79 protein-coding genes, 1 other RNA gene and 1 pseudogene (1 of these 81 running past the window's edge) are annotated in these 115,343 nt (G+C 63.2%); 27 read left to right on the plus strand and 54 right to left on the minus strand.

Annotation, left to right across the window (positions count from 1 at the left end; translation table 11 throughout):
* The 13 genes and pseudogenes from ACXR2W_RS05335 to ACXR2W_RS05395 form a co-directional block, all read right to left on the minus strand.
* Positions 1-2,097 (minus strand): annotated as a pseudogene (locus tag ACXR2W_RS05335) (hypothetical protein); the annotation flags it as partial.
* A gap of 351 nt (positions 2,098-2,448) precedes the next feature.
* Complete coding sequence (gene recR, locus ACXR2W_RS05340) at positions 2,449-3,045, minus strand: recombination mediator RecR (RefSeq protein WP_458812953.1); 597 nt, start codon at positions 3,043-3,045, stop codon at positions 2,449-2,451.
* A gap of 42 nt (positions 3,046-3,087) precedes the next feature.
* Positions 3,088-6,702, minus strand: a complete 3,615-nt coding sequence (locus ACXR2W_RS05345) for a DNA polymerase III subunit gamma and tau (RefSeq protein WP_458812955.1) — start codon at positions 6,700-6,702, stop codon at positions 3,088-3,090.
* A gap of 71 nt (positions 6,703-6,773) precedes the next feature.
* A complete protein-coding gene (locus tag ACXR2W_RS05350; protein WP_458812957.1) occupies positions 6,774-8,243 on the minus strand; it encodes a phytoene desaturase family protein in 1,470 nt (489 codons plus the stop codon).
* A 114-nt stretch (positions 8,244-8,357) separates the two neighbouring features.
* Positions 8,358-11,342 (minus strand): choice-of-anchor G family protein, encoded by a 2,985-nt coding sequence (locus ACXR2W_RS05355; protein ID WP_458812959.1) that lies wholly within the window; start codon positions 11,340-11,342, stop codon positions 8,358-8,360.
* Positions 11,343-11,600: 258 nt separating this feature from the next.
* A complete protein-coding gene (locus ACXR2W_RS05360; protein WP_458812961.1) occupies positions 11,601-14,636 on the minus strand; it encodes a fibronectin type III domain-containing protein in 3,036 nt (1,011 codons plus the stop codon).
* 84 nt (positions 14,637-14,720) lie between these two features.
* Positions 14,721-14,820: signal recognition particle sRNA small type (gene ffs / locus ACXR2W_RS05365), an RNA gene on the minus strand.
* A gap of 20 nt (positions 14,821-14,840) precedes the next feature.
* Positions 14,841-17,792: a fibronectin type III domain-containing protein gene (locus ACXR2W_RS05370; protein ID WP_458812963.1), complete on the minus strand. Its 2,952-nt coding sequence runs from the start codon at positions 17,790-17,792 to the stop codon at positions 14,841-14,843.
* Positions 17,793-17,884: 92 nt separating this feature from the next.
* The gene (locus tag ACXR2W_RS05375; RefSeq protein WP_458812965.1) at positions 17,885-19,852 is read right to left on the minus strand and encodes an ABC transporter ATP-binding protein; all 1,968 of its coding nucleotides are present in this window, start codon (positions 19,850-19,852) and stop codon (positions 17,885-17,887) included.
* Entirely contained in the window at positions 19,852-21,588 is a 1,737-nt protein-coding gene (locus tag ACXR2W_RS05380; RefSeq protein WP_458812967.1) for an ABC transporter ATP-binding protein, read from the minus strand. Before ACXR2W_RS05380 ends, ACXR2W_RS05375 begins: the two co-directional genes overlap by 1 nt.
* A 102-nt stretch (positions 21,589-21,690) precedes the next feature.
* Positions 21,691-22,068 carry a 50S ribosomal protein L7/L12 gene (gene rplL / locus ACXR2W_RS05385; protein ID WP_458812969.1) on the minus strand — a complete coding sequence of 126 codons (378 nt, stop codon included), beginning with the start codon at positions 22,066-22,068 and terminating at the stop codon, positions 21,691-21,693.
* Between the two features lie 80 nt (positions 22,069-22,148).
* Positions 22,149-22,658, minus strand: a complete 510-nt coding sequence (rplJ, locus tag ACXR2W_RS05390; protein ID WP_458812971.1) for a 50S ribosomal protein L10 — start codon at positions 22,656-22,658, stop codon at positions 22,149-22,151.
* A gap of 267 nt (positions 22,659-22,925) precedes the next feature.
* Entirely contained in the window at positions 22,926-23,648 is a 723-nt protein-coding gene (locus tag ACXR2W_RS05395) for a response regulator transcription factor (RefSeq protein WP_458812973.1), read from the minus strand.
* 173 nt (positions 23,649-23,821) lie between these two features.
* Between ACXR2W_RS05395 and ACXR2W_RS05400 the strand changes: the two genes are divergently transcribed.
* Positions 23,822-24,409, plus strand: coding sequence for a YqaJ viral recombinase family protein (locus tag ACXR2W_RS05400; protein WP_458812975.1), 588 nt, complete (start codon positions 23,822-23,824; stop codon positions 24,407-24,409).
* A 215-nt stretch (positions 24,410-24,624) separates the two neighbouring features.
* Here the strand turns inward: ACXR2W_RS05400 and ACXR2W_RS05405 are convergent, their stop codons facing one another.
* The 8 genes from ACXR2W_RS05405 to ACXR2W_RS05440 form a co-directional block, all read right to left on the minus strand.
* Positions 24,625-29,334 carry a DUF5979 domain-containing protein gene (locus tag ACXR2W_RS05405; RefSeq protein WP_489948832.1) on the minus strand — a complete coding sequence of 1,570 codons (4,710 nt, stop codon included), beginning with the start codon at positions 29,332-29,334 and terminating at the stop codon, positions 24,625-24,627.
* 183 nt (positions 29,335-29,517) lie between these two features.
* Complete coding sequence (locus ACXR2W_RS05410; RefSeq protein ID WP_458812979.1) at positions 29,518-30,072, minus strand: PH domain-containing protein; 555 nt, start codon at positions 30,070-30,072, stop codon at positions 29,518-29,520.
* Positions 30,073-30,077: 5 nt separating this feature from the next.
* Positions 30,078-31,604 (minus strand): SPFH domain-containing protein, encoded by a 1,527-nt coding sequence (locus ACXR2W_RS05415; protein ID WP_458812981.1) that lies wholly within the window; start codon positions 31,602-31,604, stop codon positions 30,078-30,080.
* A gap of 29 nt (positions 31,605-31,633) precedes the next feature.
* Positions 31,634-32,218, minus strand: coding sequence for an NfeD C-terminal domain-containing protein (locus ACXR2W_RS05420; protein WP_458812983.1), 585 nt, complete (start codon positions 32,216-32,218; stop codon positions 31,634-31,636).
* Between the two features lie 173 nt (positions 32,219-32,391).
* The gene (locus tag ACXR2W_RS05425; RefSeq protein ID WP_458812985.1) at positions 32,392-34,935 is read right to left on the minus strand and encodes an ATP-binding cassette domain-containing protein; all 2,544 of its coding nucleotides are present in this window, start codon (positions 34,933-34,935) and stop codon (positions 32,392-32,394) included.
* Positions 34,932-35,909 (minus strand): ABC transporter permease, encoded by a 978-nt coding sequence (locus ACXR2W_RS05430; RefSeq protein ID WP_458812987.1) that lies wholly within the window; start codon positions 35,907-35,909, stop codon positions 34,932-34,934. Before ACXR2W_RS05430 ends, ACXR2W_RS05425 begins: the two co-directional genes overlap by 4 nt.
* Positions 35,910-35,954: 45 nt before the next feature.
* The gene (locus ACXR2W_RS05435; RefSeq protein ID WP_458812989.1) at positions 35,955-37,532 is read right to left on the minus strand and encodes an ABC transporter substrate-binding protein; all 1,578 of its coding nucleotides are present in this window, start codon (positions 37,530-37,532) and stop codon (positions 35,955-35,957) included.
* On the minus strand, positions 37,529-38,764 hold the full coding sequence (locus tag ACXR2W_RS05440; protein ID WP_458812991.1) for an amidohydrolase family protein: 1,236 nt from the start codon (positions 38,762-38,764) through the stop codon (positions 37,529-37,531). Before ACXR2W_RS05440 ends, ACXR2W_RS05435 begins: the two co-directional genes overlap by 4 nt.
* 104 nt (positions 38,765-38,868) lie before the next feature.
* Here ACXR2W_RS05440 and ACXR2W_RS05445 point away from each other — a divergent pair, with 104 nt between their 5' ends.
* Complete coding sequence (locus tag ACXR2W_RS05445) at positions 38,869-39,234, plus strand: DUF2568 domain-containing protein (protein WP_458812993.1); 366 nt, start codon at positions 38,869-38,871, stop codon at positions 39,232-39,234.
* On the opposite strand, the gene nagA is transcribed toward ACXR2W_RS05445, so the two are convergent.
* Genes nagA through ACXR2W_RS05475 form a run of 6 tightly spaced genes read right to left on the minus strand, consistent with a single transcriptional unit; the run spans position 39,231 to position 44,990 of the window.
* The gene (nagA, locus tag ACXR2W_RS05450) at positions 39,231-40,403 is read right to left on the minus strand and encodes an N-acetylglucosamine-6-phosphate deacetylase (protein ID WP_458812995.1); all 1,173 of its coding nucleotides are present in this window, start codon (positions 40,401-40,403) and stop codon (positions 39,231-39,233) included. The two genes, ACXR2W_RS05445 and nagA, sit on opposite strands and share 4 nt — an antisense overlap.
* Positions 40,404-40,459: 56 nt before the next feature.
* Positions 40,460-41,251: a DeoR/GlpR family DNA-binding transcription regulator gene (locus tag ACXR2W_RS05455; RefSeq protein ID WP_458812997.1), complete on the minus strand. Its 792-nt coding sequence runs from the start codon at positions 41,249-41,251 to the stop codon at positions 40,460-40,462.
* Positions 41,238-42,095 (minus strand): class II fructose-bisphosphate aldolase, encoded by an 858-nt coding sequence (locus tag ACXR2W_RS05460; protein WP_458812999.1) that lies wholly within the window; start codon positions 42,093-42,095, stop codon positions 41,238-41,240. Before ACXR2W_RS05460 ends, ACXR2W_RS05455 begins: the two co-directional genes overlap by 14 nt.
* Positions 42,092-43,096 carry a 1-phosphofructokinase family hexose kinase gene (locus tag ACXR2W_RS05465; RefSeq protein ID WP_458813001.1) on the minus strand — a complete coding sequence of 335 codons (1,005 nt, stop codon included), beginning with the start codon at positions 43,094-43,096 and terminating at the stop codon, positions 42,092-42,094. Before ACXR2W_RS05465 ends, ACXR2W_RS05460 begins: the two co-directional genes overlap by 4 nt.
* A complete protein-coding gene (locus ACXR2W_RS05470) occupies positions 43,093-44,094 on the minus strand; it encodes an ROK family protein (protein WP_458813003.1) in 1,002 nt (333 codons plus the stop codon). Before ACXR2W_RS05470 ends, ACXR2W_RS05465 begins: the two co-directional genes overlap by 4 nt.
* Positions 44,091-44,990, minus strand: coding sequence for an SIS domain-containing protein (locus ACXR2W_RS05475; protein WP_458813005.1), 900 nt, complete (start codon positions 44,988-44,990; stop codon positions 44,091-44,093). The genes ACXR2W_RS05470 and ACXR2W_RS05475 overlap by 4 nt, the downstream gene beginning before the upstream one ends.
* Before the next feature lie 294 nt (positions 44,991-45,284).
* On the opposite strand from ACXR2W_RS05475, the gene ACXR2W_RS05480 reads away from it, so the two are divergent.
* The 3 genes from ACXR2W_RS05480 to ACXR2W_RS05490 are packed head-to-tail and all read left to right on the plus strand — an operon-like array spanning position 45,285 to position 48,499.
* Positions 45,285-46,535, plus strand: a complete 1,251-nt coding sequence (locus ACXR2W_RS05480; protein WP_458813007.1) for an extracellular solute-binding protein — start codon at positions 45,285-45,287, stop codon at positions 46,533-46,535.
* 47 nt (positions 46,536-46,582) lie between these two features.
* Positions 46,583-47,566, plus strand: coding sequence for a carbohydrate ABC transporter permease (locus tag ACXR2W_RS05485; RefSeq protein WP_458813009.1), 984 nt, complete (start codon positions 46,583-46,585; stop codon positions 47,564-47,566).
* Between the two features lie 3 nt (positions 47,567-47,569).
* A complete protein-coding gene (locus ACXR2W_RS05490; RefSeq protein WP_458813011.1) occupies positions 47,570-48,499 on the plus strand; it encodes a carbohydrate ABC transporter permease in 930 nt (309 codons plus the stop codon).
* A gap of 91 nt (positions 48,500-48,590) precedes the next feature.
* On the opposite strand, the gene ACXR2W_RS05495 is transcribed toward ACXR2W_RS05490, so the two are convergent.
* Positions 48,591-49,556, minus strand: a complete 966-nt coding sequence (locus tag ACXR2W_RS05495) for a LacI family DNA-binding transcriptional regulator (RefSeq protein WP_458813013.1) — start codon at positions 49,554-49,556, stop codon at positions 48,591-48,593.
* Between the two features lie 146 nt (positions 49,557-49,702).
* Here ACXR2W_RS05495 and ACXR2W_RS05500 point away from each other — a divergent pair, with 146 nt between their 5' ends.
* From ACXR2W_RS05500 to ACXR2W_RS05510, 3 genes are read left to right on the plus strand one after another with little or no spacing between them, the layout of a single operon-like run.
* Complete coding sequence (locus ACXR2W_RS05500) at positions 49,703-50,929, plus strand: MFS transporter (protein WP_458813015.1); 1,227 nt, start codon at positions 49,703-49,705, stop codon at positions 50,927-50,929.
* 26 nt (positions 50,930-50,955) lie between these two features.
* Positions 50,956-52,581 carry an amidohydrolase gene (locus tag ACXR2W_RS05505; protein ID WP_458813017.1) on the plus strand — a complete coding sequence of 542 codons (1,626 nt, stop codon included), beginning with the start codon at positions 50,956-50,958 and terminating at the stop codon, positions 52,579-52,581.
* Positions 52,582-52,601: 20 nt separating this feature from the next.
* Positions 52,602-52,814 carry a DUF1653 domain-containing protein gene (locus tag ACXR2W_RS05510; protein ID WP_458813019.1) on the plus strand — a complete coding sequence of 71 codons (213 nt, stop codon included), beginning with the start codon at positions 52,602-52,604 and terminating at the stop codon, positions 52,812-52,814.
* A 134-nt stretch (positions 52,815-52,948) separates the two neighbouring features.
* On the opposite strand, the gene nagB is transcribed toward ACXR2W_RS05510, so the two are convergent.
* Positions 52,949-53,728: a glucosamine-6-phosphate deaminase gene (nagB, locus tag ACXR2W_RS05515; protein ID WP_458813021.1), complete on the minus strand. Its 780-nt coding sequence runs from the start codon at positions 53,726-53,728 to the stop codon at positions 52,949-52,951.
* A gap of 212 nt (positions 53,729-53,940) precedes the next feature.
* Here nagB and ACXR2W_RS05520 point away from each other — a divergent pair, with 212 nt between their 5' ends.
* The 5 genes from ACXR2W_RS05520 (at position 53,941) to ACXR2W_RS05540 (ending at position 58,101) form a co-directional block, all read left to right on the plus strand.
* Complete coding sequence (locus ACXR2W_RS05520; RefSeq protein ID WP_458813023.1) at positions 53,941-55,020, plus strand: ABC transporter ATP-binding protein; 1,080 nt, start codon at positions 53,941-53,943, stop codon at positions 55,018-55,020.
* Positions 55,021-55,324: 304 nt separating this feature from the next.
* A complete protein-coding gene (locus ACXR2W_RS05525; RefSeq protein ID WP_458813025.1) occupies positions 55,325-56,233 on the plus strand; it encodes an ROK family protein in 909 nt (302 codons plus the stop codon).
* 111 nt (positions 56,234-56,344) lie between these two features.
* Complete coding sequence (locus ACXR2W_RS05530; protein WP_458813027.1) at positions 56,345-56,797, plus strand: GNAT family N-acetyltransferase; 453 nt, start codon at positions 56,345-56,347, stop codon at positions 56,795-56,797.
* A gap of 3 nt (positions 56,798-56,800) precedes the next feature.
* Complete coding sequence (gene rarD, locus ACXR2W_RS05535) at positions 56,801-57,721, plus strand: EamA family transporter RarD (RefSeq protein ID WP_458813029.1); 921 nt, start codon at positions 56,801-56,803, stop codon at positions 57,719-57,721.
* Positions 57,718-58,101, plus strand: a complete 384-nt coding sequence (locus ACXR2W_RS05540) for a metal-sensitive transcriptional regulator (RefSeq protein WP_458813031.1) — start codon at positions 57,718-57,720, stop codon at positions 58,099-58,101. The genes rarD and ACXR2W_RS05540 overlap by 4 nt, the downstream gene beginning before the upstream one ends.
* On the opposite strand, the gene ACXR2W_RS05545 is transcribed toward ACXR2W_RS05540, so the two are convergent.
* The 3 genes from ACXR2W_RS05545 to ACXR2W_RS05555 all read right to left on the minus strand — a co-directional run bounded on the left by ACXR2W_RS05545 (position 58,098) and on the right by ACXR2W_RS05555 (position 60,399).
* Positions 58,098-58,550: an FAD synthase family protein gene (locus ACXR2W_RS05545; protein ID WP_458813140.1), complete on the minus strand. Its 453-nt coding sequence runs from the start codon at positions 58,548-58,550 to the stop codon at positions 58,098-58,100. The genes ACXR2W_RS05540 and ACXR2W_RS05545 overlap by 4 nt on opposite strands.
* Before the next feature lie 87 nt (positions 58,551-58,637).
* Entirely contained in the window at positions 58,638-58,967 is a 330-nt protein-coding gene (locus ACXR2W_RS05550; protein WP_458813033.1) for a hypothetical protein, read from the minus strand.
* Positions 58,968-59,043: 76 nt separating this feature from the next.
* On the minus strand, positions 59,044-60,399 hold the full coding sequence (locus ACXR2W_RS05555) for an O-antigen ligase family protein (protein ID WP_458813035.1): 1,356 nt from the start codon (positions 60,397-60,399) through the stop codon (positions 59,044-59,046).
* 127 nt (positions 60,400-60,526) lie between these two features.
* Between ACXR2W_RS05555 and ACXR2W_RS05560 the strand changes: the two genes are divergently transcribed.
* On the plus strand, positions 60,527-61,816 hold the full coding sequence (locus ACXR2W_RS05560) for a YveK family protein (RefSeq protein WP_458813037.1): 1,290 nt from the start codon (positions 60,527-60,529) through the stop codon (positions 61,814-61,816).
* A gap of 12 nt (positions 61,817-61,828) precedes the next feature.
* Here the strand turns inward: ACXR2W_RS05560 and ACXR2W_RS05565 are convergent, their stop codons facing one another.
* The 7 genes from ACXR2W_RS05565 to ACXR2W_RS05595 all read right to left on the minus strand — a co-directional run bounded on the left by ACXR2W_RS05565 (position 61,829) and on the right by ACXR2W_RS05595 (position 73,887).
* A complete protein-coding gene (locus ACXR2W_RS05565) occupies positions 61,829-62,671 on the minus strand; it encodes a CDP-alcohol phosphatidyltransferase family protein (protein WP_458813039.1) in 843 nt (280 codons plus the stop codon).
* On the minus strand, positions 62,664-66,458 hold the full coding sequence (locus ACXR2W_RS05570) for a fibrinogen-like YCDxxxxGGGW domain-containing protein (RefSeq protein ID WP_458813041.1): 3,795 nt from the start codon (positions 66,456-66,458) through the stop codon (positions 62,664-62,666). The genes ACXR2W_RS05565 and ACXR2W_RS05570 overlap by 8 nt, the downstream gene beginning before the upstream one ends.
* Before the next feature lie 59 nt (positions 66,459-66,517).
* Complete coding sequence (locus tag ACXR2W_RS05575) at positions 66,518-67,138, minus strand: hypothetical protein (RefSeq protein WP_458813043.1); 621 nt, start codon at positions 67,136-67,138, stop codon at positions 66,518-66,520.
* Between the two features lie 87 nt (positions 67,139-67,225).
* Complete coding sequence (locus ACXR2W_RS05580; RefSeq protein ID WP_458813045.1) at positions 67,226-68,698, minus strand: oligosaccharide flippase family protein; 1,473 nt, start codon at positions 68,696-68,698, stop codon at positions 67,226-67,228.
* A 74-nt stretch (positions 68,699-68,772) separates the two neighbouring features.
* On the minus strand, positions 68,773-69,537 hold the full coding sequence (locus ACXR2W_RS05585; protein WP_458813047.1) for a WecB/TagA/CpsF family glycosyltransferase: 765 nt from the start codon (positions 69,535-69,537) through the stop codon (positions 68,773-68,775).
* A gap of 2 nt (positions 69,538-69,539) precedes the next feature.
* Positions 69,540-70,985, minus strand: coding sequence for a sugar transferase (locus ACXR2W_RS05590; protein WP_458813049.1), 1,446 nt, complete (start codon positions 70,983-70,985; stop codon positions 69,540-69,542).
* A gap of 178 nt (positions 70,986-71,163) precedes the next feature.
* On the minus strand, positions 71,164-73,887 hold the full coding sequence (locus ACXR2W_RS05595; protein ID WP_458813051.1) for a LuxR C-terminal-related transcriptional regulator: 2,724 nt from the start codon (positions 73,885-73,887) through the stop codon (positions 71,164-71,166).
* Between the two features lie 210 nt (positions 73,888-74,097).
* Between ACXR2W_RS05595 and ACXR2W_RS05600 the strand changes: the two genes are divergently transcribed.
* Together ACXR2W_RS05600 and ACXR2W_RS05605 are read left to right on the plus strand one after the other, a co-directional pair.
* The gene (locus tag ACXR2W_RS05600) at positions 74,098-75,180 is read left to right on the plus strand and encodes a glycosyltransferase family protein (RefSeq protein ID WP_458813053.1); all 1,083 of its coding nucleotides are present in this window, start codon (positions 74,098-74,100) and stop codon (positions 75,178-75,180) included.
* 24 nt (positions 75,181-75,204) lie between these two features.
* Positions 75,205-75,780 (plus strand): chlorite dismutase family protein, encoded by a 576-nt coding sequence (locus tag ACXR2W_RS05605; protein WP_458813054.1) that lies wholly within the window; start codon positions 75,205-75,207, stop codon positions 75,778-75,780.
* A gap of 41 nt (positions 75,781-75,821) precedes the next feature.
* Here the strand turns inward: ACXR2W_RS05605 and ACXR2W_RS05610 are convergent, their stop codons facing one another.
* Positions 75,822-76,985, minus strand: a complete 1,164-nt coding sequence (locus ACXR2W_RS05610) for a hypothetical protein (RefSeq protein WP_458813056.1) — start codon at positions 76,983-76,985, stop codon at positions 75,822-75,824.
* Between the two features lie 303 nt (positions 76,986-77,288).
* On the opposite strand from ACXR2W_RS05610, the gene ACXR2W_RS05615 reads away from it, so the two are divergent.
* The 7 genes from ACXR2W_RS05615 to ACXR2W_RS05645 all read left to right on the plus strand — a co-directional run bounded on the left by ACXR2W_RS05615 (position 77,289) and on the right by ACXR2W_RS05645 (position 84,755).
* Positions 77,289-78,770: a sugar transferase gene (locus ACXR2W_RS05615; protein ID WP_458813058.1), complete on the plus strand. Its 1,482-nt coding sequence runs from the start codon at positions 77,289-77,291 to the stop codon at positions 78,768-78,770.
* A gap of 66 nt (positions 78,771-78,836) precedes the next feature.
* The gene (locus ACXR2W_RS05620) at positions 78,837-79,748 is read left to right on the plus strand and encodes a glycosyltransferase (RefSeq protein WP_458813060.1); all 912 of its coding nucleotides are present in this window, start codon (positions 78,837-78,839) and stop codon (positions 79,746-79,748) included.
* A 5-nt stretch (positions 79,749-79,753) separates the two neighbouring features.
* Positions 79,754-80,728, plus strand: coding sequence for a glycosyltransferase (locus ACXR2W_RS05625; protein WP_458813142.1), 975 nt, complete (start codon positions 79,754-79,756; stop codon positions 80,726-80,728).
* The gene (locus ACXR2W_RS05630) at positions 80,728-82,032 is read left to right on the plus strand and encodes a UDP-glucose dehydrogenase family protein (protein WP_458813062.1); all 1,305 of its coding nucleotides are present in this window, start codon (positions 80,728-80,730) and stop codon (positions 82,030-82,032) included. The genes ACXR2W_RS05625 and ACXR2W_RS05630 overlap by 1 nt, the downstream gene beginning before the upstream one ends.
* Before the next feature lie 60 nt (positions 82,033-82,092).
* Positions 82,093-82,962: an ABC transporter permease gene (locus ACXR2W_RS05635; RefSeq protein WP_458813144.1), complete on the plus strand. Its 870-nt coding sequence runs from the start codon at positions 82,093-82,095 to the stop codon at positions 82,960-82,962.
* A gap of 52 nt (positions 82,963-83,014) precedes the next feature.
* A complete protein-coding gene (locus tag ACXR2W_RS05640) occupies positions 83,015-83,695 on the plus strand; it encodes an ABC transporter ATP-binding protein (RefSeq protein ID WP_458813064.1) in 681 nt (226 codons plus the stop codon).
* A gap of 4 nt (positions 83,696-83,699) precedes the next feature.
* Positions 83,700-84,755, plus strand: a complete 1,056-nt coding sequence (locus ACXR2W_RS05645) for a CDP-glycerol glycerophosphotransferase family protein (RefSeq protein ID WP_458813066.1) — start codon at positions 83,700-83,702, stop codon at positions 84,753-84,755.
* Between the two features lie 76 nt (positions 84,756-84,831).
* Here ACXR2W_RS05645 and ACXR2W_RS05650 read toward each other — a convergent pair whose 3' ends face one another.
* Together ACXR2W_RS05650 and ACXR2W_RS05655 are read right to left on the minus strand one after the other, a co-directional pair.
* Entirely contained in the window at positions 84,832-87,603 is a 2,772-nt protein-coding gene (locus ACXR2W_RS05650) for a bifunctional glycosyltransferase/CDP-glycerol:glycerophosphate glycerophosphotransferase (RefSeq protein ID WP_458813068.1), read from the minus strand.
* A 156-nt stretch (positions 87,604-87,759) separates the two neighbouring features.
* Positions 87,760-89,793, minus strand: coding sequence for a bifunctional glycosyltransferase/CDP-glycerol:glycerophosphate glycerophosphotransferase (locus ACXR2W_RS05655; protein ID WP_458813070.1), 2,034 nt, complete (start codon positions 89,791-89,793; stop codon positions 87,760-87,762).
* Between the two features lie 406 nt (positions 89,794-90,199).
* Between ACXR2W_RS05655 and ACXR2W_RS05660 the strand changes: the two genes are divergently transcribed.
* A complete protein-coding gene (locus tag ACXR2W_RS05660; RefSeq protein ID WP_458813072.1) occupies positions 90,200-91,297 on the plus strand; it encodes an LCP family protein in 1,098 nt (365 codons plus the stop codon).
* Here ACXR2W_RS05660 and ACXR2W_RS05665 read toward each other — a convergent pair.
* From ACXR2W_RS05665 to ACXR2W_RS05675, 3 genes are all read right to left on the minus strand, one after another.
* A complete protein-coding gene (locus ACXR2W_RS05665; RefSeq protein ID WP_458813074.1) occupies positions 91,245-91,733 on the minus strand; it encodes a VanZ family protein in 489 nt (162 codons plus the stop codon). The two genes, ACXR2W_RS05660 and ACXR2W_RS05665, sit on opposite strands and share 53 nt — an antisense overlap.
* Before the next feature lie 15 nt (positions 91,734-91,748).
* Positions 91,749-92,678 carry a c-type cytochrome biogenesis protein CcsB gene (gene ccsB / locus ACXR2W_RS05670; RefSeq protein ID WP_458813146.1) on the minus strand — a complete coding sequence of 310 codons (930 nt, stop codon included), beginning with the start codon at positions 92,676-92,678 and terminating at the stop codon, positions 91,749-91,751.
* A 128-nt stretch (positions 92,679-92,806) separates the two neighbouring features.
* Positions 92,807-93,193 carry a hypothetical protein gene (locus ACXR2W_RS05675; RefSeq protein ID WP_458813076.1) on the minus strand — a complete coding sequence of 129 codons (387 nt, stop codon included), beginning with the start codon at positions 93,191-93,193 and terminating at the stop codon, positions 92,807-92,809.
* Between the two features lie 95 nt (positions 93,194-93,288).
* Here ACXR2W_RS05675 and ACXR2W_RS05680 point away from each other — a divergent pair, with 95 nt between their 5' ends.
* Positions 93,289-94,299: an oxygenase MpaB family protein gene (locus ACXR2W_RS05680; protein WP_458813078.1), complete on the plus strand. Its 1,011-nt coding sequence runs from the start codon at positions 93,289-93,291 to the stop codon at positions 94,297-94,299.
* A gap of 14 nt (positions 94,300-94,313) precedes the next feature.
* Complete coding sequence (locus ACXR2W_RS05685) at positions 94,314-96,257, plus strand: glycerophosphoryl diester phosphodiesterase membrane domain-containing protein (protein ID WP_458813080.1); 1,944 nt, start codon at positions 94,314-94,316, stop codon at positions 96,255-96,257.
* 510 nt (positions 96,258-96,767) lie between these two features.
* Here ACXR2W_RS05685 and ACXR2W_RS05690 read toward each other — a convergent pair.
* From ACXR2W_RS05690 to ACXR2W_RS05705, 4 genes are all read right to left on the minus strand, one after another.
* Complete coding sequence (locus ACXR2W_RS05690; protein WP_458813082.1) at positions 96,768-97,514, minus strand: Fic family protein; 747 nt, start codon at positions 97,512-97,514, stop codon at positions 96,768-96,770.
* A gap of 83 nt (positions 97,515-97,597) precedes the next feature.
* Complete coding sequence (locus tag ACXR2W_RS05695; RefSeq protein ID WP_458813084.1) at positions 97,598-98,269, minus strand: VTT domain-containing protein; 672 nt, start codon at positions 98,267-98,269, stop codon at positions 97,598-97,600.
* Positions 98,270-98,622: 353 nt separating this feature from the next.
* On the minus strand, positions 98,623-101,085 hold the full coding sequence (locus ACXR2W_RS05700; protein ID WP_458813086.1) for a helix-turn-helix transcriptional regulator: 2,463 nt from the start codon (positions 101,083-101,085) through the stop codon (positions 98,623-98,625).
* A gap of 198 nt (positions 101,086-101,283) precedes the next feature.
* The gene (locus tag ACXR2W_RS05705; RefSeq protein ID WP_458813088.1) at positions 101,284-104,490 is read right to left on the minus strand and encodes a DUF7927 domain-containing protein; all 3,207 of its coding nucleotides are present in this window, start codon (positions 104,488-104,490) and stop codon (positions 101,284-101,286) included.
* Between the two features lie 268 nt (positions 104,491-104,758).
* Between ACXR2W_RS05705 and ACXR2W_RS05710 the strand changes: the two genes are divergently transcribed.
* The gene (locus ACXR2W_RS05710) at positions 104,759-106,327 is read left to right on the plus strand and encodes a hypothetical protein (protein WP_458813090.1); all 1,569 of its coding nucleotides are present in this window, start codon (positions 104,759-104,761) and stop codon (positions 106,325-106,327) included.
* A 325-nt stretch (positions 106,328-106,652) separates the two neighbouring features.
* On the opposite strand, the gene ACXR2W_RS05715 is transcribed toward ACXR2W_RS05710, so the two are convergent.
* The 5 genes from ACXR2W_RS05715 to ACXR2W_RS05735 form a co-directional block, all read right to left on the minus strand.
* Positions 106,653-107,615, minus strand: coding sequence for a class C sortase (locus ACXR2W_RS05715; RefSeq protein WP_458813092.1), 963 nt, complete (start codon positions 107,613-107,615; stop codon positions 106,653-106,655).
* The gene (locus ACXR2W_RS05720) at positions 107,612-109,384 is read right to left on the minus strand and encodes a SpaH/EbpB family LPXTG-anchored major pilin (RefSeq protein ID WP_458813094.1); all 1,773 of its coding nucleotides are present in this window, start codon (positions 109,382-109,384) and stop codon (positions 107,612-107,614) included. The genes ACXR2W_RS05715 and ACXR2W_RS05720 overlap by 4 nt, the downstream gene beginning before the upstream one ends.
* Complete coding sequence (locus ACXR2W_RS05725; protein ID WP_458813096.1) at positions 109,381-110,331, minus strand: class C sortase; 951 nt, start codon at positions 110,329-110,331, stop codon at positions 109,381-109,383. The genes ACXR2W_RS05720 and ACXR2W_RS05725 overlap by 4 nt, the downstream gene beginning before the upstream one ends.
* 150 nt (positions 110,332-110,481) lie before the next feature.
* Entirely contained in the window at positions 110,482-112,092 is a 1,611-nt protein-coding gene (locus ACXR2W_RS05730; RefSeq protein ID WP_458813098.1) for a SpaH/EbpB family LPXTG-anchored major pilin, read from the minus strand.
* A gap of 25 nt (positions 112,093-112,117) precedes the next feature.
* Positions 112,118-115,343, minus strand: partial view of a DUF7927 domain-containing protein gene (locus ACXR2W_RS05735; RefSeq protein WP_458813100.1) — the 3' portion only. 2,039 nt of this gene lie beyond the right edge of the window; 3,226 of the gene's 5,265 nt are visible here — the last part of the coding sequence; its start codon lies off the right edge, out of view; the stop codon is at positions 112,118-112,120.

Below are 115,343 nucleotides of genomic sequence, written 5' to 3' on the forward strand. Positions count from 1 at the left end.
GATGCGTTGGGCCCCGTTGTAGAGCCGTTGTTCGCGCCCCACGTCGAGGGGGTTGTAGTCTTCGTCGACGGTGACGTATACGACGCCGGCGTTGCAGCGCTGCTTGGCGACGACCGCGTCGGAAGTGATGGTGAGGCCGTCCTCGTACCAGGCGACCACCCCGACCGGGTCCGCGGGAGCCGCTGGTGTTGTGGTCGTGGCGCCCGTTGCAGCGGTTTCGGCGTGAGCGTCGCCCTGCGCGCCCGGCGTCTGTGAGCCCGGCGACTGTGGGCCCGGTGCCTGTGGGCCCGGCGACTGCGTATCCGGCGTCTGCGTGCCTGTAGCTTGCTGCGCCTCGGGGGTGGTGCCGCGGGCTGCCTGCCTGGCGGTCTTCTTCCCGGCCTTGGCGGCCTTGGTGGCTTTCGCGGCTGCCTCGGCGGCGCGGGCTTCGGCCTGTTCGGCGAGGTATGCTTCACGGTTCACGACCTGCACCACCCGCACGCCCACCTGCCTCGTACCGAACACGGTCTGCTGGTCGGCGACCGCGCCCGACTGGAGCAGATCGATGAGCAGGTCGTGCGAGATCTGGTGGTGGCTGCGCTCGTCTTGCGCGAGTTCGTCACCCGCGGCCTGCTCTGCCGGGTCGATGAAGCGGGGCCCGCCGCGGCGGGGGCGCAGCGCGCTCGCAAAGATCGTCTGAATCCACGCCCCCGCGTCATCGTCACAGGTGAGGCGGGCATGGAACTGCCCATTCGGGTCCGTCCACCACCGAAACGAACGCGCCTCATACCGCTCGTTACGCCGCAGCGTCGCCCCCTCCGGGTCGAGGAGATCACGAATCGCTCGTGCCTGGCGGCGCAGCTCTTCCACCCGAGTGTGCTGGGCCGCCTCGATCAGGTCGAGCCCGGCCTGCCACCACAGCACCAGCAGGGCTGCTTCACACCGGCCCGCGCACGCGTCTGCTTCACCATCTGCGGCTGCGGCTGCGTTTGCCGCTGCCGCTGCCTCTGTGTCAATAGCGGTAACGGTCCCAGCGATCGCCGCGGAATCCGCGGCCGTGGTGGGGGCGGTGTTAGTGGCGTCTCCGGTGGCGGAGAGCGTTGCAGGGTCCTGCTGATACTGGGGAGTGTGGAGGGCCGAGTAGGCTGCCGTGTGGAACGCACACGCCGGCATTACCTGGGTATTGCTGTTTGCCGCGGCACCAGGCGTTGCGGTGCCAGTCGCAGCACCCGCAGTAGTATCTACGGTTTGTGCGTCTCGTGCGGGAGCACACGGCGGGGCGCCGAGGCCCTGCCTGATCGCATCGTTTTGCGGGTCGGTGAGCCGGTCACGCGACACGGCCCGGTCAAGCACCGTGTGCCACGGCACCGCCAACACCAGCATGGCCTCCGCCGCAGCAGCCTCAGCCGCCGCAGCTTCAGCGTCCATACCGGCAGCGCTGTCACCGCCAGCACCGTCACTGCTTTCACCGCCATCGATGTCTCCACCGCTGTCGCTGGCTTCGCGTGCGAGCCTCGCCAACGCTTCACGCTGCTCACGCGCCTCACGCTCCGCCGTCTCGCCAGCGAGCATGCTCTGGCCCACCCGCACCTTGCGAGACGCTTCACCCCACGAACTCCCCGTGAGGTGCTGCATCATCTCAACACCCGTTTTGAAACCACTCGCCTGCGCCACCCCGGGCTGCCCGGCACGTTTCACCGACCGGCTTCCCACCGCCCCGGCACTGAGTACCTCCAGCTCAGAACACTTGCGCATCACCTGAGCCACGATCTTCGCGAAATCACTCGCCCCCTCGCCGGTGAGCGCGTTCACGACCGTACGCGCGTCAGCGCCAGGGCAGTCGGCCGGAAACAAGGACTGCACGTGCGCCATAAGCTGCACGATCTCGTCACACTTCGCCTGCATCCCCAACCCACCAGCAGCACCCACGCCGGCGCCCCCTACAGCATCCGCCACAGGGGGCACTGCCGACTCATCAGTCACCCCCGCAGCAGCGCTCATGCCTGAAACACCGGCCGCGGCCGGGGCGTTCGAGCCCGCATCAGTGCCCTCGCTCGCAGCCTCAGTGAAGAGGCCCGAGAGGGGTTCTTCGTGCTGTGGTGAGGGTTTGGCTTCCATACCCTATTGTCTCACGAATCGTAGATTTATTCGAGTGAAGTTATCCACAGATTTGACGTAATCACGCCAATTTTTCGTCGAAACAGGGGGCTGTGGACGACTCGATTAGGCACTGCTTGAACGGTGCGAGTGGAGTCGTTGGGTGTGGGTAGATGTGTAGATCGGTGTTGTAGGCAGTTGTTGTGCGTCGGCATGAATTCCGCGGCTCGCGGCATTGTGAACACCTTCACGGCCGGCACGAAGCACCGACGCTTTCTGAGTCCTACGTGCACTCAGATGGGACAGGAGGGATGACGACGAAAGGGCCGCAGGAGCTTACGACGTTCGCAGCGTAACGGACAGTGGAGATCCCTAATCGACCTTGCGGCGGCCCTCGAATGCGCGGCCCAGTGTCACTTCGTCGGCGAACTCGAGGTCCCCGCCCACTGGCAGGCCTGAGGCCAGCCGAGACACCGGCACCTCGATTGCCGTCAGCAGGCGCGACAGGTAGGCGGCGGTCGCTTCGCCTTCGAGGTTCGGGTCGGTCGCGATAATCACTTCTTTGATGTCGGCGTCACCGATCCGGCGCATGAGAGCGGGGATCGAAAGATCATCGGGGCCGATCCCGTCGATGGGGCTAATAGCCCCGCCGAGCACGTGGTAAAGCCCGCGAAATTGCCTGGTGCGTTCGATGGCGACGACATCCTTCGACTCCTCGACGACGCAAATGAGCGTTTGATCGCGCCGCGGGTCGCTGCAGATTGAGCAGCGCTCGCTTTCGGTAATGTTGCCGCACACCTCGCAGAAGCGCACGCGCTCGCGCACCTCGGTGAGTAGCTCGGCGAGGCGTGAGACGTCAAAGTTCTGCGTCTGCAGAATGTGAAATGCAATGCGCTGGGCCGATTTCGGCCCGATGCCGGGGAGCCTGCCGAATTCGTCGATCAGGTCTTGCACAATGCCGTCGTACACGGGCATCCCTTCGCTAAGTGGTGTGGTGAGGTACGCGCGCCGCTAGTCTTGCGGTCGCGGCTGCGCGAGCGGCAGCTCCTCGACGAACCGCGCGCCCAACGTCTCGCGCACGACGGCTTCACCGTAGCGCGTGAATGTCGGGGCCGCTGCGCGCTTGGCGCTTGGCGGTGCTGTTGTTTGAGCTGCGGGTTCGGCTGCCGGGGTTTCAGCGGGCATGGGCGCAGACTCAGGTGCTGACACGGGCGTTTCGTCGACGGCTGGAGTAGTAGCAGCAGGTGCAGGTGCAGGTGCAGGTGCAGGTGCAGGTGCAGGTGCAGGTGCAGGTGCAGGTGCAGGTGCAGTCTGTGACGCGTACGGATCGTCGTAGTCGTCGAAGCTTGGCTCCCCCGCATACGGATCGTTCGCATACGGATCGTCACGATAGCTCTGGGGCGTCGGCGTCGCAGCGGGCGCTGAGGGCACCTCGACTGCGGCTGCCATCGGCTCTTCTGCGGGCGCCTCAACGAATGACTCAGGTACTGAAACTGAATCAGAAACCGATGTTGACTCGAGCACAGGTGCAGACGCAGACGCAGACGCAGGCGCAGGCGCAGGTACTGCAGTCGGTTCCGCACTCGCGGGCGCTTCAAAAGCAGGCGCCGCCGGAGCTGTCGGAGCCGCCGGAGCTCTCGGAGTCTCAGGAGCTGTCGGAGTCGCCGGAGCCGAAGTGGCGTCTACAGGCATCGACCCTGGCTGCTGTGGTTGAGCTTGCCGAGCATCCTGCGAGGGAGACTGAGCCTGAGACTGAGCCTGAGACTGAGCCTGAGCCTGAGACTGCCGCGGCTGTTCCGCGGTCTGCACGGGCTCTTGAACCTCGGGCTTCAGTTCGGCCCAGGCCGGAGCAGCCATCGCTGGCCCCAGTGCGCTCAGGCGGGCAGCAGCTCGCGCGACGGGGTCGTCATGCGCGGCCGCTGTCGCTGCGCCCTGTGCCGCATGCTGATTCGTCGCGAGAGCGCTGGCCTGGCCCCGGTCCTGGCGCTGGCCCCGGTCCCGGTCCTGGCCCTGGCCCTGGCCCTGGCCCTGGCCCTGGCCCTGGCCCTGGCCCTGGCCCTGAGCCTGAGTCGGGCCCTGGGACTGAGGCGCGATTGGGCCCGCTCGGTGAGGCTCCTCTGCTGCGGGGTCGGCCACTTCGCGCGCCTGCCCAGGAGCCGCGGCTGGTGCCTGTCCCTGCGGAATCTGGCGCGGCTGGTACTTCACCGACACCCCAACGGCCGACAGGATCGCCTCGCGAAGCGGGCCAGAACCCGCCACCTTGAACGTTTCGAGGTCTGACCGCGAGGCGAAGCCGACAGCGAGCAGGTCACCCTCGAGTGACAGCGGCTGCACGACCTTGACGGCGTTCCAAGCAGCACGATCTTGTTCGAGGATCTCCTCGAGCAGGTCGGGCCACACCTCGAGCAAATCATTGAAATCACCCGCGAGCGACTCTGACTCGTCATAACCCTCATCTGTCCCAGGCGCGTCGGTTCCCATGACAGGAGCCGGCGGCTGCTGGGCGGGGCCCGTGTGCTGCGCCGGATCGGTGCCCTGCGCTGGCTGAGTGCTCTGTGCCGGATCGTTGTGCGCTGCGTGTGCTGACTGCTGACCGGGGGCGACGGGAAGCCCGGCGCTTCCCGCAGCTTGCGCTGCAGGCGCCACCGCGGGCGCTAGCTTCTGCGCGCTCGGAGCGGGTGTAGTCGGCTCTGTGCCGATGCTGGCGATCTGTGCAGCGCTCAAAATGTCAGAAATCGGTCGGCCGAACGCCGCCGCACCCTCATTCGGGTGCGGTTGTCCTGGCGCCTGCGCCGCTGGAATGGGTGAAGCTGGCGTCTGTGCGACCGGAGTAGCAGGAGCCTGCGCGACCGGAGCCTGCGCGACCGGAGCCTGCGCGACCGGAGCCTGTGCAACTGGAGCCTGCGCAACCGGAGCCTGCTCTGCAGGAGCCGGCGCGGCTGGAGTCTGCACGGCTGGAGTCTGCGCGGCTGGAGTCTGCGCGGCAGGACCAGTCTGATCTGGCGCGGCCTGCGGTGTACCAGCGGTGTCTTCACGCAAGAAGTCGCGCACCGAGGCAGCAGTCTGAGCCGCATTCGGCGTAGTGCTTGCGCCAGCGTCTGGTGCCTGTACGGCTTGCGCCGGCTGCACCGTTTGACCCGGCTGGTGCACGGGAGCTGCCTGAGCGGGCTGCACAGGTTGCTGCTGCATCTGCTGCACCGGCTGGACCGGCTGCTGCGGGGTCGCCTGCTGTGTGACGGCGCTGCGCGCAGCGGCGAGCGCCGAGATCGGATCGACGGCGGGTGCTGCGGGCACCTGCGCTGCGGGCACCTGCGCGATGGGCGGCTGAGCAGCGGGCACCCGAGCAGCAGGCACGGCGGGCGTCATTGGCGCGGCCTGACCGGGGGCCTGAGCACGCTGCTGACCGAACTGGGCTGGCACCTGCTGCTGCGCAAACCCACCACCAGCACCACCGTCAGCGCCAGCACCGACACCGACACCGACACCGACACCAGCGCCACCGCCAACCACGCCACGCATGTTATCGAGCGCGACGAGCGCGCGCGCGATCATCAGTTCGAGCTGCAGCTTGGGGGCGGTAGCGCCGATCATGCGATCGAGCGTCTCGCTCGTGACATCGGCGATACGTGACAACTCGCCAGGCGCAAAGCGCTGCGCCTGCTCAAACATGCGTGTCAGCTGGTCTTGAGGTACCCCGCGAAACACAGCCGCTGCTCCCTCAACCGAGGTGGCGCTCACGACAATGAGGTCACGCAACCGCTCGAGCAGGTCTTCCACGAAACGGCGCGGGTCTTGCCCCGTCTGCACGACACGGTCGGTCGCCTGGAACGCGGCCGCGGCGTCGTGCGCACCAAACGCGGTAACCACTTCGTCAAGCAGCTCGCCGCCCGTGAATCCGAGAAGCCCGGCTGCTCGCTCTGCCGTGACAAACGGTCCCTCAGAGCCGGCAATGAGCTGGTCCAAGATCGATAGCGTGTCGCGCACCGACCCGCCGCCTGCACGCACGACGAGCGGCAGCACCCCAGGCTCGACCTGTACTCCCTCTGAGTCACACAGCGACTGTACGTAATCGATGAGAGTGCCCGGCGCGATCAGCCTGAACGGGTAGTGGTGGGTGCGCGAGCGAATCGTGCCGATTACTTTCTCGGGCTCGGTTGTCGCAAACACAAACTTGACGTGTGGCGGCGGCTCTTCGACGATCTTGAGCAGCGCGTTAAACCCGGCCGAGGTCACCATGTGGGCCTCGTCGATGATGAAGATCTTGAACCGATCGCGCGCGGGCGCAAATACGGCGCGCTCACGCAGGTCGCGCGCGTCTTCGACGCCGCCGTGGCTGGCCGCGTCAATCTCGACGACGTCGAGCGAGCCACCGCCGTCGCGGCTGAGCTCGATGCAGCTCGGGCAGGCACCGCACGGGGTGTCGGTGGGACCCTCGGCACAGTTGAGGCAGCGCGCCAAAATACGCGCCGACGTGGTCTTGCCGCAGCCACGCGGGCCACTAAATAGGTATGCGTGACCGATACGCCCCGTGCGCAGGGCTGTCATGAGCGGATCAGTCACTTGGGACTGACCGATCATCTCAGCGAAGGACTCTGGCCGATAACGGCGATACAGTGCGGCAACCACGACTCCATGCTACCCGCGGCCACCGACACCCACGTGACTTATTCACAGGCCGCCTACCCGCGGCAAGTTATTCACAGGCCTAGGCGGGGGGCCTGCAACCCGTACTCGCGCTTCAACGCTGCTTTCGCCGCGTACCACCCCGAGAGCCCGTGCACGCCGGGGCCCGGCGGCGTCGACGACGAACACAGGTACAGTCCCTTCACGGGCGTGCGCCACGGCTCGGGCGATAGCGTGGGACGCGCCACCAGCTGCGGCAGTGTCACCGCCCCAGCACTGAAATCGCCGCCGTGATAGTTACGGTTATAACTCGCGAGCTCCGCCGCCGTCGTCATTTTGACGGCCACGATCCGGTCCCTAAAACCGGGCGCGTAACGCTCAATCTGCGCGATCACACGCTCGGTCACATCGAACGAAGATCCCGCTGGCACGTGAGTGTAGCTCCAAACTGCGTTGGCGCCTGGGGCATTTCGATCCGGATCAAAGCGCGTCGGCTGTGCGAGCAGCACGTAGGGCCGCTCAGGGTGCGCGCCGCGCGCCACCGCGGCCTCGGCGCGTGCCGCCTCAGCACGCGAGCCGCCCAGGTGCACGGTGGGCGTCTCGGCCACCCGGGGGTCGTGCCACGGGATTGGGCCGTCAAGTACGAAGTCGACCTTGGTGGCGCCGTCGCCGTACCTGAACCGGCGCAGCGCCCTCGCGTAGCGGGCGGGCAGCCTGGCGCCTGCGATGTTGGCGAGGCCGCGGGCCGAGGTGTCGAAGAACACGGTCGAGTAGCCGTCGAGCTCGCGCACGTCGTCGATCGCGTGACCGGTTTCGATGCGACCGCCGTGGGCGAGCAGGTCTTGCTCGAGCGCGTGCGCGATGCTGCGAGAGCCGCCGATCGGCACAGGCCAGCCACGGGCATGGCCGAGCGCCCCAAGCATCATTCCGACCGCCGCGGTGGCGAGGTTAGGCATGCGCCCGATACTGTGGGCGGCAACGCCCGAGACGAGGGCGGGGGCCGCCTCCTCGCGAAACCTGAGGTTCCAGAATGGTGAGCCCTGTTCGCCTGTGCGCAGCGCCGTCGCGATCGCGGCGAGGGGATCCCGCGGAAAGCGCAGCATGCTACCACCCCACGCGAAATCGACGGCACCCTCGAGGCGCTGCAGGATCGGGGCGTAGAGTTTTGCGTATGCGCGCCCGTCTCGGCCAAGCTCGTGGGCCGTGCGGGCAAGATCGCGGTAGGCGATCGCGGCGCGGCCGTCTGGGCTGCCTCCGTCTCTGTCGAGCGGGTTCGCGTATGACGCTTCGGGGACCGCGAACTCGATGCGCTTCTCGAGCTCGAACTCCCTGAAGAACCCCGTGGCGAGCGCGGTGGGGTGAATCGCCGAGCACACATCGTGCAGCACGCCGGGCGCAACCAACTCGGTGGTGCGGGTGCCACCGCCGATCGTCTCAGCCGCCTCGTACACCGTGACGGGCACGCCCGCGCGCGAGAGAGTCACCGCCGCGGCGAGCCCGTTGGGGCCTGATCCGATTACTGCTGCACCGTTAAGAGCTGCCATGGTTACACCCTATTGCCTAGCGGGTTTGAGCAGGCTCACTGCGGGCAGACGTGCGAGACCGCCGCGGGGCTGTGGGGCTCCGCGGCGGTCTCGTGTGAGGTGTTTCGTGTCGAACTACTTCTTGGGGATCACCTTGTTCCAGTAGTCGTCAACGAGGCGCTCGATGAACGCCGCCATAGCCTCGCGGCTGAGCGTGTTCTTCGGGCGGTACTCGTAGCCAGCATCGACGCGGTAACCGCCTGACAGCTTCTCCTCGCCCATCCACGTGATCTCGCGGTAGAACTTCGTCGAGGGAGTGACGTCGATGAATTTTGACGTACCCGGCGTGTAGTTCGTCGGTGCATTCATACGGAAGATGAACGCGGCCATCGCGTCACGATCAAGCTTCGTGCCGGGGCGGTACGTGCCGTCGGCGTAACCCGTTGACGTGCCCGACTCCTTCATCCACATAATCTCGCGGTAGAACTTGTGGTTCGTCTTCACGTCCTTGAACAGCGACTTCTCGGGAGCCTTGTAGTTCTTTGGCGCCTGCATACGGAAGATGAACGCTGCCATCGCCTCACGCGTCATATCTGCGCTTGGGCGGTACTCGTGGCCTCCCGTCACCTTCCAACCCGTCGACAGCTTGGTGCAGTGCATCCAATCAATCTCGGGGTAGAACTTGTGACTCGTAGCAACGTCGAGGAACGGCGAGTTTGCGCGCGGCTTCTTCACGTCACACTTGCCCGGGTTGGGCGGTGTGGGCGTGCCCGAAGCGTTCGACGATGCACTCGCGTTGGCTGCGACCGCCGCCGCAGCATTCGCGGTCGCCGACTGCGATGCGGTGCCCGAAGCGTTCGAGTCTGAGTCGGCCTTCGAGTGCGCTGCCGCCTGCGCAGCCGCCTTTGAGCTGCCACTCGAAGACGTCGATGCGTTCGTCGATGCGTTCTGCGTGGCTGCGGCCTTCGCCGCCGACTGCGCATTGGCAGTTGCCTTTGCACTGGCTGTTGTCTGCGCATCTGCCGTTGCAGCTGCCTGCGCAGCCGCGTTAGCCTTCGAATCGGCCGACGCAGACGCCGAGGCGTTCACGTTGGCGTCTGCTTGCGCAGCCGGATTCGCCGTCGAAGTACCGCTCGTCGTACCGCTTGCTGCCGCATTGCTCGACGCATTGGTTGACGCCGTAGCCTGCGCCGCGGCCTTCGAGGAGGCGCTCGCGTTAGCGTCGGCCTGAGCTGTGCCCTTCGCGTTCGACGCGCTGTTGGCCTGCGAGTTCTGCGAAGCAGTAGCCGCGGCCTGCGCTGAACTGTTTGCCGACGAGGTTGCGTTGTTCGACGCGTTAGTCGAAGCGTTCGTCAGGGCCGCCGACTTCGCAGCCGCGTTCGCATTGGTGGTCGCCTGTGCCTGCGCCGACGTCGAGTTGTCTGCCATCGCCGCGGCCTGCGCGGCTGCGGTAGCCGCTGCATTCGTCGTTCCGCTCGTGTTCGCAGACGCTGAGGCGGCAGCCGACGCCGAGGCATTCGTGTTCGCGCTACCCGGCGGGGTCGCATCAAACTTGTGCTTGACCGTCGACGAGGCCAGTTCGACCTTTGCGGCCCCACTCGTTCCAACAGGCAAGAGGGTGATCGCGAGGGCCCGCACCGTCTTGCTCGACGTACCCAGGTCACCCGATTGTTGCTCGTTCACCTTGATCGTCAGGAGCTTATTCAGAGTGTTTAGCACGGGACCCAAATCAGCCACAGTACTAGCGACGACGGGGTTAAGCGCACTCGTCACGTTTCCGTTCACTGTGGTGAGCAGAGTGCCGATAGGGGTCGTGAGGTTGTCAGTGAGCAAGCCAAGCACTGGCTCTGTGATCGTATCGAGAAGGTCATTAATGCCCAGGATGTTGAGAATAATTCCAAGAAGAGAGGGGTTCTCATTCGAGATCTTCACCGTTGGTGAGCCAGGTACTACTCCTGTGAGCTGCCCCAGCTGAGCCTCGACCGTAATGGTCTCGTCCACTGCCGACGCACCGAGCGCACTCAATTCGACGGGCAGAGTGAGCGTCACGCTCAGGTTATTGACCAGGTCGGTGACAGCAGTCGACGCCTTGCCGGTGAGTGTTCCGAGGGCGTCGGTAACTGCCGCAGAGATCTTGCCGAGTGTCACAGAGTCGAGCACCTCGGTGTTGGCGGGCAACCCGTTCAGGTCGCCACCCGCCACGACCTTCGCGAGGTTCACGCTGATCATGCCGGTCTCGAGGCTGATGCTCACGATCCCGTTCGAGTCAACAAGCGGTGTCGCAATCAGTGTGTCGGTGACATCTTCGATCGCCTGGTCGAGACCGTCGATGGCGATCGTTCCACCCGATAGCTTCAAAGTCAGCACGCTCAGAAGACCCGTCCCGATTTTGAGCTCAGGCAGGCCCGCAACTACAGACCCGAGTGCGCCCCCCGTTCCAACTGCTGTATTCAGCGTCGTGCCGACCCCGTCAAGAGCAGTGTCAAGCGTTGTCGCCACCGTGCCCACCGCGGGGCTATGAAGGTTAAGGTCTGCGCCCGCCACCATGTACTGGGTCACGGGAGTCGCGCTCGCAGCGGTGCCGCTCGCTGTCGAGCCGAGGGCTCCAATTTCTAGGCTTGCCTGATCAAGCACGGCTTGCCTCACCTGCGCCCCGAGTGCCTGCTCGATGAGCGCGCTTACGTCGAGCGATGCTGGCTCAAACGTGCTGGGCACAGCTGCAGGGCTCAGCAGCACCGAACCGTCGTCGCCCACGACACCGGCCGATGACGTCGAGACGCTCTGGTACGGCGAGTCTGCGTAGGCCTTCATCGCGCCAAGATCACCAAGATCTAGCAGCCCAGGTGTACCGGGCTTCGCGATCAACGGGATGCTCACCCCTCCCAAGTTGAGAATCTCGTTTTCGAGAAGACTCACGTCGACGGTCGCGCTTGGAGTACCGGTCTGCCCGCTTGCCTTCCACTCGGTGAAAGCGCTTGCCGCTCCCACCGCAGAATTTGTGCTGAGCCCTAAGTTGAGCGCGTGGCCGTGCGCCGCCGACACTGAGCTCGTCGTCTTGCTGTCTGCGCTGGCGGCCGGTGCGATCAGCGCTGTCGCCACCATCGCGACGCTCGCTGCCACGGCGCCAGCGCCAAGCACTCTCTTACCTTTTTGCCGTCGTCTCAATTGCTGATTTGTGGCGTCCACAATGATCCCCCCTTGGATCGTTCCCCCAAAGAACACCAACCAAACGGCACTCATCATTGTGAGAATGCACGTCGATGCCCCTGCTACCAGATAGTAGACGCGATGTTAGAGAAAGAAAAGACACGAATGCTCCGGCGCTTTTCGCACCGGAGCATTCGTGTCTTTACAGGGCCTTCAGATACTCAACTGGGCTTAGCGACGGCGCTGTGCGCGCCGCAGCACAAGGGTTGCCGCACCCAGCACAAGCAAGACGCCAGCGCCCGCATAGAGCGGAGTCAGGGCTGCACCGCCGGTACGGGCCAGCCCTGCTCCCGCAGCGCTACCGTTAGCACCGGCACCGGCACCGGCACCGGCACCAGCACCAGCACCGCCTGTGCCGGCGCTAGCCTGCGCCGGCGCTGTCTTCACCAGCATCGAAGCAGTCGATGCCACGTCGGCCGAATTCATGGCATCCACAAACACGGTGTACTCGGTGCCAGGGGTCAGCCCCTTGAACGTGTAGCTCGTGGTTCCCGCGGGCAGCTTCACCGGCACCATCGCGGCGCCAGAGCCAGCACGGTTCGCCCCGTCGACAGCATCAGCTGAGGCGGTTGACGGCTGCACGGGCACGGCCCGCACGAGGTAATGATCCGGCGCAGCCTGTTCACCCCAGCTGACCGAGGCCGTACGCGAGGTCGCCTTCACGAGCGCGAGGTCGCGTGGCGCCTCAGCCTTCGTGCGTGCGCTGAGCGTCGATTCTGACTCGGCCCCCATGTCACCCGTGGCAACAAGCCGCAGCATGTACGGATGGTTCGACTTGAGCTCCTTGAACGTGTGATTCACCGCGTCACCCGGCAGCTCAGCCGTCGCGACAGCACCAGCGCCCGCGCCCTCGCTCGCTTCATCGTAGAGTTCGAGCGTGAGCGACGCAGCGTGCTCGATCTGGCCCCAGGTGAAGCCCAGCTCGGTCGCCCCCACAGTCTTGACACGCAGTTCACTAGCGGCGGCCGGGGTGTCGGGCAGCGATTCAAGCAGGTTGACCGCGTTTACCATTCCGGCACCAAACACGTACGTGTCCTCCCACCCAAAAGCGGTGTAGGGGTTCACGGGCCCGCCATCTGCGGTGCCGCGCGCGGTGCTCCCGAGCAGCTCAGCGAGCTTGGCCTGTTCGATGCCCGGTGCGCGCTGCAGAGCGAGCGCCGCCACCGCCGCCGCGTTGGGGGCCGCGGCAGAGGTACCAGTGAACCGATAGATGGGGTTGCCGGCGCTGTCCTCTTCCTCGTGCCCGAAGAACGTCGTCTGGGTCCCGTCGACCGCGGTCACGTTGGGCGAATCCATACGCTGGGCTGTTGCATGACGCGGCGCTGGCTCAGCTATTTCAAGGCTCACACCTTCAAAGACCATGGTGGTAGGCCCGAGCGAGCTATAGTCACGCATCTTCGTGGGTTCGTCCCAGTGCGCGGCAGCCACACCGATGGCCGTGCCGTCGCCCGAGTGACCGAGCACGCTCTCGCCTACCCAATCGGTGGCGTCGGCCCCCAGCGTGCGATTGCCCATGAACTGGCGCGAAGCTATCGCTCCAGCACCCTGTTGAAACCCGAGGTACACGGCGGGCTTGCTGCCTTCGACGTGCCCGGTGCGCACAAACACCATGCACATTTCAGAGCCGCTTGCGACTTCCAACTGCCCGAACAGGTTGGGGTAGAGGTTCATGCCGTTGGGCAACGTGCCGCCAAACTGCGGAATCTTGGCTATCACCTCGGGAGTCGAGTTCGTCGTGCACGAGTCGTAAAAGTGCAGTTCGTATTCGGTCGTGCTACCAAAGATTGGCTCTGCGATCGATGCCAGTGGCAACAGCTCGAGGTCGCGCGGGGTGCTCGTTGACTTGAGCTGCAACACGTCAAATGCTTGATCGTTCGAGGGGTCTGGGTCAAAGTCGAGGCAGTCGGTGCCCACTGGCAGCGGTTCGTCGTCGACGCCCGAGGTCACCCACGCGGGGCAGTCTGTCGCGCGGTAGCTCTTGGTCTGCCACGACGCCACCGGGGCTCCGGTCGCTGGCCCCTCGGTTGCTACGCCGTTCGCGTTGCCGCCCGCAGAAAGCGTGAGTGCACCGTAGTTGTCTTTGACGTATTCGTAGGCCTGCGAGATGAAGCCTCGCTGGTACATCGGCTCGGTGTAATACCCAATATCGTCGACGATAATGTCTGCACCCGCCTCGGCGAGCGCAATAATGTTGTTCGCCATACCGACGTCTGAGCCGCCCGAACTCGCGAACAGAATGCGCGCACCGGGCGCAATGCCGTGTACGAGCTGCGCCATGCCGCGGCCCTCGTCTGATGCTCCTGGGCGCCCCTCATCGAGAATCTCAACCGACGCCTCAAAACCACAGGGGTTGCCCGGCCCGGGAAGCGCGCCCGACGCCACGTCTTGGGCCCAAGACGTAGGCAAAGTGGTGCGTGCAAACGAGTCAGACACGATACCGACCGTAACCCCTGTGCCATCGACGCCAAACCGATCGCGCGCTTCGGCGCTGCCGAGCGGACCGTCGGCCTCTACGGGCACGGGAAAGCAGCTGTCGCTCGCCGCTGCGACGGGCTTGTCTGTACTCGGAAGCACTGAGCGCAGCGCGCTCGCCTGCGCGCCTACGCCTACCTGCGCGCCTACCTGGGCACCCTGGCGCGCGGGCGCGAGCTGCGGGATCACGCTCGTGATGCCCGGCACGCTCGCGAGCTCCTTCAAGCGCTCGGGCACCACCCACGCCGACACGCCCGGAATGGGCGCGAGGCTCTCGCCCACCTCTGCCATGTCGCCGATCAGCTGCTCGGCGGTGTCGACCGCTGCGTCGAACAGCACCATGACGCCCAATCGCCCGGCAGCATCGTAGACCAGGCTGCCGCCCGCACCGCTCGCTGCCCCCACCGGCACCTGCGCTGCGATCGCCTGCTCGCTGGTCGCGCCCGCGGCGACCGCCGCCGCGACCGCGTCGCCCAGGCCAGAACCGGTGACGCTCTGTGGCGGATCTGGCTGCGACACTTGGTCACCGGCTGGCTGATCTTGCTCGCCCGTCTGCTCGCCCGCCTGCTCGCCCGCCTGCTCGCCCGCGGATTGATCCTGCTCGCTTTGCGCCGGATCGGGCTGGGTCTCACCCGGTGCCGTAGGTAGCGCGTGGCCCGCCGCCGGTAGCGTTAGCAGTAGCGCTAACGGAATGGCGGCGCACGCAGCTAAGGCGCGCCTGTGTTTTTGCAGCATGAAGCTCCCCGTTCAACATTGAATGACTACATAGCAAAACATAGACATCATACAAGTTGAACGGCGTACACACAGAGTTTTTGAAAAGAAAAGACCCCCCATGTACCCGGTAGAGCCCGGCTACCCTTGCTACGTTTCCGTCCTGGGGGAGTTTACCGAGATACCGCCACATGGGGGGCTCGTTTAGTCTAGCGGAATCCTTCGCTACGGCGAATTCGTGTCGCCCGCCGTGTCGCGCGCGGTGCTTTCATCGGTACCTTCGGCCGAGGTGGCACGCCGCCGCCTGCGCAGCTGCACAAGCAACAGCGCCGCCGCCGCCAGCACGAGCAGCACGCCGCCACCGACGAGCAGCGGGGTGAGGTCGTTGCCGCCCGTATGCGCGAGCCCAGACTTGTTCGCGCCCGCGGTACCGCTTGCGGCCGCCTTCGGCCCCTGCGTCTTCGCCTTCACGGTCGCGCTCGAAGAGACCCCAACGGTGTTGACCGCCTCAACAATCACCTCATACTCGGTGCCCGCGGCGAGCGCCGTGAACTCGTACCCGGTGCTACCGGCGTTAAGCTCCACGGGTGCTACGAGGCCCGCGGTCGGGGCGTCGCCCTGCGCGTTCTCGCCCGGCACTGCGCCGTCACTCTGCACCATGTCACCCTTCATAGCCACGGCTTGCGCGACGGGCACGGCCCGCACCAAATAGTGATCCGGAGCAGCGTGCTCGACCCAGCTCACCGCGATCGTGCGGTCGGTCGTTTTCGCGACCGCGAGCTCAGCGGGCGCCTCGGCCTTGGTGTGAGCGCCGAGCGACGCCTCGGCGAGTGCACCCTGGGAGCCCTCAGCAACGAGACGCACCGTGTACCCGGTGTTTGAGGTGAGCCCCGTGAACGAGTGCGCCACCGCGTCACCCGCCAGCTCGACTGTCGCAACGGGGGTGGCGCCCGCGGTGTCGACACCAGCTGGGCTGTCCCCTGCGCCAGCGTAGAGCTCTACGGTGAGCGCTTCGGCCCGGTCGACCGGCGCCCAGGTGAAGTCAAGCGATGTCGCCTCGGCGCGCTTGAGCTGCAGTTCACCCGGAGTGGCTGGCCGCTCCGGCAGCGCTTCGAGCAGCCTGGTCGCGCTCACGAGCCCTGTTCCAAACACGTGGGTGTCTTCGAATCCGGCCGCCGTGTAGGGGTTCACAGGCCCGCCGTCTGCCGTGCCGCGCGCGGTGCTGCGCAGCAGGTCAGACAGTTCCGCCTGACCAATCGCAGGGGCCTGCTGCTTGGCAAGCGCCGCAACGGCCGCTGCGTTAGGGGCGGCCGCCGAGGTGCCATAGAAGCGGTACTCGGGCTCACTCGGCGTGCCCGAGTTCTCGCCAAAGAACGTCGTGAGTGTGCCATCAACCGAGGTCACCTGCGGTGACGACACGATCTGCGGCGCGGGCAGGCGCGGCGCCGGGTTGGCCCCGTACGATTCTGCGACGCCTTCAAACAGCAGCGTGTTGGGCCCGAGCGAGCTGTAATAACGCATCTTTGTGGGCTCGTCCCAGTGCGCTGACGCAACACTCAGCGCGGTGCCGTCACCCAGGTGCCCAAAGGTGCTCTCACCAACCCAGTCGGTGGCGGCCGCCCCCAATTCGCGGTTGCCCATGAACTGACGCGACGCAATGCTTTCAGCTCCGGCTACTGTGCCCAGGTACACGGCGGGAGTCGAGCCAGCCTCAAACGACTTGCGCACCATCACCATGTACACCTCGCTACCCGAGGGAGCAATGACTTCGCCGACCAGCCCTGGGTAAAGCATGTTGCCGTTGCCCAGACCACCGCCCATTGATGCAATCGCGGCGAGCAGCTTTGGCTCGGCCCCACCCGCCTCGTAAAACTGCAGCTCATATGACGTCGTCACGCCAAAGATCGGCTCACCGATCGACGCGAGCGGCTGCATTGCGACGCTGCTACCGTCTCGGGTTGAACGCATCTGCAGCGTGTCATAGGCCTGGTCTACTGCAGGGTCCGGATCAAAATCGAGGCAGTCGGCGCCCGCGGGCAGTGGTTCGCCCGCCGCGTCCTGCGTCACCCAAGCGGGGCAGGTTGTTGCCCGGTACTTAGTCGTCTGCCACGACCCAACGGGATCACCCGCGTGCGGGCCGCTCGACGCGACACCGTTCATGTTGGCCGCGGCCGCGAGGTACATGACGCCGTAGTCTTCTTTCACCTGCTCGACCGTTTGCGAAATGAAACCGCGCTGGTAATACGGCTCGCTCATATACAAGATATCGTCGACAATAATGTCGGCGCCCGCCTCGGCGAGTTTCTCAATGCTCTCCGCCATGCCCACGTCTGAGGTGCCGTAGTCGGCAAACATCAACTTGGCCCCGGGTGCAATGCCGTGCACGAGCTGCGCCATGCCTCGACCCTCGTCGCTGCCACCTTCAGTTTCGTCAGACAGCACCTCGACGGGCGTCGTGTACCCGCACGGGTTATCGGGCCCCGGCAGCGCCCCCGAGGCGACATCATCTGCCCACGTCGTAACCGTCGCGTTCCTATTGAACGAGTCAGAAATAATGCCCACCGTGACGCCCGTGCCGTCTACGCCAAACAGCTCACGCGCTTCGGCGCTGTCGAGCGGAATGTCTGCCTCGATCGGCACCGGGCCGCACGAGTCTGCCTGCTTGACCGGAGCGGTCTTGGTCACAGGCGCCGCCTGCATCGCCCCGGCGTTCATCGGCGTGAGGGTGGGCGAGACGCTCGCAATACCCTCAATGCTCGCAAGCTCTTGCATACGCTCGGGGGCCACCCATGCCGCCACACCCGGCACCGGCGCGAGGCTCTCGGCAACCACCGCGACATCACCGATGAGCTGCTCGGCCGCGCCGGCGCCCGCCTCGATGAGCACCATCACACGCAACCGGCCCTCGGCGTCATAGCTGAAGCCGCCGCCTCGCGTGCTCGGCGCAACGCTCACCTCTGCCGCGATCTCTGACTCGGTCGTCGCGCCCGCGGCCACAGCCGCCACAACCGCGTCGCCCAGGCCCGATCCCGTCACGCTTGGCGCGGGCTCGCTCGGCCCCTGATCCGGAGCATCAGGCCCCGACGGGACCGCATTGGCGGTGCCCGGCAGCGCAAGCAGCAGGGCGAGCGGAATAGCGGCGCAAGCTGTGAGCGCGCGCCTCGGAATCTGCGGCATTGAAGCCCCCGTTCAACAATGAATGGCATGTGTGGCGTTGTCGCCACACACAGCTTACAAGTTGCACGCAGTGCATGTATCGCTTTTGTGAATTAATTTGGGGCGTCAAACTGCGCACGGTACAGCTCGCAGTACGGCCCGCCCCGCGCGATCAGCTCATCATGCGTGCCCTGCTCGACGATGCTGCCCGCCTGCATCATCAAGATCGTGTCGGCATCGCGAATCGTCGACAGGCGGTGCGCGATCACGAACGATGTCCGATCGGCCCGAAGCGCACGCATCGCCTGCTGCACGAGCACCTCGGTGCGCGTGTCAACCGACGAGGTCGCCTCATCAAGAATCAGCAGTGACGGGTTCGCGATGAACGCGCGCGCGATCGTGAGCAACTGGCGCTCCCCCGCCGACAGCGCCTGCCCGTTCTCAGCAATCACGGTGTCGTAGCCGTCTGGCAGCTGCCGCACAAACCGGTCGACCATCGTCGCCTGCGCTGCTGCCAGCACGTCGTCGTCGCTCGCGTCGAGCCTGCCGTACCGAATATTCTCTCGGATCGTGCCGTCAAACAGCCACGCATCTTGCAGCACCATGCCCACGTGGCCACGCAGCTCTGCCCGGCTGAGGCTCGTAATGTCTACGTCATCGAGCAGGATCCGCCCACCGCCGAGCTCATAGAACCTCATCACGAGATTCACGAGCGTCGTCTTGCCAGCTCCCGTGGGCCCGACGATGGCGACGGTGTGGCCGGGGCTCGCCTCGAGCGACAGGTCTGCAATGAGCGGCTCGGCGGGGTCGTAACTGAATGAGACGTTTTCGAACACGACGTGCCCGTTCGTGCGCTCAGGCAGGTGGGCGCTCACCTCTTCGGGTTCTTGCTCGTGCGCGTCGAGCAGCTCGAACGTGCGCTCCGCCGATGCGACGCCCGACTGGAGCATGTTCGCCATACCCGCCATCTCGCCGACGGGCTGCGAAAACTCGCGTGAGTACTGAATAAACGCGGTGACATCGCCCAGTGTCATCTGCCCGGCCGTGACCCTGAGTGCCCCGATCACCGCGATCAACACGTAGCTTAGGTACTGCACAAACTGCATTGCTGGCATAATCGTGCCCGACAGCGCCTGCGCCTTATATGAAGCTTCGAAGAGGCCCTGGTTGCGGCGGTCAAACTCGGCCGCCATCTCGTCGTCGCGGTTGTAAATGCGCACCAGCTCGTGGCCCGTGAAGGATTCTTCGATGTGGCCGTTTAGGTCGCCCGTATGCTTCCACTGCGCCACAAACAGTTTTTGCGCACGCACACCCACCACACCCGCGATGATGCCCGATAGCGGCAGCGCGATGAGCGCGATGAGCGCGAGCTGCCACGACACGATGAACATCATCGCGGCGATACCCACCACGGTGAGCACCGACTGGACGAGTTGCGAGAATGCCTGCTGCAGCGCCTGTTGAATGTTATCGACGTCGTTGGTGACGCGCGAGAGCACGTCGCCACGCTGGCGGCCGTCGAAGTAGCCGAGCGGCAGCCTGTTGATTTTCTCTTCAATCTCACGGCGCAGGTTGTAGACGATGCGCATCACGAGCTTATTGAGCAGGTATCCCTGCCACCACATCAAAAACGATGCGACGAGGTACAGCGCCAGCACCGTGAGAATGAGCCGCGACAGGTGCCCAAAGTCGATGCCCTCCCCCGGCACAACCTGGGCACCGGCCAGCACATCAGCGAACTTAGTGTCGCCCTTCTCACGGGCCTGCGCCACGAGCGTGTCGAGCGGCACCCCCTTGGGTAGCTGCTTACCGAGGATCCCGTTGAAGATCACGTCCATGGCCTGCCCAAGCACCTTGGGGGCGAGCACCGTGAGCACCACCGACCCGGCCACCAACAGTACAACGAATGAGAATAACCATTTCTCGGGCGCGATGAGACCCATGAGTCGTTTCGCCGCAGGCCAGAAATGCTTCGCCTTCTTCGCGGCCTGGCCGCCCCAGTCGTTATTGTCTGGCTGGTAGTCGTCGGGCAGCTCAAATTCGCCCGTGTCGGTGCTTACGCCGGTGTCGCTCTCAGACACTATGCCGCCTCCTCTTCAGACAGCTGCGAGTGTACGATCTCCCGATACACCTCGTTTGTTTCGAGCAGATCCGCGTGAGAGCCGCGCCCCACGATCCGGCCCTCTTCGATGACGAGAATCTGATCGGCGCCCGCGATCGTCGAGACGCGCTGCGCGACGACGATGACCGTCGCGCCGGCGGTCGCGCCGGGTAGCGCCCGTCGCAGGCGCGCATCGGTCGCGACGTCGAGCGCCGAGAATGAGTCATCGAAGAGATAGATTCGGGGCTTTGCCACGAGCGCCCGCGCGACCTGCAGCCGCTGTCGCTGGCCGCCTGACACACTCGTGCCGCCCTGCGAGATGGGCTCGTTGAGCTGCCGCTCCTTCTCGCGCACAAAATCGTCGGCCTGAGCGATGCGCAGCGCCTCCCAAAGATCGGCGTCGCTCGCGTCGCTACGCCCGAACCTGAGGTTCGAGGCGATCGTGCCCGAGAACAGGTAGGGCCGCTGCGGCACGAGCGTCATCACGTGCGCGAGCTGCTCGCGCGTGAGATCGTGCAGCGGGGCGCCGTCGACCGTGATCGCACCAAACTGGGGGTCGTAGAGCCGCAGAAGCAGGCCCAGCAGCACCGTTTTACCCGCGCCGGTCGAGCCAATAATCGCGGTCGTCTGGCCGGGCTCAGCGACGAAGCTAATGTTTCGCACGACCGGCTCTTCGGCGCCAGGAAACCCAAATGTCACGCCCGAGAATTCGACGCGACCGCTTTCAGGGGTGGGGTGCGTGGCCTGCGACGGGAACGCGAGCGTCGACTCTGTGTCAAGCAGTTCGCGTATGCGCTCGGAGCAGACAACGGCGCGCGGAATCATCATAGTCATGAAGACGCCCATCATCACGGCCATAAGAATTTGCAGCAGGTACTGCAAGAACGCGGTGAGCGCGCCCACCTCGACCTGACCGGCATCGACGCGATGGCCGCCAAACCACAGCACCGCCGCGGTCGCAACATGCAGCACCATCATGATCACCGGGAACATGAGCACAAACACGTTGCCAACCCTCACCGAAATCTCGGTGATGCCCCGGTTGGCGACCTCATAGCGGTCTTCTTCAAAGGTCTCGCGCACGAATGCGCGCACCACCCTGATGCCCATGATCTGTTCGCGCAGCACCCCATTAATGTCGTCGACGCGCCGCTGCATCTTGCGAAACAACGGTAGTAGCAGCCACACGAGAAAACTGACGATCACGGCGAGCACCGAAACCGACGCCCACACGAGCCATGACATGCCCGCATCTTCGCGCAGCGCCATAATGATGCCGCCGATCGCCATGATGGGCGCGGTCACCATGAAGTTCAGAGTCATGAGCACCAGCATCTGTACCTGCTGCACGTCATTGGTACCGCGGGTGATGAGGGTGCCCGCGCCAAACTTCGTGGCTTCGAGCGTCGATAGCTGGGACACCTTCTGAAACACTTCGCGGCGCAGGTCGCGGCCAATGCCCATCGAGGAGCGTGCCGCAAAATAGACGGCGATGACCGCGGAGATGACCTGCGCGAGCGACACGATGAGCATGGTGCCGCCCGTGTTCCAAATAAAGGCGGTGTCACCCTTTGCGATGCCGTCGTCAATGATCTTTGCGTTGAGGCTCGGCAGTGTGAGCGCTGCGATCGTGGCCGCAAGCTGCAGCACTACGACGCACGCAATGAATACCCAGTATCGTTTCGCATGTCTGAGCACGAGTGTTAAGAGGGCCACGGTGCTCCTTTCTGCCGCAGCCAAGCATACGCAAAAAACCTATAAAAAAGAGCGGGGCCACTCGAAAGTGACCCCGCCCCAATTCGCAAAGTGCGAAAAAACTTACGCGAGCTTGACGCCTGCGCCTGCCTCTTCGAGCTTCTTCTTTGCTTCTTCAGCTGCATCCTTGCCGACGCCCTCGAGGACGTTCTTGGGTGCTTCCTCAACGAGAGCCTTAGCCTCGCCCAGGCCCAGGCCGGTGATCTCGCGAACAACCTTGATGACCTGGATCTTCTTGTCGCCAACGGTGTCGAGGACAACGTCGAACTCGGTCTTCTCTTCTGCAGCCTCAGCAGCAGCAGCAGGTGCAGCAGCAACTGCAACGGGAGCAGCAGCCGAAACGTCGAAGGTCTCCTCGAACGCCTTGACGAACTCCGAGAGCTCGATGAGGGTGAGCTCCTTGAACTGTGCGAGCAGCTCTTCAGTCGAAAGCTTAGCCATTGTGTATCTCCTTGATGTTTGCCCGGGCGCTTACGCGCCGCGAGCGGATTTTTGTGTACCGATCGGCAAGAGCCGAGTCTTTACGCGTCCTGCTTCTCCTGCAGCGCGCCGAAGCCGCGAGCGGCCTTTGCGGGCAGTGCAGCGAAGAGCTGTGCAGCTCCGACAAGAGCAGCCTGCATGACGCCTGCGGCCTTGGCCAGCAGCACCTCGCGGCTCTCGAGATCGGCAAGCTTGCCTACCTCAGCAGCGGTCAGGGCGTTGCCATCGAAGTAGCCCGCCTTCACCACCAGAAGAGGGTTTGCCTTGGCGAAGTCACGCAGTGCCTTTGCGACCGCAACGGTGTCACCGTGCACGAAGGCGAGAGCCGAAGGACCGGCGAGCTCGTCATCAAATGCGGTGATCCCGGCGTTGTTTGCCGCAATCTTGGTTAGCGTGTTCTTCGCCACGGCGTACGTCGCGTGCTCGCGGATGCTGATGCGGATATCGCGCATCTGTGCAACCGTGAGACCGCGGTACTCAGTCAGCAGAACGGCGCTCGACTCTTCAAACTTGCGCTGAAGATCGGCAACCGTAGCGTCCTTTGTAGCCATGGCGCTCCCTAGCTTGTCGTACCCGTTCGGCGAGTGCCGAGCGGGGGCCGCGCCGCACGAAGCAGTTTCATCGTGGAGTCCCACAAAAACAAAAAAGCTCCGGCGCGCACGCACGGAGCTTCAATCTGCTCGGGATCGATGATCCCTCACTCAAGGAGTCTCGCACCTGCGCTGGTCTTCACTTGCGTGAACGTTCTGAGAACCTTGCGATTCTTACCGGCGGTCTATGGCCAGAGACAACTATAGCATGGATTTGTAGGTTGTGGGTCAGCCGGCGGGTTTGAGCATGTAGCCTGCCCCGCGCACGGTGTGCAGCATCGGCTCGCGCCCGGCGTCAATCTTCTTGCGCAGGTACGAGATGTACAGCTCGACCACGGTCGACTTGCCTTTAAAGTCGTACGCCCACACTCGGTCAAGAATCTGAGCTTTAGACAGCACACGCCCCGGGTTGCGCATCAAGAAACGCAATAGCTCGAACTCGGTGTTGGTGACGACGATCGTCTCGCCAGCGCGCTCAACGTCATAGCTATCTTCGTTCAGGGTCAGGTCTCCCACGCGCAGCACCGGATCAGGGCGCTCGGCGAGGGTAATCTGCGAGCGGCGCACAAGGCCGCGCAGTCGAGCAATGAGCTCTTCGAGGCTAAACGGCTTCACGACGTAGTCGTCGCCGCCAGCGGTCAGGCCATTGACACGGTCTTCAACCGAGTCAAGAGCGGTAAGAAACAGAACGGGGCACATGTCGCCCGCCCCGCGAATACGCGACAGCAGCTGCATGCCATCAAAGTCAGGAAGCATAATGTCGAGCACCGCGACGTCAGGTTCAAAAGTGCGCATCTTTTCGAGTGCGTCTTGGCCGCTTGCGGCCGTCTGCACCTCCCAGCCCTCATAGCGCAATGCCATAGAAACCAGTTGGGTGATCGACTCTTCGTCATCGACCACCAACGCGCGAACTTTTCCCCCATCGACTCGTGTCAGTGAATTGGTACTCATGTTCTTAGACTCCTCCTATCGACTGTACAAGGGCTGAACACGTGCACCCTCTCCAAACTGGTACCGCGTGCGCGAGACGACAGTTGCTCTGCGACTTGGGCACCTGCGAGCGACTGCGAGCGGCTGTGAGCGGCTGTGAGCCGGGCGCCTTCGTGTCGTGGCAGACTGGACGGGTGTTCTCTCCTGCCCCCGCGCTCACCAACCGCATTGTCACCGACGGCAGCAATCACGAAGCGTGGATGCACGCCCGGTCCCGCGGCATCACCGCGACCGACGTTGCGAAACTGTCGACGCCGCGCTCGATTGAGACGGCCGCCCAGGCAAAACTTTTTGGTACGGGCTTCGCGGGCAACGCATTTACTGACCATGGACGCGCACGCGAGCCCGAGATCGCCGCGTGGGTGCAGCAGGGGTACGGCATCATGCCGAGCCATGCACTGTTTCACTCTGAGCTCGACGTGCGACATCTCGCAACCCCCGACGGCGTTGTGCAGCGTGAAAACGGTGCCATCGAACTCGCAGAGATTAAGACCACTAATAAGGAGTGGCGCACAATTCCCCGCCATTACCTACGCCAAGTGTGGTGGCAGCAGTATGTGCTCGGGGCAGAACGCACGTTAATGGTGTGGGAACGGCATGAGAATTTTGTACCGGTGGGTGATCCCGAGTGTCGCTGGATCGACCGCGACGAGAACGAGATCGCACGGCTCGTGAACATGGCGGGCCAGCTCATCGACGTGCTGATTCAGCGCACGACGTAGCCTTCGCGCAGGTGCGCACCTCCAGCCTTGATCCTGCGTCTTCGCTCGCAAGCTCGCTACGCGCAGGATGACGGGGCGAAACGCACCGCGCAGGATGACGGGGCGAAACGCACCGCGCGGGATGACGGGGCGAAACGCACCACACACAAACGCGCGAGGGCTGGTGACAACGGGCTTCCCGTCATCACCAGCCCTCGCGCGTCAGCGCCTAGAGGCTATGCGTTACGGCGGCGGCGCAGCAGTAGCCACACGCCAGCAGCCGCGAGCACAGCACCCAGCGCTGCAAGCAGGCCGAAGCCGGCTGCACCCGTGACTGAGAGGCCACCGTCTTGCTCAGGCGAGTTCTCGCCGTCACCGGTTCCTTCTTCGTTCGGCAGCTGGCCCACGGGAGCCTTCGAGTACTCATTTGCAAGCGAGAGCGCTACGGTCGATCCGGCCTCGCCCGTGACGCGCACGACAGCGGTAATGCCGTCGGCCGTGACCGTTGCGGACTCGCCTAGGCTCGTCCACTCGGCCGACTGCCACTTCGTGGCGCCGGTGTCGGGCAGCTTGCCCTCAACGATCGTCACGTCGGTGCCAAACGCGACGCCGTCGATGACGGCGGCCTCGTTGGCGGTGAGCGTGAGCTCGCGCTCCTGCTGCTTGCCCTCGAGGTCGGTCCACGTCGCGGTGACAGGGAACTTCGCATCCTTGGCTACCTCAAGAGCACCCTCACCGACAAGCGTCTTAGTGATCGACAGGTTACCCGTCGTGGCGGTCGCCGCGTTAGTGACCGTCACTTCGGTGTCGAGCGCAGCGCCAATCGTGAGCTCTGCCACGCCGCCAGCCGCTGTGGTGACCTGCTCTTCGCTCCAGGTGGGGGTCGCCCACGAGAAACGCTCTGAAGCAGCCAGAGGCGCCTCGGTCAGTACGACCGTGGTGTTGTAGGGCAGCATCTCGCCAAACGGCATGCGAGTGCCGTCGGTCGGCAGCTCGATGTTCTTCGACTGTTCTGCCTCGCCGTCAAACCAAGTCGCCATCACAGAGACCGACTCGGGAACATCGGCGTCGTCGAGCGGCACGCCCACGACCTTCTTCGCCAGGCTGAAGGTGCCCGGCGCCCAGTTCGCCTCGTTCGTCACGGTGATCAGGTCAACGGTGCCGTCTTCTGACGACACGACGAACTCTGCCGCGTCATCGGCGGTGCCGGTCACGCGCTCGCCCGCGAAGGCGATCGCGCCCCACTCGACGCCCGCAACTGCGGGGCGCTCGAGCTCGGTGAGCGTGACGACGGTACCCGCGGGCAGCTGCTCATCGAGCACGGTGGGCTCTGCGGCGTTGATCACCAGGTCGGTGTGCTGCTCGCCCTCGCCGAGATCCCACGATGCGCGCACAGTGAACTCGGTCGCCGCGTCGACCTCTGCCGCTGCCGCACCGGCGATCTGCTTGATCAGGCTGATGCCTGCCGTCGAGGTCGCTGCGTGGTTCTCGAGCGCGACGCGAGCGTCGGCATCGCGACCGATGGTCACGGTCGCATCGCCTGATTCGGTGAGCGCGACGCCGGTTCCTGACCAGGCGGGAGCTGCCCACGCGATGCCGGATCCGTTGGCGAGCGGGGCCTCGGTGAGTGTCACCGCGGTGCCAATGAGCAGCTGCTCGCCAAACGCGACGGGGGTGCCGTCGGTCGGAACGGTGAGCACCTTTTCTCCGCCATCCCAGGTCGCCGTCACCTGGACAGCATCGGGTACGGCCGGGTTCCCGGCTTCTGCACCGGTCACGCTCTTCACAATGTCGAACGTGCCGACGGTACGCTCGACCGAGTTGGTGACCGTGATGGTCGGTGCGGTGACGAAGTGATCCTCGGTAACGACGATGCTCTCGGGTGAGATCACCGGTGCAGCCCAGGTGAGCAGGTCGGTGTCGACCGGCTTCGCTTCGCTAAAGCTGACCGTCGCGCCGACGGGCAGGTTGCCGAGCTCGGTCGCCTCGCCCGGCTTGACGGTGACAACGCGATCCGGCTGGGCAGCTGCGTCTTCACCCAGAGCGGTCGTATCGATCTTCGCCGTGACCTGGTAGCCATCGAGCGTCACGAGATCGGCCGCGCCGCCCTCGAGCTGCTTCTCGATCATGACGCTCGCGACCGATGCGCCCGCATTGTTGACGAGCGAGACGCCTGCAGCGTCGGTCTCGCCGACAGTGACGACGGCGGCACCGTTGTCGCGTACCGCGACGCCGGTGCCGCTCCAAACGGGGGCCGACCAGGCGATGCCGTTCGCGTCGGTGAGGTTCTGCTCGGTGAGTGTCACCTCGGTGCCGCGGGGCAGCTGCTCGCCAAAAGCGAGCGGCGTGCCGTCAGTGGGCACATTGAGCTGCTTCGAAGCAGGCTTACCGTCGACCTCCCAGGCCGCCGCGACCTGCACAGAGGCCGGCACTGCCGAGTTGTCGGACTGCACACCGGTGACGGTCTTCGTGATATCGAAGGTCGCGACGGGCACGATGGTAGCCGTACTAGTGCCGATCTTATTGACGATCGGTGCGGTGGCGTCGGTGATCTTCACCGAGAAATACGTGACAATCGGCTTGCCAGCTTCGAGGCGCGTACCTTGCTTCTGCACGAGCTGCACAACGCCATCTGCGTAGCGAGCTTGAATGTTTCCTTCGAGGTCAACCGGACCGTTGGACGCGTTTGCGCCAGTACCGGCGTCGGCTTCGCTCACGAAGCCAAGAAACTCAGTCTGTGCTGGCAGCACATCGTTCACGTCGGTAATCGTGACGCGGTTGAAGCTACCGTGCGGAATGAACTCTACGCGGTAGGTGTACACGTCGTTAATCAGGTTGCCTGCAGCGTCGAGCTGCGCGGGGACCGTCTCGACCCAGTCTTGTGCCGTGGCGTCGTAGACGCGCTTGCGCACCTCAGCCTCATCACCGTACGAGGTCGACTCGGCGCTCGTCTCGCTCCAGTAGAGCGGCTCATCGTTCGCACCAAACAGCGTCGCCCGGTTCTTGAGCGTGTGACTTTCCTTGCCCTCAAACGGGTAGGTCTGCAGGTGGAGCGCTGCAGTGAAACGTTTGTCTACGCCACGGCTTGTGACAAGTGCTTTGCCTGCATCGCTCAGCTCGATGACAACGTTACCTTCGCCATCTTGACTCATGTCGAAGTGTGACTTGTCAAGCTTCTGGCCGTCGTAGGTGCCCTCAAGTTTCAGCAATGACAGGTCAGAGAGATCAAAGATTGTCGTATCTACATAGTCGACAAGCTTGCTCGTGCGCAGGTCAATCTTTTTGCCTGCGGCCAGCGCAAAATCGTAGCGCGCGTTCACTCGATCGCCAACCTCGATCGTCGCGTCTTCGAGCTTGCCCGTCTTCGCGAAGGTCTTCGAATCGTTCAGGCCGTCGTCGGTTTCGGGCAGCACGATCGGGTAAGAGCTGTAACCCGAGGTGAGCGGATCGCTACCAAGCTTCCAGTGATACGACGCGACGTTACGAAACTCGTATGCCTGTGCATCAAGCACGGCGGTCTGGCCGCCGACCGGCTTCAGCGCGGCGACAGAGTTGAGCTGTGCCTTCACCTTAATCTGTGCGTTCGTGTCTTTATGCTTACCCACGTTGATGAGCAGCTTCTGGCCGTCAATGCAGTACTTGCCGACGTATGCGTCAGTTGCAAAGTCACCGGCAGAACCACAACTAGCGAGCCCGTCGAGCGTGAGGCCCGCGCCTGCCACCGTTACGAACTCTGCATCGTCGGTCAGCCAGGTTGCACCCGCGACGAGGCGATCTTCGATGACCACGTTGCGCGTGAGCGTGAAGTGTTCATTGCGGTCGTCCCACTGGCGCAAATCGGCCTTGAAGGTGTAAGTAATCGGTGCGGGGGTGAGCAGATTTCCATCTGCGTCTGCGCGCACTTCCTGGTGCTGCCAGTTGGCGCTCTTCGAGAAACCGTTGCCGGGGGTCGCGCCAGCGATGCTGCCGCCCACCGTCACTGTAGCCGTCTTGGTCACCTCACCGAACTTGGCGGTGTTGGTGAGCGAAGTGCTGAACGCTCCGGGCACGCCCTTGCGGTCATCGTGTGCCTGCTGCAGCAGCTTCTCGATAGCCTGCTTCGCGGTTGCGTCAGTAATCTTCACGCTATAGCTAATCTTCAGCTTTGAGGGCGCTGCAAGGTCGCGCGTGTATCTGAACGAATTGCCTGTGATCGCGGGGACGATCGGTGATGAAGTCACCGTGCGGTTCATGCCGTCGGCGTCCCACGTTGTGAGTGATTCATTGAAACTGCCAGCCACGTACGAGAGCCCCGTTGGTAGCTGGTCAGAGATTACAAAGCCCGAGCGTGCGGTTGCTGAGTCAACATTGAGGGAGTAATTGATGACCTTGTTCAGCACGTCGTCTTTGAGCGTCACGACGCCATTTGTCACAACCACGAACCCGTTCAGGTTTTTGGTGTCAACACCCTTCGAAACAGCATCTGTCACGTTGGCGAACTCGTCGTTCTTAGCTTTAATGATGACGTCAAGCTCGGTGGTATCGCCGTCGAGTGTCCAAGAAACCTTGGTCATTTCACTCTTCGTGGTTTCTGCAACCGTGAGCTGCAAGTCGAATATGCCTTGGTCGACATTGATCGTGTCATTGAACGTGATCGTTACTGTGTTGCCGTCCTGCGAGATACTCTTGATGGCCGAGTTCCCCTTGGGTACGCCAGTTACCACCAGGTTGTCGCTCACCTCAAAGACCGCGACGCTGCCCGGGCGCAGTTCGCTGCTGTACTGCGTGGACAGGGTGAGTACGTCACCCGGGGTAAGCACCGGCGCATTGCCCTCTACCGGATTTCCATTGAATGACAGCGTCGATGAGAGGCCCGGCGTCGCCGCAAATGCGGCGGGGACGGCTCCCACCAAACCGGTAAACGCGACAGCGAGGGCGGTGACTACCGCGAGTACGGCTGTGCGCACCCTCTTCACTCCCGCGTGATGTGTGAACAACACGATTGCACTCCCCAATTCCATGAACGAAACGCGCACAAAAAAGCGCCGCACGAGTCTGTAATAACGAGAATCGTGGGCGCTTAATCGACGACGGCTAAACAGGCAAACACTACACCTGATGTACACACTATTCCAAATCGGGCGAGCTTCCTACACTCCAAAGAACCCCTGCGTGCGCGTTGCGTGCGCATAATTGCGTTCCATCAGGTCTTGCAGCGCTTCTGCTACCACCGCTGCACCGGGCACGTCGCGCACCATCACGCTTTCGTTGCCCACCAGCAGCACGATGTCACTCGACCCCCAGAGTCGCTGCATCGGGCCACGTCGGGTGCGCACTTCACGCACGCGACTCAACGGCACCTCTGATCGGTGCCGCACAAAGAGGCCGCTGCGCACGATCACGCGACGCGAGGTGACGGTGGTGCGATGGGTGAGCCACGACAGCAGCGGCAGCAGCCCCACGAGCAGCACGAGCACAACCGCACCGATGCCCGCGAGCGTGTTCATCCAGGCAGCGGGCAGCGTGCCTACCCAATAGCCGGTCGCCGCCGCAACAGCCGCGACCAGCACGACGGGTAGCAGCAGCCTGCGGCCGTGAGGTCGCACGCGCAGCACCACAGCTTCGGGTTCGGCAAGCTGAGGCGGCGGAGGACCGAGCGCGCGCTCGACCTCCGCCGTCACCGAAAGGTGCCTGCGCTGTGCCATACCTCTTATTCTGCTGCGTCGTCGCTGGGTTCTGTCTCAGCGTCAGCCTCCGGGGCTGAGGCGATGCCCGCTTCTGAACCGACAGAGCGAGCCTGGAGACCAGCCTCGGGCGCAATCGGGTCGTCGCCGCGCGACGCTCGGCCCGCTGCTGCACCGGCCGCCGCGCCGCCGGCCACGCCGTTCAGCATGCCGACGAGGTCGATACCAACCGTGTCTTTGGCCATTTCGAGCAAGCCCTTGATGTTGCCCATCGCGTCGCCCGCGACCTTTGAAGCGCCGTCAGCAGAGACAACAGTCATGTTGTCGATTGCACCGATCGCGCGCGCGTACTCGGTGGCGATCGAGGGCAGCAGGTGAATCAGCTCTTGCGCGAGCACCGCCTCAGACTGCGTCTCGAGCGCCCGTGCACGAGCGTCGATCGCGGCCGCCTCGGCTGTACCCTTTGCCTCGAGTGCGGCAGCCTCTGCGCGGCCCTCGGCCTCGAGCGCTTCAGAGGCAGCGATACGAGCCGCACGATTTGCGAGGCCCTCACGCTCGATCGCCTGCGAACGGCCCTCGGCAGCCGAGATTGCAGCGGCAGCGTCTGCCTTCGCGAGCGCCTCGACCTTGTAGGCCTCGGCCTCTGCAACCGCACGCACATCGGCGTTCAGCTGCTCGGTGCGCAGCGCGACCTCTCGCTGCGCGGTAATCTGCTGCTGCTCGACGATCGCCTGCTGCTGGATCGCCTGCTCGAGCGGCTCGGCCGCCCCCGCCTGCGCGTTGGCCTTATCGGTCTCGACCTGGATCTCGGCCTGGCGCAGCTTTAGTTCGCGATTGCGATCAAGCAGCACCTTTTCAGCAGCGATCTTCGCTTCCTGCGACGCCTGGTAGGCGTTCGTTTCGGCGATATCGGCTTCCTGGCGCACCTTCGCTGCCTCGGGGCGACCGATGTTGGCGATGTAGTCTGCGCCATCGCGAATCTCTTGAATCTGCAGCGTATCAACGACGAGGCCCTGCTTGGTGAGCGCTTCCTCTGCCGCTTCGAGCACGCTCTGCGCGACAACGGCGCGATCTCGAATGATCTGCAGCACGGTGAGGCCACCGATGATCGAACGCAGTGAACCCGAGAGCACCTCTTGCGTCGATTCGTCAATCTCGTCTGAGTTTGAGAGGAAGCGCTGGGCTGCCGCCCGGATCATCTCTTGCGACCCACCGACCTTCACGACCGCGACGGCCTGCGCCTGCATGGTGATGCCATCGGTAGTCTGCGCCTCGGTGGTGATCGACAGCCTGCGCGAGCGCAGCGAAATCGAGAACGACTTCTGTACAAACGGGACGACGAATACGCCGCCGCCCGTCACTACCTTTTGGCCCGAGAGGTCACGCGAACGGTTGCCCGCCGCGTCAACCACCTCCTTACCCTTGCCGCCGGTGACGATGATCGCCTCGTCGGGCTTTGCGATGCGGTAGCGCTTGATGATGACGAGCGCCACGAGCACAAGCGCGATCACCGCGCCAAATATGCCGACAATCGCCGGGCTTGCGAGGAACATGTATTCTCCGTTTCGGTGTTGCGGTGGAACTACGGTGTGCCAGGCTCTGGCGGTTCAGTCTGTTCGGTCTGCTCGGTGGTGTCTGCTTCGACTCGCACCGACGTTGATGTGATCACCTGCACAATGCGCACTGCAGCACCGCGCGCGACCGGAGCGGCAGACGAGGCCGCGAGCGAAACCCGCTCGCCGTGGCGCGTGAGCGCAACCTCGCCAAGCCCGCCCTCTGGAATGGCGAGTACCACTGACGCGGTTTTGCCGACCAGTTCGTCTTCGCTCACGGCGGTAGTTGACTCGGCGCCGCGTATCAGCTTCGACAACCACCATGCCGCGGCCCCTCCCAGGAGCCCGGCGAGCGACCCCAGCACTGCGGCTACGGGGGTGGGGGTGCCCGCCCCCACACTCGCGAAGGCGGTGAAACCAAAGATCGCCGTGAACGCGGCGATCGAGGTGAGACTGAGCGGGCCGTCACCAAAGTCGAAGGCGTCGAAGATGCCGTCAAGCAGCAGCGAAATGAGCAGCAGGATCGCCCCGATGACGCCGATGATCAAGAAGATCCCGCCCGCGAGAAGCGAACCGTCGATCAGTCGTTCGATCCAGTTGAAGATGCCGTCCATGTCGCCTCCTAGCGAGGGTGTCGTTTAAGCGTATCAACGGGGGTAGCCGCGGTGGCCACCAACCCGAGTATATGAAAATATGCGCGACTACTTCCGTCTAAGACTGTCCCAGAAGCGGAATTCGTCGCGCATATTTTTCTTTCGCCATGCGGCCGGGCGGCAGCGGGCGTCAGCTACAGTCTGGGGACTGCTTCGAGCAGAGATCTTCCGTAGGCCGAGCGCGGGTGCGTAAAGAACTCGGGCCCACCCGTTTCTTCGACGCGGCCCGCCCGCATCACGAGCACGCGGTCGCACAGCTCGTGCACGACCGCGAGATCGTGCGAGATAAACACCAGCACCAGCCCGAGATCATGTCGAAGATTTTGCAACAGCGCCAGTATCTCGGCCTGCACCGACACATCGAGGGCGCTCGTCGGCTCGTCGGCGACGAGCACGCGCGGCCCCGCCGCAAGCGCCCGGGCGATAGCCACCCGCTGGCGCTGGCCGCCCGAAAGTTCGTGGGGGTAGCGGTGGGCGAGATCCGGGGCCAAACGCACGCGCTCGAGCAGACCGTGCACAGTGCCGAGCTGCACAGTGCCTGACGGCTCAGCGCCTGACTGCTCAGCGCCTGACGGCTCAGCGGCGCGCAGCACCTCAGCGAGCGCGTCGCCCACGCGCATGCGCGGGTTCAGCGAAGACGCGGGGTCCTGCGGCACCAGTTGAATCGCGCGGCGCAGTGCGGCCGGGCGCAGGCTCGGAGCGAGTGGCAGCGTCGCCCCGTCGAGCAGCAGCTCGCCGCGGGCAAGCCCCAGCTGCCCCACGAGCGCCCGGGCGAGAGTGGTTTTGCCAGAGCCCGATTCACCGACGATGCCGAGCGCTTCGCCCTGAGACAGGTCGAAGGTGACTCCGGTGACCGTGGGATCCCCCGCGCCATAGGCGACTGCGACATCACGCGCGGTGAGCACGGCACGCGCGCTTGCCGTATCGGCTGACGTGGCGAGCAGCGGCGCCTGGGCCTGCGAGATCGGGGCAGCTGGGAGCGCGGGTATAGTCGGCACCGCTTCAATCAGCATGCGGGTGTACTCAGTTTGAGGGGCGCGCAGTACGGCCTCGGTCGGGCCCTGTTCGACAACCTCACCTTCGCGCATCACGAGCACTCTGTCGCACATCGACGAGACGACGGCAAGATCGTGGCTCACAAACACAAGCGTGAGCCTGCGCGAGCGTCGCAGCTCGCGCAGCAGGTCGAGCACCTCGCGCTGCACGGTAACGTCGAGCGCCGTCGTTGGTTCATCGCACAGCAACACCGCCGGGTTCGTGGCGAGTGCGATAGCGATGACAACCCGCTGCCGCTGGCCTCCCGAAAGCTGATGCGGGTAAGCGCGCGCCACGCGCTCCTCGGGCAGGTGCACGAGCGTGAGGAGCTCGCGCACACGCTCGGACGTAGCGGTGCGGCGGCGTGAACGCTGCGCTGCCGTGCCGTCGGCGGCACGGTCGGCGGCCCCGTCGTCGGCACGACCGGCTGCCCGGTCGGCTGCACGCACGGCCTCAGCCAGTTGCGTGCCCACCCTGGTAAGCGGATCGAGCGCGGTGAGCGGGTTCTGAAACACCATGCCGACTCGGTCGCCTGCGCGCGCTTCGCCTGCCGCGACCGCGGTACCCGCGGGCATTAACCCGAGCAGTGCGCGCAGCGTGAGGCTCTTACCCGAGCCCGACTCCCCCACTATTCCGAGTGCCTCACCTACAGCGACGTCGAAGGAGACACCGCGCACGAGTGCGGCATCACTGCCAGCGCTAATGGTGAGATCGGTAACGAGTACACGGCCCGGCTCAGTGGCAGAAGAGTTTGGTATTGATCCGGCACGCGCGTGACCGGGTGATCCGGGTTCCCCAGGGTCGCCCTTCACGCGCAGCGCGTCGCCGAGGCCATCTGCCGTCAGCGACAGACCGATGCCGGTCACAACGACCGCGAGACCGGGCAGTGCCGCGAGCCACCACTTCGTTGTTACAAACGGCTGGGCGTCGGCGATCATGGTGCCCCAGTCAGATGTCGGCGGTTGTATGCCGAGACCGAGATATCCGAGGGTCACGATCGCGACCATGATCAGCAGCACCTCGTTCATGAACAACACGATGGCCTGCGGCAGCACATTCGGCAGCACATGGCGCACGAGTACGCGCGCGTGCGAGAGCCCGGCGCCGCGGGCCGCGTGGATCCATTCCTCTCGGCGCATAGAGGCCGTAAGTAGCCTGATCACTCGTGCATATCCCACCCAGCCCACGAGCGCAAAGGTGACCAGGATGCCAGCAGGCCCAGCCCCCAGCGCAAACGCGATCGCGATCACAAGCACGTAGAACGGAAACGCGATGACCGTGTCGACGACGCGCGAGATCACCCAGTCGGTGCGGCGTCCAAAGTAGCCCGCGATGAGACCGGCGGTGACGCCCACGATGAACGGCGCGACGGCCGCGGCAAACGCGAGTACGAGGTCGGTGCGCGCGGCGTACAGCACGCGCGCGAACACGTCGCGGCCCAGCTGGTCGGTGCCAAACCAGTGCTCGGGCGACGGCGGCAAGAGTCCACCGGTCAGATTCTGCGCGGTGGGCGCGTGCGGTGCGAGCCACGGCGCGGCAATGGCCGCGGCAGCAATCAGCGCGAGAAGGCAGACGCCGGCGATCAGTGTGCCGGATCGGCGGGCTCTGGCCCAAAACGTCTGCGGCCGCAGCTCAGTGCTCATGCTTCGGCTCCCCTGAGACGCGGGTCAATGAGTGCGGCGAGCCCGTCGACGACGAGGGTGATGAGCACAACGGCGACCGCGCAGTAGAGCGCGATGCCCTGCACGACAGGAAAGTCACGGCTGCCGATCGACTGAAACAACAGCGTGCCCACTCCATTGATGCCAAATACCTTTTCGACGACGAGCGTGCCCCCGATGAGGTAGGCCACGTTGACACCAAACAGCGCGAGCGTGGGGAGAGCGGCGCCCCTAAGAATGTGGCGCGTGAGAATGGTGCGCTCGGGTACGCCTGCGGCGCGCAGCGTCGTCACAAAGTCGGCGTCGACCACCTCGAGCAACTGCGCCCTGAGCGACCGCACGAGCGGCGGCACCAGTGAGATCGCGACGGCCAAGGCGGGCAGTATCAGGCTCCACAGCGTGCCGCCGGGCCCGGGTAGCACTCCGCCTACCGGAAACCAGCCGAGCTGCACCGCGAACACGATGATCAGCAGCAGGCCGATCCAAAACATGGGCATGCCCATGCCAACGGTCGGCATGATGCGCACCAGTTGGTCGGCGACGCCGCCGCGCCTGCGTGCCGCCGCCAGCGCGAGCGGCACGGTAAGCGCTACCGCAAACAGCACGGCGAGTGCGACGATACCGAGACTGATGGGGGCTTTGGCGAGAATCACCTCGCGTGTCGAGACCCCGGTGACGAGCGAGTCCCCCGTGTCGAAACGGGTGACCACGCCGGTCACAAACCTGCCAAACTGCACCGCGAGCGGCTCATCGAGGCCCATCTGGGCACGCAGTTTGGCGACCTGCTCTGGCGTCGCCCGATCGCCCAAGATCATGGAGGCTGGGTCGCCGGGCACGAGGCGCAGCAGAAAGAACACGGCCACTACGACGCCCACCATTACGGGGACGACTGTCGCAAGCGTGCGAACGACCGCGCGTGCGGCTGCACGCGCGGTCGACCACCTCTGACCTCTCACTCGGTACAAGGTACTACCGATGGGACCATCGGCGCAGCTGCGGGGTTACTGCGCGAGCCAGGCGTCTTGGAACCGCACCGAACCGTTGGGCAGCAGCGTGTAACCGTTGACCTTGGCCGTCGCGCCCTGCAGGTTCTCGGGGAACGCCAGCGGAATGAAGGGGGCCTTCTCGGCGAGCAGACGCTGAATCTCGAAGTAGATCTTTTCGCGCTCGTCGCCGTCGGGCGTGACACGCCCCTGCTCAACGAGTGTGTTCACCTCGGCGTCAGAGAAGCTCGTCCAGTACGACTTTGAGAACCCTTCAACGTCGGTCTGGAACGTGATCATGCCGTTGGGGTCTGGCGCGTCTGCCTGACCGTTGTTGATCATGAAGTCGTAGTCGAGGTTTGAGTAGACCCGCTCCTTGAACACGGCATAGTCGAGCGACTCGATCTTGACGGTGATGCCGATCTCACCCAGCTGTTCCTGCACGATCTGGGCCACCTGCGCGAACTCGGGTTTATCGTTCCGAATCACAAGCGTTGTTTCGAACCCGTCTGCAAACTTCGATTTGCTGAGTTCTGCCTTTGCCGCGTCAACGTCATATTCGAGGGCGTACCCCTCGTCTTGGGCCGAGTATTCGATCGCGGGCGGCACGAGCGCGTTCGCGACCTCGGCCGTGTCGAAGCTCGTCGCGCTCGCGATTCCGTCTCGGTCGAGGGCGTGCGCGATTGCCCGGCGCACATGCTCATCGGCAAAGTGTTCGTTGAGCGTGTTGAAGAACACCTGGTCGGCGGACCAGCCCGGAGCTTCGATGAGCTGTAGGGCGGCGTTAGCCGATACCTCTGCGGAGTTAGCGGCCGGCACCTGTTCGACCGCGTCAACCTGCCCCGCGATGAGCTGTTGCTGCAGCTGCGTGGGGTCGGCGACGAACTTGTACACGAGCTGCTCGAGGTAGGGCTTGCCCGCTTGCCAGTAGTGCTCGTTTTTGACGAATGAGAGGTCTCCGTTCGGATCCCACTTGTCGACGACCCACGGCCCAGTGCCGACCGGGTTCTTGAAGAACTCTTCTTCAGCGACCCCGCCGAAGTCTTTGGGCAGCACCCCGTTCGAGAACCCCGCGAGCTCGGCCAAGAACGGTGTATATGCCGATTCGAGTATGATCGTGACTTCGCGCTCGCCGGTCGCCTCTACCGATGCGACGGGGGCTTCGATGGGCAGCGGTGAGCCCTCCATGTTCAGGTGCCGCTCTAGTGAAAACACTGCGTCTAGGGCGGTCACGTCGCTGCCGTCCGAAAACTTCAGCCCCTCGTGCAGAGTGAAGACGTAGCTCAGCCCGTCGTCTGACACCTCATACTCGGCCAGCCACGGAACAATCTTGCCCGTCTCATCGAAACTCACGAGCGGTTCGAATACCTTGTCGATCGCAAACGCGTTGTTGGCGGTGATCTGCTGGTGCAGGTCGAGGTCGGTGACCGTAGCCGCGCGACCAAACGTGAGCGTACCGCCGGCTACGGGCTCCCCGGCCGCAGCCCCGGCGTCCGCGCCGGTGCCCGCTCCCGTGGCCTGCGAGCAGCCGGTGAGCGCGAGCGCCGCTGCGAGCGCTACGACCGCCAGCTTCGGCGCGCCTGTCTTGAACTTCATGATGGGTTCCTTTCGGGGGAGGCGGGCGCGACCACGCGCCCGGCAAGAATGACGGCTGAGATCGCGCCCGGGTCGCTGAGTGCCCCGGGCTCACGCGGGTCGCGGGTCAGCAGCACGGCGTCGGCTGGGGCACCCGGCGCGATGAGGCCGGCGGTGGCCCGGTTTTGATCCGGATCAACACCCGCGCAGAGCGCCGCCCCGGCTCGCGTGGCGGCCGTGAGGGCCTCGGTGCGCGTGAGGCCCGCAGCTACGAGGGCATCGAGCTCGAGCCCGCCCGTGCCGTGCTGCTCGGGGGTACCAGAGTCGGTGCCGAGTGCGATCGCGAGGCCCGCGTCGCGGGCGATACGCACCGCGCCCGGGTGCGCCTGCACCGCTTCGGCGACGCGTGGGCCAAAGCGCGCGGGCAGCTCGCCGCTCGTGATCATCGCTTCGACGAGTCGGTAGATGCGCAGCGTCGGCACGAAGGTGGCGCCAACCGCGGCGGCACGCTCGGCCTGCTCACGCGTAAGAAAGATGCCGTGCTCGATGCTCAGCGGGGCCTGGGCAGACGCTTCGGCGGCCTCGATTGCGTAGTCGATGGCGGCTCCGCCCCAGGCATGCAGCATGATGCCCGCGCCGGCGCTCGCGGCGAGCTGGGTCGCCCAGCGCAGCTCGGCCGCGCTGAAGAGTGGTTCGAGGCCGGCGCCTGCCGGCGACGCGACGCCCACGGTGCCGACGAGTTTGACCCACTGGGCACCGTCTTCGAGCACGCCGGCAACCGCGTGAGATAGTCCGCCGGCCGCGTCGGCCGCAGCGCGGTCGATCATGGCGATCGCGTGCTGCACGCGTGGGCGCTGTGCCGCATTCCCTTCGCCGCCTTGCGCGGCGTCTACGGTGAGCCCGCCCGCGTCGCGCACACTCGTGAATCCCGCTGCCAGGTTGCGTGCGAGGCCCTGCATGGTGAGCTCGCGCGTGCGCTCTGGGCTGAGCGCTTCGCGGTCCGTTTCGTTAAAGGCGTGCCAGGCAGCGTGCACGTGCACATCAACAAGACCAGGGATCAGCCACAGGCCGCTGCCGTCGATAGCTTGGTCGCGCTCATCGCTCGGAGCGGCAGACAATGGCCGCGATTCCGTGAACTGTCCATCGAGCCATGCCACGTCGAGGGGCTTTGAGAACGCGGGTTCAGCCGAGTGGCCAGACGCGTCCCAGACGCGCACGTTACGCACGCTGCCGTGTCGCCCCTCATGGTTCATAGGTTCACAGTAACTCGCACAATATCACTGGACCAAGAGGGGTGGGAACGGATGGACCATGCGCGCCAGACTTCTTCAAGCACCGGCGGGTACACTTGAGTTCTGTGACAGACACCACGCAGCCCCAGGCCCTTCGTTCGACCGCGATCCTTCAGGTCGTGCGCGCACTGTTTCACCTCGCCACCGTTGCCATCGTCACTGTGTGGGGATTCGTATCGTGGCCGCTGCCGTTTCCCGGCATCATCAGCGGAATCGGTTTTTTCGTCCTTACCGTCGTGATCTGGGCACTGTTTCTGTCGCCCAAGCCCATGCTGCGCACCGACCGCTTTGGTCAGGCGCTGGTTGAGCTACTGCTGCTCGCGGCGGCCGTCGCTGCGCTGCTGTTCCTCGGAGTGTTCTGGGTCTGGCCCGTCGTCTTTGGTGTCGCAGGCGCGGTAGTCGGCTACCTCGCGTCAGCCCGCCGCGGCTAGCTCGCAGCGCGCACGCCGTCCGCCCACACACCAGCCACCTCGAGCGCATCGTCAAGCAGCACCGCGTCGGCCGCGTAGCCCACGGCTAGGTCGCCGAATTTGTCTGACACCCCGAGTGCGCGCGCAGGCACCTCGGTGAGGGATGCGATGGCTGTTTGCATGGGGACGCCGCACTCGCGCACGGCCTGCCGCAGCGCCCCGTCGAGGGTGAGCGTCGACCCCGCAATCGAGGTGCCGCCGGCCAAGCGTGCGACACCGCCCTCGACGTCAACCTCGAGCGAGCCGAGCATGTAGCGGCCGTCTGCGCAGCAGGTCGCGGCCATCGCATCGGTAATGAGCGCAACCCGCCCGGGCGCCCCCGCAAATGCGAGCCGCACGACATCGGGGTGCACGTGCACGCCGTCGTTAATCAATTCGAGTGTGACCTGTGGCTCAGCCATTGCGGCCAGCACCGGCCCGGGCGCGCGGTGGTGAATCCCCTTCATGCCGTTAAAGGCATGCGTCAAAATAGTTGCGCCAGCGACGAACGCGGCCCGCGATGCGTCGTAGTCAGCTGCCGTATGGCCCACTGCTACTCTCACCCCCGCGGCGACGAATTGTTCGATCGCCGCCATGCCTCCCGGCAGCTCGGGCGCAAGCGTCACCTGCGCGATCGTGCCGCTACCTGCGGCGATCAATCGGTCAAGATCGGGCTTCGTAGCTGCACGCAACAGGGCCGGATCATGCGCCCCCTTAAACTCCTCGGCCAGAAACGGCCCCTCGAGGTGTGACCCGAGCACGCCCAGCCCGCGCCCCGTCAGGTCTCGAATGCGGGCCACCTGCTCCTCGAGCACCTCAATCGGTGCGGTGACGAGCGACAGCACCGCACGGGTCGTGCCGTGGCTCCGGTGCACCGCGAGCGCATTTTCAATCGCCCCCGGCTCAGCATCACCGAACGATGCCCCGCCCGCCCCGTGACAGTGCATGTCAATAAAGCCGGGCACGAGCATATGCCCGCTTCCATCGACTACCTCGACGGCGGCAGCATCGGGCAGGGCCTCGATCTCAGCCCGCCAGCCGGATCCGGAGCCTCGTGAGGCGACCCGCCCAGCAGCGAGCAGCACCCAGGTGTCGGCCGTGTCTTCACGGCCTGTGAGCAGCCGTACGGAGTGGATGACGGTCGCGGTCATGCGTGACTCAATTCTCTTGCAGCGGTGAAGCGATGTGGCTGTGGGGCACCCTGTCGTTAGGGCGCGACGATGATCTCGTAGCCGCGACCGACGAGCGCGGTGTGATCGGCGTCAGTGATTCCGTCGTCGGTGATGATCGTATCGAAGCGTTCGGGCCCGCCCATACCGGCGAACGCCTTGCGGCCGATCTTCGACGAATCGACGACGAGCACCGCGCGGTCTGCGCGCGTTGCCATGAGGCTGTTGACGACCGCCTCGCGCTCGTTGTGCGTCGTAGCGCCCAGGCCCGCGTTGAGCCCGTTCGCTCCAATAAATGCGAGGGTCAGCGAGACCTGTGCGAGCGTGTCTTCGGCGAACGAGCCGACGAGTTCATAGCTGCGGGGGTGCAAGATTCCACCCGTGACCATGAGTTTCACCTGCGGCCTGGTCGCGAGTTCGGCCGCAATGTTGACGGCGTTCGTGACGACGGTGAGATTGGGTACCGGCGACGGGGCCATAATGTCGGGGCGCGTCGCGAGCTCACCCGCCACCGCCGTCGTCGTCGTGCCGCCCGAGAGCCCGACGACGTCGCCCGCGTTCACGAGCTTGCTCGCGGCGACCGCGATGCGCTGTTTCACGGCGTGCGGGTCGCGCTCGTCACGGTAGCGCAGCGGCAGGTCGTACGCGACGGTCAGGGCCTCAGCGCCACCGCGTGTGCGCGTGAGCATGCGCTGCTCGGCGAGCGTGTCGAGATCTCGGCGCGCGGTCGCCGGCGAGATGTCGAGCGTCGTGACAAGGTCGTCAATCTCGACTTTGCCGTGCTCGCTCAAGAGCTCGAGCACGGCGCGCATGCGGTCAGCCTTCGCCACGGCGCACCTCTCCTCCCGCGAACAAACTGATCAGCCGTGCGGCCTCGGGCACCACGGCCGCGCGCCCCGCGCCAATGTATTTGCGCGAGTCAACAACACCCGGCTGCGCAGCGAGCGTCTCGCGCACCGCGCGCGTAAAGAATCCCACGAGGTGCGTGGACACATTGATTTTGCGCATGCCTGCAACGATAGCCTGACTGATCACCTCGTCGGGCACCCCCGACGAGCCGTGCAGCACGAGCGGCACCGGCACCGCCGCACGCAACCTCGCGATTAGCTCAAGGTCGAGGCTGGCGGTGCGCTCATTCATCGCGTGCGATGACCCCACGGCCACCGCGAGCGCGTCGACCCCGGTCGCTTCAACAAACGCCCGCGCCTCTTCGGGATCGGTGCGCACCCCGGGAGCGTGCGCGCCGTCCTTGCCGCCCACCTCGCCCAGCTCGGCTTCGACGAACACCCCCGCCTCGCGGCACTTCGCCGCCACGCGCGCTGTAACATCCACGTTCTCGTCGTAGGGCAGTGTGCCGCCGTCGTACATCACCGAGCTAAATCCGAGGTCGACGGCTTCGTCGACGAGAGATACCCGTTCGGCGTGATCGAGGTGCACCGCGATCGGTGCAGTGCTGCGCCGAGCGATCTCGAGTGTCGCAAGCCCGATCGGTGCGAGGCCGCCGTGATAATCGGCGCAGTTCTGCGAGATCTGCAAGATCACGGGGTGCCCCGCTCGCTCGGCTGCCTGCGCGAGAGCTTCGGCGGTTTCGAGGTGCACGACGTTGAGCGCTGCCGTCGCGACACCGCGCGACTGGGAAGCTGCGAGCAGTTCGCGGGTAGTGACGAGGGTCATGCTGGGGCTCCTTCGGGGGCGGGGCGACTGAGTTCGGTGGACGAGGTAACAACATCGAGCACGAGGCTGCGTTCGAGTGCAGCGCGGTCACGGGCGATTTCGCCCGCGAGCGGCATCAGTACCGCGGCGGCCGACCAGATCGTGGCGCGACGCAACACCGCGGTGTCTCCGAGGGCCGCACCGCAGGCGGCAAGGCTCGCGGCCGCTGCGACGGCGGCATCGCCCGCACCGGTCGGGTTGCCGGCGAGCGGCGTCGTTAGGCGAGCCCTGCGTGCCCGGGCACCGCTGCGCTCAAGCGGATCGCTCGACGTCGCCAGCAACATGCCCTCGGCACCCAGCGAGCACATCACGGTGCCTGCTCCCAGCTCGAGGAGCGCAGCCATGCCGCGCATCGGGTCGGATTCGCCCGTCGCCAGGCGCAGTTCTTCACGGTTGGGTTTGAGGAGCGCGGCGCCTGCCTGCGCGGCGACCAGCAAAAGCGGCCCCGATGTGTCGACGATGACGGGGCACCCCCGCCCAGCGCCGAGCGCAATGAGTGCGCGCAGCTCAGCTTCGCCGACCCCGGGTGGCAGGCTGCCCGAGATCACCAGAACGCCAGCGTCCGCTTCATCGAGGGCCGCGGCCACCGCGTCTACGAGCTGGCCCCACTCTTGCGGGCTCGGGGCGACCCCGCGCTCGTTGAAGATCATCGTGTCTGCGACAGTCTCGTCGTAGATCGCGATGCTGCGACGGGTCTCTGCCGAGACCGGCACCAGCGCATTTGGCACATGGCTCGTCGCTAGTTCAGCGGCGAACGCCTCACCGACCGAACCCCCGCAGGTAGTGATCGCTATGGTTGGAAGCGCCTGCGCATGAACGACTCGCGCCACGTTGATACCTTTGCCGCCAGCGCGCACGCGCGCCGCGTCGACCCGGTGTGTGCCACCAGCATGGACAGCGTCTGCCACCCACGTCATGTCGAGCGCGGGGTTAGGGGTGACCGTTACAATCGGCTTGGTCATATGGACTTCCTCTCGGCAAGTGCGCGGGCGAACAACACGGCACCGATGAGCCCAGCGTTCTCGCCGAGCTGGGCGGGAACCACCCTGGGGCGACGGTGAAACGTGAGACGCGCATCGAGTCGTTCCCGCAGTGGCACGAAGATGGCGTCGCCCGCGAGGCTAAGGCCGCCACCGATGACGATCGCTTCGGGCGCGATGATGCCGGTGATCTGCGCAAACGAGGTGGCAAGCGCGTCAAGCGCTTCGTTCCAAACGTCGCGTGCGCACTCATCACCTGTCTCGGCGAGCGCGAGAATATCGCGCACCCGGTCGGGCGTCTCACTCGACTCGCCACGTGCGCGCACTCGGTCACGGTAGCGCCGGGCGATCGCACCACCCGAGGCGATCGCTTCGAGGCAACCGCGCCCGCCACACTGGCATTCCGGTCCGTCGGCGACCGGGGTATGCCCAATCTCGCCCGCAAAACCACCCGCGAGGTATGGCGCACCGCCGATCACTACGGTCGCTGCGATGCCCGTGCCCAACACTACGACGACCGCGTTCTCGTAATCGCGCGCGCCACCCAGCGCGAGCTCAGCGCTACTCGCCGAGTGGATGTCGTGGTGAAACGCGACCGGCAGGCCGAGCCGCTCCTCGGCGAGCTGTCTGATGGGCGCCTCGCGCCAGCCTAGATTCGAGGCGAAGACCCCCACTCCACGCTCGGAGTCGACAATGCCAGGCACCACGATCGACGCCGCGACCGGGGTCACATCGGGGTGTGCCGAGGTGAGCTCAAGTTGCAACGCGCGCAGCCGCTCGATGATCTGCGGCGCCGCCCCCAGCTCGCCCTCAGCAATGCCGTTGGCGCTCGGCGGGCGCAGCCGCTCGACCGGTGTGGCCGAGCGGCCGATTCCGCGCACCTGCCCGTGCTCATCAATCAACGCCGATTTGATATCTGTCCCCCCGACGTCGAACGCGAGGACCGCTCGCCCGGGGCCGACACTGGGGAGGTCGATCACGGCTCGAGAATGACTGAGCGCGTCAGGTTGCGCGGCTGATCCGGATCAAGACCCAGCGCGAGCGCGCGTGCGAGCGAGACACGCTGGGCGCGAACGAGATCGGCGAGCGGATCTAGCGCGCTCGCTTCGAAGTGCGCGCCGGTGCGCGCGACCTGCTCGGCGAGCCCCTCGGGAGCCTCGCCGAAGCGCCATGTGACGCGGCCGGGGGCCGCGATGGCGATGGGCCCGTGGCGGTACTCCATGGCTGGGTACGACTCGGTCCAGGCCTGTGCGGCCTCACGCATCTTGAGCGCTGCCTCGTGAGCGAGCCCCACCGTCCAGCCGCGGCCGAGAAAGCTCACCTGTTCGGCGTCGAGCAGTGCCGCAGGCAGCTCTTCTGCGACCGCGATGCGCGCATCGGCGATCGCCTGCGTCAGGTCAACGCCAAGCGAGGCGCGAAAGAGGGCAAGCGCGGTGGTGGCGAAGCGGGTCTGCACGACCGACTGCTCATCGGCGAACGGCAGCAGAATGGCCTCGTCGACGAGGCCCGGCAGCGGTGACTCGGGGTCACCGATCACGCCGATGGTCTTCACGCTGCCGCGCAGGCGCTCGATGATCTCGAGCACCTCGCTCGTCGTGCCGGATCGGGTGAGCGCGACGATCGAGTCATAGCCACGATCAACGAAGGCCTCTGACGCGGCGAACGCGTCGGTGACGCCCTGCCCCGTCGACTCACGCAGGTGTGCATATGACTGCGCCATAAACCACGAGGTGCCGCAGCCGATCACTGCGACCCGCTCGCCGGCCTGAGGCAGCTGAGCGTGTGCGTCGGTCATGTGGGCGACACGCGCCCACGTGTCGGGCTGAGAAGCGATCTCCTCGGCCATGAAAGCCCCTGGCTGTCGTGTCTGCGTCATTGCTACTCCGCCTTCGCGATCGAATAAGTGATTAGAAATGATTGTCACACATGAGTTTCGATCATTTCAATGGGTGATTTATGACAATTCTCTCATATAGCCGATTTCTTGCGTTATTTTTGCACTAAGTTGATAACGAAATGATTTTGGAGCTTGACGAAGCAGCATTTTGCCCCAATAGTGGTTTCATCCAGACGTTCATTTGATGAAATTCGCTGGAATCGGCCCGTAAGAGTCGAACTTGCAGAGACGCAAACGCTCATAACCATGAGCGATTCAGAGTGAGGAAGTTCAATGAAGAAATCCATCAGGCTAGGAACTGTTGCCGTCGCGGCGACCGCGGCACTCGCACTCACATCGTGTGGCTTCAGTGGCGGGGCATCGGGCGGCGGAGACGACAAGGACGGCGCAACGACGCTCAACCTGCTCGTGCCCAGCTACTCCGACAACACGCAGAAGCTGTGGAACGACGTCATCGCTGGCTTCGAAAAAGAGCACTCTGACATCAAGGTGAACCTCGAGGTCCAGTCGTGGGACAACCTCGAGTCGGTCATCGCGACGAAGGTCTCGGGCAACCAGGCCCCCGATATCTACAACGGCGGCCCCTTCGTCGGCTTCGCCGCAGACGACCTGCTCTACAAGGCAGCAGATGTCACATCACCCGACACTCTCTCTGACTTCCAGGACTCCTTCCTCGAGAACGAGACCTACGAGGGCGACGCTTACGCGCTCCCTTGGATCGCCTCGGCACGCGCACTCTTCGTCAACAACGACCTCCTTGAAGAAGCCGGCGTGAAGGAAGCCCCCAAGAACTGGGACGAGCTCCTCGACACCGCCACCAAGGTTTCGCAGCTCGGCGGCGGCGTTGCGGGCTACGGCATGCCGCTCGGCTCTGAAGAAGCGCAGGCAGAAGCAGCCGTCTGGCTGTGGGGCGGCGGTGGCAGCTTTGGCGACGCCGACAAGATCACCGTCGACACCCCCGAAAACCTCGTGGGCGCCGAGCAGATCAAGAAGATGATCGATGCGGGCGCAACCCAGGCTGATCCGGGATCGACGCAGCGTTCACCCCTCATGGAGATCTTCGTGCAGGGCAAGATCGGCATGCAGGTGGGTCTGCCCCCGACCGTTGGCCAGATTGCAGACAACAACCCCGACCTGAACTACTCGATCGCACCCATTCCCACCAAGGACGGCTCGGCCATGACCGTGGGCGTCGCCGACCAGCTGATGGCGTTTAAGAACGACGAGAGCAAGCAAGAGGCGATCACCAAGTTCTTCGACTACCTCTTCGCTGCCGACACCTACGTGCCGTGGGTCTCGGGCGAGGGCTTCCTGCCCACGACCAAGAGCGGCGCCGAGGCACTCGCAGACGATGAGGCACTCAAGCCGTTCCTCGAGGCACTGCCCGACGCTCAGTTCTTCCCGACCACGAACCCCAACTGGTCAGCCACCGACTCGGCATTCAAGGCGCTGTTCGGTCAGCTGCAGACCAAGCCTGCAGCCGACGTGCTCGCCGAGATCCAGGCGCAGTCTGACGAGGGTTAAGTCCCGTTAGACGCTATACGCCACACCACCCAGGATCGGAAGAGTAGATGACCCTCACCACCGAGCCCTCTCCCTCCTCGGGCGGGGCGGCCACAGGCCGCCCCGCCCCCGGCGGTGGGGCCAAGAAACCACCCCCCAGCCGCAAGAATTCGGGCGCGCGCGACCTACTGCAAGCGCTGCCCTGGATCGCCCCTGCGCTGCTGCTCATTGTCGGCGTGGTCTTCTTTCCCGCCGGTCTCATGTTCTTCAACTCAACACGCAAGATCTCACAGTCGGGCGTCGACAAGGGCTCCGTTGGGTTCGATAACTATGCGGCCGTGTTTGGGTTCGCCGAGTTCTGGCCGATCCTGTTTCGCACGATCATTTGGGTCGTCGTGGTCGTCGCGTTCACCGTCGCGCTGTCGCTCGTGATCGCGCAAGTGCTCAACAAGGCGTTTCCCGGGCGCAAGCTCGTACGCCTCGCCGTGATCGTGCCGTGGGCGGCCTCGGTCGTTATGACCACGATGGTGTTCTACTACGGCCTCGAGCCCTACTTCGGTATCATCAACAAGTTCTTGGTCGACGTCGGGCTCATCGACACACCCGAAGGCTTCGGCTGGACCCGCAACGCCGACACCGCATTCGCCTGGTCGATTGTGATCGCCATCTTTGTGTCGCTGCCGTTTACGACCTACACGATTCTCGCGGGGCTCCAAGCTATTCCCGGCGAGACACTCGAAGCCGCCCGGGTCGACGGCGCGGGCCCTGCCCGCGCGTACTTCTCCGTGGTGCTGCCCCAGCTGCGCAGCGCACTGGCTGTCGCGATCCTGATCAATATTATTAACGTCTTTAACTCGCTGCCGATCTTGCGCATCATGACCGGATCAATTCCCGGCTACGACGCCGACACGATCATGACCATGATCTTCAAATACATGCAGGATCAGCACAAGGTCGACGTCGCGAGCGCGCTGTCGGTCGTTGGGTTCTTGATTGTGATCGTAATCGTGGCGATCTATGTCAAGGCCGTCAAGCCCATGAAGGAGGTCTAGACCGTGGCTCTCTACACCCCCAAGTCACCAGCGCCGGTCGACGACGCGACCACCGCGCTCGTTGTACCCGCCGGTCGCGCCCGCCGTCGCGTCGCACGCGGCAATGTTTCACGTGGCACGATCGCGCTGCGCATGCTCGCCGGCGCGATTGTGCTCGTTGTGTTCATGCTGCCGTACACGATCATGTTCTTTGGTGCGGTGAAGTCGAAGCCCGAGATTCGCTCGGTCGACCCGACCTACTTTCCCACCGAGTGGCGCTGGGAAAACTTCGTCACGATGTGGTCGACGCCCGAGACCCCGCTGCTGCAAAACCTGATCTCGACCATTGTGATCTCGGTGTTCGCGACGCTGCTCGTGTTGCTGGTGTCGCTGCCAGCCGCCTACTACACGGCACGCTTCAGGTTTCCCGGTCGCATGGTGTTCTTGTTTCTCGTCATCGTGACGCAGATGCTGCAGCCCGCGGTGCTCACCTCGGGCCTGTTTCGGCAGTTCATCACGATGGGCATCTCTGACACCTGGCTCGCGATGATTCTCGTGAACGCCGCGTTTAACCTGTCGTTTGCGACGTGGATCATGCACTCCTTCTTTGCTGGCGTGCCCAAGGAAGTCGACGAGGCCGCGCAGATCGACGGCGCAGGCCGCTTCACCGTCCTGTTCAAGATCAACCTGCCGCTCGTGTGGCCGGGCATTGTCACCGCGATCGTGTTCACCTTTGTGGCCTGCTGGAATGAGTTCGCGGCATCCCTCGTCATCCTGTCGACTGCTGGTAACCAGCCCATGTCGGTGGCGCTCACCAAGTTTGTGGGCCAGTACGAGACGAGCTGGCAGTATGTGTTCGCCGTTTCGATCGTCGCGATCTTGCCCGTGGTGATCTTGTTCATGCTGATCGAGAAGCGCCTCGTCAGCGGCCTCACCGCCGGCAGCGTGAAGTAGGGCGGAGCTGTTGGGCAGGCTGTGGCCGGGCGGGCATCCGCCCGGCCACGCTTCCTTGCGCCAAAGCTCAGCGGCTGCAGCGCTCCCGAGGCTAACTCTCAGGTACAACTATGCGCGCGGCATGGAGCACGCTCTCGCGCGGGTCGGTCTCGCCGTCGATAGCCTTCAATAGTAGTTTCGCCGCTTCCCGGCCGTAGTCACGCGCTTCGAGGTCAACACCCACTACACGAGTCGGGCCTGGCTCCGTCGACATCGTCGCGAACGTGAGCCCCTCGCCGGCGACGCCACTTGCCTGAAACGCCAGCGCATGCGTCACGGCCCCCTGCGCCACCCAGAGCAGTGCGTCACACCCCCGTTGCTCAACCTCATCAAGTAAACGAATAATCTCGGCGTCAGTTGGCGTCACCTGCGTATGCAAAATTGACGCGTTGGCTCCGTGTCGCTCGCACCAATCTCTGTACCCCGCGACAACTTCCGACGCCCACATAGGCGCCCACTCTTCCTCAATTGCTGCGATGGCCGGTCGCCGCACGCCGCACTGACTGAGCTGATCGAGCACGCTCATAGTGAGCGCGCGATGGTCGGCCGCGATCGACGCTGCAATTCGATCCTCTTGTTCACCGCGATACTCACCCACTGTGACCACGGGCACGTCGCCAATGTTCGATGAGACGGCAGCAAATGCCTTAGGCTCCGGATCAACAACCAGTAGACCGTCGATCTGTGGTCGAGCGCGTCCACTGGCGCCTGAAGTGAGCAACAACAGATCGTTTCCCGTCATTGCAGCGACATCGGCCACCCCAAACGCTAGCTCCATGTAGAACGCGAGCTCACGCACATTCGCCGGAATATGTAGCCCTATCGCCGCGTGTTTGCCACCTCGTAGTCGTTGTGCCGCGCGATTCGAAACATACCCCATGCGCGCGGCTTGGGTGAGAACTTTTTGTTTAGTGTCCTCAGACACTCGACCCCGGCCGTGGAGCGCAGAAGAAACCGCCGTCTTCGAGATACCCAATGCTCGAGCGATGTCGACAATTGTGACTGGAGAAGACGCCATAGTCGACAGTCTATGGGCGCGGCCGTGGCGCTCATGTTGCGTGGAGACGGACTGGCCCGTAGCATTACCGATGCGGGAACGTTCCCGCAGCATCCGTTTAGACGCACTATCGCGCTTCACCATGCTCGCTTGACGAAGGAGTCTCTATGCCAGCCCCTCAACCCACCACACAACCCAAGCTCGCGACTCTCACTGGCAAAGTTGTCATGGGCTTCGTTGGCACCTGGGTGTTCGCACTCATGGCGGCTAACCTCGTCCCCGTGCTCATCGCAGCCATGGTGCAAGACTTAGGCGTTGACATCGCGACGGCTGGGGCGCTCGCCACCGGCATGACCGCGGGGTCAGCCCTGGCTATGTTTGTCACAACGCGCTTCATCGCTCACGCAGATCGCCCCACGCTTGGCCGTCTTGGTCTTCTCGCCATGGTCGCAGGCTACGGTTTGGCGGCGGCATTCATGACAACGAACACGGTGATGATCGGCCTCATGCTGGGCGGCATCGGCGCCGGTGTCATGATTGCGACCGGCACCGCATCGGCTTCTGCCACGCAGAACCCCGACCGCACAGTAACCGTTGTAATGGTGATCAACCGGCTCGGCGCTACAGCACTGCTTGCGATCGCCCCGCTGTTCCACAACGACCTGCGCTCAGTACTCATTGTCATTACCGCGCTGGGAGTCATCGGGCTGATTCTCGCGGGCTGGTTACCAAACGTACCCGCTAAGGGCGCGGGCACCGAAGTCACCGCCACCGCCAATTCAGAGCGCAGCCCCCTCACTTGGATTGCTTTCGCCCTCGCCGCATCCATGTGCCTGTGGTCGCTCACCGAAGACATGGTGTACTCCATGACCAGTGTCCTTGCCGATCACGCTGGGCTCACACCTGAGACCTCCGGCGCACTGCTCGCTGCCAAGGTTGGCGGCGGGCTCGTGGGCGCACTGCTCGCTCCCCTTGCACTTCGCTGGATCGGCCGAAGCTGGTCGTTCGTATTGATCATTGCGATCAGCACGATCACGAAGTTCCTCATGATCACGAGTGGATCAGCCCTGATCTACGCCGTCTCCATTGTCGTTTGGGGTGTCATGTACGGTGCGATTTTGGTGCTGGTGACCGGTCTTGCTGCGGTCATGGACGTGACGGGCCGCGTAGGCGTCGTCGTATCGGGCTTTTACCTGGCTGGTGTCGCGTTCGGCCCGCTGATTGGCGGCCAGCTGGTCGGCGTGCTCACTCCGCTGCAGTACGCGCTGATCGTCACCGCACCGAGCATCATCTTTGGGCTCGCGCTCTTCTTGATCGCACGCAGCCGTCGCAAGTATGAGGACGGCAACACCACCGCAGTGGTGATAGGCGCTGCTGAACCGGTGCACAGCTAACTGATCCGGCTCAAGAGGAGAGACACATGACACAGCAGAGTTCACCCGTCGCGGATCGCATCGTGATCGGCGCGCGCGTGCACACATTTGATGGCCACCGGCACTCTAGTGATTCGGCCCCCACCGCGGTCGCGATTACGCGGGGCCGGATCACCGGTATCGGCTCGAAGGAGTCGCTGGCTGCGCAGCTCACACCCGACACAGTCGTTGACGAGTTTCCCGGGGCGACGATTGTTCCCGGGCTCATCGACAGCCACACCCACATCGTGTTCGGGTTAGAGCTCACGCGCGGTGTGCAGCTAACCGACCTTTCACTTGAAGAAGTATGTGCACGACTCGCGGCTGCCGTAGCTGCAGCAGCTCCAGGCGAGTGGATCTTCGGCTGGGGAGTTGACCCAAACATCTTTACCGACACTGGATTCTCTGGCCGCGTGGTTGACCACGTAACACCCCAAAACCCTGTATTTCTACGCATGCGCGATGCCCACTCCGCGGTCGTCAATAGCGTGGCCGTAGGCCAGGTCGGGCTCACTGGGGCAGAAAAGTTCCCCGATGAGTCGGCCGTGGGTGTTGATGCAGATGGCGTTCCGACCGGGTACTTGTTGGAGCTCGCAGCGATGGATCTCGTGCTCGCTCAGATTCCACGGGAGAGCCTCGAGTCCAAAGCGAACCGATTGTCAGAAGTGCTCAATGGCATGGCCCGCACGGGAATCACTGGCACACACGTCATGGACTTTCACGAGGGCAGTCAAGAACTCCTTGAGCTGCTAGAGACGCGCGGTGAACTCCCGTTACGACTCAGGTTCTCCCCCATCATTCCGCCCGGCTCTGACACACAAGCGCTGACACATTTCGCCAGCATTCAGGGCCTGCACGGGCGCCGCTGGCGCGTCGAGGGGGTGAAGTTCATGATCGACGGAACCGTAGACAACGGCTCTGCTTGGCTTGCCGAGCCCGATTGTTACGGCGAGGGACTTCGATCGATCTGGACCGACCCCGAGGCATATCGAGCGGCTCTTCGATTCTTCGCCGAACGCGGCATTTCAACAGCAACCCACGCGATCGGTGACCGCGGCGTCGAATTTGTACTCGACGCCATTGAAGCACTCGGCTCCATCGCAGGCAACGCACATCACCGCATCGAACACATCGAAACCATTCCCGATGAGACAGTGCCCCGGTTTGCCGAGCTCGGGGTCGCCGCCAGCATGCAGCCGATTCATGGCGTGCGTCACACCCTCGCAGACCGAAGCGATAACTGGTCGGTGCGGCTGGGCGAGGAGCGAGCGTCACACGGCTGGAGGTCTGGCGACCTTCGCCGATCAGGCGCCACACTGGCGCTCGGGAGTGACTGGCCTGTGACCCCGTATGACCCGCGCGCCATGATGGCCGAGTCAATACTGCGCAGACCTCTTGCCCGCCCGGGCCTTGCCCCAGTGCAGCCTGAACAGGCGCTAAGTGTTCGTGAAGCTTTTGAGGGCTACACCACACACGCGGCACGCGCAATCGGCTCAGACGAAGAGGGCGGCATCGTGACGGGGCACAGGGCAGCGCTCACTGTATGTGCAGACGATCCGCTGGCCCTCGACGCACAAACCCTGGCCGAAATGCCCGTCTTAGCGACCTACGTCGAGGGTGCGCGGGTTTTCTAGCGCCCGCTAGGCTGACGCCCATGAGCAACATCGAACCTGGCATCTACGAACACTTCAAGGGCGCACGATACGAGGTCGTAGGCACCGGCAGGCACTCTGAAACCGAAGAGGCCCTCGTGTTTTACCGCAAGCTGTACGACGACTACAGCTTTTGGGTGCGACCGCTCGACATGTTCGCCGAGCACGTCGAGCGCGACGGCTACGCCGGCCCGCGGTTTCGCCGCATCGCGTAGCACTCAAACCCCCACTACCGCCCGCGGCGCGACGTTTTATTTGGCCGCTGTTGTGGTTCAGCACCGCAAAAACCACAACAACGGCCAAGTAAATGGGCCCGGCCCAAGATCCGGGTGAAGCAAGGGCTGAAAGCTTAGGCCGGCGCGAGCGTGCGGTAGTGCTGCACGTGGTCGTAGTAGTCGCGCAGCTTGAGCTTCGAGGCTGCCGCCTCATCGATCACGACGGCCGCGTAGCGGTGCATCTGCAGCGCACTCGCCGGGCACATGGTCGACACGGGGCCCTCAATCATCGCCGCCACGGCGTCGGCTTTCGCTTCACCCTGCGCGACGAGCAGCAGCCGCCGCGCGTCGGCAATGGTGCCGAGACCCTGGGTCACGCTGTACACGGGCACGTCGTCCGGCGAGTCGAAGAACCTGGCGTTATCGATGCGGGTTTGCTGAGCCAGTGTCTTGAGGCGCGTGCGCGAAGCAAACGACGAGGTCGGCTCGTTGAAGCCAATGTGGCCGTTTGCACCGATGCCGAGCAACTGAATGTCAATGCCACCTGCTGCCACGATCTCGCGCTCGTACGCGTCGCACGCGGCGTCGAAGTCGTCTGCATTGCCGTTGGGAACGTGCACGAGCGCGGGGTTCAGCCCCAGCTGCTCGGTGACCGTTTTGCCGATAACGCTGTGGTAGCTCTCGGGGTGCTCGGGGGCGAGGCCGACGTACTCGTCGAGCGCAAACGCGCTCACACCCGTCACGTCAATCTCACCTTCGCGTACCTTGCGTGCCAGCACCTCGTAGGTGCCCAGCGGCGATGAACCGGTTGCAACTCCAATGACGGCGTCTTGGCGCCCACGAATCACACGGGCCATTTCTTCAGCCGCACGCTCGGCAACTGCCGTCGCATCAGCAACGATGACGATCTCCAACTGACCTCCTCAGGGCCTGCGGCTGGCGGGCTCACACCCGTCGCAACCACAAAAGTTCCAAATATGCCCATCCTAAACGGTTCCACAAACCCGCCCGCGCACGCCCGCAAGCTGCTACGCTGAGCACGTCCAAAGACGGACACCGGTGATGTAACATCACCGACTTCTACAACGGATCGTCCGGCACGTACCTGCCGGTGGAGGAAAGAAACATGGCTACTGTTTCATTTGACAACATTTCGTGTGTCTACCCGGGGGCCGAGCGCCCTTCTGTCGACAAGCTCAATCTTGAGATCGGAGACGGCGAGTTTCTCGTTCTCGTTGGCCCCTCGGGCTGCGGCAAGTCGACGACGCTGCGCATGCTGGCTGGTCTCGAGGAGGTCACGTCGGGCCAGATCATGATCGGTGATCGCGACGTCACGCACATGCCGCCCAAGGACCGCGACATCGCGATGGTGTTTCAGAACTACGCGCTCTACCCCCACATGACCGTGGGCGAGAACATGGGTTTCGCGCTCAAGATCGCGGGCGTCAGCAAGGACGAGCGCGCCAAGCGTGTGCGCGAAGCAGCGCAGATGCTTGACCTCGAGGAGTACCTCGACCGCAAGCCGAAGGCGCTCTCGGGCGGCCAGCGCCAGCGTGTCGCCATGGGCCGCGCGATCGTGCGCTCCCCTCAGGCGTTCTTGATGGATGAGCCGCTGTCGAACCTCGACGCGAAGCTGCGTGTACAGACACGTACACAGATCGCGTCGCTGCAGCGCCGCCTCGGCGTCACGACCGTCTATGTCACGCACGACCAGACTGAGGCGCTCACCATGGGCGACCGGATCGTGGTGCTCAAGGCCGGTGAGCTGCAGCAGGTGGGTACACCGCGCGAGCTCTACGAAACCCCCGCTAATGACTTCGTTGCTGGATTCATCGGCTCGCCTGCCATGAACCTGTTCCCCGCGAACCTCACCGAGCACGGCGTACAGTTTGGTACGGCCGTCGCCGAGGTGCACCCGGGCGTGCGCGCTATGGCGACGTCGAGCCAGATCACGGCGGGTGTGCGCCCGGAGGATCTCGCGCTTGCGGCCCCGGGTGAGCCAGGCCTCGAGGTGATCGTTGACCTGGTCGAGGAGCTCGGCGCAGACGGCTACCTGTACGGCCACAGCGCAGACGAGCTGGGCTTCGAAGTGGTGGCCCGCGTCGACGGACGGGTGCACCCGAACGGGGGCGAGCGCGTCACCCTCAAGCCCGCACCAGGGCGCCTGCACGTCTTCGACGCGCAGACCGGCCTGCGCCTCAGCTAACCGCCGCGCCAATTAGAGAACTCGTCATGCTGCGCGACGAACTAGCTAACTCGTCATGCTGCGCGACGAAGGAGTCGCAGAATCCAGAGTCTGAGCTGGTGTCAGCTTTTGCTCTGGATACTGCGACTCGCTTCGCTCGCGCAGCATGACCAACGAACACTACTCGCGCAGCATGACGAACGAACGCTTCGCTCGCGCAGCATGACGAACGAACACCACTCGCGCAGCATGACGAACGAACGCTTCGCTCGCGCAGCATGACGAACGAACACCACTCGCACAGCACCACGAAGGACTTGATCGTATGAGCAACACGATGCGCATTGGAATGGACATCGGTGGCACAAAGATCGAAGCCATCGCGCTCGACGAGCAGGGTGGCATTGCGGGCCACACGCGCACCGCGACCGTGCCCGGCGAGGCCGGCATTATCGACACGGCTGCCGCGATTGTGGCAGAACTTGCGACGCAAACCGACCGTGAACCCCAAGATTTCGCGTCAATCGGCATCGGTATTCCCGGCCAGATCGACCGCGCGCGCGGCCTCGTGCGCAACGCCTACAACATCGGCATCACTTCGCTGCCGCTCACATCGCTGCTGCAAGAGCGCGTCGGCATTCCCGTGACCGTCGACAACGATGTCACGGCCGCCGCGATCGGCGCGGCACACCTGATGCAGCTCGATGGCACGGTCGCCTACTTGAACCTCGGCACCGGCCTCGCCGCCGGTTTCGTCGTCGACGGACATCCGCTGCGCGGCGACCAAGACCTCGCGGGCGAGATCGGACACCTCGCGATCGATCCCCTCGGCCGGCCCTGCCCCTGCGGCCAGTTCGGCTGCCTCGAAACCATCGCGAGTGGCTCCGCCCTCAAGCGGTTCTGGCCAAGTGCGGGCGACGATCCGGGACAGAATCTCTTGCCCGCGGTGGCGGCCGGTGACAGCGAGGCGATCGCGGCATTTGAGCATCTCGTGCGCGGCACCGCGGGCTGCGTGCGGCTGTTGGGCCTCACCCTCGACCCCGGCGCGATCGTGATCGGCGGGGGCTTAAGAAACCTCGGCAACCCCCTGTTCGACGCGGTCGCTCGCCAGCTCGACTCGTGGTCTGCAAGCTCCCCGTTCCTCGCCCAGCTGAACCTCTCGGCCAGGGTGCTGCGGCTCGACGCCGGGTCACCCGCCGCGGCGGCGGGCGCTGCGCTCGCGGCGATCAGGTAACGCGCGCTCCGGATCATTACCTACGCACCAAACCTGCCTCGAGTGCGACACATTCGGTCAGAAAGGGCGCGTGACACTTGCGTGATTTGCTGCGCACGCTAGCCTGGGGTTATGAGCGCACTGAGTCTCGAAGAACTGTCGGCCGCAACGATCGTGGCAGTGAACACCCTGGGCCTGAAGCCGGGCCAGGAGCAGTTCATCACGCCCGTGTCTTATGCGGCTGCGGCCGCGGTGACACCCGCGCACACCGCCTGGCAGCGCGTCGTACTCAGCGACGGCCGTGTGGTCGGCTTCATTCACGGCAACTTCGACGCCGAAGCGACGCAAGAGGAGTTTCGGGCTGCGCTGTGGCGCATTAACGTCGACGCAGACGCGCAGGGCCAGGGCGTGGGCACCTTCGCGGTGAACGCGCTGATCGACGAGGCGCGCACCCGCGGTGTCGAGCGGCTCACGGTGCTCTGGGAGCGCGGTGAGGACGGGCCCGAGGAGTTCTTCTTGCATATCGGGTTCGTGCCGGTAGGTGAGACGCCCTACGGCGAGATCATCGGCGCGATCGACCTCTAAGGAATGATCCGCGCGCTCTCGCAGGATGCGCGCGGAACGCTCGCATCGGTCGGCTCTTCGGTCGCTTTTGGCGGCATCTACTTTCTCACTCCGTGGCTTGACCCGGCACCCGCCGACGCGATCTGGGCGGTGCGTAACCTCGTCACCATTCCCATCATCATGCTCGCGCTCGTGATGGCCAGGCAGTGGCACCTGTTCTCGGCAGTCGCGCAACTGATTCGACGCAAACCGTTCGTGATCTTAGGGATCATCGCGTGCGGGGTGCTGATTGGTGCGCAGCTGTGGGTGTTTGCATGGGCGCCGCTCAACGGGCGCGGGCTGCAGGTGGCGCTCGGCTACTTTCTGCTGCCACTCGTGCTCGTTGTGGTGGGCAAGTTTTTATACCGTGACAGGCTCGCTTGGTGGCAGTGGCTTGCCGCTGCGATCGCGGCCTTAGGTGTCGTTTTCGAGATCGTGCGCGTGGGCGGGATATCGTGGGAGACCCTGCTTGTGGCGCTCGGCTACCCCGCCTACTTTGTGTTGCGGCGGAGGCTCGGCACCGGGCACCTCGGCGGCATGCTGTGGGAGTTTATAGTGCTCGTGCCACTGGCTGTGTTGCTGCTTGGCATAGAACTCTCGACGGGCACCGCGCTGTCAGTGAACCCGACGCTCGCGTGGTCGGTGCCGCTCTACACCGCGTTCGCGGGCGGCGCGCTCGTGCTCTATATCGTTGCGTCGCGCCTGTTGACGCTGAGCGTGTTTGGGCTACTGAGTTACCTCGAGCCGGCGCTCTTGATGATCGCGGCGCTGCTGATCGGCGAACGTATTGTAGGTCTCGAGTGGGGTATTTACGCGGCCGTGTGGGTCGCCGTGTTCGTCATTTTGGGCGGAGGTATCACCCGCTTGATGCGTACACGGCGTACGCGTGTAGGGTTCTCATCATGAGTGAAGCTTCGACAGGTGCGGGTGGCGCGTGCTGCGCCGAAGGAACTGCGCCCGTGCAGGGTGAGCAAGGGCCAGGCGAGCAGGCCCAGAACGCGCACGACGGCCACGGTTACATCGATCACAAGGACGCGCTGCTGAAGCGGCTGCGCCGCGCCGAAGGGCAGGTGCGCGGCGTGCACCGCATGGTCGAGAACGACGAGTACTGCATCGACATTCTGACGCAGGTGTCGGCCGCGACGAAGGCGCTCGAGCGGGTCGCGTTGGCGCTGCTCGACGACCACCTGCGCCACTGCGTCGCGTCTGCCGCGGCAGACGGTGGCGCGCAGGCCGCAGAAAAGCTGCACGAGGCGTCGCAGGCGATCGCCCGGCTCGTGCGCTAGCGCGCACGCGACCCTATCGCGGCGGCGGTTGGGCCTTCGAGGGCCTGCAGCGCGCGACGCAGCGCAGTACTCGACGTGTGCGCTGTGTAGGGAAAGTAGACGACCTCAACCCCCACCCGCGCGAATCTTGTTTCGAGCAGATCGCCCTTGGGCGTGCCACGCCAGTCGTCGCCCTTGAAGAAGTGGGTGAACCGCAGCTCCCGCCACGTGTCGAGCTTGTCGGGCTCGCGTTCAACATATACCCGGTCAACGAAGTCAATGTGCCGCACGATCTCGGCCCGCTCGTCGGTCGGAATCACCGTTTTGCAGTTTTTCGATGCGAGCAGCATCTCGTCACACACGACTCCCGCGATCAGAAAGTCGCACTGATTACGCGCATGCCTTAGCAGGTTGAGATGCCCCACGTGAAACAGATCGAAGGCTCCCGCCGCGTACCCGATGCGAATCATCTGCGCCCCCTTGAGTCGTGTGGGCAGCCACGTCGCCGCCTCGCCCTCAGCGTATGTGCCGGCATCAGAGGCCCGCATCGGTACGTTCTACGCATTGTGGGCAACGGCTGCGCGTTGTCGGCTGCGCGCCCAGCCGTCACTATCGTCATAGAACGCGATCACCGATGCGGTCGATGCGAGGATCCCTGTGCGGCGGGCGCCCGCTCGACCCGGCTGAAATTTGTTCGGCACTACTCTGATCACGTGCGGTGCACACTCGACCGCACACAGCAGTCTGGCCTGCGCCACTGCGTTTTCCTCTGCTACGACGACAATCTCCATACGACGCGCCCACGGCGTCTGCAACACTGCGCGCACCGCTGCACGCAACGACTCCATGTTCTCGCCCGCCCGCACAATGACGCTTGCCTCATACATGCCAGTCCCCTTTCGCCGCGGCACTGCGATCCTCACCCATAATCGGCGATCCCGGCCAATCCTGCATCAGCGCAAATTACGCAATCGGGTGACGCGGTTCACTGCTCGCCGCGACTTCTGTGCCTGTTTCTATCGCAGTTTCTCCGCTGCATCTGGCCGCTGCATCAATCGGCACCGGATCAAACTCGCGCAGCGCAATCGCGGCCGCCATGAAGCTCACGATGAGGCCATTGGGTAGAAGCCCATAGTAGAAGCACTCCACAAAGATCACGAGCTGCACTGTATGTAGCACGAGCACTGCCGGGCGTCGCCAGCGTGCAGTGGCCCAAAAAAACCATCCGAGCGCGAGCAAAAAGCATACGAGGGCTGGCAGCCCATGCGAGAACATCACCATCCACACGTGACCCTGTGTACCCACCGCGGGTTCAGCGATGTACGAGGGGCGCGGCGCACCGTACCCAAACAGGGGCGAATCCAGTGTGCGAGTCCAGGTTTCTTCGTAGATCATCGAGCGGGTGGTCGTCGAGCCGCTCACTTCGACTCTGTCGGTGAGCCGATCAAACACATCAAGGCTTGCCGCGGCTACCAACGCCACCGCCCCGAACGTTCCCAGTGCAAGCACTTCTCTGAATCGGCCCGCGAACATGAATCTCACGAAAAGATAGGCGGCCGCAACGCCCAGCCCAATAAACATGCCACGGTTGAGCGAGAGAATAGCGGGCACGAGTGACACCGGAACTGCCAGCAACACGAACCAGAACTTCCACCCCCGGCGCACCACTTCCAGATAAGCGACAGCGATGGGGAGCGTAAGCGAATATACGTTGCCCCAAGCATTCGTGTAGAGGAAGGGCGCCGAGGGGCGTGGCTCTAAGTCAAACCAGCCGTCAGCGTTGTACTGGGCAGTGCGCCTGATGGCCATCTCGCCGACGACCTCGTTGCTCAGCATCGACTGCGGTAGCACGTAGGCGAGGGGCGATCTGAAGGAGAATTCGGGGAAGAAGACGCCGGCGTAGCCGCCGATCCAGGTGTACACCCACAGCAGAGTGAGCAGCCCGAGCACATACTGCAGCGAGACGCGTTCGCGGGCGTTGTAAATATAAACGAAGACGACGGTGACGGTGAGATACAGCAGCGCGCGGTAAATGAAGCCGACGAGGCGGCCCGACGTGTCGATACCAATCACCGAGATGAGCATGAGTAGCAGAAAGAGAAACCAGATGCCGATGCCGCGCGGCACGCGCAGCCTGCCCCGACGCAGCATCAACAGCAGCATGCAGCACGCGATGGGAATCCAGGCCATATCGGCGAGACCGGTCGCCCACCAGAGTGGAAACCAGGCGATCATGAGGGTGAGCGGCCACCGCGGCAGCACAGCAGCGTAGGCACTATCGCGCGCAACAGCGGCCGCAACCCTACGAGTGGCGTCCATGCCCTCCCCGTTCCCTGTACTTCCCCTTAGGATAAGCACACCTGCAGGAGTTCGTTCGACTTTTTGTGCGAGCTCCCCACCAGGGAAGGCACTGGGCACCGACGCACTGGGCATGGAGGAACTGGGCATGGACGCACAAGGCACACACCCCGAGTCAATTCGGCTGTCGTACTACTTCACCGTGTTGTGGCGACAGCGACTCGTCGTGCTCAGTGGCATTGCGCTTGGACTGATAGTGGCGCTCGGGGTGCTCGTGTTTGCACCGCGCACGGTGACGGCGACAACGGCGGTGAACCTTAACGTGATTACGACCGAGCCATTCAACCAGCAGCGCCCCGCCTCTGGGCTGCTTGATGTGCAGACCGAGGCCGATATTGCGAGTTCACACGTTGTGGCGCAAGAGGCATCCAAGCTACTCGATGGGCGGCTGTCAGCGGCAGAAGTGCGGGAGGCTTCTAAGGTGTCTGCCGCGGGTGGTGCAACGGTAGTTCGGGTGGCGTTTACCGCGCCGACGCAGCAGCAGGCGGTGGCGGGCGCTGACGCGGTGGCCGCCGCCTATCTGAGCGTGCGCAAGGATCAGGCCGAGCAGCGCATCGACGCTATGCTGTCGAGCCTCAACACCCGACTCGAGGCGCTCAACAAGGACCTGCTCGAGATCAACAAGGTACTCATCGCGGCGGCCCCCGACAGCACCGAGTATGCGCAGGCTGCGTCGCAGCTGCAGCAGGTGCAGGTGGAACTCGATGGGCTGCTATCGCAGCGCAACGCGCTAAGTTCGGTCGACACGACGGGCGGCATTATTCTCACGTCTGCGCAAGACAGTTACCCCGTGCAGAGCCCGTCGCGCACTATGACCCTGGCGACCGGACTGGCTGTGGGGCTTGTGCTGGGGGTGATCGCGGCCTACGTATGGAACGCGCGCGACCGGAGGCTGCGTACGACCGCCGAGATTGCTGCGGCGCTTCGTGCGCCGCAGCTCGCGTCGCTTGAACCGCCGCGCGGGCAGGCGCGCGAACGAGGGCGAACTCAGGGTGGGCCTGATTTGGCGGGGCTCACGAGCGCACAGTTGACCGAGCAGATGCGGGTGGTGCGCGAGCGGCTGCACGGTGCATCAAGCACGGCGGCGAGCGCCGCCGCCTACGCGGCCCCGGCCAACCTGCTGCTCTATGACGCCAGGCGACAAGAGGCCGCACCGCTCACCCCAGACGCGCTCGGCGAGGTGACCGAGGGCGAGGTTGAAATCACCGTGGCCCAGCAGGGCGAGTCGCTCGCAGACCAGCTCGCCGCTCTGCGCGAAGCCAAGAGCGTCATCGTGCTGTGCAGCCCGCGCACGGCACGCACCGACGACCTGGAGTGGCTGCGCACCGAGGCCGACGCGGCGAGTACGCAGGTGCTCGGCTTCATCGTGGAGCCGTAGCGTTCAGGCCGCTCAGGCGAGACTGCGCAAGCGGTTGTACTTGCGCTTCATTGAGACGGCCGCGTACACGGCGTTGATGGCAAACAACGCCGCGTAGGCGGGCGCAAAGAGCGCGGGCAGGCCCCACAGCACGAAGCTCCAGCACAGGGTGCCCGTGTCGAGGGGCAGCAGTCCTAGCGACTTCACGTTCTGCGGACCGGCAGCATGACCGGCAGCAGGCCCAGCAGCACCCTGCCCCGCGGCAGACCCGCGTGTGTGCGCTGCGGCAGGCACGACACCCGGCACAGCGGGCGCCCCCGCAACAGCCCCACCCACGTCTGCAGCCCCGCGCGCGAGCGTACTCTGAATAACGAGCTGCTCGGCAAGGATCTGACTCGTGAACTGCGCCGACGCGATGACCGCGTACGCGAGCGCGACACCGCTCAACCACCGCGAGCCCGGCAGGTGCAGGTACGCGGCGACTGCGACGGCCACGTGCGTCAGCGGCGTGCGCGTCGCATCAACAACATGGTCGAGCCACTCCCCCGCCGGCCCGCCGCGGCGAGTGAGCCTCGCGAGCTGCCCGTCTGCCGAGTCAAACGCGAACCCGAGGGCCAGCAGTACTGCCGCCCCAACGCCCGCCGCGAGGGTCGGCCCGAACACCACGATGACGGCGAGGCCCGCGAGCGATAGCGCGGCACTCACTGCCGTGACCGCGTTGGGGGTGAGTCCCAACACGGCCGCGGCTGCGGCGATGCGGCGCCCCGCGGCCCGGTTCACCCATCGGGTGTAACCGGGCACGCCAGCGCTGCTCTTCTGCGCCCATGCGAGCCGCCGCAGGTTCTCGGCATAGCCCGGTCTACGCGTCTCATACATGTGTCTCGCCCCGCTCTGCTATTCGCGCCGGATCAGGCATCCCGCCAACAGCAGGTGTCGGGATGCGGTCGGCGTCGCCAGTGGCCGCGGTGTCGGCCTTGTCGGCCTTGTCGGCTTTGTCACCAGTGTCACCAGCATCACCAGTGTCACCAGCATCACCAGTGCCACTGGTGTCAGCCGTGTCAGCCGTGTCGGCCGGCGGCGCCACGGGCGGAACCGGCGGCGCCACAGGGGGTGCGGCCCGTAGCGGTGTCGTACTGAGCGTGCCCACGGCCCGCAGCGCGAAACTATGGCTCGGGGTGGCTCTATAGCCCGAGTGCACCGACACCGCGATCACGTTGGTGCCGGTTACGAGCAGCTCCCCCGGCACCGTGATGGTGACTGGGTTAGCGAGCGCCGCAGCGGCGCTCGGCGACGCCGTCGCATATGTCGTCACGCCCGCGACGCCGGCTGCAACGTTCTGCCGCCCCACCTCCGTGCCGTTCACGTAAACGACGATGCCGTCGTCGGCCCGCGTCGTCAGTTCTACCGACTGCACGAGCGTCGCGTCGGCGACCTCGAACGTACCGCGATAGAACGACGCGAGCGGCGCGGGGGCTGGCGCGCTCAGCAGCGTCGCTAGCCCCGTGTGCCCCCACCCGAGGGGTGCCAGCCCGTTCGACCAGGCAGCCGCGTCAAACTCGGCGTTCTGCCACCCGGCCCCCGGCCCAACCGCGTCGTACAGGTACGACCAGTCCGCTGCAAACGGCTTGTAGGTGACGGTCTCGGCTCGCACCGGCTCGGCACTGAGCGTCGCAACGGCCTGTAGGTCGAAGCTGTGACTTGGGGTGCTGCGATATCCCGAATGCACCGACACGGCAATGGTGTTTGTGCCGCTCACGAGCAGGTCGCCCGGCACCGTAATCGAAACCGGGTTTGCGAGCGCCGCAGCGGCATTCGGTGAGCTCGACGCGTAACTCGAGACACCAGCAGGGTTCGCTGTCACGTTTTGCCGGCCTACCTCGGTACCGTTCACGTAGACGACGACACCATCGTCGGCCCGCGTGGTGATCTCTACCGATTCCACCCGCGCAGCGTCTGCAACTTCGAAGGTCTTGCGGTAGAACGAGGCGATTGGCACGGGCGCCGGGGCGATGAGCTCAGTTGCGATGCCTGTGTGCCCCCAGCCCAGCGGCGCCTCGCCCGTCGCCCAGGTCGCTGCGTCGTAGGCTGCGCTCTTCCAAGCGCCGCTCGGCCCGGCCGCATCAAACAGGTACGACCAGGTATCGCCCGCGCTGACGTAGGTTTCGGTGAGCGGCTCTGCGGGTGGTTCACTCGCCAGCACGACCCCGGTCGATGCAGACTTGTTACCCTGCGCGTCGACGGCCCGCACGAAATAGCGGCTATCGGCCCCGGCTGGCGGTAGCGTCGCGGTGAGACCAGCGCCGGCTACAGCGGCTACGGTCGCGACCACGCGGTCGTCGCGCAGCACCTCGTACCCTGTGACCGCGCGGTCGTCACTCGAGGCCTGCCAGGCCAGGGTGACCCCGCCGACGTCGCCGGTAGCAACGAACCCCGCGGGGGTTGACGGCGCGGTGACATCACGCGGCAGATGTCTTGTGAAACCGCTCGACCACTGCCGTACATAGCCGCTGCGGGTCGAGTATGAGTAGTCGCCGCCCTGCCACAGGGTGCCGCCCGAGTCAACAAACAGCGCCCATGATCCGGCGCCACGGTACGTGCTAAACGCGCCGTTGAAGTCGGTGATGCGTTCACCGGTCGCGGCGCTCCAAGCGCCCGTGCCGTAGATCGCGTTCGCCGAGCTCCACGTCGTACCGATTGAGGGCCACAGCGTCGCCCCCTCGTACTGCGTTTCAAAGCAGTGGCAGCCGCCGTACACGGCGTTGCCATCGGTGGCGATGGCTTGGAAGTCGCCACCGTTATTGCCGATCGTGGTGCTCAGCAGCGAGAAGTCGTCACGCGAATAGCTAAACAGCGAGTGTTCTGCACCGCCCAACCACACCCGGTCGCCCACTTCCTTCACGGCCTGCTGGTACCCGGCACGGCCGTTCAACCTGTTCGAGAACTGCACGGTCCAGGGAAATAGGTCGTTGCTCGTCGCCGAGACCGCGGCCCCCTTGTCGGCGTCGCGGCCGCGCGACTGGCTAAAGTAACCGGCGAAGTACACCCGGTCACCCCGCTCTGACGCGTCGACCGCCATCACGGTGCCGTTAAACTCTGGGTTCCAATCTGCGGCAGGGGTGCCGTCGGTGACTGAGAACCGTGCGGCGGCTCGCATGTACCGCTCTTGTGTCGTTGAACCCCCGGTCGCGTGAGTGAAACTGCCGGCGGCGTAGAGCCACCCGTCTTGCACGTCAAGGGCCCGCACGAGCGGAAACCCGCCGCTCAAGTAGTTGATGAGCCTGCCCGTGAATTGTGGGTCGAGATCGCCCGTGGTGCCGTTGAGCACGACGAGCCCATACCTCGGCTCACCGTTCACCTCGCTAAAGTACCCGCCCGCGGCGATGCGGTTGCCTGGCAGAGCGACGAGCGCACGAATCGCATTGTTGAACTGCGGCCGAAACACCGGGTCCCACTCCCCCGTCGCACGGTCGAACGCGGCGAGGTAGCTCTGCTGCACGGCCCCGCCCCCCGACGCGGTCCGCTGCACAGTCGTGAAGTTACCACCGACGTACACTTTGCCAGCGTCTTCGGTGAACGCGGCAACCTCGTTGTTGCCCTCGGTCGAGGCTGGCCCCTGGCCGAGGCCTGCGACGCTCCACGGCTGCGACTGCGCAAAGCTTTCGGCGACGGCTGCGCCCGTGATTGCTGGGGTGCCCTCGTCAGGAATCGCCGAGAACAGGTCGCCGCTCGTGAGCTGCGGCCGCAAGAACACCTGCGTGAATGGCCGGGCGTACCCTGTCGACGTGTCTTTCGCCCACAGGTAGCTCGTCGCCGACGGGTTACCCCGCACCAGCGAGCCAAACCCAAACCCCATCTTCCAGCCCTCGTTCGAGCCGGTGACGGTGCGCACCCGGTTGAAGGAGTTGTCGCGCCCAAAGTTTGAGGTTTGCCCGCCCGTGCCTGTCGTGTTGCCAAACTTGTAGCTCGCGACGCGCTGCTGGTTATTGAACTGCCAGGTCCAGTCTGTGCGCGGGCTCGAGAACGTAAACGTCGCCTCCTGCCATGACGTGCCGGCCTGGTTCGTCGCCCGCACGAGGCGCACCCCGTCTGGCAGGTCCTTAATCGAAGTGTTGCCCACCAGCTGCCCGATGATCGCGCTCGAGAGCTGCCTGGGCGCAAACGCCTCAGGCCCGGTCACTGCGCTGCGCACCTGTTCTGGGGATCCGGATCCATTATTCGAGATGCCCCAGTCTTCTCGGCCGCGGCCCACCAGCACCCAGCCGCCGCCCGCGCGCTCTTGGTCGCAGTAGAACTGCTGCGGCCCACCCATGGCAGGGGTGGCGAGCCAGTAGACGCCGCTGGGGGCGGCGGGGGTAGTTTGTTTGATCTCCCAGCAGGAGGCAGCAGCGCTCGCCTCGGTGAGCCCGTCTATCGCGAGCGCGGCAGAAGCTTCTGCGGTCTGTGGCACTGCCGCACGCGGCGCTTCGGTCGGCGGGGCTTCGGTTTGCGGCGCTTCGGTCCGTTGTGCGTTGGTTGACATGGGCTGGGCTTGGGCGGGTGTCGCCCCCACCGGTAGCGGCGCGATCAGTGCGCCGAGCGTGAACGCCGCGGCGGCGGCGAGCGCGACTTTGAGGGAGGCAAGGGTCGCAGGGCGGCCCCCCACCTGGGTGTGCGTGAACATCATTGTTCTCTTTCGTTCGGTGGTCTGGTGCGAGTGTGAAGCGGTGCGTTGGCGCAGGCGCGCTAGCAGGCGGGATCGTCAGAGAACGTGTGCGCTAAGACGCGCCACACTCCGTCGTCACCCGCGGTGAGAGTAAATATGTGCAGGGCGCGTGCGGCCGCCGGATCAGGAGTACCCACCGGGTTGCCCGCCGAGTCTTTTACCGTGACGTTCGAGTAGTCGAGGCAGCTGCGCACCGTCGCTTGTGTAGCGTCGGCGTCGGTGACCTCGGTACTCACGACGGTGGGTGCGCCCGAGAGGCTCCACTCGTTGGTGACGAGCTCTTGCCACTGGGCGGTCAGCTCTTCGAGGTAACTGCCCTGCGCGACGTTCTCGAGTTGTTTGGCAAGGTCGGCGTCGGTGTCGCCCGTGTCGAGGGGCACCTGCGCCACCTCTTCAAGCAGGCTCGTCGCCTGCTTCTCGGTGCGAGGGCCCGCCGCCTCCAGCTGAAAGTCACCTACAGGGGGGAGTGACTTGCCGGGGGCGGCGGGGGCTTGTGGGGACTGTGTGAGCCCGGTCTTTGCTTCGGAGGCGTCGCCGATGTCTGCCGAGTTCGCCTGGGCAATTCGGCTGGCGACCGCCGTGCCCACCCAGGTAGCGCCGCCAGCAATCACAACGGCTGCGAGCGCGAGCCCGAGGAGCAAACGAGTGGGTCTACGTGTCCGTATTGGTTTTTCTACACTTGTATTCATGATTCCCCTGATATCTGTGAATTGTTGGTGATTTCGTGGCTATCGCTGAGATGTGAGCATGGTGAGACCCAATCGTTGTCGCCTCGTGACACAGCAGACAAGGTAGGCGGTGACGGCAACACCGGCCGCGACGAGCAAGCCCGGCCAGGTTGCGCCCCAGATCAGTCGCGCGGTGACCGCGGGTAGCGCCACGCTAAGCGTGCATACGGCAAGCGCGTAAAGCCCGGCCGTGAGCGACACCGGCAGCCGCAGGACCCACCGAATCTCTGCCCACGCGAGCAGCGCATCAGTCACACAGGCGGCGGTGAATGCGACTGCGGCACCCGTGACCCCCCACATCGCCATGAACGGCGGGATGAGCGCGACGTTAAGCACCACCACTATGGCTTTATTGACGGCGGCCAGCCCGCTGCGGCCAGCGGTCAACAAGATTGTCTGCACGTTGCCAGCGAGAAACGCCGTGAGCACGCCCACGCACATCACGGTGAGCGCGGTGGATCCGCCCACAAACTCCGCACCAAACACGCTGAGCACGACGGGCGAGAACACCGCGATGAGAATAAAAATGGGGGCACTAAACAGCACGAGCCACGTCGTGGCCGTGACGTGCAGCGTGCCGACCCCTTCAAAGTCGCCACGGTTGTGTAGTCGGCTAAACAGCGGTGCGACAACGACCCGCAGGGCCGCATCGACCACGAGACCGGCCGCCACGAGCCGCGCTGCCACCCCGTACACTCCGGCTTCTGCCGCGCCACCCGTAACTCCCACGATGAGCACCGAAAGCCACACGAGCATTTGTTCAAGCGCGGCCGAGACAACCCGTGGCAACGAGAACTTGATGACGCGTGCAGGGATGCCCGAGCCCCGCAGCGGCAGGCTCGACACGGCAGCGGTGACGCGTCTGATCTGGCGTGGCAGCAGCAGCAGCGCTGCGGCGAGCGCCACGAGGGCGGGGGCCGCCCACGCGAATGCGACGTAGGTGGTCGTCGTACCGAGGGCCACAAGCGCGACGACGAGGAGTAGCCGCGCGAGCGGGAGCCCGATGCTGCCGATTGTCACGTACTCTGCGATGCGCCCGAGTGCGCGGCTCACAGCGAGTGCGGTGAGCAGCATCGCGAGGAACGGCAAGAACACAATGCCAGCGCGCACGGCGGCGAGGAGCGGCGCACCTGAGCTTTGCGCGGTGATGAGCTCTGCGCTCACAAACACGATGCCGGCGCACACGAGGCCGGCAGCCCCCGAGGCGAGTATGAGAAACCAGGCTGTTGCGCGCACCCGACGGGGCTCGTCGTCGAGTAGGCGAGGCAGCAGCCAAACGGCGGTGGAGTCCATGCCGAACCGGGCGAAGCCAAGCGCGATCATGAATACGGCGATCGCCTGCAGCACGATGCCTGAGTCGGCGTCGCCGAGGCCGCGCGCCAGCACGAGCACGAGCATGAATCCGAGCACCGCGCTGGTGATAGCACCCGCGAAACTGAGCACGCTCTGTTTGCCAAGCTTGGCCCGGTTCACACTGGACAGTGGTGCGGGTGCGATCTGCGCGGCTGTGATCTGCTCGGCGTGAGGAGCAGTGTGCGCGGCGGGGTTCACGGTGCCCCCGTGGTGAGGCGCTGACGCGCGAGGGCGGCCATGAATTGGGTGTTTCCGATGAGGTAGCGCCCCGCGAGGCGGCGCGGTTCAAGCAGCACACGCCATGCCCATTCGAGGCCCGCGCGAATCATCCAACGAGGTGCACGCTTGTTGGCGCCGCTAAGCCAGTCGAACAGCCCACCGCAGGTGAGCACGGCGGCGGGGAGCTTCTCAGCGTGCGCCGCCACCCATCGTTCTTGCACCGGGTTACCGAGTCCCACGAAGAGGATGCGGGTGCGGTGGCGGGCGATATCAGCCGTGATGCGCTCGGTGTCGCGCTCGCTGAAGTAGCCGTGGTGGGTGCGCAACTGAAGACCTGGGATCTGCGCGCGCAGCTGGTTGGCGGCGTGCTCAGCGACTCCGGGTTCGGCGCCCAAAAAGTAGACGGGAATGCGGTCGCGTGCGGCGGCCCACAGTACGGGCACCGCGAGGTCTGTCGTAGCGAGCCGCTCGGGAAGGCTGCGGCCGAGCAGCCGTGATGCCCAAACGATCGACTGCCCATCAGCGTACGTCGTATGCTGCGCCAAGAAGTCACGCAACCACGGGTCTTTGCGAGCCAGGTTGCACACGTGCGCGTTGACACCCACGGCAACGTGTACGCCGGGCTCTGCGCTCCAAGCGACAATCTGTTCGACAAGGCTGCGCTCGGTGAACGAATCGATCTGCACTCCTGTGATCGTGACGGCGTCTGAAGGGTGCTGTTGTGCGTGCAGAGCAGCCATGATCAGTACGCCCCCTGGTGCGAGGCGACCACGCGAGCGGTGCGCCAGATGATCTGAATGTCGTTGATGACCGACCAGTTCTCGACGTAGCTGAGGTCGAGGCGCACGCTGTCCTCCCACGACAGGTCGCTTCTGCCGCCCACCTGCCAGGGGCCGGTGATGCCGGGCTTCACGTACAGCCGGCGCATCACCTCGCCGTCGTAGGTGGTGACCTCGCGCGGCAGCGGCGGCCTGGGGCCAACGACGCTCATGTCGCCGCGCAACACATTCCAAAACTGCGGCAGTTCGTCGATGGAGAGCCGCCGAAGTAGCGCCCCCACCCGGGTCACCCGGGGGTCGTTACGCAGCTTGAACAGGGATCCGGAGCCCTCGTTCGCGGCCTGAAGCGCGCTGAGCCGCGCTTCAGCATCGGGCACCATGGTGCGAAACTTAAACATTTTGAAGAGCGCGCCGTCCTTGCCCACCCGCGGTTGCGAGAAGAACACGGGCCCGGCGGAGTCGAGCTTGATCGCAAGCGCGATGAACGGTGTCGCGACCGCGATCACCGCGAGCGCGGCGAGCGACACAGTGATGTCGAGCCCGCGTTTCAGCAGGTAGTGCCCGCCCTCGTATGACGGGATCTTGATCTGCACCATCGGCATGCCGTCGACGGGGCGAAACGAGATGCGCGGGCCGACGACGTCGGTGACCCGGTTTGACAGCAGCAGGTTAGCGGCGGCGCCCTCGAGCTGCCAGCTCAATTCACGTATGAATCCGGGGTCGCCGTCGGGTTGTGTGGCGACCACGATGGTGTCGGCAGCGATCGTCGCGGCCGTCTCTTTGACTCGCTCGATGGGGTGCGCCAGCTGCTCATCGTCGCCCGTAAGAATCGCGCCGACCACGTGAAACCCGCTCGCCTCGGCATTCAAAGACTCGACGGCGTAGGCCACATCTTGTCGGTCACCGACCACGAGCACCCGCGAGCAGTAGTGCCCGTTTTGGCGCTGCGCGCGCAGCCAGCGGCGCAGGCCCCAGCGCGATACCAGCAGCCCGGCGAGCCCGAGCGGCAGTGCCCCAAAGAGCAGTACCCGGTCGCCGGCCCAGCCGACGAGTAGCGCCCACACGGCCACCGCGCCGAAGGCGAGGCCGGTCGCGTGAGCGACGCGCTGGTATTCGACCGCGCCAGAGCCGAGGCAGCGGGTCTCACGGCTGCGCATCCCGGCAAGAAAGAAGCTCCACGCGAGCAGCAGCACGACCGCGGCGAGCGCTGAGCGCGGTGTGATGTCTGCGATGAGCCACTGCAGCGCGGCGGCGATGGCGATGGCGAGCACGAGCACGAGGTGGTCGCTCACGCGCAGGCTCCAGCGGAAGCGGCGCTCCCAGCGGCGGCGGTGCTCGAGCGTTGGCGAGGTGCGAGGGGAGACCGCAAGCGGTGCCATCGTGGTCTCGTAATCTCGTTGCACCAGCATGTCATCGTCCCCTGTCGCGCCTTTGCGTTTGATGGGGCCAGGCTACGAGCGACGGTGGTGCCAACCAGGGCGAAATACGCAACTCTTACGCAGGGGTCACGCAGCGGCCGCGCGCACCAGCCTCGCACGGGGCCCGTACCCGGGGTGCAGCCCACCCCGGGTACGCATGTTTACACGCTCACCAGGTTTGATGTTCGCGGCGAAACCACTGCCGCAGTTCGTCGCGCCCACCCACCCGCAGCTTGGTGAACACGTGCCGCAGGTGGGTGTCGACGGTGCGCACCGAGAGGTGAAACTGTTCGGCGATCCAACGGCTTGAGTATCCGAGGGCGGCGTACAGTGCGATCTCGCGTTCGCGTGCCGAGAGCTCGTCGGTGGCGGGCAGCGGCATCCACACGCCCAGCTCGGTGAGTGCGCGCGCCGACGGGCTCTCCCAAGCCGTGACCCCCGCCGCGATGTCTTCGCAGTGTGCGAGTATCGCCGCCGACATAGGCGGCTCGATCACGGCGGCGAGCGCTCTGATGCGCGTGAGGTACCGCACGGCTTCGTCTCGATCGGCGACTGCTACCTGGTGCAGCGCGAGCAGTTCGACCGTCGCGAGGTCTTGGCCTCGCGCCCACGCAGCGAGCTGCAACCCAAACTGTGCGGCGCCGTCGTCGGCGTTCCACTGCCGCGCGCGCAGCGTCATAACGCGCACGAAGCCCGCAACCGTTTGGGCGGGCCCCGGCCGGTGCACCTCGGCTGAACGAATCGCTCGGCGACTCTCTTCTTTCTCACCGAGGGCGGCAAGCGCTAGGGAGTGGGCGGCAAGCCCGAGGCTGAGCAGGCCGTGTGGGTCATGGCGGGTGAGCCGGTCAACTACGCGTTCGCCGCGCTGCGCGGCGAGCCGCCACTTGCCGTCGGCGAGACTCATGAGGGCCGCGGCAACCTCTGCGAGCCCGGTAAACGCGGTGTCGTGCTGCGCTTCTTCGAGCATCAGCGCGAGCCGATATCGCGCGGCCTCTGCGGCACCACACGCCCAGAACGTTAAGAAGCTACTGAACTGCAGCACCTCCACGAGCTCCGCCTGCGGTTTTTCTCCGATCGTCGCGTACGAACTGGCCTGGTCTGCGATGCGCAGCGCGTCTGAGAACTGGCCGCGCTGGCACAGCAGCAGGGACGAAACGAGCCTCGCGCTGCCGCGCTCCCACTCCACACGCATCGACGCCACCGCACCGGGGTGCGGCAGATAGTCTTCAGCTTCGCGTAACTTGCCGAGCGACGCGAGCAGGAGCGCGTGAGCGCCCCGCACCGCTGCGAGCTTCGCGTCGCTCCCCTCCGCTGTCACGCCGTCGCCCGCGACGCGTGCGCCCAGGTCGGCCAGCTGTGCGAGCGCGCGCTGTGGGTCTCCCAGGTCAAACGCGTAGTGGTCGATGAGCTGCAGCTCGAGCCTGATCCGGAGCATCGAGGATTCGCCCGCCGAGCGCCGCAGCCGGTCGACGGCCTCGCGCACATCCTCCCATGAGCGCTCGAGCACCGCGTACTCGCCCGCGGCACGCGCCGTGGTGACGAGTTGCAGGGTGGCTGCGGCAAACTGGTTCGTCGTGGCGTCGGGGTGGGTGAGCAGGGCGCGAGCGGTGCGTAGCCGCAGGCTCGGTTCGAGCACGTGAGCGTGCTCGTCGAGCGTTTCAGACAGCCACTCAGCGGGCAGCGGCCTGCCCGCGTCGAGCCCCAAGCGCACCAGGCGTACGAGCAGGTCGTGGCGGCGGTGCGCGGCGGGTCCGTTGAGGCTCTCGCTCAACGCATCGAACAGCCTGCTGCTGATCGCGCTCGCTCGCTCGGTCGTCATTTGCTCGCGCACTGCAGCCGCGAGCAGCTTGTGGCTCAGACTCAGCTGCGTGCCCCGGCCGTGTTGATGCTGCTCTTTGACAAGCCCGCGGGAGCGCAGCCGAGAGAGGCTTCCCGGGTCAATTTCGCGCACGAGCTTGCTCTCGCCGACCGGCTCAACGAGCGCAATCAGCTCGAGGGTGCGCAGTTCTTGATCACTGCACAGCTCTTGCAGATAGTCCCAAATCTCGCGCGGCACCAGTTCGGGGCCTGGCAGCTCGTAGCCCACCCCACGGCTGCGACCGATGTGCCCCTCGCGGTCGAGGGCGAGCGCCAGCAGCATGAGCGAGAGGGCGTTACCTTCGGTGAGCTGGTACCACCTACGCAGGCTGTGATACTCAACGTGTTCGACACCGAGCAGCCGGTTCAAGTAGCGGTGGCTCTGCTGCATCGTGAGTGGCGCGACGGTGACCACGTGGGCACGCGCGTCACTCGACAGGTGCGCGGCCGCCCCGCTGAGCCCGTGGGCCGTGGCGATAAGGCGCACGCCGGCGATGTTCATCACCCGGCCAATGAGGCAGGTGAGCTGCGGCGAGTATCGGTCAATGCCCTGCACAAGCAACACCGGATCGCCCCGGCCCGGGTCACTCGCAATCTCTGTGACTGTGTCGATGAGCTGCTCGGCGAACCGCTCACTACTGTGCTCGTCGTCTTCGTCGAGGTGCACCGCAAAGTGGCCCAGCGTCTCTGGCACCCCAAAGTGTGAGGCGATCGTCGAGAGCGGGTTTGAGGGGGCGATGAGCGAGATCAGTTCGAGCGCTTGGGAAGGTTGGTCGGGTGCGTGGTGGGACGTTGCGCTCTCGCTTTGGCTCGCGTTTTGTCCCAGCTGCTGCGAGAGTGTTTCGACCGCGTCTTGGGCGAGCCTGCGCTTACCCGCGCCCGATTCACCGACGAGCAGCACGATACTGCCTGGTGGAGCGAGGAGGTCGACGACCCGTTGCCGCCGCTCGGGCGTTGTGTGCTCGACCGAGCCTTCTCCGACAAATGGGAACGTGCCCGCGCCTACTTCTAACGCACTCAGATGAACAAATTCCATGACTGACTCCCCTGGACGCCAGTCAGCCCCCCAACCACCGAAAGTCCTCATATGTTTTGTAACACTGCCTGCTCTTACAAGCAGTGCGTGATTGCCACGTAAGTAAGCTTGCGTCCAAAATTACGAAACGTCAACAATGAAACCAAAAATGGCCAGCAAATGTGATAATGAGTCATGGCTACGAGGGAGGCTCCGCACACACTCGTGATATTGAGCTCCGTGAAATGGAACTTCGCCTGGCAGCGTCACCATTCCATCGCGCGCGCCGCCGCCGCCGGGGGCACCCCCGTCGTGTTCGTCGAACCACACCCGCGCGCGCTGAGGCAGGTGACCACACACGTGCGCAGACGCCTGCCCGGGGGCAGCGCGGCAGCCGCTGCGACTCCTGCACCCCAACAGCGCGTGCCAGCGGGGGTGACCGTGCTTCGATGGTCACCCGCAGACCTCTTCCCGTGGGTCAGCACGAGACGTGTGCGTCGGGCGCTACCAACCGGATCCGTCAATTTCGTGCTGCAGTACGTACCATCCCGCAAGTTTCTCACCCTCGCGCGAGCACTTCGCCCGACGGTGCACGCCTACGATCGGGTGCTTGACTGGCAGCGTGTGCCACCAAACTGGTACCCCCCGCGGGGGTGGGCGTTAGTTGAAGCGCAGCTTGAGCGCGAAGCAGCCCTCGTGACCGATGCGGCCGCAATGCAGCAAGCCTGGGCAGACCGTGGGCATCGCAGCCTACTCATCACGCCCGCTGCAGACGACGAATTTGTACAGTATGCGTGGTCACCTGCGCCCGCCGCTGGCCCGATCGGGTACTTCGGCACCGTGCAAGAGAACATTATTGATCTGCCGCTGTTGTGTCGGGTGGCCGCGACCCGCGCAGTTGAGGTTATCGGCGACGTCGATGCCGCGTCACGCGCACAGCTCACGGCCGCGGGAGTCACCGTGCGACCTGCCGTGCCGGTGGGTGAACTGCCGCCCCACATCGATAATTGGGCAGCGATCCTTCTGCCGTACCGGGTGGGCGACCGTCGAGACAGCCTGGTGCCGGCGAAGATTTGGAACGCGCTCGCTACCGGCAGACCCGTGCTGACTTCGGGGCTGACACTGCCACCCGACATCGCCCAGCACACATTCGACGTAAGCGCTGCTGGCGAAACCGACGAAACCTCTGACCGCGCCAGCAAACTCAGCGAATTGCTGGCTCCCACCGCCGCGCCCACCCTGGCGAAGGTGCCGAGCTGGTCTGACGCTTGGCGCGACCTGCTCGATTTCACTGGCCACCCCTTGCCAAGCTAGGCGCGACGGGCCACGATGAGTGTTATGAGCGCACTCAACGGTGATCACGCAGCGGCTACTGAATCAGACTTCGCAGACCGAGAAGGTCCCGCCCCAAGTTATTCGCTGTTCGCGGCGTTTCGTGTCAGTTCGACCCACCCGTTTGTCGTGGACGGCCGCGATGTGCCGGGGCTCGTGCAAGAAATCGAAGACGTTGTTGAGATGTTGGCGGCTGAAGACGTTTCTGTGCGCGGCTGGTACGACGTGAGCGGCATGCACCACGACGCCGATCTGCTCGTGTGGCTGCACGGCGAGGCGGCCGAAGACCTGCAGTGGGGCATACGTGAGCTGCGTCGCACGTCGATCATTAGCCCCCTGATCCGGGTGTCGAGTGCGCTGGGATTTCATGCAGCCGACGGCCTTGCCACGCCGGCCGGTGCCGTGCGTGTCAACACGGTGCCGCAGCAGTGGTTAGCGGTGACGCAGCAGGGCCCGCTGAACCTCGAGATACTCGAGGCCGATGACCTTGCCGATCTGGCGCCGCAGTTGCGCGGCATTAGCGCACAGTTTCGCGCTGGCCGTTTCGTCGAGCCCGTCGAAATCATCGAGGTGTTGCAGTAGATCACACGCGTTACCGCGCCAGCCCATCCGGCACGACGGGGCTAAAAAATGCTGCCGTCACCGCCGCCATCGGCATTACCCTCAGGTGTCTCGGGCGGGGGCTCAACCGGCGGGGGCGGCGGCGGCGCTGTCTCTTCTTGCCTGCGGCGTTCTTCTTCTTGCCGAGCGGCTTCCTCCGCCGCCAAACGTGCGGCCTCCTCAGCGGCCAGGCGCGCTGCTTCTTCTGAGGCGGCCTGCTCAGCGGCTAACTGCTCAGCGGCCTTCTGCTCCGTCACGTACGTGGTTGCAGCGGAAACAAACGCCTCCACACGCGCGAGAGTCACGACCGACCTCGACTCGCTAGTCAGTGTCATGACGGTCGCCGGGTCCACACCTGTCGCGCCTGTCAGACGCACCACTGCACCGTCGGCGCCGCGCACGAATTCAGTGGCCGCTACGGTCTCTGCGGCCTCGAGTGCCGTGTCTTGAACCGCGGCTCGTCGCGCATCCAGTTCGGGGTCGGCTTCGAGGAGCCCGCCCTCTGGAGGCTGCTCGACCTGTGTCATGACCTTGGCAGATTTGGGTGCCGTGCTCGCGACCGTGTCGACTGCCTTCAGCCCACCGGCAACGGCCTTATCAAGCTGCTTCAACTGCTCGTTACGTTTGCTAAGCGATTGTTGTGATTCAGCAACGTGTGCAGATGCTTCCTCGTGCCGAGTTTTTGCGCCCTCAAGCACTTCGCGTGTGACGGTTGACTCAAGCTTTGGCGAGTCAGCATTCACAAAGGTCAAATCGGCGACCTCACCCACAGTGAAAGGGGTGACAGCAAACCAGGTGACCGGGTTAAGCTCTTCGCCCTCTTTCAGCTCGTTTGCGATCACCGCCATGGCTCCCGCCTTCGACATCGCACCAGCTTCGTCAAGCACGGTTGTAATGTTGGCTGCAGCATCTGCCAGGTCGGTCGCTACGGATTTCGGCACAATGGCAGAGTCTGCTTTTGCGAGTGCACTAAACCGCACCGCCAGCGATGCCGCTTCTTGCTGTTGAAGATATAGCAGCACTTCTGCCGCGTCACGTTCGACTTCACTGCGACCAAATTCGTTCTCGAGCTGGGAGGTTTCGTGCACCACCTGCCCGTATTTGCCGGCGTCGAGCGCATAGAGGTATTGCGGCGCGGCGACGCCTGCGACGATCAGCGCAACCGCCACGCTGCCCAAGACAATCATGAGCGTACGCCCCGACCACAGGCCTGAACTTCGACGCGTTGCGCTACTGGGCAGCAAACGCCGATCAAAACCGGGGGTCACAAAGTCCAGCCCATCCGGGTTTTGCGTTTCGTTTTCTTCAACCATGTAATGATTCAGTGTCGCGTTTCTGCGCAACCCCACTAATACTAGTCGCATCTATCTACACAGGCGCTCGCTAACGGAATGCCTGCGACGGCGACCAAGTCTGGCACCGCGATAGTTCATCCTGATGCGCTCTGGGAGGGATTCAGGGCATATAATATCTGCGGCCATATATTTCTTATGCAATTTTGGTGTCTTGGCACTCACGGTGCGATATTCATCCAATTGTTTTCAAGGAGCGTCATCGCTGCGACTGAACCCGCCTGGGAAAAGCGTTACTCACGCAAGCTTTTCTGGACGGATTTTGCGGTGTTGCTTGTGGCATGTGCCGCCCCATATGCTCTGACGCTACTTGTAGCTGACTTGTCTGCGGTGGCAGTTCGTCAGTCTGCGATCATCTCAATCGTCTTGTTCGTGCTCTGGTCGTTTTCGCTTACAGGTTTCGATACGCGCAGCCCCGCCGTTTTTGGTACTGGGCCAGACGAGTACAAGCGCGTCATTAACGCCACCGTGATTTCCTTTGGCCTCGCGGCGATCCTCCTCGTTGCTACCGGGCCACAAGAATTTCGCACCGAAACGGTCTTCTTCACCTTTCTGAGCGGTCTCTTCTTGGTTGTACTCGGTCGTTGGGTGTGGCGCAAACGGCTTCACAGCCAACGCCGTCGCAGCAAAAATGTCTACCGCACCCTAATCGTGGGGTCCCCCGGCCATGCTGCCCAGATGGTGCAGCAACTTCGTGCGAACCCGCTCACCGGATTCCATCTCGTCGGCGCCATTTCTAAAGAAGATGTGGGCGCAGAGGTCGCGCCCGGCCTCACCATTCTGGCGACTTACGACGATCTCGTAGAAACAGTCAATAGTCACGACATCGACACGGTGATCATCACCAGTGCCAGGTCTCTGACACCGCGGCGCGTGCGCCGCATGAGCTGGGAGCTCGAGAGCAGTCATGTCGACCTCATCGTCGCAGCTTCGCTCACCGATGTTGCTGGCCCCCGCATTCACGTTCGCCCGGTAGCAGGGTTGCCGCTCATTCACGTCGAACAACCAGAGTTCACGGGCTGGCGTTACTACGCCAAGCGGTTCTTTGACCTCGTGGTGGCAACCGTGATGCTGGTGCCCTCACTCGTTGTCATGCTGTTGCTTGCGGTGCTCGTACGTATCGAGACGCCCGGGCCCGTCTTGTTTCGTCAGGTGCGTCTTGGCATCGACGGTAAACCGTTCACTATGTATAAGCTGCGTTCAATGCGCACGTCTGCCGAGAACGAACTGCCTGGACTCCTCGACAAGTCAGACGGCAACGGGCACCTCTTCAAGCTCAAAACCGACCCTCGCGTGACGCGGGTGGGGCATTTCATGCGAGCGCACAGCCTTGATGAGCTCCCCCAACTCTTCAACGTGTTTCGAGGTGACATGTCGATGGTCGGGCCGCGGCCGCCGCTGCAACGCGAAGTCGACGAATATGACGAGTGGGTAAGCCGGCGGCTACTGGTGCGGCCGGGCATTAGTGGGCTGTGGCAGGTCAGCGGGCGCAGCAACCTCTCGTGGGAGGAAAGTGTGCGCCTCGACCTGTTCTACGTTGAAAACTGGTCCATTACTGGCGATCTACTTATTCTGTGGCGCACTCTGCGCGCCGTCGTAAAATCTGAGGGGGCCTACTAACTCGTGGTATCGATAGAGATCCCCAGCCTGCGCTCTTACTTTGAGGCACCGCGTAAACGCTTACTGTTGGTCGCCTCGACTGGCGGGCACCTGTCTCAGTTGGTGCGTCTCGCCGAGCGCGAAAACGCGGCGGACGATTCAGTCTGGGTCACGTTTGATTCACCTCAAAGCCGATCGATGCTGCGCGGCAAACGCGTACTCTGGGTCGATTACATCGCTCCTCGCGATTTGCGCGGCACGGTCAAGGCTTACCGCCATATTTCAGCCAACCTCAATCCCAGAGACTTTGATGGGGTGCTATCGACCGGCGCGGCTGTTGCCGTAGCAGGGCTTGCTTGGGCCAGACGACACTATGTTCCCGCCGTATACGTTGAAAGCGTCTCGCGTACCGACGGGCCCTCGCTCACCGGCCGCATCGTGCAGAAGCTGCGCCTCGCCGAGCTCTACACGCAACACGCCTCCTGGGCTAGCGCGAAGTGGCAGCTCACCCCATCGGTGTTGAACGATTTCGCCGCTGACACGCCACGGCCCCTGTCAGGTGAACGAGCTGGACTGAAGGTGCTCGTGACTCTCGGCACGATCAAGCCCTACCGCTTCGATAGCGTGGTCGATCGTTTGGTTGACATCACCGGTCCTGAAGACGAAATCGTGTGGCAGCTGGGTGAGACCTCGCGCTCGGGCCTACAGGGCCGTTCACACGATCTCATGCCAGCTGACCAACTCCTCGCAGAGGCCAAAGCGGCCGACGTCGTCGTCACGCACTCGGGCGTCGGCACCATTTTGCAGATGCTCGATAGTGGTATCTCGCCTGTCGTGGTGCCTCGATTGAAAGAACGCGGCGAACACATCGACGACCACCAGTTGCAAATTTGGCGGTTACTCGATGAGGCTGGCATCGGGTCTCCCGTGCAGGTGCAAGATCTGTCGCGCGACACCCTCACGTCTGCGGCAAGTAAACGGGTACGGGTGCTGTCGTGAGCGGTATGTTTGTCAGCTGGACTCGCTCGAATGGTCGCACCGAAGACCTTGCGGGTGCGCTCGAGCTTTCGACCGAGTTTCTGTTTCGACGCAGCCGCTTCGGGCTGTTGGGGCGTTACGTTCACCAGGCACGCGCCACGCGGCAGGCCATCAGACGAGCAGCCCCGTCCTCGGTCATGCTCATGTTGCCACCGGCCCCCGCGCTGTGGGCGCTTCGCGGCGTTCTCGCGCGTGACACCCCGCTCGTCGCTGATCTGCACACCGGGTTCTTCCTCGACCCAAAGTGGACTTGGGCTACGCGGCCGTCACTGTCATCCCTTCGCCGTCACGGCGACATCGCGATCGTCACCAATAACCATCTGGCTCAGGTGTGCCGTCGGCAGGGCGTCGAAGCGGTCGTATTGCACGATCTCATTGTGGAGCGCGCACCCCAGTCTGCGCAGCATTACCTCCTGTGCCCGGTCAGCTACGCCAACGACGAACCAATCTCAGAGATCTTGAAGGCGGCACGTCTCACCCCCGACGTCGAGTGGCGACTCACGGGGTCAGCTCCCGCGGCGGTTCGCAGTGCGGCGCCCAGCAACGTGTCCTTCACCGGGTTTCTTGATGCAGACGAGTTTGATCGTTCTCTCGCAGAAAGCGCCGGTGTGGTCGCGCTCACTACTCGCCCACACACCATGCAGCGTGCGGGGTACGAGGCGTTTAACACGGCCGTGCCGCAGATCACCTCCGACTTCCCTGAGCTGCGAGACTTTTATCGTGATAGCGCCGTGTATGCGACCGCCGATGCACAGTCGATCGCTGCGGCAGCCCGCGAGCTACTCAACCGTCGCGCGTCACTCGTCGAGCGCATTCTCGCGTTACGCCCGCAGCGTGTGGCAGAGCAACAGGCGGCTCTCGCGACAGTGCACCAATTCCTGAACACCGGCGCCCCGCTTCGAGCGACCTCGCACCAATCAGAAAGGCGGCCAGCCCGCTAGTGCATGCATCAGTAATTGGTTGCGGCTATCTGGGGGCCGTGCACGCCGCCGCGATGGCTTCGCTCGGCCACCGAGTCATTGGTATCGATTCAGACCGCGCACGTATTGATTCATTGTCTCGTGGTGTGGCCCCGTTCTTTGAGCCGGGACTCGAAGTACTGCTGCAAGCCGGCCTTGCTAGTGGTCGACTCTCATTCAGCTCCGACGTCTCCGATGCGGCTGGTGCCGACATGCATTTTGTGTGCGTGGGCACCCCCACGGGCGCCGACGGCGTCGCCGACCTCACCTGGGTCGAAGCTGCCGTCGACGCGCTCCTCCCCCATCTCTCACGAGGCGCAATCGTGGTCGGTAAATCGACTGTGCCCGTCGGTACTGCCGCTCGCCTCTCACCTCGCGTCTCGGCTCGAGGCGGCACCCTGGCATGGAACCCAGAGTTTCTGCGCGAGGGCACAGCTGTGCAAGACACACTCGCACCCGACCGCATTGTGATCGGGGTCGAAACCGGGGACGCTGGCGAACAGGCGGCCACTGTGCTCACGAAGTTCTATGACCCGACTGGCAGTTCTAGCACCCCCTACGTCATCACCGACCTTGCTACTGCAGAGCTTGCCAAAGGCGCCGCGAACGCATTTCTTGCCATGAAGGTCTCGTTTATGAACGCGATGGCCGACCTTGCAGACGCGTCTGGTGCAGACGTCGCAGACCTTGCTGCTGTTCTCGGGCACGACCCCCGCATCGGTCACAGATACCTTGGCGCGGGGATCGGGTTTGGCGGCGGCTGCCTCCCCAAAGACCTGCACGCATTCGTGTCACGCGCTGAGCAGCTCGGGCAAGACACACAGATGGCGATCTTACGCGAGGTTGACGCGATCAACCGTTCGCGCATCGCTCAAGCCACAGCCACTCTGCGCGCCGCTTTGGGCGGCTCGGTCTCGGGGCGACGTATCGCCGTGCTCGGGGCCGCCTTTAAGCCCGACTCAGATGACGTGCGCGATTCACCCGCGCTCGCGATCGCGCTCGAACTACGGGCAAAAGGAGCTCATGTAGTCGTCACCGACCCGGCCGCGCTTGATACTGCTCGCACCAAGCACCCTGAGCTTTCGTTCGCTGCCAACTGGCGCGACGCGGCAATGTCGGCCGATGCACTGTTCATTGCGACCGAGTGGCAACAATATCGAGACATTGACCCGACCGAAGCTACCAGTCTGGTAACTTCCCGCCTCGTGTTCGACGGTCGTAACTGCCTCGATCGCGCGAAATGGCGCGCCGCGGGTTGGCAATACATCGGAGTAGGCAGGCGATAGACATTTATTACGCATTAGAAGGTCAGTGGTGCGCGCGCAGAGGAGGTAGCGTTGAGTAACGTGTCTCAAACAGTCTCGACGCCACTCGCGTCAAAATACGTCTCCCCTGGCGCAAGCCGGTGGCTGCTTGACGTGTTTCACTACAGGCATTTGCTGTCGCTGCTACTCAAAAAGGGCACCACCACCCGCTACTACGGTTCGGTGCTCGGCTGGGCGTGGTCGTACGTTCGGCCGGCCGCCCAGTTCCTGATGTACTTCGTCATGATTGGCTTAGTGCTCAAGGTAGATCGCGGTGTCGACATGTACCCGCTTTACCTGTTCTCTGGCATCGTGCTGCTCAACTTCTTCACCGAAGCAACAAAGGCGGCCACCAACTCGATTACGGGTAACGCTGCCCTCGTCAAGAAGATTTATCTGCCGCGCGAACTGTTTCCCGTTGCCGCGGTGGGCTCGGCGTTCATTCACTTCTTGCCGCAGGTGCTGCTGCTTTTTGTTGTGTGTCTCATCGCGGGCTGGCATTTCGCTTGGACGGGGTTACTTGCGTTTATCGTCGCGATTTTGATCGTGGTGATGTTCACACTCGGCTTGGGGCTCTTCTTTGGCGCAATCAACGTCGCCTACCGTGACGCGAAGAACATCATCGACGTTGCCCTCATGTTTAGCATTTGGATGTCGCCCGTGCTCTACACCCACGAGATGATGCGCGACCTGATACCTGCCTGGCTCTACAACATCTACATGGTCAATCCCATGTCTGTAAGCGTAGAGCTGTTTCACCACGCGTTCTGGGGCCAAGTCGTCACTGACACCCGCATGCCCGATTACATGCTCACCAACACTATGGCCGGTGTTGGCATCGCTTTAGGGACGCTGCTCATCGGCCAGGTCGTATTTAGAAGGCTGGAGGGCAACTTTGCGCAAGACCTCTGAGGCACGTCCAGACCCCGTAATCATTTTCGATCGGGTGTTCAAGTCTTTCAAGATGCGTAGCGCTCGCTCACTCAAACAGACAGTGCTCGCGAAGGTACGTCGTACTCCTGTAGAGGACAACTTTCAGGCACTGCAGGCGATTAGCTTTGCGGTCTACCCGGGCGAGTCCGTCGCGGTGATGGGGCGCAATGGCTCGGGTAAATCAACCACGCTCAAACTGCTGTCTGGGGTGCTACGCCCGTCATCAGGTGAGATTTACACCGCGGGCCGCATCGCTGGCCTGCTCGAGGTTGGCGCGGGCTTTCACCCAGATCTCACCGGGCGCGAGAACGTGTACTTGAACGCCGCGATCTTAGGCATGACGAAGGCTGAGACCGACGAGCGATTCGACGACATTCTCGCGTTCTCAGAGATCGGCGACTTCATCGACACCGAGGTAAAGCGCTATTCGTCGGGCATGTACGCACGACTCGGCTTTTCTGTCGCGGTTCACGCTGAGCATGATGTGTTGCTCGTCGACGAGGTGTTGTCAGTGGGCGACGCGGAGTTCAGGGCGAAGTGTAGCGCGAAGATGAAGGAACTGCAGGCCTCAGGTAAAACCATGTTCATCGTGAGCCACAGCGCATCACAGGTGCAAGAACTGTGCGACAGAGGCATCGTGCTCGAACGCGGCCAGATGGTATTCGACGGCCCCATTAAACAGGCCGTCGCCCGCATGAATAAGAAGAAGTAGGTAGATGTCCCGGCAGCTGGAGTCGATTCTGTCGAGGCTTCGTCGCGGGCACGTAGTCACTCGGCTAACGAAGCGGGCAGTACGCGAACTGCAGTCGATCTCAACGACGTTGACGCTGACAGTTACCCGGCCGCGGCCAGGGCACGTCGCGATCGTGACTCTGAATGCTGACGAAGAAAATGCAACCGTGCAGGCTGTGGTTGAGGGCCAAAATGCAAATACAGGGCGCATCATCTTCGTTTCGCCAGATCCAGCAGTATCAAGCGAGGCCGTCGCGCGCGCGGCGCGACGGCTCGACTCTGCGCCGCCAACCAACATCGAGTATCGAACTCTCACCTACGGCGCCCTGTTATCGAGTTACCGCGTCAGCGTAAGCACGTTCTCGACGCATGTTCTACTGCCCGGCCGTGACCTCAGCAAGCGCCGCACGCACACCCATTTGACGCACGGTAGTGGCCCAAAGCCTGACACGACGTTTCGTGGCCCGACAAACGTACTCGCCTCGATCACGCCGCAGTGGGTCGAGCAGCAGCTACGGGAGTATCAGCTGCCGCCTGATACGCCGGTCATCGAGTATCAGCCGCGTTTAGAGGTTATGCGGCGCGCGGCGACAGACCGTTCGATCCTGGAGAAGCTCGGCTTCGACCCCACCCTGAAGCTAACAGTTTGGGCGCCGACGTATCGTTCCATAGTGCGTGCGGGCGGCGAAGTACGCGTGAGCGGCGTACCAGTCACCGACACCGACTATTGGGGGCCACGAGTAGCGGCTTTGGTGCAAGACGTAGAGCAGCGCGGGCACACCTTCGTGGCTAAGGTGCACCCGCACGACGCCGATTCGCTACGTCATTTTGGCGTGTTCACGTTCACCAACGCGGATTTAAGAGCGCTCGACGTTGCCCCATACGAACTCTTCGGCGCAGCAGACAATCTCATTACCGATTACTCGAGCATCTATGCAGAGCGCGAATACCTCGGCCTACCGTTTACTCGTTGGTCCCCGGACGAAGGAGAGTTCGAAGCAGGCTATCGCGGGTTTCGCCTTACAGATGCCGGCATCTGAAACCACCCTGCTACCTACGCATTTCGCTTCAACAACCGGTCACGGGGCATGCTAGAACATTACATGCCCCTTGACCTCATGATCGCGATACTAACTTAACAATCTCTTCAAAGGTGCGCTCTCGGTTGCTTTGGTCATGGTGTGCAAAGAATGAGTCAACGCGAGCTTGCAACGCTTCATCTACATGAAATTCACATGCCGCATAGTCATCAATAAGATCTAATACGCCCTCAAGCGTCTTCGCCGGCGCACCGACACCAAGTTCCGGATTATACCATCCAGGAGAATAGTGTCTTTCATAAAATTCTTCGAGATCAAAATGGGCAAGCACCACCGCAGCTCCCGCAAAAGCAGCATCAAACGCTACAGAAGAATAGTCTGTAATCAGTAGTGGAGTTGAGCGAATCAGATCTGGAATATGGCTCGAGCCGTCAACATCAATCGTAATCCGGTCGCTAGCAGTCAGAACCTCGAAGTATTTTGCGCTCTCATAATGGGGAACAAATCGAAGGGTGAGGTTGTGTCGATCAAGAACCTCGAGTAAGCGATCACTCTGAAGAAAGTCACCATAGAACGTTGCATAGTCTGAAGAAGTGAAATCATCAGTTGTGACATTAACATCCGAGGCAAAAGATGGGGCAACAAGATAACTTCTCCAAGTTGGAAGCAAGAGAATCTCGCGCGATTTTTCACCGCTCCTTGACTCGAAAATTGCATCGAGGCGCGGCATCCCTGTTAGCTTCAATTCGTCCTTATATCCCGACCACTGGCGGAGATACTCTAGTTCCTGAGTTGAAGAACATACGAACATGTCGTACCCCGTTCCTCGGCGATGCACTTGTTTACCCAGCCCATTATGGATCACCCCATGCTGCAAAAAAATCCGATACTGGTTCAAACTCGGCAACAAATGAAGACGATAGACGCTCTTCTTCCAAGATTCAGGCAGAAGGTAGCTTTCTATGTCCTGGCTTGAAATCACAGCCTTCGCGGTAATCATGAGCAGTTTGTGCCGAAGGGAATTGCGTTTAACGAGGCCTTTTTTATCTTGAGTATTCTGCCAAGCGATGGAATCAGCATCCAGAACGTAACGGGGCGCAATCTCAGACCGGCTTCTACGCGCCCACTCAAATAGGATCCACCCATTATCTTGTGCGGTGTCCGATCGCTCTCCAAATACAAACCGTGGCTTTCGAAGGAAGGGCGAAATCACTAGACGTAATACTCGCCATTTCCAATATGGCTTCCTCGATTTAGCAGCTTGCATGTCGTCCTTCGCCCTGGCTAGGCTCCACCTAACGCGCGCAACGCCACCAGCCGAGCCCGACACTTTTCGAATTTTTGTGCCATATTTTGGTGCTGGTAACACCTGCAAGATCGTATTTTCAACTTGTAGAGGCTTGCTTGAGCGGAGCAATCCCGCCGTGTACTGACAAGGTAGAACTATTTGCTCGCCGAAGATGCTAAACCGCGCACTTAAGATGTCAGTATCTTGTACTAACTCTGGGTTTACGTCACTCGTCCATTGAAGGATTACCGCTTGATCCGTGTCATGGTCAAATTTTCGAATCGAAACCGGACGGACGCTAGAAATCGATTCCCCTTGTGCCATGAAAGTAGCATTCAATTCAACCGTGGGAGTGGCAGCGATACCTGGGATTCTGACGCTTCCTGAAAACCTGATCTTACCGTCATGCAGGTAGCTGGCTTCCAAAAAAACAGGAGTCTTTGAAGGGGTAAAGAACGGCGCGTACTCGAGAGGCACTTCACAAGTGGGCACGATTCTCAGGCGGCCCCCGATAGTTTCAACACGCCACTCAGCGTTTTCAGGGTCACTGAAGAGGTGAAAGTTGTTGGTCATGACCGCAAAGAACAACACCCTATGTCTAGTGTTTGAAATAATGTCAAAGACAAGTGCAGGCGGCATGTGTTTGTAAATCTGATGCGCTTCCTGGAAGAACTGTAGTAGTTCTTCTGAGCTTAAAGCCGAAGATGCCCTAGCAAAGAACCCTGCGATAGATCGAATGGCGAACATTTGCGCAGCTTTACGACGCGAACGACTCATGCCCTGTGCCGCTTCAAGAACATGAGCTTCGAGCGCTAGGTGATCAAAATAGCTGTCGCTATTAGTCCACAGTTCGTCCATAAGTGAACTGCCGTCAATCCTTTTTCGGTAGTTGTATACCGTCTCCGAGATTAGCGAAATTTTGTCCGCTTGGAGCAGGATTGGTATGACAGCGAATGCATCCTCAAACCGTCGACCAACAGCAAATCTATTTGAACCGTTTGCGAAGATTTCCGCCCTAAAGAGTTTATTGCAAGGCCCCGCACCAGATAACAGCCGAGGGGCCTCTACGATGTTGACAGTTCGGTCCCCCTGACCAATATCTTTGCTCCATGGCCAGGTAGTCACGACAGGAAAAGTCTGCATATTTCCTATGACGACGTCAGTCCACGGGCGCATTGCGCGGACCCGTCGATCGATGCTGTTGGGCGGCATTCGATCGTCGGAGTCCAAGAACGCGATATATTTACCTTTAGCCAAATCCAGCCCATTGTTTCGCGCTACTGCAGCACCTGAATTGGCCTGCCTATACAGCTCAACATTTTCATGGACAGCAGCAAATCTTGCACAGATCTCATAGGAGTCATCCTGGGAGCCATCGTCGATAATTATCACTTGCATGTCACTGAATCGTGTCTGTGAACTCACAGACCGTAACGTTTGCGAGAGATATTCAGCAGCGTTGTAAACTGGAATAATCAAGGAGACCAGCGGGGATCCTGGCGGAGCCTTCACGACATTCTTTACTTCAAATGTGTCTTCAGGCGAGTAATCTAATTTCAAAGAAGTCTTTCCTCTGTCGGATAGCCCAGTGCATACAGTAAAATACTGTGAGGGGTTGAAATTTCGATTCCTTTAGCCAGATCGAGAATTTCAGCTGGAGATGCAACTTTGTTCCATCATCAACACTGCTATCAGGTTAGCTTGAGCTCATGTACTTCAAAGCGGCCCATATGTACCCCTAGCCGTCACGTACTTTGATGAGTCCGCTCTCTCAACTAAAGTTTCTTGCCCGCATTCGGCAGCATCCAAGAGAATAGATGAATAGTCTGAGATGATTAAATCACTGATCAGCATCAAATCTTCAATGTCAGCCATGCTCACATCATAAATTCTACTTTGCCAATCTAAGACTTGAACCGGCATGTAATCATGATCATGGTACAGAATCGACCAATCAGCGCCCAACACATTCAAGCGTTTGCAGGCATCGATCAAATATGAGAGATCAGTCTCATTGCAACTCTTGCCATAGTTGTAATCTCGCCAGGTCGGAGCATAAACCGCAACCTTCTTGTCTGTGAAGCGTTCGAGTCCAAGTTTTCGAAGAACGCGTTCCCTCTCGCCAGTGGTATTCAACCTCTGGCGCAGGCGCTTCACTCTTGGATACTCGGTAACGATGAATTGCTCTGGCTTTAGTAGAAAAGCTGTACTAAAGCGATCAGCCGCCACATCTCCATCTACGACAAAACGGTCCCAGCGTTGAATATCGCGATACTTATTGACTTTATGTCGCGGGCGCTTCGACGTGATGTAGGGCTCGTGCGAGTCAAACAGCATGCGTTTAATTGGCGTACCATGCCATAACTGGATCCATGTGGAATCAGGGTGCTTGGGTAGAGAAGCCGGAATCCACGTTTCTGCAATCACGGTGCCTGCTAGTGAAGCCACTTTCATCAGTTCAAGAGAATCGGGCTTGATGCGCTGTTCCCGGGGTACGGCAAGATCATCCGTTACGTAGCGGAGGTCGGCCCCCTTCGCTTCTTCTGAGCTTTTCAGTTCTTCGAAAAGGGCACGTGAATTGCCCGTATAGCGTCCATCGAACCCAAGAAACAGGATGATCGTAGGGTCGAGAACTGCTGGTCGCCGGTTCATGCCCAGTTGCACCCAGGACCGTAGGGGATGACGCAGCCGACGTTTAGTCTTTTTTGCTCCAGCGACTGCTCGTTTAGCGAGAGGAGTGAGACGACGTTTCAGTTTAAGAAGTGATTCGAGACGTGTGGAGCTATCGGCATAGAGAGCACCTAGACGAGAAGCTACCCGAAGCAATGAGCTGGTATTTCGACCTCGGTATGGGGCGTGCAGACCAGCTGAGGTGAGCAGCAGCATGGTTTCTCTTGCGTACTCAGCGCGCAGTCCTACCGGCACCCTTCTAGCGTAATACGCCGAGAATTTTTCGAAGTGGTACTGCGCCAAGACATTCGCGGTTTCAGGCTTTCGCGGCTCCAAGGAGGCAAAGCTCTTGCGCATTGCAGAAAGATGATCGCGCATGTGACGGTCAGTGTCTACATCGCGCTTTGTCGAAGATAAGGGGTTCGTTTGAACCGCGTAGAGTGGCGAGTGCACCATGGAAACATGTTCTGCGAGAGTGAAAACCCTGGCGAGGAAGGGATTGTCCTCATAGATGCAGCCTTCTTCGTATCGAAGGGCGTGGCGCACCAAAAAGCTGCGACGATATAGGTTCGTCACACTGAAATAGCTGTGCATGCGAAACAGCAACTCGCAGTCTGCCCCAAACAGATCTCGATGATGCCAGAACGGTTCTACGTGATGATAATTGAACTCGCGCTGTTCTCTGGGATCATCGTTAATCATCTTCCAGTCAAAGTGCACCATGTCAGACTGGTCTTCTTCGGCTCGCTCAGTCGTCACCTGCAACGTGACGCGTTCGATGAAATCGTCTGAGTCAACGAAGAGAATGTACTCGCCGCGGGCAAGATCGATCGCACGGTTGCGCGCCGCTCCTTGGCCAGCGTTGGCCTGGTCGAGTACGCGCAGGTTGGGGTGGAGTACCTCGTACTCGCGCAAGATCGCGAGGCTACGATCGGTGGAGCCGTCGTTGACAGCAATGACCTCAAAGTCTCGCATTGTCTGGTCAAAGACCGAGTCGAGACACCGCCGCAAGAAGTCTTCGCAGTTATAGACGGGAATAATCACCGACACCAGACACGAAGCTTGACCCGATGCAGTCATTATTACAGTCGACTACCTCACTGCGACTCAAGCCAGCCGCTGATCATCCTATATTTTACCAAAATATAGGATACCAGCCATTTTCAAACGTTACGCATGACAGACACACGCACAGAACTCACAACCTCCATGTACAGCGCTTCGACAGTCGAGGCTCTGAAAGGGTTTCGGTGTCGCAGCGCGCATGACAAACATCACCAAACGTTTTCTCATACGAGCAAGCTTTCACTACCTACACGTCGGCCTCGCGACATCCTCATGAACAAGCGGTTGTATTTAGGTTACTCTCCAAGGAAGACGTAAGGTTTGGGCAGGTACCCTGCCCATTTGGGCTTCGTTTACCAATCGCGATACCCCAGCACCTAGATTCATGCGACCTTTCGTCGCGTTGGGAGATAGAACGTCTATGGTCGAAAACCCATCACCACTTGATCGGCTCCTCGCCGAGGCCGACGCGGCTGAGGCAGCTGCACCTGTAGCACCCCGCAAGAAGCGCAAGGGTCTACGCAACACGTTGATCGTGCTCGGCTCGCTAGTCGTACTGCTGGGAATCGCGGCGGGCATCGGCTACGCCGTGCTTTCAAGTTCTTTCAACAGCATCGAGCGTGTGAGCATTGCGCAAGCTCCCGAACTGAAGCGGCCCGAGGCTGTCGCACCAGAGCCTGGTGAGAAGGCCCCAGTCAACATTTTGCTGCTCGGCTCAGACTCACGCGAGTCGAACGATCCCAATGCTTCTGTAGAAGATCTCGGTAACTTCCGCAGCGACACGATCATGGTCGCCCAGATCTCACCCGACCGCAAGAACGTCACGTTCATGTCGATCATGCGTGACAACTGGGTTGAGATTCAAGGGCACGGCGAAGCGAAGATTAATGCGGCGGTGTCCTTCGGTGGGGTACCACTCGCCGTCAACACCGTTGAGAACTTCGTCGGTGCCCGCATCGATCACGTCGCGCTTGTTAGTTTCGACTCATTCAAGGGCCTCACCGATGCGCTCGGCGGTGTGAAGGTCAATAATTCACAAGAGTTTACTGCCAAGCACGGCGGCCAGACCTTCGCTCAGGGTGAGATCACCCTCGACGGCAAGGACGCGCTGTCGTTCGTACGTGAGCGCTACGCCTTCGCCGACGGCGACTACCAGCGTGCCCGCAATCAGCAGGCTTACCTCAAGGGCGTCATGAAAAAGCTACTCAGCAAAGACACCCTGACTGACGCAAGCAAGATTTCGGGCACCTTTGATGCGCTCAGCCCCTACCTCACGCTTGATGAGGGCCTTACTCTGCCTACCGCAGTAGGCCTGGGATTCGACATGCGCCAACTCAAGTCAGACGGCATGACGTTCTTCACGAGTCCCACCCTCGGCACGGGAACCTCGAGCGACGGGCAGTCGATCGTGGTGCCCGACCAGGCAGCGCTCGAGGGTGTGCGAGCCGCCTTCCGAGACGGCACTCTTAGTGAGTATGCTGCGGGGATTGCAGCCGGGGCTGAGCTGCCACAGCAGTAATTCGGTCGCGGTGAGCGCCAATAAGAGCGCTCACCGCGGCTGCAAGCAGCAAACCAAGCCAGCCACCCGCCGAGTTTGCAACGACGTCGAGCAGCGAGGCGTAACGCGCGGGTAGAAACAACATCTGTGCGGCCTCAGCCGTCAACGACAGTGCCGGCACGAGCATCGCACACAGCACCGACTTACCCTGCGGGATCAGCAGGTACATGAAGAAGCCCAGCGGCACAAACATGACAATGTTGGCAGTGAACTCCAGCTGCGCATACCCAAATGACGAGGGCACACCAGCGTGGTGCAGCGCATCAAGAAACACCGCGATGACTCCCCGCAACGAACGGTCCACCGGCGTCGGCCAAAGCACAATTAATGCGACGAGTGCCCCCACCGATACGAGCCCTGCGAGGCCAACCCGCTGCCTACGCTGTAGCGTCAACATTCCGCGTCCCAGGGGTTACAGACCCGAGTAGGCGTGCAGTCCCTTGAAGAACACGTTGACGATCGCGAAGTTAAAGATCACGGCGGTGTAGGCGATGATCGACAACCACGCCGAGCGTGTGCCGCGCCAGCCGCGCGTCGCGCGCGCGTGAATGAAGCCGGCGTAGAGCACCCAAATCACAAAGGTCCATACTTCCTTCGTGTCCCAGCCCCAGTAGCGGCTCCACGCGGCCTCGGCCCAGATCGACCCGGCAATGAGGGTGAATGTCCAAAACACAAAGCCGATGATCGCGAGGCGGTACGACAGGTCTTCGAGTCGCACGGCAGACGGCATCGTAGCCATGAACTTAAGCCCGGTCGGCTCCCCTGCGGCGTCGCGCGCTTCGCGCCTGTGCTGCATCAGCTGCAGCACCGATAGACCGAACGACAGCGTCAGCACGCCCACGGCGAGCACGGCCACGAGAATGTGAATCACCAGCCAGTACGAGTCGAGCGCCGGCGGCAGCGGCACGATCGAGACGTAGAAGTTGAGCTTGGTGATGCCCAAGAACAGCACGGTCATACCGGTGACGAGCGCACCCAAGAAGCGTAGGTCGACCACGAACTGCACGACCAAGAACACGAGCACAATGGTGCAGGTCGCGGTGAGCGCAAACTCGTACATGTTGGCCCACGGCACTCGTTCGGCTCCGATACCGCGCAGAATCGTCGCGGCAAGGTGAAACGCGAAGCCCACGACCGTGAGCGAGAAGCCAATGCGTAGCGCCTTAGAACGACGCGGTTTCGCCGCGACGTCGCTCGCTGCTCGCGTGAGTGTGGCGACGCCACCGCCCGCGGCAGCCGAGCTCTCGCGTGCCGTGGCACCGGCCGCAGCTACAGCTGCGTCACCGCTGCGGTTGGCGAGATCGACGGCGTAAAACACAAACGCGATCGAATACACGATCATCGCCGAGTACAGCGCGGTCGTTGACAGGGTTTCAAGCTCGGTCAGCACAGTTTCTCAGAGTAGCCCCCGTCCCTGTGAATGATCCAGGGCACAGCCTGGGGGGACGAGCGCCGCGAGCGTTGCGAGCGTTACGAGCGCGGCGACACGACAACCGTGAACTCGAGCGGCTGTATGCCGCCCTGCTCATTGCTCAGCGTCACCGTCGTTTTACCTGCGACGAGCGCGGTGACGCCCGGGTTAAACTCTGCGCTGCCGTCGACTCGCCCCGGCTCGAACGTCGCCACCGAAGCGTCTGAGACCTCACCGGTGTAGCTGTCGACGGCGAGGCTCCCGGTATCGATGTTGAGTGTCTGCCCCACCACGAGATCCACCGTGTCGCCCTGCAGGTCGTTTGCGGCGACTGTCACGGGCGCGATCACATCGCCGCCTATGGGTGCCGTGCTCGGCCCCGCACAGCCCGCGAGGGCCAGGCCCACCAGCAGCGTCGCGGCCGCAGCACTCAGTTTGGTTTTCATGGGGCAAGTTTGGCACCCCTGGCGCGCACGAACAAGCACCCGTCACGCTATTGTTGGACCTGATCCAACGCTTTCACGCTACCAACGGAGCAAGCATGTCTCAGCACGATACCCACGGTTCATCAGCCGGCCGCGGCGCAGCCGCCGCTCCCGACGCAGCCGCCGCTGCCGCCGCCGACACATCAGGCCCCGCCGCAGCAGGTGTGGGCGGCTGCCCGGTTGCTCACGGCTCGACAACCAGCGGCGGTCAAGGCCCGATCGCCGCGGCCCGAGCGGGCGCCGAAGATGGCGGGTATTTCGGCCCCGGCAGCATCAGCTGGCGGCTGTTTGCTGATCCGTCTTCGAAGCTGGGCGGGGCCGCGGCCGTGCTGTTGCAGTCTCTCAACCCCATGATGATGCGCGTGTTCGAGGGCACGAGCGGCTACGCGACCGACGTCGAAGGCCGCAGCGAACGCACGGGCCGCTACATTGACACGACCGTGTTTGGTGACCGCGCGCACGCCGACGCGGCGGGGGCGGCGGTGCAGCGGCTGCACGCGGCGAGTGTGTGGACCGACCCTCGCACGGGCGAAGAGCTGCGGGCCGACAACGAAGAGTGGCTCGCCTGGACCCACAACTGCGTCATCTATGGTGTGCTGCGCGCCGCCGACGCGTTTGGCCCCACCCTCTCGGTCGCTGAGCAAGACCGCTTCGTACAAGAGCAGCACGAGGCGGCCCGCATCGTGGGCATCACCGACCTCGAGAACCCGCAGCTGCTGCCTCGCACGCGCGCCGAGCTCGACGCCTACATCGACGAAAATAAGGCGTGGATGGCGCTCACCCTGGGAGCGGCCGAGATCAGTCGCGCCCTGCGCGCCCCGGTGCTGCGCGGCAATCCGTTCAAGGTGTGGGCGACGGTCAATGTGCAAGACGGCATTCTTTCGCTCTTGCCCGACTGGGCGCTGCTGCTATTTGGCATCGAGGGGCGCCCCATGAACATGCGCGCCGCAGCCCGCGTCACACGCAGCATCATCGCGAAGGCGCGCGCCGGCAAGTCGAGCGACGAGCTGGTCGCCGAGGTCGCTGCGCGCGTGCAGACCCACCCGTACCGCAAGGTGCGGCGCTAACCCCGGTGCGCGACGTGACACTCGAGACTGCTACCTCGCGGCCCGGGCTCTTCGCCGAGTACCGGCTGCTGGTGGGCGGTGGCTGGCGCATGCTGCGCGCGGCCGGCTGGCGACTCATCGGGCTGCTGCTCGCGACGCAGCTGATCATTGCGCTCGTCGCACTGCCGGCCCTCGGCTGGCTGTTTCGGCAGGCACTGCGGGCGGGCGGTATGCGCGGTCTCGACCTCGAAGCGCTCCCCTCCCTCACGGGGCTGCCCATCACCCTGCTGCTCCTCGTCGTGGTGGTGCTGCTCGCGTTCTGGCTGATCGCGCTGCAGTTCACCTCGATCGTGGTGCTGCTGCGCTGGCCCGGGCTCGGCGCTCGCGCCTTCTGCGCTGAGCTCGGCCGCGTCGCCCGGCAGCTCATGCGGCCCGGCTCGCTGCCACTCATCGCGTACCTGTTTCTGCTGCTGCCGCTCAGCGGATTCGGCTTCACCTCGGCCCTCGCGCAGGGCATCGCGATCCCGTCGTTCATATCGGGCGAGCTGCTCAAGAGCACGTCGAGCACGGTCGCCCTCACGCTGCTCCTCATCACTCTCGCCTGGCTCAATCTACGCCTCGCGCTCACTGTGCCCACGTTCGTGTTGTCGACGGGGCGCCGCTCCGCACGCGCGAGCTGGCGTCTGACCCGCGGCCTGCGCTCCCCCGCCGCGCTCGTGCTGACGGTCACCACCGTCACCCTCGCAGCGGGCGTGGCTGGTCTCGCGCTGTTTATCACCGCGATCGTGCCCACCGCGATCACCGACGCGGTCTGGCCCAGTGCCTCGCCCGTCGTTGCGGCGTTCTCGCTCGCCATCGCGCAGATCGTGGGGGCGGTCATTGCGGGGCTTGCGACCGCCTGGGTCGCGGGCGCGCTCATCTCACGGGTCGAGCTTGCCCGTGCCGAGGCCCCCGCGCTGCTGCCCGAGCAGGTCACATTCGTTCCGGATCCCACCCGCGCTCCCGCACCCCGTGCACCCCAAGTCACAGCTCCCCACCCGGCCGCAGCCGACGAGCCCGCCTCTACCCGGGCCGCGGCCGCCGCGGCACCCGAGGCGGCTGGCTCGCGCGGATCCGGAGCGCGCGCTGCCGTGCTCATCTCAGCGGGCGTGCTCGCCGTGGCGCTCGGCGCCCTGAGCATCGCGCCGCTCACGCAGCTCGCCGGGGCACCCTCGTCGCTCGTGCTCGCGCACCGGGGATTCTCGGGCGGTGGCGTCGAAAACACGATTGGCGGGCTCGACGCGGCGAAGCGCGTGGGCGCAGACCTCGTCGAGATGGACGTGATGCAAACGAAAGACAGTGAGTTCGTCGCGATGCACGACGCTCACCTTGGCAGGCTTGCCGGGATCGACGCTGCAGTGAAAGACCTGACCCTCGACGAGATCACACAGATCGAGGTGCGTGACCAGTTCGGCCACGCAGATACGGTGCCGAGCTTTGCCGACTATGTGACGCACGCGGCCGAGATCGACATGCCGCTGCTCATCGAGATCAAACTGGGCGGGGCAGACACACCCGATCACGTCGAGCAGCTCGTGGCAGAGCTTGAGACGCTGGGGCTGCTCGAGAACAACATCTACCACTCACTCGACCGCGCGAGTGTGGCCGCGCTCAAACGGTTGCGACCCGACCTGACCGTCGGGTACACGATGGCGTTTGCGGGCGGCGACGTGCCGAGCACCCCCGCTGACTTCATCGTCGTCGAGGAGTGGACCGCGACCGAGAGCATGCAGCAGGCGGCGGAAGGCGCGGGGCTCGGGTTCTTCACGTGGACGGTGAACGAGGAGCCGGGTATACGCGCGCACCTGCGCCGCGGCACCGACGGGATCATCACCGACCACCCCGATATCGCGGTCGCAGCGCGCGCCGAGATGGGCCATGAGACCGGCCTCGCCGACGTGCTCGTCGACGCGCTCACACGCTTCGTGACCGTCGTGTGAGTGGGTGCTGCAGTCTAGGTGTGTGGGGGCTACAGACTAGGTGCCTGGGTCAGTAATGCGTTCTGCCCTGTAGCCGCACCCGAGAACAACCACGACTATGCATCGAAATGACGAGTCGCCACGATAAGTACGCTTTTATCGTGGCGACTCGTCATTTCGGTGCCGACTCGTGTGTAAAGCGATCAACAACAGCAGTTCATCTCTTCCGGCCAGCCTGGACGACTGGCTCGGCGCGAAAAGGCCGCGGAATGGGCGCTCCACGCAGCCTGCCACAACCTCTGAAAGCCACGTACCGGGCTCGCCCACGCCGTCGACAGCGCAATGGGTAGAGAACTCGGCCTGGCGTAGCCCGACAGGCAGGGCCCCGCCAAGAGCGGGTCAGGAGTGGCCTAATTGCCCGTTCTCTGGGCCGACTTCTTGCTGGAAGTCGACAGACGGGCGGCACGAGACTACCGGCGCACTATTTGGCGACGGCGCCGAAGGGTCTGGAAACGTTACCGACCCACACGCCTAGAGGCTGTGCGCTTGGGGCGGCACGAAGGGGGCGTACCTGTCGTGGTACCTATCTTGAAACGAGCGCAGCGTTTCGCGCAGAAAACCCGGCTCTTCACCGTAGTTTTTGAGCCCCCGGAAGTAGAACTCTTTCTGTTCGTCCAAAACAATAAACGGCATGATGTTGTTGCGTAAGCACTGCTCAAACATGAGTAGACGGCCCACGCGGCCATTGCCGTCTTGGAACGGATGAATGCTCTCAAATTGGTGATGAAAATCAGCGATGTCATTAAACAGCATGCGCGCTGGTGTAGCTTCGAGAAGTTCACTCATGTGACGGTCAACATCTGCCGGGCGTGACGTCGCAGTGCCCCCGACTTCGTTGGCCACAGCCTTCCACCCGCCGACCACAAACCAGGGCTTTGCGGCGTCGCTCGTGCCTGACTTCAAGATTCGGTGGTACTCACAGATCTTGTCGCGGCCAAGCGGCTCATCGAGGTGGTCAAGCATCCAGTCAAAGGCACGAAAGTGATTCGCCGTCTCCACCACGTCGTCGACAGATAGCGCTTCGCCACTAACCGTCTGCGTTTCGTAGATGTATCGCGTCTGATCTTCGCTGAGCCTGCTACCTTCAATGCGATTGCTATTGAAGGCCATCTGAATCTGGTTCAGGTGATAGAGACCGCCTTTGAGCCGCATCGCCCGCTGTTCAATCAATGTTTCAATAAACCGACTTGCGTTGATCTGGTACTCGTCATCAGACATGCCCTACCTCCAGTTCAACTCTAGATGATTGCGTCATTACGACAGTGGAAAGCCTTCGTGGCCTCCGGGGCCGCCGCCCCACGCTATGCGCGGCGTGCGCGGCGCCAGTTGTTGAACGCTTTGATGGCCTCGATGAGAATCGGGATCCCGGGAATCAACACCAGCACGATGATGAAGATCTCGCTGTACTCGCGCACGAACGGAATCTGCCCCAGGAAGAAGCCCAGCAGGGTGACGCCCACGCCCCACAGGAGCGCACCGATCGCGTTGTAGGCAACGAAGTGGCGGTAGGTCATGTTGCCCACGCCCGCCGCGGCCGGCACGAACGCGCGAAACACGGGCAAGAAGCGCGCGATAATGATCGCCTTAGGGCCGTGCTTCTCAAAGAATTCATGCGTGCGCGCCACATTCTCGGGGTTAAAGAGCTTGCTCTTCTCCTTCTTAAAGATGGCGGGGCCGAGCTTGCGACCGATCATGAACCCCATCTGATCGCCCGCAAACGCAAAGATGAACAGCAGCACACAGGTGATCCAGATGGGAATATCGATCACCCCGGTCGCGGTGAACAGGCCCACGGTGAACAGCAGCGAGTCACCCGGCAAGAACGCGAGTACCAGCACGCCCGTTTCGAGAAACACGAATGCGCACGCGAGAACCAGGGCGGCCCAGCCGCCCGCTTTCAGCAGGGTCTCGGGGTCAAGCCAGTCGATGCCAAGCAGGGCAGGGAGCGCAGAAATTGCGGCAAGTGAAGTCACTCCCCCAAAATATCAGCGCCGCCCCGCGATCCGCTGGGTTTGTGCAGTGATGCACCACACCTGGCTCAAACGCAAACGCGATGGCAAAGAGATGTGCGGTGGCGCAGCGCTCTTATAGGGGGGAGTAGCGCCGCACCACCGCAGTGCCGATTCAACGCTTGGGGGGATGTTGAACCGAACCGCTCACTCCCCCGCGAATGCCAGAACAGCTACACGTGTGAGAGTGGCGATGGTTCAAGCTTATGGGCCCGCCAGTCTACAACCTGAGAAAATACGCAATCTTCCCCTACTTACACCCCCACTATCACCCGCTATCCCTCATCTCACACCATTGATCCGGCACATATGTCCCGTCAGTGCGCAGTTTCAGCGGCCAGCAGGCCCGCCGCAGCCGCCGCCCGTATGGCATCGTCGCGGCTCGACACACCGAGCTTTTTATAGATCGCCTTGACGTGGTCGCGCACCGTGTGCACACTCAAGTGCAGGGCCTTGGCAGCGGCGGGTGTTGTGCCGTGGCGGGCGACGGCCCGCAGCGTACGTATTTCTGCCCGAGTGAGCACGCTCGCGGGGCGGGCCGTCGCGGTGCCAGGCTGCGGCTCGTTTTCGGCGGGGGCCTGCACAGCAAGCGCTCTGTGTGGCACCCCCGTGCCCGTGGTGTCCCACCACGCTGGCCGCTCAAGCCGCGGCGTCGACAGCTTGTACTGCGTGAGCAGCGCCCGGGCACGCTCGCGCACCTGTGCCTCGTCTGCCCCACCGAGCTCGTGCTCGGCAATCACCTGCAGCAGCAGCGCACGCGCACGCATACGCCACATGCCCGTGCGGGCGGCCGACTCAGCAAGCCCCGCCGCGGCCGAACGGGCGGCCTGAAAGTTCGCGGCAGCAAACTCGGCATACACCCGCTCGAGACCCGTCGCCTGCGCCGCCGGGGTGATGAGCTGTGGCCGCCCGTACTTCCACGCGAGCCTGGCATGTAGATCGTTGAGTGCTCGCAGCGGCCCCGTCGCGAGCGCGAACCCGCGAGTGTGCAGCTTCATTTCTGCGCGCACCCACGACAGCGCTTCAACACCGCCCACCCGGTGCTCAATAATGTGTGCACGCACCCACACCATGAACGGCCAGTTCTCGTTGGTGCCGAGTCGCCACGAGATCGCGTCGTACGTGCTCTCTGCCTGCTCCCAGTCGCCCGCCTCGATCGACACGAGCGCGAGCGCGATCCAATACGGCACCGCCGCGTAGCGCACTCGCCACGCCTCAGGAATGTCATTGCGCTGGCACTCCGCCACGAGCTCCTCCGCGCGCGGCATGTCACCGCGCCAGGCTGCAATCGCCGCACTGAGCGACCGCAGGTGCACCTCGCCGCTTGTCAGATGGGCGGGGGCCAGGTTGAGCCCCTCGCGACACCACCGCTTCGCCTCATCGTATTCTTCGCGGTACCAATAGCTCACGGCCAGCTGCGCACACACCGTGAGCATCATCGTGCGGTGCGCGACTGTTTCGGCGGGTGACATTTCGTTGAGCCGCGTTGCCACCTGGTCGAGCATGCGCACGTAGACGTCGTCATCGCCTGTGAGCCTCGCCGCGGCGAGCCGCATACCCGAAGTGAGCAGACCAATCGGCCCGACTGTGTGACTCTGCGTACTCACTGACTTGTCTGCAATACCGCGCAGCTCAAACAGCACCCGCTCACGCCGCCCCCGGGGAAACGCGAACTCTTCAACGAGCGCGGCAAGGTGCAGTAGCGGGTAGCGCTTCTTCGCGCTGCTCGGGATCGCTCTGATCTGTGCTCTCAAAAGCGGCGCCGGATCAATGAAGTCCTCAGAGAACATCGTCACCATCAGTGAGTCGAGTGTGCTCCAATCGTGCAGGTCGAACGCCGCATACAGCGCCAGCCACGCCACCCCCTCGCGTACCTCAGCATCGTCGGCCACAAACGCGTCTGCCCACACCGACACCTCACGCGCAGTCATCAGCTTTCTGCGGTGCGCCCACACCACGCCCCGCATAAACGGGTGCTGGTAGTACTGCCTCGTGCCGCGCACGTGGCGCTGGTGCAGCAGGTGGTGTGAAAGTTTTTCGAGAATCTCGTCTGCCCGCGCCGCTGAAATCTCGACGCCCGAGCGCATGTTGTTGCACGCGCGCATAAGCTGCCCCGGGTTGAGCGCTGGCAGCGCGGACGCAAACGTGAGCGCCGCGCGTGTAGCTGCATCAATTTCATCGATGCGTGGTAACAGTAGCTCTTCACAGAACTGCACCATCTCTTGTTCGAGCGCCGCGTTGCTCCCCATGAAATTGGCCCGCGCGAGCAGTCTGTGCACGGCGGCCGGCCACCCCCGCGTCAATTCAAACACCCGCGTGGCAATGTCGGCGACCTGCTCTGTGAGACGTGCCCGCGCCAGCTGTAGCACCTCGTCTGCGGTAAACGCGAGCGCGCCGTCTGCGATCACGTGCATGGGCACCCGCACCCCGACCGCTGGCAGGTCGAGCTGCGCCACCTGGCTACCTACGACAATCACTCGTGCAAGCGTGATCGATTCGAGTAGCTCGAGCACCGCATCGTGCAGCGGGAACCCCGCGACTTCGTGCGCGTCATCTACTACAACGGTCACCGCCACGCCCTGCGCCGCATGCCCGCGGGCTGAGTCAGCGAGGTCACCCCACCGCTCGGCCGTCATGTCGACGCCCGAGACCGTCATGATCATGTCACCGGCATCGCGCCGCTGTCCCGCGAACTGGCGCGCGAGCGTCGACTTACCCATACCTTTGATGCCACGAATCACGAGCAGAGCGGCCTGGGCCACACGCGACGAGCTCAGCAAGCCGTCGCGCCGTAGGGATGGGAATCTTAATGGTTCCAGCCCTTCTATAGCGTGCATGCTCAGCGACCCTCAGTTGTTAAGTGGGTTAGGAAATGGAACTAGTATCGGCTCTATGCACTATATAGAGCCGTCGTGGTCCCTGCAGGATAGGACCGCTGTGTGGCGGGTCCTATCCGCAGAGAAACCAGCTACGGAGTGTTAGTTCGCCGCGTTCCCCTTTCGTACACGCAGCACAACGAGACCAGCTGCGAGCAACAAGAGCGCCAATCCTGTCGCGGCTCCGACGAGTGGACCTCCCGTCGCTGCGAGGGACACAGCTGAGTCGCTCTTCGGCGTACTTCCAGGAGTCGCCGGAGTTTTTGAATCACCGGGCTTTTTCGGGTCAACAGGAGGTGTCAGTGACTCAACGGGTGAACAGGTTTCAGCAGTAACGCCATCACTTGTTTCTCGCGTCTCACACTCCGTCGGCACGGTAGCAGGTGGCGCCTGGTCTGAGGGCATCAGAAAGTTCGCGACAATTGAATCGCCCCGCGCTCCTTCGTCGCGCACCTTCACTTCATACGTGATCGAGTAGCTCTTACCGTTTGGCACTTCCCCGGTGATTCCAATCGTGTTGCCTGTGCGAACCACATGCAGGTCACCGACGAGCGCGGTTGGCTCTACGACTATTTTTGCGTCGTCAAGCACATGCAATAGGTGGTCCGTGTAGTTCACCCCTACCGGCGCATTGCCCACACTTTTGAACGTCAATGTGTACTCGATCGTCGACCCTGCACGAAGCGGGTCACTCGATCCGACAGCGCTCTTCTTTACCTCAAGTGCAGGCGCTGGAGTGAAGACCGGATTGCAGGTTTCGGCCGAGATCCCATCATTCGTTGCTTTTGCGACATCACACGTATCTACAGTCGCTGGGGGCGTTGTACTGAACGGAACAAGGTGGTTGACGAGTTGATCATCCCCGCGATTGTCGTCTGCCTTAATCGCCACCGTGTACTCAACGCTGTAGCGCTCACCAGCGGGAACGCTGCCTGTGACCATAATCTTGTCACCAGCACGCACTGCTTCAAGATTTCCTTCAACGGCAGTGGGCTCGTCGGTCATATCTGCATCATCGAGCACGTGCGACAGGGCGTCGAGGTAATCAATATCAGCTGGCGCGTTACCGGTATTTGCAAACCACAGCGTGTATTTGACTGTCGATCCGGCCACAAGTGGCTCTGATGACCCCTCCGCTGACTTGTCGATCGTCAACCTGGGTCCTGTGACAATCACGGTGTCGCAGGTATCCACCTCGGAGCGAACTGCATCGGTAGGCACACATGCCGTATTCGTCAGCAGCTGATCACCAGCACCTGTGTAAACCACTGAGTATCTCAGTACGACAGATTTGCCCGCGCCAAGCGAACCGCTCCAAGAGAGCTCTTCAGTGTCAGCGGAGAAGATCGGAGCACCGACCGCCTCTGAATCTATTTCAGCAGACAGAGAGTTTGCATCGAGCTTTGCGTCATCGAGTACCTGTGACAGGTCGTCGGTGACTCGTGCCGGGTTTTCGTCAGTCCAAGCTCCCGGCCCAGGGTTAGTGACAGTCACGGCGTACTCAACCGTGTCACCGACCGCAGAGACTGCTGTCTCGTTTGCGGCTTTGGTCACTTCAAGCGCGGGAAGGGAAGCTGTTGAGGAGGCGCAAGGTCGGCCGTCCGCGACGGCGACCGGAACACAAGCCGTGTTCAGAATTTCGCCGTCACCGCCGCCCTTCAGAGTTACCGCATACGTGATCACGACACTCTCCCCGGCGTAGGGTGCATCGCTCGTGCTAACGTTAGCGTCCGCTTTGAGTGGCCCGGCCCAGGTGATCATTTTCGACTTCGGATCCCATTTAGGGGCCCCGACTTCGACGCCACCCACAGTTGCTTTCAGCGAGCTTTCGTCGAGGATTGCGTCATCGAGCACCTCAGTGAGGTCGTCAATAACGACGGCGTTCTTCAGCGCGTCGTCACGCTGGTTATCGCCAAACGCACCATTACCTGTGTTTTGCGCGGTCACTGTGAACTCGATACGGTCCCCTACAGACGGGAACTTTGCGGCGCTGTTGGTTTTATTCACCTTGAGCTTCGGCTCAGAGAAAAACTCGACTGTAGTCTCGTTAGTAGCGTCCAGGCCAATAACGTCACTAATGTCGTTGACATTATTCGTGTAGATCTTAGGTGAAGCCGCTGAACCCTTTGGTGTACTCGAGGTCACATCAACTGAAATCGTGCAACTTGCTTCGCCCTCAGCCAACGTGCCCTTGGTCACCGCAAATTTGTTTGAAGCGGGGAAAGATAGGTCTGCTGCACAGGTACTTTTCGCTTTGGGATCTTGAGCGAACTGTAGGCCTTCGCGCAGTGTGTCTGTAAAGGTCCAACCCTCTTTTGAAGCCAACTCGGCTGTGTTGGTGATCGTAAACGTCAGTGTGGATACGTCGTCCACAGCCACACTCGCATCGACGAACTCTTTGTTCAGGTGCGGGGTGACGTCAAGCAGTCGAATGTCGTCAAATGCCCCGTCGTTGCCGGCTGTCGCTCCTGAACCGTTACGCATGATCAGCCCGATAGGTGAACCGGTCGTGATGAATGAGCCACCCGACGCGAACGTACCCGCATAGAAGCTCGTGTTCGCTGGGTCACTGCTCGGCGCGTACACCGATGCACGTGGATCCACACAGGGGTTAATCCCGTCTGCGCCTGAAATGGGAGTCTCAACACCATCTACAACTACTGAGAATCGCATCGATGGTTGTGCTGCGTAGCAGGACACTGCCGCAGCGTTCACCGAGAACGTCATGAACCGATTGGGCGTCGTCAGCGGGATCAACTCACCTTCCGTGCCGAACTGGATCAGATCAGCCGCCCCTGCAGGGCCTGACGTGTATGCGGCAACTACAGCGTTCTGGGTCGGATCGGCAGCGCCATTCACCTGGCCTAGTACGTCAGCCAGGGCTTTTAGCCCTCCTTGCGATGGGAGATTATTTTGGCATGTCCCTCCCATATCACTGTTCGCAGAAGTAACAAACCCATTGCAGTTTGCTATGGGGTCTGCCCACTGCCCCTCCGCGATGTATTTGAGAGGTGTACCGGCTGGGAACTCGTTTGTGGAAACGTAGTCCACCAACGGCACGATTGGACCACTCTTGTCAATGTTTTCGAAGTTTTCGAGAAACACTTCAGTGGGGCTCTTTGCCACGCCTGGACGGTCTGTGAAAGCAGATGGCCCGTCGCTCATTACCGCGTGGGCAGGTGCGGCCGCCCCCGCCGCGCCAACCAATGTGCTGCTAGCCAGGGCCACGCCGAGCAAGCATGCGCTGAGCTTTCGTACCCCTTGACGAATCGTTTTGCGACCTTGTTGTCCTTGCTTTACTCGATGCATACGTCTTACTCCCTTATATAACGTCCGTTCGGCCAACGTGAAACAAAACACGGCCACCGGTTAATGCTCATACAGCGCAGACGCTACGCAGATACAACTCATCACGCTCTGAACAGGCGCTAATACCCCCTACCTGTCCCCCACTCCTCCTTGCTTGCCGAGCACCAAAGGCATAGGTTATTTATGGTCGTCGCGAAAACTTCGCTGACCTACTACGATGAGCCGCTAGCATTCTTCACAGAACCGGCCTTCACAACGGTTGGGAAAAATGGGGCATCACAGAGACAACGTTTGGGCGACCGAGTCGTCGGCGCCTGTGGGTGAACTCTCTGAGTTTGTGCAAGAAATCGAGCGAGCTCACGCGTCAGGCGACGTGTGGCGTGCCCAGTCGCTCATTGAGCAGAGCCTGCTCGCCACCTGGTACGGGTTTGAACACTCTCGGCTCGTACGTATTCTTACCTCAATCGTCGACGCCGGGGCGCCCCGATCGAGCGTCGCCGCCGTGCTCTATTCATTCATTACGCTCACGAATGCGACCAGCCTCAAGCAGATGAGCGTGCTGCGCGGTCTGCAAGATGTAGGCACGCCTGAGGCGCAGCTGCTGTTACAACTCGCCGCGATGCTTGATCAACGTTTGCAGGGCCACTCGGTCGCCGCGCTCGCATACATCGAGAATTTCGAAGACTCTGCACACCGGGTACGGCCCATCTTTGACTCGCTCGACCCGTGGGGCGTCTTCACGGCCGTGCACACCGGCATCACCGCGATGCTCGCCGGTGATTTTGGGCGCGCCCTGCACGCGTTCACGCAGGCCCAAATGTTTGGGCTCGTGCCGAGCCTGGCTTTTTTGCATCGCGAAGCCTACGTGCGCGCGGCGATGATTCACGCGGCGTTTGGTGACCCTGAGCGTGCGCGACTGCTCCTCATGCAAGCCGATCGGGTGCCACGCACAGGCAGCTGGGCTGAGGCAGGCATCGACGCGGGTGCGGTGTGCGCGCGCGTGATGACTGCAACCGACGATTTCGTGGGGGCCGCCCGCGCACTGGATGAGCTTGACATGCGCAATATCGGTGAGCTGTGGCCGTTCTTCATCGTGGCGCTGCAATATTCTCTTGAACATATAGGCGCCGCTAGTGACGTGGCAGGCCGCGTCGGGCTCTTCGACTCGTTTCCCATTCCCAAAGTCGATGGTGAAGGGTTTGGCGGTAGCGTTATTCCCGTTACACTCGCCGCTGCTGAGCTGCAGCAGGGCCGTGTCAGGCAAGCGTGGCAGCACCTCGAACGTGCTGACGCTTCGGTCATCAGTACGCAGGTGTTTACCGCGATGCTGCACGCGCACGACGGCAACGCTGCAGAGGCGATTGCGATCGCGCGTGCCGCCCGCGACGAGACCAAGGGTTTGCGCAAACTCGAAATGCTGCGGCTGGCTGCCCTGGCATCGGCCTACGAGTCGGCCGGCCAACACGATGAACTCAAGCTGACGCTGTCGCAGGCCCTCGAGTTACCGCACGGTCTCACCGCGCTCGAGTGCCGGGTGTTTTCGGCGGCAGTGAACGAATTTGCCCGCGCGACGCTTGAGCGCTGGCCCGCCCTCGACACGACCGTTCCCGTGTTCTCGGGTCGAGAGCGGCCGAGTGTTTCGTTCTCGGGCGACGCGCTCGAACTGCTCTCGCTGCTGGCGCGCGGTTTGCCGCTTCACCAGGTCGCCGAAGAGCTGTTCGTACCGCTTGCCACGGTGACTGTGCTGCGCGCCCAGATCGCGCAGGGGTTCGGCCACCCCGAGCACGTGTCAGACGACGTGCTCGTGCTCACCGCCCAAACTCACGGCATCATCTAGCGATTGGGTCAGGTAGGCGCTTGGGTCAGTAATGCGCCCATGGCGACTCGTCGTTTCGATGCCGTCTCGTGGACGATACAGTGCCGACTTCGAGCACGGCAGGCATAGTCGCACTCTCGCCTGGGGCTACGCGTTCGACGCGCCTCTATGTGTTTGTCGCCCCGGCTCTCGCCAAACACATAGCCTCAAGACAAAGACATAGATAAAGACATAGACCGTCGTACGCGCGTGGTGCCGTTGCAGCTGCCGCTGGTGCGCACGCTCCTACCCGCCCGCGGTCCCAGCGCACATTACGGTAGGCCAGTGTCGGTCTGCGGCGCCCCGGCTAGATCGGCCGGACCGGCCGGGCCTCCCGGACCTCCCTGGCCCGTTTGCGGCGCTTAGGCGGCGCGAACAGCACCCAGGCCACGGCGGCAGAACCACCTACAAACCACACTGCCCACCAAGGGAACCCGGCACGCAAACCATCGCCCGCAATCGCCTCGGCACCCGCCTGCGGAGCGTCGGCGATGCGCACCGCGTGCACGAGGAAGCGGTGTGAGTTGATGCCGATGGGCGCGCAGGTGAAGAGCGTGACGCGGTCTTCACCCTCGGCAATGTCGAACTTCGCGTCTTCGGGCAGCACGGTCTCGACCGCCTCGACCCGGTAGAAGTGGTCTTCGCCGAGCACTGAGATCCAGAACTCGTCGCCCACCTTCGCTTTCAAAAGGTCGGTGAAGAGCTTCGACTGCGGCAGCCCCGAGTGCGCGGTGAGCACCGAGTGCGTCGACGGGCCACCCACCGGCATTGACGTGCCAAACATGTGGCCGACGCCCTTCGCGATCGTCTCATCGGCGGTGCCGTGGTAGATGGGCAAACCGATGTCGAGTCGCGGGTAACTGAGCGTGCCAATCGCGTTCGTGCCACTGATGCGCAGCAGGTCGTCATACGCCTCGTAGACCGCGGTACGCGCGGTCTCATCAGGGTTCTGCGCGATGTAGGGGTCTGTGAGCGGGCCCGGATCAAGGGTGTCATTGTAAGCGTATGCCGCATCGAGAATGCGCTGCTTCTCTGCGTCTGGAGTCTGTGCAACGCGGTCGACGTAGCCCGAAATCTCGGCGTTGTGGCCGAGCCGCGCAAACCAGCTCGCCGCGTCGGGGTAGACGAGCAAGCCAATACCCAGCATCGCGAACACCTGCAGCACGATGTTCCAGGCGAGGCGCTTGCGCTGCTTGGGGGTGCGCTGCTTTGTGAGGCCGCTCTGGGCGGCCTGCTGCGTGTGTCCCGTGACGCCGGGCTGCTGCGTCACTCTGATTGGGTCTTTTCGGCGTCGTCGATGAGCTCGTCTTCTGGCTCTTCTGCGGGGGTGCGCTTGCGGCGGGCAATCATGAGCCCAACACCGCCGCCAAGGAGTACGAGTGCGAGCACCAGAATGCCCGTCACCTGGCCGCCGGTGATGGGCAACCCGCCGGGGGTTTCGCCGCCGTTCGCGTTGCCGTTCGCGCCAGCGCCAGCGCCGCCCGCGCCGTTATCGCCCGACCTCGTCAGGTACACCTCAGCGACAGCGGGCGTGAGAATCGAGGTCGAGAGCACCTGCATTGCGAACGGCTCGTTCGAGCCCGTCCAACCCGCCGGAATCTGTGTGAGCGCCGCCCAGTAGTCGCGTATGCGGGGGTCGCCGGGGGCGAGCTGCACGCCGTTTTCAAAGTTCGACAGGCGCAGGCAGTCGATCAGCACTTCGCCGTTGTTATCGGTGATCCACGAGGTCTGCCCGCCGCACTCGATGGGGTTGATGCCCTTCGCGGCGTCTTCCTTCGTGCGGTAGATCTGCACGGTCGCACCGGGAATGAGGTTGCCCGGGTTGCCCTTTTCTTCGACGATCACGAGCAGCGCACCAAACTTGACGCTCGCGGCGCTGCTGAAGAACTGGTTCGCGTCGATCGCGGCCTGGCTCGGCAAGAGCCGCATCTCGTTCGTGTATTCACCCGGCGCGTCGTTGCGCACAACGGTGCGGTAGCCGAGCGTCACCTCGGCGCCGGGGTCTGTGGCCTTGGCCGCAGCGAGCTTCTGCCGCCCGGCCGCGGTAAAGACCACCTCGATCGCTTCGCGGCCCTCAATGGTCACGGTGTTCACGGTGTAGTCGGTGCCCGCGACGAGCGTCGCACCGGCCCCGCCAGCACCGCCCACGCTCGTAAGGCCCACCGTCGTGTCGCTCGCGTTGCCCACGAGCTTGAGACCGGGGTCGATCAGGTTCTGAATGACGTAGCCGTCGAGGGCGCTCGCCGCTCCCCCGCCGCCCACCGCCCCCAGCGTCGGAATTGTTGCGACCGGTCGCCACGTCACCGGGTCCTGGCACGCCCACACGTCTTCGTCGTTCACGTGCAGCACCGTGCCCGCGCCGATGTTCTGGTTCTTGGGGTACACGTGCACGGTGTCGAGCCACGAGTTGCCCGTGTCGGAGTTCGTGAGCGGCAGCACGACGAGAAACGCCTCGGCGCCAAAGAACCCCGCAGGGGTCGCCGTCTCGCGCACGAGATACAACCCCGCGGCAAGCCCCGCAAGCGTCGCGTTGCCCGCCGCGTCGGTCGTGGCTTCCGCCTGTGCGGTCGCCCCGCTCTGCGCGATCTTTGTCGCCGCTTCTTGCGCCGTCGTCGCGGCGGCGAGCTGCTGCCCGGTGTTCGTCGTGACGTCAATGCCCGGCACTCGGGTGGCCGCGAATGTCGCCCCCGGCACGGGATCGGTCGCGGGCAGCGCGGCCGCATCCAGCGGCAGCCCGGTTGCCGGGTCGCCCGGCGTGGCCGGCTGCTCGTACTTGTGCACTTCGATCGTAAAAGGCCCGGTCGGCATCGCGGTCGCAGGCAGCGCGGTGCCAGGCAGAGCGCTCGCTGCCGGCCCGGCCGATGACAGCATCACCGCGGTGACAAGCGCTACGGCGAGCAGGGCGGTGAGGTTCTTCGCGATCCGGATCATTGCTTTCTTCAGAGCTCGTGTTGTCAGAGCCAGCGCTGCCGGCGCTGGTGGTGTCAGAGTAACCGTCGCGACGCGACCCGCGAGTGGGCGAGGGTGTGGCGCGATCATGGCGTAGCTTTCTTGGGGCGCGGTGGGGCGAACAGCAGGTATGCGGTGGCGGCGGAGCCACCGGTAAAGATGAGGACCCACCAGGGGATTCCGGCGTGTTTGCCGTCGCCCGCGATCGCTTCGCGGCCGCTGGATTCTGCGGGGGGCGCGATGCGTTCGCCGCGCACGAGCAGCCGGTGCGAGTTGATGCCGGTGGGGGTGCAGGTGATGAGCGTGACGTAGTCGTGGCCGTCGACGATGCGCAGCCCCTCGGTTTCTTCGGGCAGCACGGTGTCGATCTGGTCGACTTTGTACCAGTGAGTTTCGCCGAGCACCTGCACGGTGAAGGTGTCGCCTATTTTGGCTTTGGGTAGGTCGGTGAAGAGGTTCGCGTGTACGAGCCCCGAGTGGCTCGTGAGCACCGAGTGGGTGGATGGGCCACCGATGGGCAGCGATGAGCCGTAGAGGTGGCCCGCGCCCTTCGTGAGCACATCGTCTGAGGTGCCGTGGTAGACGGGCAGCCCGATGCCGAGGCGCGGGTAGGTGAGCTCACCCATTACGGTTGTGCCCTGCACCCGCAAGAGCTCTTCGTAGAGCGCGTAGGCGTCGCCGTCTTCGTCGCCTTGTTCGCTTGGGGCGGGGGTGGTGTATGGGTCGCGCAGCGTGCCCTGGGGCATGTGCTCGTTGTAGTTTTGGGCGATTGTGCGCGCATGTTCGAGGTCTTGCGAGGGGGCCTTGTTGACGCTCTCGGTGTAGCCCGAGACCTCGGCGTTGTGGTTTATCGTGGCGAACCAGTCGGCGGCGCTCGAGTAGACGAGCGCCCCGATGCCGGCCATAGCGAGCAGCTGCAGCGCGATGGGTACGGCGAGTCTTCTGCGCACACGATGGGGGGTGACCCGGTCAGCACTCGGGTCGCTCGGTTCGTTTGGCGGGCCTTGCGGCTCTCGTTCGAGTGTGGCGTGTGTCACGGGTCACCCCCTTTCGTGTTACGGAGAAATCATGCGGTGTGCGCAAGCAACCTTACGGTCATCCTGCGCGCGTGAAATACTCAGGCGAAAAAGCGAAGCATTCTCGTGTATTTCACGCTGGCGCCACAGCGCCAGTGCGCGTCGCAGGATCTACTGCGTGGCTTCCTCGCTGCGGCGACGGCGCGCGACGACCAGCACGATGGCCAGAATCGCGATACCACCGATGGTGAGGAACGCGGTGCCCATGCCACCGGTGAGCGGGAGCGCGAAGCCAGCGTTCTTTTCAACGTTGACGATCTTGGTCAGTGCTGTTGCATTCACAAAAGCCCCGTTACCGTCAATGGCAGGTTTGCCGTTTGCGTCGACCTGCACCTGAGTTACCGCGGATGCGCCATTCTCGTCCACTTCAACGACCACGGGAATCGGCTGTGCCAGCAGTTCGTATCCGGTAGGCGCCGCTGTCTCCGTGACCCAGTACACAGTCCAGTCGGCCTTACTCGTGATGAGTGCGCCGTTCGCGAAGTTCGATGCGCGAAGACCCGAGAACGATACGGTCGCGTTTGCTCCAGCGCTCGTCTGCTCTCCGATGAGCCCGGTACCCGAGCCTGCTTCGGCATCAGACTTCGTCGTGAACACCTTGAACTTTGCACCCGTCAACGCTGCACCATTTGGCGTCTGCTTGTTAAAGGACAGGGCGCCGTAACGCACGGCCACCGGCGTTGACGTGAGCCCTGTAGCTTCGTTGTTCACCTTGACCGTAGCGGTGTTAGTAACCACTTCGCCTGCGGCGCTCGGCTTCGCACTCGTCGTGTGCGTAACCGAAACAGTGTTGGCGGCGTTCGTCGCTGCAGCCTGGAGCTTCGCCAGGCCATCAGCGTTGAACACCACGGTTGCAGTGCCCGTGACGTGGTAGTCACCAGTCGTCGCGTTTTGCCCGGCAACGAGCGTGGTCGATCCAATTTTTACGACGGTGCTGACATAGTTAAGGTGAGTAGACAGCGTGTCTTCGATGACGTACGAGGTGGGCGCTAGCCAAGCCCCGGCGGTGGCGCCGGGCAGGCGTGGGACACCGCTTTCGATCGTCCACTCAAAGTTCGTGCCAGTCTGTCGCACGCTAGAGTCAGCCACAGTCTTCACCGGGGCGTTAATCTTCGCGTTCTTGGGGTAGACGTACACGTCGTACACCCAAGCACTTTGGTTTGTTGGGTCGGTCATGGGCAGCGTGACAAGGAAGGGCACAGCGGGCGTGACACCAGCAGGTGTACCGGTCTCAGTCACCAGATACAGGCCAATATCCATATTCTGGAAGGCATCGCTGCCACCATTCTTCGGCACACCGGTGTTGTCGGTTGTACCCGTCGCCCCGGGGGTCTGCAGCCCCAGTGCGGAGCCGCCGGGTTGCTCCAGAACCTGCGGGTTTGTTCCGCCTGCGCCGTAACTCAGCGTTGCCTTCTGTGCAGCCTGCCAGCCAGCGTTCGTCGACAGGTCGATGCCCTGAACCTTCTGCACTGTGAAGGTCACACCCGGGATCGCAGCGGATCCAGCGGGCCAGTCCTGCGATGTCACCTGAGCGCCGTTTGCGTCGTCCGGGTCACCAGTCGGTGTTGACAGCTTGGTGATGTGCAGATTGCCCTTTTGGGTTCCCCTCGGAATAGTTGGTGCAGCCTGCGCTGCTGCTGCGCCACTGAAGGCAAGTGCCGCGGCGACAACGAATGCACCGACACTCGCGACAATGCCGCGCCTTCCGCTGTGTTGTTTCATGATTTCTCCTTTGTGCTGAAACAAGCTAGTTAAACTTTTGAGTCGTTGAAGTCTGTTTGCGGCGGCGCCACCAGAGCACCCCCGCGAGGGTGGCCACGAAGATCGCTGCACCGCCGACGGTGAGCATGACTGTGCCGTTGCCGCCGGTGAGTGGCAGGGGCTTCAGCTTCGCGTCGAAGATGGGAGCCGTCCACCCTGTCGGCATCACGCAGGCGGGTTGGTTGTTGGCGGGCAGCGCCCAGGCGTCTGCGCACTGAACCCTGAGGGCTTCACCGCCAGCGCTCGAGCCAGGCATCCCTGTGATACCTGCTGCAGATTCTCCCGCTCCGACCACGGGCATCGAGAGCCTGCCCTGGTAGTCGTACCAGGCAGCACTACCGGGTGCCACTCCCGCAGGGGCGGGCGAAGGAGTTGGTGCGGCCGGCGCGACCCACAATTTGAACGGCTGCGCAAGCAGCTGATGATTCGTGGGAGATTTCATCTCTGCCACCCAATACGTGCCGTGCCTGCCATTTGCAGCATTGCCGCCATTTGCCGCGCTCCCGGTGCGCCACCCTGTAAGGGGGGTGGTCCCAGTGTTATCCAAGTCACCGCCGCGTACATCGAGCGCACGCCAAGAGCCTGCGGCCTGTCCTTGGCTGTCTGCTGTCAGGGCGTAGAACAAACCACACTGGGGTTTCTGGTTGCCTGGATTCGCGAGATTCCACGCGGCGATCGCCGCCCATGTGGCAGAATTCTCACCAAAGTCAGGCGTGCCGCTCTCACTCGGATCAGAGCCCGGCGCCACGTAACCCGCACCAACATTCGGATTGTTGTTCGTGCGGCAAAGCCAGCGCGAAGGTGTACCGGCAGCAGCAAGCGCTTCCGTGTCAGCGAGCACAAACGTGCTTCCCACCAGGTTCTTGCCTGTGGGGTTCGATCCGGCGCCTTCAGCCGAGCTCTTCTTCCACAGGTGGAAGTAGCTGTCACCGAGCTCGTGCCAGGTTTTGCAGTCGTAGTATCCAGCCACATCACCGGTGGGCACTCCGGGTGCTGCCGCATTGCACCTATTGGGGTACACATTATTTTGCGAGCCCAACTTTGCGGCTTGCGCCTGGACCGTATTGACCCAGACTGCATTCGGCAATGCGGGCAGCGGGGCCCCTGAATCCTCAAACGCAACCGAAGGGTCTAAGGGGCTGGCCACAGAGCCGCCCTTCACGACGTACCCAATTACCGCAGTCACTGCACCTGCAGGGAAAGTGATAGCCGGAGTCTTGTACGTCCAAGTGCCGCCAGGAAACGCCTTTCCACCGGGGCGAGACGGGTCAAATGCGCCACTTCCAGTGAACTTCAGCTCGGGGCCGTTTGTCTGGTTGTATAGGTTTTTCCAGTCTTTCCGGTCTCCTGTCATTTCTACGCCTGCTGCGTTATAGAAGTTCACACCGTGCACGGCGCCGAGGCCGGCGATTGGTGAGGCGTTGAGGTCGAGCGTCGTTGCGGCCAGCGTTTCACTCATGTCGTCTTGCACTACGACGCCCGTGAGTGCTTCACCGCTGTAGTTAGTGACCGTGACGCGGTAGTAAATGTTGCCACCCGAATGGATCACAGCGCCGTCTTGCGGCTGCGAGTCCTTACGCACCGACCATGCCCGCACCGGGTTGTTCGTGCAGGTCGGCAGGTTACTTCCCGTAGGCGGCACACAGTCTGTCGTCGGGGCAGGGTCTGAAGCCTTCGCGAGGTAGTTGTTGAGTCGATACCCCTTCACCGCGGGTGATCCCGCGGCACCAGCCGCACGTGATACCGCATCGGTTTCGTTCGCTTTGACCTTGACACCGAACTTCACAGTGATCTTCGCGTACGCGGGCACGTCACCCGAGATGGCAATTTTCTTGGCGGTTGCGTCGTACACGGCAGTCACACCGTGTGAAGTGCCTACAGGCGAGACCGCCACGGTGAACTGAGGGGTGCCCCCGACCTGGTCTGAAGCGTTAAGCAGATCAGCGTCGTCGAGTACGTCTGCGAGGTAATCTGTGTACCCTGTTGCGGCCTTCGCCGTACCTGAGTTGTTATCAAATGTGAGCGTGTAATCCACACGGCTTTCTGGCGCCACCGTGGTGGTTGAGGCTGGCGACGACTCTTTCTTCACCTTCAGGTCTGGCTTGCGCGCATCGTTCTTGTAGGTGCAGCGCAGGTCGTTGCCCTTTGCGATATTGAGCGTCACTGCGGTGATCTCACCTGTTTCGGCGCTTGGCTTCTGCTGATCTCGGGTGAGCTTCAGCGCGTCTGTGCCCATCGCTGTTGATCCGGATCCCTCGCGCACGGCGCAAGTGAGATCACGCCAGGCATAGCCATGCTGCCACGGGGTTGTAGTCGGCCCGTCTTCGGTCAAGGCGTAGTTAGTTCCCACCGCGACGGGTTGCTTCACCGCGGTGCTGCCGGGCACCGTGAACTTCGAGTTCGTGCCAGTGCCGGTGGCCGTGAGGTTCCAGTGTGCCGAGGTGTTTGCGGCCCCTGGAGCTGTCGAGTTGTTCACGTCTTTGACGAGCGTCAGGTACGGGGGCGTGTACTTCACCTCACACGAAATCACCTCACCCGCTTGTACTTTTGAAAAAGCAGCACTGGGCGGGTTGGCACTTGTCTGGTTCTGCGCCGGCCAATAAGTCGTGGTGTTAGTGAGCGGGTCTGTTTTAGTGCATGCCCAGGTCACGGAATATGAGGAGGCGTTTGTATCTGTTGTCGCCGTAGTGAATGTGAGCTGCGTGCCACCAACGTCAACGGGTATGCCTTCAGTCTTGGTGCCGCTTAAAGCGGAAGGAGACGTCGTCGTTTCTGCTGAAAAACTGGTGCTCGCAGTAGCCACCTTGGCAGTGAAATTGCCTGAGGTCGGGCCACCAGATGAATTTAGGATCCGCTGATCTACCGAAACCTTTACTTCTGCCTTTGCAAAGATGACGCCGAAAGCAACCGCTTGCCTACCGTTTGAGGCGGGCGGGTAACTCATTTTCTGCTTCACTTGAAACGCGCCAGTCGCGTTGACTGGACGAGTTTGAAGCATTGCGGTGCCATTCTTAGGGGTGGCCTGACCGGGTGTGGCGTTGCAATATCGCGTCAGCGATGAGGAGTTTCCCGCGGGAAACTCCGCGACTGGTGTAGCCAAGCAAGCGTCGTTTCCGACCGCCGCGGTTCGTCGAGCTCCATCGGTGCCTGACAGATTCCATGCTGCTGGATTATTGGGCAACCACGTGAAGCCTGCACCGCCACTCGTTGTC

The sequence above is a fragment of the Leucobacter faecis genome, assembly GCF_054456695.2.

What these genes read in the sequence shown, in the direction of transcription:
- ACXR2W_RS05495 (WP_458813013.1), bottom strand. Translation starts at nt 49,556, where the DNA reads ATGGCGTCTTCTCCAGTCACAATTGTCGACATCGCTCGAGCATTGGGT.
- ACXR2W_RS05710 (WP_458813090.1), top strand. Translation starts at nt 104,759, where the DNA reads ATGGGGCATCACAGAGACAACGTTTGGGCGACCGAGTCGTCGGCGCCT.
- ACXR2W_RS05655 (WP_458813070.1), bottom strand. Translation starts at nt 89,793, where the DNA reads ATGACTGCATCGGGTCAAGCTTCGTGTCTGGTGTCGGTGATTATTCCC.
- ACXR2W_RS05500 (WP_458813015.1), top strand. Translation starts at nt 49,703, where the DNA reads ATGCCAGCCCCTCAACCCACCACACAACCCAAGCTCGCGACTCTCACT.
- ACXR2W_RS05560 (WP_458813037.1), top strand. Translation starts at nt 60,527, where the DNA reads ATGGACGCACAAGGCACACACCCCGAGTCAATTCGGCTGTCGTACTAC.
- ACXR2W_RS05360 (WP_458812961.1), bottom strand. Translation starts at nt 14,636, where the DNA reads ATGCTGCAAAAACACAGGCGCGCCTTAGCTGCGTGCGCCGCCATTCCG.
- ACXR2W_RS05440 (WP_458812991.1), bottom strand. Translation starts at nt 38,764, where the DNA reads ATGAACCATGAGGGGCGACACGGCAGCGTGCGTAACGTGCGCGTCTGG.
- ACXR2W_RS05420 (WP_458812983.1), bottom strand. Translation starts at nt 32,218, where the DNA reads ATGGACGGCATCTTCAACTGGATCGAACGACTGATCGACGGTTCGCTT.
- ACXR2W_RS05425 (WP_458812985.1), bottom strand. Translation starts at nt 34,935, where the DNA reads ATGAGCACTGAGCTGCGGCCGCAGACGTTTTGGGCCAGAGCCCGCCGA.
- ACXR2W_RS05510 (WP_458813019.1), top strand. Translation starts at nt 52,602, where the DNA reads ATGAGCAACATCGAACCTGGCATCTACGAACACTTCAAGGGCGCACGA.
- ACXR2W_RS05605 (WP_458813054.1), top strand. Translation starts at nt 75,205, where the DNA reads ATGAGCGCACTCAACGGTGATCACGCAGCGGCTACTGAATCAGACTTC.
- rplJ (WP_458812971.1), bottom strand. Translation starts at nt 22,658, where the DNA reads ATGGCTACAAAGGACGCTACGGTTGCCGATCTTCAGCGCAAGTTTGAA.
- ACXR2W_RS05675 (WP_458813076.1), bottom strand. Translation starts at nt 93,193, where the DNA reads ATGAAAACCAAACTGAGTGCTGCGGCCGCGACGCTGCTGGTGGGCCTG.
- rarD (WP_458813029.1), top strand. Translation starts at nt 56,801, where the DNA reads ATGATCCGCGCGCTCTCGCAGGATGCGCGCGGAACGCTCGCATCGGTC.
- ACXR2W_RS05525 (WP_458813025.1), top strand. Translation starts at nt 55,325, where the DNA reads ATGAGCAACACGATGCGCATTGGAATGGACATCGGTGGCACAAAGATC.
- ACXR2W_RS05435 (WP_458812989.1), bottom strand. Translation starts at nt 37,532, where the DNA reads ATGAAGTTCAAGACAGGCGCGCCGAAGCTGGCGGTCGTAGCGCTCGCA.
- ACXR2W_RS05645 (WP_458813066.1), top strand. Translation starts at nt 83,700, where the DNA reads ATGTCCCGGCAGCTGGAGTCGATTCTGTCGAGGCTTCGTCGCGGGCAC.
- ACXR2W_RS05475 (WP_458813005.1), bottom strand. Translation starts at nt 44,990, where the DNA reads ATGACGCAGACACGACAGCCAGGGGCTTTCATGGCCGAGGAGATCGCT.
- nagA (WP_458812995.1), bottom strand. Translation starts at nt 40,403, where the DNA reads ATGACCGCGACCGTCATCCACTCCGTACGGCTGCTCACAGGCCGTGAA.
- ACXR2W_RS05545 (WP_458813140.1), bottom strand. Translation starts at nt 58,550, where the DNA reads ATGATTCGCATCGGGTACGCGGCGGGAGCCTTCGATCTGTTTCACGTG.
- ACXR2W_RS05595 (WP_458813051.1), bottom strand. Translation starts at nt 73,887, where the DNA reads ATGGAATTTGTTCATCTGAGTGCGTTAGAAGTAGGCGCGGGCACGTTC.
- ACXR2W_RS05690 (WP_458813082.1), bottom strand. Translation starts at nt 97,514, where the DNA reads ATGTCTGATGACGAGTACCAGATCAACGCAAGTCGGTTTATTGAAACA.
- ACXR2W_RS05565 (WP_458813039.1), bottom strand. Translation starts at nt 62,671, where the DNA reads ATGTATGAGACGCGTAGACCGGGCTATGCCGAGAACCTGCGGCGGCTC.
- ACXR2W_RS05460 (WP_458812999.1), bottom strand. Translation starts at nt 42,095, where the DNA reads ATGACCCTCGTCACTACCCGCGAACTGCTCGCAGCTTCCCAGTCGCGC.
- ACXR2W_RS05625 (WP_458813142.1), top strand. Translation starts at nt 79,754, where the DNA reads ATGTTTGTCAGCTGGACTCGCTCGAATGGTCGCACCGAAGACCTTGCG.
- ACXR2W_RS05485 (WP_458813009.1), top strand. Translation starts at nt 46,583, where the DNA reads ATGACCCTCACCACCGAGCCCTCTCCCTCCTCGGGCGGGGCGGCCACA.
- ACXR2W_RS05540 (WP_458813031.1), top strand. Translation starts at nt 57,718, where the DNA reads ATGAGTGAAGCTTCGACAGGTGCGGGTGGCGCGTGCTGCGCCGAAGGA.
- ACXR2W_RS05465 (WP_458813001.1), bottom strand. Translation starts at nt 43,096, where the DNA reads ATGACCAAGCCGATTGTAACGGTCACCCCTAACCCCGCGCTCGACATG.
- ACXR2W_RS05530 (WP_458813027.1), top strand. Translation starts at nt 56,345, where the DNA reads ATGAGCGCACTGAGTCTCGAAGAACTGTCGGCCGCAACGATCGTGGCA.
- ACXR2W_RS05410 (WP_458812979.1), bottom strand. Translation starts at nt 30,072, where the DNA reads ATGGCACAGCGCAGGCACCTTTCGGTGACGGCGGAGGTCGAGCGCGCG.
- ACXR2W_RS05660 (WP_458813072.1), top strand. Translation starts at nt 90,200, where the DNA reads ATGGTCGAAAACCCATCACCACTTGATCGGCTCCTCGCCGAGGCCGAC.
- ACXR2W_RS05720 (WP_458813094.1), bottom strand. Translation starts at nt 109,384, where the DNA reads ATGATCGCGCCACACCCTCGCCCACTCGCGGGTCGCGTCGCGACGGTT.
- ACXR2W_RS05370 (WP_458812963.1), bottom strand. Translation starts at nt 17,792, where the DNA reads ATGCCGCAGATTCCGAGGCGCGCGCTCACAGCTTGCGCCGCTATTCCG.
- ACXR2W_RS05615 (WP_458813058.1), top strand. Translation starts at nt 77,289, where the DNA reads ATGCAATTTTGGTGTCTTGGCACTCACGGTGCGATATTCATCCAATTG.
- ACXR2W_RS05610 (WP_458813056.1), bottom strand. Translation starts at nt 76,985, where the DNA reads ATGATTGTCTTGGGCAGCGTGGCGGTTGCGCTGATCGTCGCAGGCGTC.
- ACXR2W_RS05415 (WP_458812981.1), bottom strand. Translation starts at nt 31,604, where the DNA reads ATGTTCCTCGCAAGCCCGGCGATTGTCGGCATATTTGGCGCGGTGATC.
- ACXR2W_RS05680 (WP_458813078.1), top strand. Translation starts at nt 93,289, where the DNA reads ATGTCTCAGCACGATACCCACGGTTCATCAGCCGGCCGCGGCGCAGCC.
- ACXR2W_RS05550 (WP_458813033.1), bottom strand. Translation starts at nt 58,967, where the DNA reads ATGTATGAGGCAAGCGTCATTGTGCGGGCGGGCGAGAACATGGAGTCG.
- ACXR2W_RS05520 (WP_458813023.1), top strand. Translation starts at nt 53,941, where the DNA reads ATGGCTACTGTTTCATTTGACAACATTTCGTGTGTCTACCCGGGGGCC.
- ACXR2W_RS05480 (WP_458813007.1), top strand. Translation starts at nt 45,285, where the DNA reads ATGAAGAAATCCATCAGGCTAGGAACTGTTGCCGTCGCGGCGACCGCG.
- ACXR2W_RS05570 (WP_458813041.1), bottom strand. Translation starts at nt 66,458, where the DNA reads ATGATGTTCACGCACACCCAGGTGGGGGGCCGCCCTGCGACCCTTGCC.
- ccsB (WP_458813146.1), bottom strand. Translation starts at nt 92,678, where the DNA reads ATGATCGTGTATTCGATCGCGTTTGTGTTTTACGCCGTCGATCTCGCC.
- ACXR2W_RS05665 (WP_458813074.1), bottom strand. Translation starts at nt 91,733, where the DNA reads ATGTTGACGCTACAGCGTAGGCAGCGGGTTGGCCTCGCAGGGCTCGTA.
- ACXR2W_RS05350 (WP_458812957.1), bottom strand. Translation starts at nt 8,243, where the DNA reads ATGGCAGCTCTTAACGGTGCAGCAGTAATCGGATCAGGCCCCAACGGG.
- ACXR2W_RS05640 (WP_458813064.1), top strand. Translation starts at nt 83,015, where the DNA reads ATGCGTAGCGCTCGCTCACTCAAACAGACAGTGCTCGCGAAGGTACGT.
- ACXR2W_RS05585 (WP_458813047.1), bottom strand. Translation starts at nt 69,537, where the DNA reads ATGGCTGCTCTGCACGCACAACAGCACCCTTCAGACGCCGTCACGATC.
- ACXR2W_RS05730 (WP_458813098.1), bottom strand. Translation starts at nt 112,092, where the DNA reads ATGAAACAACACAGCGGAAGGCGCGGCATTGTCGCGAGTGTCGGTGCA.
- rplL (WP_458812969.1), bottom strand. Translation starts at nt 22,068, where the DNA reads ATGGCTAAGCTTTCGACTGAAGAGCTGCTCGCACAGTTCAAGGAGCTC.
- ACXR2W_RS05395 (WP_458812973.1), bottom strand. Translation starts at nt 23,648, where the DNA reads ATGAGTACCAATTCACTGACACGAGTCGATGGGGGAAAAGTTCGCGCG.
- ACXR2W_RS05705 (WP_458813088.1), bottom strand. Translation starts at nt 104,490, where the DNA reads ATGCATCGAGTAAAGCAAGGACAACAAGGTCGCAAAACGATTCGTCAA.
- ACXR2W_RS05555 (WP_458813035.1), bottom strand. Translation starts at nt 60,399, where the DNA reads ATGGACGCCACTCGTAGGGTTGCGGCCGCTGTTGCGCGCGATAGTGCC.
- ACXR2W_RS05505 (WP_458813017.1), top strand. Translation starts at nt 50,956, where the DNA reads ATGACACAGCAGAGTTCACCCGTCGCGGATCGCATCGTGATCGGCGCG.
- ACXR2W_RS05590 (WP_458813049.1), bottom strand. Translation starts at nt 70,985, where the DNA reads ATGCTGGTGCAACGAGATTACGAGACCACGATGGCACCGCTTGCGGTC.